This is a genomic window from Streptomyces sp. NPDC006296 (assembly GCF_040613235.1).
In the GTDB taxonomy this organism is placed as follows: Bacteria; Actinomycetota; Actinomycetes; order Streptomycetales; family Streptomycetaceae; genus Streptomyces.
Genome location: NZ_JBEXRT010000019.1, coordinates 34,268 through 135,777, shown reverse-complemented (window position 1 = coordinate 135,777; position 101,510 = coordinate 34,268). Strand labels below are relative to the sequence as shown.

The following is a 101,510-nucleotide window of genomic DNA, read 5'->3' as shown; positions in this document are numbered from 1 at the left end:
GGGCCGCGGCCCCCCCCCCCCCCCGCCCGGGGGGGACCGGCCGGCCGGCCGGAACCGCCGGAGACCTCCGTCGCCCTCGGCGAGGGGGCGCCCCTCGTCGCCGACCTGCTCCGCGGGCCCGCCGAACTGATGCCGGCCGTGCGGCGGCTGGTGCGTGACACGGTCGTCGTGGCGACCCTGGAGGACGCCGAGGAGCTGGTCGCCGCCCACCCCGCGCTGACCGCGGTCACCGCCGAGGGCGACGTCCTGGGCGCCCACTTCGCCCACGGCGGATCGGCCGGCGCGCCGAGTCTGCTGGAGGTCCAGGCCTCCGTCGACGAGGCCGCCGCCGAACTGGCCGCACTCGCCGTGCGCTGCGGGGCACTCGCCTCGGAGCAGCACGCCGCCACCGACCGGCGCGGCCTCTGCGCGGCACGGGTGGAGGAACTGGGGGAGCTGCGCCGTGCAGCCGAGCGCGAGAAGTCCGGGGTGGCGCAGCAGCTCGGACGCCTCGCCGGGCAGGCGCGGGGGGCCGCCGGTGAGGCCGAGCGGACGGCCGCCTCCGCCGCCCGCGCCCAGGAGGCGCTGGAGCGGGCCACCGAGGAGGCCGAGGAGCTGGCGGAGCGGCTGCTGGTCGCCGAGGAGACACCGGTCGAGGAGGAGCCCGACACCTCCGTACGGGACCGGCTCGCGGCCGACGGCGCCAACGCCCGCCAGACCGAGATGGAGGCCCGGCTCCAGGCCCGTACTCATGAGGAACGCGTGAAGGCGCTCGCCGGCCGGGCCGACGCGCTGGACCGGGCGGCCCGCGCCGAGCGCGAGGCCCGTGCCCGTGCCGAGCGGCGCCGGGCCCGGCTGCGCCACGAGGCGGCCGTGGCCGGCGCCGTGGCGTCGGGCGCGCGGCAGCTCCTCGCGCACGTCGAGGTCTCCGTCGTGCGGGCGGAGGAGGAGCGGTCCAGGGCCGAGGCGGCGAAGGCCGGGCGTGAGCGGGACCTGGCCGCCGAACGCGGGCGCGGCCGGGACCTCAAGAGCGAGCTCGACCGGCTGACCGACTCGGTGCACCGGGGCGAGGTCCTCGGGGCCGAGAAGCGGCTGCGCATGGAGCAGGTCGAGGCCAGGGCGCTGGAGGAGTTCGGCGTCGAGCCCGCCGGACTGGCCGCCGAGTACGGTCCGGAGCAGCCGGTGCCGCCGTCCCCCGCCGCGGAGGGCGAGGACCTCCCGGAGGACCCGGAGCACCCGCGCAACCTCCCGAAGCCGTTCGTCCGGGCCGAGCAGGAGAAGCGGCTGAAGGCGGCCGAACGGGCGTATCAGCAACTCGGGAAGGTGAATCCGCTCGCTCTGGAGGAGTTCTCGGCCCTGGAGGAGCGGCACCAGTTCCTCTCCGAGCAGCTGGAGGACCTGAAGAAGACCCGGGCCGACCTGATGCAGGTGGTCAGGGAGGTCGACGAGCGGGTCGAGCAGGTGTTCACGGAGGCCTTCCGGGACACCGCCCGCGAGTTCGAGGGAGTCTTCTCCCGGCTCTTCCCGGGCGGCGAGGGCCGTCTCGTCCTCACCGATCCGGACCACATGCTGACGACCGGTCTGGACGTCGAGGCGAGGCCGCCGGGCAAGAAGGTCAAGCGCCTCTCGCTGCTGTCCGGCGGGGAGCGGTCCCTGACGGCCGTCGCCCTGCTGGTGTCCATCTTCAAGGCCCGGCCGAGCCCCTTCTACGTCATGGACGAGGTCGAGGCGGCGCTCGACGACACCAACCTGCAGCGGCTGATCCGGATCATGGAGGAACTCCAGGAGAGCTCCCAGCTCATCGTGATCACGCACCAGAAGCGGACGATGGAGGTCGCCGACGCCCTGTACGGCGTCTCGATGCAGGGCGACGGTGTCTCCAAGGTGATCAGCCAGCGGCTGCGCCGGGGCGCCGGGACACCCGGCTGACGGGTCGGCACATCGTCTTTACCTAATCTTCAACACTTCAACGCACCTTTTGGGTGTTTCTGGGTACTTGTGAAGAGCTCTTCCGGCCGGATCTGATTCTTGACTTCGAAACTTGAACGCATAGCCTTCGAAATGTTGTTTTTACCTTCAAGTGGTGGTCGTTGAAAAGTTGTGCGCCACTGGGAAGGCTCACCCCCCACACCTGACGATGCCGCCAGGTACCAGGAGTTCATGTGACCAGCACAGCGAGCGGACCGGAGTCCGGGGCCCGAGGGGCGCACCCGGAGCATCTCGGCCACGTCATCTTCATCACGGCAGCCGCGGCGATGGGTGGCTTCCTCTTCGGCTACGACAGCTCCGTGATCAACGGCGCCGTCGAGGCCATCCGCGGCCGTTACGACATCGGGTCGGGGACGCTGGCGCAGGTCATCGCCATCGCTCTGATCGGCTGTGCCATCGGCGCGGCCACGGCCGGGCGCATCGCCGACCGGATCGGCCGCATCCGCTGCATGCAGATCGCCTCGGTGCTGTTCACCATCAGCGCCGTCGGATCGGCCCTGCCGTTCGCCCTCTGGGACCTCGCCATGTGGCGGATCATCGGCGGCTTCGCGATCGGCATGGCCTCGGTCATCGGCCCGGCCTACATCGCCGAGGTCTCGCCGCCCGCCTACCGGGGGCGCCTCGGCTCCTTCCAGCAGGCCGCCATCGTCGTCGGCATCGCGATCTCCCAGCTGGTCAACTACGGCATCCTGCAGATCGCCGACGGCGACCAGCGCGGCAACATCGCCGGCTTCGAGGCCTGGCAGTGGATGCTCGGCGTGATGGTCGTGCCCGCCGTCCTCTACGGGCTGCTGTCCTTCGTGATCCCCGAGTCGCCGCGCTTCCTGATCTCCGTGGGCAAGAAGGACCGCGCCCGCAAGATCCTCGAAGAGGTCGAGGGCGACAACGTCGACCTCGACGCGCGGGTGAACGAGATCGAGACGGCCATGCGCCGCGAGCACAAGTCCACCTTCAGCGACCTGCTGGGGAGCCGCTTCGGCTTCCTGCCGATCGTCTGGGTCGGCATCGGGCTGTCGGTCTTCCAGCAGCTCGTCGGCATCAACGTCGCTTTCTACTACTCGGCGACCCTCTGGCAGTCCGTCGGCATCGACCCGACCGACTCGTTCTTCTACTCGTTCACCACGTCGATCATCAACATCATCGGCACCGTGATCGCGATGATCCTGGTGGACCGGGTGGGCCGCCGGCCCCTCGCGCTCGTCGGATCCACCGGTATGGCCATCGCCCTGGCGTTCGAGGCCTGGGCCTTCTCCGCCGACCTCGTCGACGGCAAACTGCCGACGACCCAGGGCACCGTCGCCCTCATCGCGGCCCACGTCTTCGTGCTCTTCTTCGCCCTGTCGTGGGGCGTCGTGGTCTGGGTGTTCCTCGGCGAGATGTTCCCGAACCGCATCCGCGCCGCCGCGCTCGGGGTCGCCGCCTCCGCGCAGTGGATCGCCAACTGGGCCATCACCGCGAGCTTCCCGAGCCTGGCCGAGTGGAACCTCTCGGGCACCTACATCATCTACACCTGCTTCGCCGTGCTCTCGATCCCCTTCGTGCTCAAGTTCGTGAAGGAGACCAAGGGCAAGGCGCTGGAGGAGATGGGCTGATCCCCGCTGCCCCTCTCCTCGTTCCCGCTGCCCGGTCCGGCCCGTGCCGGCCCGGGCAGCGGCATGTCCCGCCCCTTCCGCCGGGACGTGCGCACGGCCGGATGCCGGGTCAGAAGCGCACCGGCGCCCCGGCCGTGCCGTCCGCCGGGCGGGGCAGCGCCGCGCTCACGGGATCCCGTGAGAATGCCGCCTTCAGCCGCAGGCGGTGCTCGTCAGCCCTCGTGCCCGGCAGTTCAGGAAGGCTCCGGTGCACACCGGGGTGAAGCCGACGCCACGCCTGCGCAGGCGGACATGACGGCGCTGAGCTCCTGGAAGGGGCGGCCGAGCCGGTCCGGTGGCGGGACGGTGAGGGGGTCGTCCTCGCGCCGGTGGCCGAGGGCCTTCCGTGGTGTCTCGCGGTCGGTGTTCTTGCCGGACTTCTCGTCGGACGGATCCGGATGCAGTCCGCCCTGTCGCCGGATCGGGGCCGATCCGGCTGGGCGCTGTCGCTGGTCGATCCTGCTCGGCAGCCGGTCGACGGATGAGCGGTGCACCCGGCGGACACGACAAACCGCAAAGACTTCTTCGCGAATATGTCTTTGCGAAGAACTCTTTGTGGTTTACCGTGCAAGGCATGGCTGATGCAATGGAGAGGCCGGACGGCCCGGGCGTCGACGGGGATTCGGTGGTCCTGGATGCCAAGGGTCTGCGTGCCCTGGCGCATCCGGTGCGCGTGCAGTTGGTCGGGCTGCTGCGGAAGTACGGCCCGTCGACGGCCACCCGCCTCGCGGAGCGGCTGGGCGTGAATTCCGGTACGGCCAGCTACCACCTCCGGCAGCTCGGCGCGGCCGGTTTCGTCGAGGAGGACACCGGGCGCGGCAACGCGCGAGAGCGCTGGTGGCGTTCGGTGCACCGGACCACCTGGTTCAACGATCCGGAACTGGCCGAGCGGGAACCCGAGGCCGCAATGGCCTACCAGCAGTCCGTCGCGTCCATCTACACCCTGCGCACGCAGCAGGCTCTGAACGGGCTTCAGACGATGCCCCGCGCCTGGCGGAACGCCTTCGACATGAGCGACTGGGCCTTGCGGCTCACGCCCGAGGAGGCCGCCGCCCTGTACCGGGAGCTGGCGGAAGTCGTCGCGCGGTACCGGCGGGACGCGCCGGAGACGGCGGCACATGCCCCCGCGGGAGCCGAACGGGTCGCCGTGATCACGCAGATCCTGCCCGAACTGGATACGGCTGCCGCGTCGTCGCTCCCTTCTGGCCCTCAGGAAGAGGAAGGAAGCCCGACGTCATGACCGACGACGCTTCGGAGGCCCTCGGCATACCCGGCAAGAGGTCCTTAAGACCGCTGGGCGGGGTGCTGGCGGCCATGGCCGTATCGCTGACCGGCACGCGCATCTCCGTCGTGGCACTGCCCTGGTTCGTTCTCGTCACGACCGGCAGCCCCGCCCAGACCGGGCTGGTCGCCTTCTGTGAAATGACTCCCTACGTGGTGGTCAAGGCGTTCACCGGACCGCTGGTGGACCGGATCGGCCCGCGGGCCGTCTCCTGGACCACCGACCTGGCCAGCGCGACCGCCGCCGCTGCGGTGCCCCTGCTCCACGCCCTGGACCTGCTCTCCTTTCCCCTTCTTCTGGTTCTGGTCGCGCTGATCGGCGCGGCCCGGGGCCCCGGCGACCTGGCCAAGGAGGTGCTGGTCCCGGAAGCGGCGGAGCGCGGCCGGGTTCCGCTGGAGCGCGCCATGGGTCTCGCTGGTGTGATCGAGCGGCTCGCCTCCACCGTCGGCCTGGCGGTCGGTGGATCGCTGGTGGCGCTACTCGGCCCCCTGACCGCGCTCGCCGTCAACGCGGGCTGCTTCGCCCTCGGGTCGGTGATCATCAAACTCGCGCTGCCTCGCGGCATGGGGCGCACGGCCGAGGAAGTCCCCGCCCCGGCCGGGAAGACGGAACCGGGCTATTGGCGGCGATTCGGCGAGGGCTTCACCTTCCTGCGCGGCGAGCCGCTGCTGCTCACCGTCATCGTCATGGTCGGCATCACCAACCTGCTGGACGCGGCGATCACCTCGGTGCTCGTACCCGTCTGGGTCGGGGAGTCCGGCAACGGGCCGGCCGCGATCGGGCTGATGGGCAGCGTGATGGGGGCCGGGGCAGTCGGCGGGAGCCTGATCGCCGCGGTGGTCGCGCACCGGCTGCGGCGGCGGGTGGTGGTTCTCACCGGGTTCCTGCTGGTCGGGGCTCCGAGGTTCCTGATCCTCGCCTTCGATGCCCCGCTGGTGGTGGTGTTGGCCGTCTTCGCGGTCAGTGGGTTCGGTCGCGGCTTCGTCAACCCCGTGCTGGGGGCCGTCCTCGTCGAGCGGGTGCCGCGCCGGATGCTGGGCCGGGTCAACGCGCTCGGTGACTCACTGGCCTGGGCCGGTATCCCACTCGGCGGCCTGCTCGCCGGGGTGGCGGTGACCGCTGTCGGACTCGTGCCGGTGCTGCTCACCTGCGGGGCCGCATACTTCCTCACCACGAATCTGGCCGGCCTGCGGCCGGAATGGCGCGAGATGGACCGTACGCGGGGGCGGGGCGTCGTGAAGCCGCATTCCGAGGAAGACGCCTCACCGGGCCATGCGAACGCAGCGACCTGACACGCTCGGGAGGGAGGCGGACCCTCTGGCTTCCCCCGGTTTCCCGCCGCTCTTTCCTGACCTCGATCGCGCTGCGGGGGACGGGGTCCGGACCGCGGTTCTCCACGGACCGAAACGTACTTTTACTGCCAAAAGAGGCATTACGCCCGCCCGGCCGGTATCCGTCGTCCTCCGTGACCGCGCCGCACCGCGGCCGTGGCCGATACTGGACGCGTTATGGAAATCGTCATCCTTGCTGTAGTCATCGCCCTGGTCGCGGTCGGCCTGATCAGCGGGCTCGTGGTCAGCAGCCGCAAGAAGAAGCAGCTGCCGCCCTCGGCGCCGTCGAGCACGCCGACCCTCACTCCTCCCGCCGAGCCCCATGTCGGTGAGGAAGCCGAGACGCCGCGCGACGAAGCGCGGCGCACCGTCGAGGAGGTCGGTCCCCCCGACGCCGGTACCCCCGTCGTCGTCGAGCCGGAGATCCCCGAGCTCGAGGTGCCCGAGCCCACCGCCGGCCGCCTGGTGCGGCTCCGCACCCGGCTCGCCCGGTCGCAGAACTCCCTGGGCAAGGGCCTGCTCACGCTCCTGTCCCGCGACAACCTCGACGAGGACACCTGGGAGGAGATCGAGGACACCCTCCTCACCGCCGACGTCGGTGTCGCGCCCACCCAGGAGCTGGTCGAGCGGCTCCGCGAGAGGGTCCGCGTCCTCGGCACCCGTACCCCCGACGAGCTGCGCACCCTGCTGCGCGAGGAGCTCGTCACCCTGCTCGGTCCCGGCCTCGACCGCGCGGTGCGGACCGAGGGCGGCGACGGCACGCCCGGCGTCGTGATGGTCGTCGGGGTCAACGGCACCGGCAAGACGACCACGACGGGCAAGCTCGCCCGGGTCCTCGTCGCCGACGGCCGCAGTGTCGTGCTGGGCGCCGCCGACACCTTCCGCGCCGCCGCCGCCGACCAGCTCCAGACCTGGGGCGAGCGCGTCGGCGCCCGCACGGTGCGCGGGCCCGAGGGCGGCGACCCCGCCTCGATCGCCTTCGACGCCGTCAAGGAGGGCATCGCCGAGGGCGCCGACGTGGTGCTCATCGACACCGCGGGCCGGCTGCACACGAAGACCGGCCTGATGGACGAGCTCGGCAAGGTCAAGCGGGTCGTCGAGAAGCACGGGCCGCTCGACGAGGTGCTGCTCGTGCTCGACGCCACGACCGGGCAGAACGGCCTCGTCCAGGCACGGGTCTTCGCCGAGGTGGTCGACATCACCGGCATCGTCCTCACCAAGCTGGACGGCACCGCCAAGGGCGGCATCGTCATCGCCGTCCAGCGCGAGCTGGGCGTGCCCGTGAAGCTGATCGGCCTCGGAGAGGGGCCGGACGACCTGGCGCCGTTCGAGCCGGGCGCCTTCGTCGACGCACTGATCGGCGACTGACCGGCACACCCGCGCACCGGTGCGGAGGGCGGTGGACCCGGAGGGGGTTCACCGCCCTCCGGCGTTCACCAGCGGTGGCACACGTAGGCGAGGGTGCCCAGCAGCAGCCGTGCCTGCGGGGGAGCGGCGGCCGTGTCCGGGTCCGGCGGGCGCAGCCAGCGGACCGGGCCCAGCCCGCCCCGATCGGACGGGGGAGCGGTGACGTACGTGCCGGGGCCCAGCGCCCGCAGGTCGAGGCAGGCGTCGTCCCAGCCCATCCGGTAGAGCAGCCCGGGCAGCCCCGCCGCGGCCCCCGGGGCGACGAAGAACTGCGCGCGGCCGCCCGGTGTCACCGAGACCGGCCCCGGCGGCAGCCCCATGCGCTCCATCCGCACCAGGGCCTGCCGTCCCGGGCCCTCCGCGACGTCGAGCACGTCGAAGGTCCGGCCGACGGGCAGCAGCATCGCCGCGCCCGGCACCTCCGCCCAGGCGACCGCGGCCGATTCGGGGCCGGTGCCCGGAGGCACCTCCCGGGCGAAGTCCAGCGGGTGCGCTCCGGGTGCGGCGCAGCCGGGATCGCCGCACGAGCAGACGCCTCCCGCCGCGCGCGCTCCCGGAGCCACCGCCCAGCCCCAGCGTCCTGTGTACTCGGCCACCGCGGTCGCCCCGGCCGCACGGCCACGACGCCGTGTGCCGGACCGCATCTCCCGGATGCCGCCGATCGTGAAGCCCATGCCCCCTCCAACGGGTCCGACTCACCGGTGGTTACGACCCGGAGCCCTCGGTGCCCGACGTCGTACGCGAAGTGCTTCGCGCGCCGACGATCCGCCGGCGCGCGAGGTGGCGTCGCAGAGGTGCGTGGTGAGGACCGCGCGCCCCTGAATGCTTCACTCCGCTCGCTTCTGATCGCGGCCTGTCAAGTGAATCGCGGACCGTGTCGAACGGGTTCACCCGAAGGGGTGGCGAATGGTGGCGTTTCCGCAACTGCCCTCGCCGCAGCGGTGATCGTAGGATTACCGTGGGTACTCGAACCTGCAATTGCATCTGCAGTTGAGTATGCCTCGGGCAATGCGCCGACCGGTTCGACGGTGCGCAAGGCCCGTACGGACAGCGCCGAGGCACGGCATTCTGATAGAGGTTCGCGCGACAGGTTTCAGCGGGATGGGGGCGTTCCAGTGAGTGGCAGCGGCGCAGGCGAGACGAATTCCGGCAAGCAGCCCAACGGGCAGTTGGGTTCGTGGTTCGTGCGCAGCGGCTGGTCGAAGGGCGAGCTCGCCCGCCAGGTGAACCGCCGGGCCCGCCAGCTGGGCGCCCACCACATCAGCACCGACACCTCCCGGGTGCGCCGCTGGCTGGACGGCGAACAGCCCCGCGAGCCGATCCCGCGCATCCTGTCCGAACTCTTCTCCGAGCGCTTCGGCTCCGTCGTCTCCGTCGAGGACCTCGGCCTGCGCGCGGCGCACCAGGCGCCCTCGGTGGCGGGGGTGGACCTCCCCTGGGCCGGCCCGCAGACCGTCGCGCTGCTCAGCGAGTTCTCCCGCAGCGACCTGATGCTCGCCCGGCGCGGCTTCCTCGGCAGCTCCCTCGCGCTGGCCGCCGGCCCCACCCTCATCGAGCCCATGCAGCGCTGGCTGGTGCCCGTCAGCCGCCCCGGGCACCCGGAGCCCGAGCTGCCCACCGCCGAGAGCCGGGCCTCGCGGCTCTCCGCCCCCGAGCTCGACCTGCTGGAGTCGACCACGGCGATGTTCCGCCAGTGGGACGCCCAGTGCGGCGGCGGCCTGCGCCGCAAGGCTGTCGTCGGCCAGCTCCACGAGGTCACCGACCTCCTCCAGGAACCGCAGCCGCAGGACACCGCGAAGCGCCTCTTCCGCTGCGCGGCCGAACTGGCCGAGCTCGCCGGCTGGATGAGCTACGACGTCGGTCTCCAGCCCACCGCCCAGAAGTACTTCGTGCTCGCCCTGCACGCCTCCAAGGAAGCGGGCGACAAACCGCTGGGCTCCTACATCCTCTCCAGCATGAGCCGCCAGATGATCCACCTCGGCAGGCCCGACGACGCACTCGAACTCATCCACCTCGCCCAGTACGGCAGCCGCGACTGCGCCACCGCCCGGACCCAGGCCATGCTGTATGCGATGGAGGCGCGCGCCTACGCCAACATGGGCCAGCCGAGCAAGTGCAAGCGAGCCGTCCGGATGGCCGAGGACACCTTCGCCGACGCCGTCCTCGACGCCGAGTCCGAGCCCGACTGGATCCGCTTCTTCTCCGACGCCGAACTGCACGGGGAGAACGCCCACTCCTACCGCGACCTGGCCTATGTCGCCGGCCGCAGCCCCACGTACGCCTCGCTGGCCGAGCCCGTCATGGCCCGCGCGGTGGAGCTCTTCGGCGAGGACGCCGAGCACCAGCGGTCCTACGCGCTCAACCTGATCGGCATGGCCACCGTGCACCTCCTGCAGCGCGAGCCCGAGGAGTCGACCGTCCTCGCCACCAGGGCCCTGAAGATCGCCAAGAAGGTCCGCTCGGAGCGCGTCAACACCAGGCTCCGCAAGACCGTCGACACCGCTGCCAGGGACTTCGGGGACATCCCCGAGGTCGCCCGGCTCACCGACCTGCTCACCGAGCAGCTCCCGGAGACCGCCGAAGCGGTCTGACGGGTCCCCCGGACACCGGCCACGACGGCCTCCCCGTACCACCCGACTCGGCTCCCCCATCGCCAGGTCAGCGGGTCGCCGTCGTGGCCGGTTCACGTCTGCGGGCGTCTCCGCCGCACCGTATGCGGCGCAGGCAGCATGGTAGGCACCCGAGCGGGTCCGCCACCCCCGGTTCACCGGCGCGTAACACGCCGGGCCTCTTCGTCACTGCGGTGAAACACCGTGCGGCATCCGTGGAAACCGCGCTGCGCGAACGTCGTGGCGCATAACCGGCCCGCACCTTTTCACCGTGGTCCCGCAACCCCCGCACGTGGCCGCACCGACGACGAGGAGACGCCGATGCCCCCAGGCATCACGACGCTTGCCGCAGACGCCCCCGAGCTGTCTGCCGCCAACACAGGGTTCATGCTCATCTGCTCCGCGCTGGTGATGCTCATGACCCCGGGTCTGGCCTTCTTCTACGGAGGCATGGTCCGCGTCAAGAGCACCCTGAACATGCTGATGATGAGCTTCATCAGCCTCGGGATCGTCACGATCCTGTGGGTGCTCTACGGATTCAGTCTCGCCTTCGGCAGCGACATCGGCTCCGTCATCGGCTGGAGCTCGGACTTCGTCGGCCTCAGCGGGATCGGCGTCACCGAACTCTGGGACGGCTACACCATCCCGGTGTACGTCTTCGCGGTCTTCCAGATGATGTTCGCCGTCCTCACCCCGGCCCTGATCAGCGGCGCCCTCGCCGACCGCGTCAAGTTCACCTCCTGGGCCCTGTTCATCACCCTGTGGGTCACCGTCGTCTACTTCCCGGTCGCGCACTGGGTCTGGGGCGCCGGCGGCTGGCTCTTCGAGATGGGCGTCATCGACTTCGCCGGCGGCACGGCGGTCCACATCAACGCCGGTGCGGCGGCTCTCGGCGTGATCCTCGTCATCGGCAAGCGGATCGGATTCAAGAAGGACCCGATGCGGCCGCACAGCCTGCCGCTCGTCATGCTCGGCGCGGCCCTCCTGTGGTTCGGCTGGTTCGGCTTCAACGCGGGCTCCTGGCTCGGCAACGACGACGGCGTCGGCGCGGTCATGTTCGTCAACACCCAGGTCGCCACCGGTGCCGCGGTCCTCGGCTGGCTCGCCTACGAGAAGATCCGGCACGGCTCCTTCACCACCCTCGGTGCCGCGTCCGGTGCCGTCGCCGGCCTCGTCGCCATCACCCCCGCGGGCGGTTCCGTCAGCCCGCTCGGCGCCATCGCGATCGGCGTCATCGCCGGTGTCCTGTGCGCCATGGCCGTCGGCCTCAAGTACCGGTTCAACTACGACGACTCCCTGGACGTCGTCGGCGTCCACCTCGTCGGAGGTATCCTCGGCTCCCTCCTCGTCGGCTTCTTCGCCACCGGAGGCGTCCAGTCCGACGCCAAGGGCCTCTTCTACGGCGGCGGGCTCGACCAGCTGGGCAAGCAGGCCGTCGGCGTCTTCGCGGTCCTCGCCTACTCCCTGGTCGTCTCCGCGGCCCTGGCGTTCGTCCTCGACCGGACCATCGGGATGCGGGTCGACGAGGACGACGAGATCTCCGGCATCGACCAGGTCGAGCACGCCGAGACGGCGTACGACTACAGCGGCGCGGGCGGCGGCTCCGCCCCCCGCACCACCGCTGCGACGGCCGCCCCGACGACGAACAAGAAGGTGGACGCATGAAGCTCATCACCGCAGTCGTGAAGCCGCACCGACTGGACGAGATCAAGGAGGCCCTCCAGGCCTTCGGCGTCCAGGGCCTCACGGTCACGGAAGCCAGCGGCTACGGGCGTCAGCGCGGGCACACCGAGGTCTATCGCGGTGCCGAGTACACCGTCGACCTCGTCCCGAAGATCCGCATCGAGGTTCTCGTCGAGGACGAGGACGCCGAACAGCTCATCGACGTGGTGGTCAAGGCCGCCCGGACGGGCAAGATCGGTGACGGCAAGGTCTGGAGCGTCCCCGTCGACACCGCGATCCGCGTCCGCACCGGGGAACGCGGCCCGGACGCACTCTGACCGACGGTCCCTGTGAACGGAAAGGCAGCCGGGTGACGAGCACCGAAGTGACGACCGGAACCGAGGACTCGGAACCCAGCGGCTACGCGGCGGCCCGGCTGCACCTCCTCCAGCAGGAGGCGCAGTCCGGGCCGCCGCGCCGTGCCGCCCTGGCCCGGCTCACCGACGAATGGCTCACCGGGCTGTTCGCCTCGGCCGCCGAACGGGCCGGTGTCCGCGGCGCCGCCCTCGTGGCCGTCGGCGGCTACGGACGCGGCGAGCTCTCGCCGCGCAGCGACCTCGACCTCCTGCTCCTGCACGACGGCACGGCCGACGCCGCCGCGCTCGCCGCGCTCGCGGACGGGATCTGGTACCCCGTCTGGGACCTCGGCCTCGCCCTCGACCACTCCGTGCGCACCCCGGCCGAGGCGCGCCGGACGGCGGGGGAGGACCTCAAGGTCCAGCTCGGGCTGCTCGACGCGCGCCCCGTCGCCGGAGACCTCGGCCTCGTCGCCGGACTGCGGACCGCGGTCCTCGCCGACTGGCGCAACCAGGCTCCCAAGCGCCTCCCCGCCCTCGACGAGCTCTGCCGCGAACGGGCCGGACGGGCGGGCGAGCTGCAGTTCCTGCTCGAACCCGACCTCAAGGAGGCCCGCGGCGGTCTCCGCGACGCCACCGCGCTGCGCGCCGTCGCCGCCTCCTGGGTCGCCGACGCCCCCCGCGAGGGGCTCGCGGAGGCCCGCCGCACGCTCCTCGACGCGCGCGACGCGCTCCACCTCACCACCGGCCGGGCCACCGACCGCCTCGCCCTCCAGGAGCAGGACCAGGTCGCCGGAGCGCTCGGCCTGCTCGACGCCGACGCCCTGCTGCGCCAGGTCTACGAGGCCGCCCGCACCGTCTCCTACGCCACCGACGTCACCTGGCGCGAGGTCAACCGCGTCCTGCGCGCCCGGTCCGCGCGGCCGAGGCTGCGCACGCTCCTCGGCGGCGCGAAGCCCGCACCGGAACGCACCCCGCTCGCCGAGGGCGTCGTCGAGGCCGACGGCGAGGTCGTCCTCGCCCGCTCCGCCCGCCCCGAACGCGACCCCCTGCTCACCCTCAGGGCCGCCGCGGCGGCGGCGGAGGCCGGACTGCCGCTCTCCCGCCACCTGGTCCGCCACCTGGGCACCGCGGCCCAGCCGCTGCCCGTGCCCTGGCCCCCGCAGGCCCGCGAGGAGCTCGTCACCCTGCTCGGCGCCGGCGAGGCGACCGTCGGCGTGTGGGAAGCGCTGGAGGCGGAGGGCATCATCACCCGCCTGCTGCCCGACTGGGAACGCGTGCACTGCCGGCCGCAGCGCAACCCCGTCCACACCTGGACCGTCGACCGCCACCTCGTCGAGACGGCCGTCCGCGCCTCCCACCTCACCCGCCGCGTCGGCCGCCCCGACCTCCTGCTGGTCGCCGCCCTGCTCCACGACATCGGCAAGGGCTGGCCCGGGGACCACTCCGTGGCGGGCGAGGTCATCGCCCGCGACATGGCCGCGCGCATCGGCTTCGACCAGCAGGACGTGGGCGTCGTCGCCACGCTCGTGCGCCACCACCTGCTGCTCGTCGACACCGCCACCCGCCGCGATCTCGACGACCCGGCGACCGTCCGCTCCGTCGCCACCGCCGTCGGCAGCGCCTCCACCCTGGAACTCCTGCATGCGCTCACCGAGTCCGACGCGCTGGCCACCGGGCCGGCCGCGTGGAGCTCCTGGCGTGCCTCCCTCGTCGCCGACCTGGTGGCACGCGTCGCCGCCCTCCTGGCGGGCGAGGAACCGCCGACGCCGGAGCCCCTCGCCCCGAGCGCCGAACAGGAGCGCCTCGCCGTCGAGGCCCTGCGCACCGGCGGGCCCGTCCTGTCCCTGCACACCCGGCCCGAACCGGCCGCGGAGGACGGCGGACCCGAACCAGTCGGCGTCGAACTCCTCATCGCCCTGCCCGACCGCCCCGGAGTCCTGCCCGCGGCGGCCGGGGTCCTCGCCCTGCACCGGCTCACCGTGCGCGCCGCCGACCTGCGGGCCGTCGAGCTGCCCACCGAGCTCGGCGAGACGGCCGGGGTGCTGGTGCTCAGCTGGCGGGTCGCGGCCGAGTACGGCTCGCTCCCGCAGGCCGCCCGGCTGCGCGCCGACCTCGTACGCGCCCTGGACGGCTCCCTGGACATCCGTGCCAGGCTCGCCGAACGCGAGGCGGCCTACCCGCGGCGGCGCGGGGTCAAGGCCCCGCCCCCCAGGGTGACCGTCGCCGCCGCCGGCTCGCGCCTGGCCACGGTCATCGAGGTCCGCGCCCAGGACGCCCCCGGGCTGCTGCACCGGATCGGGCGGGCCCTGGAGCACAGCGCGGTCCGGGTGCGCAGCGCACACGTGTCGACACTGGGGGCGAACGCGGTGGACACGGTCTACGTCACGCGCGAGGACGGCAGGCCGCTGCCCGCGGCCGAGGCGGCCGCCCTGGCGAGGACGCTGGAGGAAGCGCTGAAGTGAGGCCGTGACGCGCCGTGCCCGATCCCGTGGGGCCGGGGGAGCCCGTCCCTGATTCCTCGGGGCCGGGGGAGCCCGTACCCGTACCGCCCCCGCTCTCCCGCTCCGGGGGCGGTTCCCGGCGTCCACGGTGCGGCGCTCCGGGGGTCGCCGGGTGCGCGCCGCCGCTGCGGGGATCCCGGCCCTCGCCGGTCGAGTGCGACCGGTGAGGGCCGACGTTTGCACGGGCCGGATACTCTAGACACCGACACCACCTGCCCCCGACCCTGAGGACCGACGAGCGCCGTGTTCGATACTCTCTCCGACCGCCTTGCCGCGACTTTCAAGAACCTCAGGGGCAAGGGCCGCTTGTCCGAGGCGGACATCGACGCCACGGCTCGCGAGATCCGTATCGCCCTGCTCGAAGCCGACGTCGCCCTCCCCGTCGTCCGCGCGTTCATCGCCAACATCAAGGAGCGGGCGCGCGGCGCCGAGGTCTCCCAGGCGCTGAACCCCGCCCAGCAGGTCGTCAAGATCGTCAACGAGGAGCTCATCGGCATCCTCGGCGGCGAGACCCGGCGGCTGCGGTTCGCCAAGAACCCGCCCACCGTGATCATGCTCGCCGGCCTCCAGGGCGCGGGCAAGACCACCCTCGCCGGAAAGCTCGGCCTCTGGCTCAAGGCCCAGGGCCACTCCCCGCTGCTGGTCGCCTGCGACCTCCAGCGCCCCAACGCCGTCAACCAGCTGAGCGTCGTCGCCGACCGTGCGGGCGTGGCGGTCTACGCGCCGCAGCCGGGCAACGGCGTCGGTGACCCGGTCGCGGTGGCCAAGGACTCCATCGAGTTCGCCAAGGCCAAGGTCCACGACGTCGTCATCGTCGACACCGCCGGCCGCCTCGGCATCGACGAGGAACTGATGCGGCAGGCCGCGGACATCCGCGACGCCGTCAGCCCCGACGAGATCCTCTTCGTCGTCGACGCCATGATCGGCCAGGACGCGGTCAACACCGCCGAGGCCTTCCGCGACGGCGTCGGCTTCGACGGCGTGGTGCTCTCCAAGCTCGACGGCGACGCACGCGGTGGTGCCGCGCTGTCGATCGCGCACGTCACGGGCAAGCAGATCATGTTCGCGTCGAACGGTGAGAAGCTCGAGGACTTCGACGCCTTCCACCCCGACCGCATGGCGTCCCGCATCCTCGACATGGGTGACCTGCTCACCCTGATCGAGCAGGCGGAGAAGACCTTCAGCCAGGAAGAGGCCGCCAAAATGGCCTCCAAGCTGGCGTCCAGCAAGGGCAAGGACTTCACGCTCGACGACTTCCTGGCGCAGATGGAGCAGGTCAGGAAGATGGGCTCCATCTCCAAGCTGCTCGGGATGCTGCCCGGCATGGGGCAGATCAAGGACCAGATCAACAACATCGACGAGCGCGACGTGGACCGCACCGCCGCGATCATCAAGTCGATGACCCCGAAGGAACGCGCCGAGCCGACCCTCATCAACGGCTCGCGTCGTGCCCGTATCGCCAAGGGCTCCGGTGTCGAGGTCTCCGCGGTGAAGAACCTCGTGGAGCGCTTCTTCGAGGCCCGCAAGATGATGTCGAAGATGGCCCAGGGCGGCGGCATGCCCGGGATGCCCGGCATGCCGGGCATGGGCGGCGGCCCCGGCCGTCAGAAGAAGCAGGTCAAGCAGGCCAAGGGCAAGCGCAAGAGCGGCAACCCGATGAAGCGCAAGGCCGAGGAGCAGGCCGCCGCGGCCCGCCGCGAGCAGGCGGCCCAGGGCGGCGCGTTCGACCTGCCCGCCCAGGACAAGAACTTCGAACTGCCGGACGAGTTCAAGAAGTTCATGGGCTGACCGGCCCACCGCACGGACGCAGGGGCGCCCCGCTCGGCGGGGCGCCCCTGCGCGTTCCCGTCAGGTCACGCAGACCAGGTAGCGGAAGACGTTCGGCATCCACACCGTGCCGTCCGGCCGCAGGTGCGGGTGCAGGGCCTCGCCGATCTCCTTCTCCACCTGGATGCGGTCGGTGGCCCGGATCGCCGTGTCGAACAGCCCGGTCGACAGCAGGCCGCGCACCGCGCTGTCCATGTCCGCGTAGCCGAACGGGCAGGACACCCGGCCCGAGCCGTCCGGCTTGAGCCCGGCCCGCGCCGCGACCTCCTCCAGATCGTCCCGGAGCGCCGGCCGCCAGCCGTTCCCGGAGCGCGGATCGCGCGCCGACCCGGCGAGCCCGGCCGCCACCCGCAGCACCGGCGCGGTGGCACAGCGCTCCGGCGGCCCCCAGCCGGCCAGCACCACCGTGGCGCCGCGCACGGCCAGCGGCACGGCGGAGGCCAGCGCGGCCGCATGATCCTCCAGGTCCTCGGCGGCGCAGCCGATCGGCTGGAAGGCGGTCAGCAGGTTGTACGGGGCCTCGCCCGCAGGGACGGCGCCCGGGACGCGGTCCACGAGCCGCGCCCGGTGGTCCGTGCGCCCGGGGGGAGCGCCGGGCCCGGAGCCGGCGGCGAACCGCTCACGGGCCAGCGCGAGCCGCTCGCGGTCGGGGTCTACGCCGGTGACGCGCGCCCCGCGCGAGGCCGCGATCAGCAGCGCGAGCCCGGAACCGCAGCCGAGGGAGAGCATCCGCGTGCCGGCCCCGACTTCGAGGCGCTCGTACACCGCCCCGTAGAGCGGTGCCAGCATGCGCTCCTGGATCTCGGCCCAGTCACGGGCGCGGGTACCGGCGTCCACCGGAGCGGACGCGTCCGCGTGCCGGTGGTGCCGGACGAGCGTTGGTGTCATGGAATGCGCCCCAATCCGCCGTGAGGTCGGTCGTACCCGAGTGAGGTCCCCCATGTCCGTGCTGTGCGAGGTGTGCCCACAGCCCCCGTGAGCCAGGGAACTCCGCGACGGCGGTCCCGTCCAGGGGTCGGACGGGGTGGGATGACAGTGCGTGCGTGCTCCGGTCGTGCGCCCCCGGCGCCACGTGACCGCCGCGGGCGCCGTGAACGGCGCGCCCGCCGCCCGCGTGTTCACAGTCTGACCCGACACGCGGGACGCAGCACGTCGAGCGCCGTCCCCGCTGGCCGCGACCGGTGCGCGGCCGGCGCTCCGTGCCGGGTAGTGTCACCCGCGGGGCGCCCGTCCACGCCGGTGCGTACGCGTTGCTACGTACCACCTTGGTGTGAGCTGTGAGAGTCCTCCGCTGATCTGCGCACCCGCCCTCGTCCGGACGCATCAAGGGCAACTGACTGGTACGTGTAAATTATTTGGGATGGCCCGGAATAGGAACACCGGAGCACCCCGGCTCGTTGTCACGACGTGAGCACGACACCACCTGTACTTGCCGCAGAGCTGGCACAGGCGTGGGCCGACATTCAGCGGTACCACCCCGAGCTGCCCGATCTCGCCGCGCCAGAGTCCCTGATCGGAGAGTCCTCGTCCGCCTGTGGCGCCGAGCTCTCCTTCGAACGGCTGCTCCACGAGGCAGTCCACGGCATCGCCGCCGCGCGAGGTGTCCGGGACACCTCCCGCGCCGGCCGCTACCACAACCGACGCTTCCTCGCGATCGCCGAGGAGCTGGGCCTCGACCACGCCGAGGAGCCCCACCCCAGCAGCGGATTCTCGTTGGTGACGCTGAATCCCGAGGCCAGACGCAGATACCGCCCGACCACGGAGCGGCTGCAGCGGGCGCTCAAGGCGCACACCGTGGCGACCGCCGCGGACACCAAGCGCTCGTTCCGCGGCCCCGCCGCCCGGCACGGCTCCTCCGGAGGGGGCGTGCGGGTCAAGGCCGTCTGCGACTGCGGGCGCAACGTCCGCGTCGTCCCCTCGGTCCTGGCCCAGGCCCCGATCGTCTGCGGCGGCTGCGGCAAGCCCTTCCGTATCCCGGAAGCAGCGGTCGCGGTGGGGTGACCCCCTGTGGTGTGGCACAATGGTCAGCTGTACTCGACAGTCGCACAGGACCCCTCTCTCCTCCGGCTGACGCGTCCATCGGGCACCCGAGTACCGCAACCCCACGTGGCATCTTTTGTGCCCAACCACGTCATAGACCAGGAGACACCACTTCCGTGGCAGTCAAGATCAAGCTGAAGCGTCTGGGCAAGATCCGTTCGCCTCACTACCGCATCGTCGTCGCCGACTCCCGTACCCGCCGTGACGGCCGGGCCATCGAGGAGATCGGCCTGTACCACCCGGTGCAGAACCCCTCCCGCATCGAGGTCAACTCGGAGCGCGCGCAGTACTGGCTGTCCGTCGGCGCCCAGCCGACCGAGCCGGTTCTCGCGATCCTGAAGCTCACCGGTGACTGGCAGGCCCACAAGGGCCTCCCGGCCCCCGCGCCGCTGCTCCAGCCCGAGCCCAAGGCCGACAAGCGCGCCCTGTTCGAGGCCCTGGCCGCGGACGGCGACGAGGCCAAGGGTGAGGCCATCACCCAGAAGGCCAAGAAGTCGGACAAGAAGGCGGACGACTCGGCTGACGCAGCCGCGTCCACCGAGTCGACCGAGGCCTGAGCATGCTCGAGGAGGCTCTTGAGCACCTCGTGAAGGGCATCGTCGACAACCCCGACGATGTGCAGGTCGCCTCGCGCGACCTGCGCCGTGGACGCGTGCTGGAGGTCCGGGTCCATCCCGACGACCTCGGCAAGGTGATCGGCCGCAACGGCCGCACCGCACGTGCCCTGCGTACCGTCGTGGGTGCCATCGGCGGACGTGGAATCCGTGTCGACCTCGTCGATGTGGACCAGGTTCGCTGAAGAGTTGAACACCGGCCGGGGCCGGGGAGGGCTTTCGAGCCGTCCCCGGCCTTTGTCGTCCGTACATGACCGCCTCCTCAGCAGAAGATCACCGGGAGAGACAGCGTGCAGTTGGTAGTTGCGCGGATCGGCCGCGCCCACGGCATCAAGGGCGAGGTCACCGTCGAGGTGCGCACCGACGAGCCCGAACTCCGGCTCGGGCCCGGGGCCGTGCTGGCCACGGAGCCCGCCGGCACCGGGCCGCTGACCATCGAGACCGGCCGGGTGCACAGCGGCAGGCTGCTGCTGCGGTTCGAGGGCGTACGGGACCGCACGGCCGCCGAGGCGTTGCGCAACACCCTGCTGATCGCGGAGGTGGACCCGGAGGAACTCCCCGACGACCCGGACGAGTTCTACGACCACCAGCTGATGGACCTCGACGTCGTCCTCGCCGACGGCAGCGAGATCGGCCGGATCACCGAGATCTCGCACCTGCCCTCCCAGGACCTCTTCATCGTGGAACGCCCGGACGGCAGCGAGGTGATGATCCCGTTCGTCGAGGAGATCGTCACCGAGATCGACCTGGAGGAGCAGCGCGTCGTCATCACGCCGCCGCCGGGTCTGATCGACGAGGGCGAGGCCGTGATCGCCTCCGCGCGGGACGCCGGCGAGGACGGGACGGCCGCCGCCGGCCAGCGGAAGGAGGGCGACGCCTGATGCGGCTCGACGTCGTCACGATCTTCCCCGAGTACCTCGACCCGCTGAACGTCTCGCTCGTCGGCAAGGCGCGGGCCCGCGGCAGCCTCGACGTACACGTCCACGACCTCAGGGACTGGACCCACGACCGGCACCACACCGTGGACGACACCCCCTACGGCGGGGGCCCCGGCATGGTCATGAAGACCGAACCCTGGGGCGAGGCGCTGGACGAGGCGCTGGCCGAGGGGTACGAGTCCGGGGCGCACTCCCCGGTCCTGGTGGTGCCGACACCCAGCGGGCGGCCCTTCACCCAGGAGCTGGCCGTCGCACTCTCCGAACGCCCCTGGCTGGTCTTCACCCCGGCCCGCTACGAGGGCATCGACCGCCGGGTGACCGACGAGTACGCCACCCGCATGCCGGTCGTCGAGGTCTCCATCGGCGACTACGTCCTGGCGGGCGGGGAGGCCGCCGTCCTGGTGATCACCGAGGCCGTGGCCCGGCTGCTGCCCGGTGTGCTCGGCAACGCCGAGTCGCACCGCGACGACTCCTTCGCGCCCGGCGCCATGGCCGACCTGCTCGAAGGCCCGGTCTACACGAAGCCCCCGCAGTGGCGCGGCCGCGGCATCCCCGAGGTGCTGCTCAGCGGCCACCACGGCCGGATCGCGCGCTGGCGGCGGGACGAGGCGTTCCGCCGTACCGCCCTGCACCGGCCCGATCTCATCGAGCGCTGCGAGGCGTCCGGCTTCGACAAGAAGGACCGCGAGATGCTGTCCATCCTCGGCTGGTCCCCCGCGCCCGACGGGCGATTTTGGCGCAGGCCCGAGGCCGTGGAAGAATAGCTCCGCCGTACGTCCGGTGAGCGCCCCTGCCACAGGGGGACAGACGCCCGCCCGGCGGGAACGGCATCCGAACCTCACTCTCTCCCGTCGATGACCTGTGGCATCGGCGAAGAAAGCAGACACCATGACCTCCCTGCTCGATGGCGTCAACGCCGCCTCGCTCCGTACCGACCTCCCGGCCTTCCGCCCGGGTGACACCGTCAACGTCCACGTGCGCGTGATCGAGGGCAACCGCTCCCGTATCCAGCAGTTCAAGGGCGTCGTCATCCGCCGCCAGGGCTCGGGCGTCAGCGAGACCTTCACGGTCCGCAAGGTCTCCTTCAGCGTCGGCGTCGAGCGCACCTTCCCGGTGCACAGCCCGATCTTCGAGAAGATCGAGCTCGTCACCCGCGGTGACGTCCGTCGCGCCAAGCTGTACTTCCTCCGTGAGCTGCGCGGCAAGGCCGCGAAGATCAAGGAGAAGCGCGACCGCTGATTCACCTCCGGCGTCCACAGCAGGGCCCGATAGGATTCGGCCCCGATGGACACCGAAGCACAGCACACGGAGCGCGATCGCTCCTCCGGCCCCGCGGACGGGCCGGAGGAGGGGTCGCGCTCCACGCATGTCCGGGACCGGCAGGCCGGACCGGTGTCCTGGGGCCGGACCGTCTTCCTCGGCATGCTCTGCACGGTCGCCCTGCTGCTCTTCAGCGCCTTCGTGCTGCAGCCCTTCCTGATACCCAGCGGCTCGATGCAGCCCACGCTGCGGGTCGGGGACCGGGTCCTCGTGAACAAACTGGCGTACCGTTTCGGCTCCGAGCCGCGGCGCGGCGACGTGGTGGTCTTCGACGGCACCGGGTCCTTCCTCCAGGAGGAGCCGGAGGAGAACGCCGTCGGCGCACTGCTGCGCGGGGCCGTCGCGTCCCTGGGGCTGACCGAACCCGCCGGGTCCGACTTCGTGAAGCGGGTGGTGGGCGTGGGGGGCGACCGGGTGGTCTGCTGCGACCAGCGGGGGAGGCTCCGGGTGAACGGCGCCGCCGTGGACGAGACCTACCTGCACCCCGGCGACCGCCCGTCCGACGTGGCCTTCGACATCGTGGTGCCCGATGACAGGCTGTGGATGATGGGCGACCACCGCAGCAACTCACGGGACTCCCGCGATCACCTGGGGCAGCCCGGGGGCGGCATGGTGCCCGTCGAGCGGGTGATCGGGCGGGTCGACTGGCTGGGCTGGCCGCTCGGCAGGCTCGGCTCCCTGGAGGGCACCGACGCCTTCACCGGGATACGGCCGCCGGACGCGCACCATGGGTAACCGGGGGCGCAGACGCGGAGCACCGGACCCGGACCCGCAGCCTCCCACCGGGCCGAGGCCGCCCACCGCCCGTTCGCTGCCCACCCGGGCGGAGCGCCGGAAGCTGGCCCGCAAGGTGAAACGCCGCAGGCGGCGTTCCGCGGTCAAGGAGATCCCCCTCCTGGTCCTGGTGGCCCTGCTGATCGCGCTGTTCCTCAAGACCTTCCTCGTCCAGGCCTTCGTGATCCCCTCCGGGTCGATGGAGCAGACCATCCGGATCGGTGACCGGGTGCTGGTGGACAAGCTCACCCCCTGGTTCGGCTCCGAGCCGGAGCGCGGCGACGTGGTCGTCTTCAAGGACCCGGGCGGCTGGCTGCAGCAGGAGAGCGCTCCCGCCGAGGATCCGCCCGCCGGGGTGAAACAGGTCAAGGAACTGCTGACCTTCATCGGGCTGCTGCCCTCGGAGGACGAGCAGGACCTGATCAAGCGGGTGGTGGCCGTCGGGGGCGACACCGTGAAGTGCTGCGGCACCGACGGCAGGGTCACGGTCAACGGCGTGGCGCTCGACGAGCCCTATCTGAATCCCGGCGATGTCCCGTCCACGCTCCAATTCGAGGTAAAGGTTCCGCCGGGCCGGATCTTCGTGATGGGCGACCACCGGTCGAACTCCGCGGACTCCCGGTTCCATCTCGACAAACCGGGAAACGGCACGGTGTCGGAGGACGAGGTCGTCGGGAGGGCCGTGGTGATCGCCTGGCCGTTCGGGCACTGGCGCAGGCTGGAGGAGCCCGGAACGTACGCCACCGTCCCTGAGGGCGGCGCCGGAGAGACGGCCGGGAGTGCCCCGTCGAATAGTGTGTCCTCCCAGGATCCCAACGGAATGGTCCTGCTCCCGACCCCTGCGGAACTCCCGCTCGTTATGGGAGTGGTGGGCCTGCGCCGGATCGGGCGCGGGCGGTGGCACGGAGTGAGGAGTGGATGTGGGGGATTTGGCGGTCGGCGCACGATCCGGACACGACGAACCCGAGGACGGGTCTTCGGGCCGCGGCGTCCCGGCGGAGGCGGAGAGTGACGGCGGGTCCCCGGACGGTGGCGGTGGTGCGGTGAAGAAGCCACGTTCGTTCTGGAAGGAGCTGCCGATCCTCATCGGCGTCGCGCTCGTTCTCGCGCTGCTGATCAAGACGTTCCTGGTGCAGGCGTTCTCGATCCCCTCGGACTCCATGCAGAACACCCTGCAGCGGGGCGACCGGGTGCTGGTCGACAAGCTGACGCCGTGGTTCGGCGCGGAGCCGGAGCGCGGCGAGGTCGTGGTCTTCCACGACCCGGGCGGCTGGCTGGAGGACACGGCGACGCCCGAGCCCAACGCGGCGCAGAAGTTCCTGAGCTTCATCGGGCTGATGCCGTCCGCGGAGGAGAAGGACCTGATCAAGCGGGTCATCGCGGTCGGCGGTGACACGGTCGAGTGCAAGAAGAACGGCCCGGTCACGGTCAACGGCAAGGCGCTGGACGACAAGTCCTTCATCTTCGCCGGGAACAGCGCCTGCGACGACGAGCCGTTCGGACCGATCAACGTGCCCGAGGGCCGGATCTGGGTGATGGGCGACCACCGGCAGAACTCGCTGGACTCCCGCTACCACCAGGAGCTCCCCGGCCAGGGCACGGTCTCCACGGACGAGGTCGTCGGTCGCGCGGTCGTCGTGGCCTGGCCCGTGAACCGCTGGGCGACCCTGCCGGTCCCGAAGACCTTCGACCAGCCCGGTCTGAACGCCGCCGCCTCGGTCGCGGTGCCGGGAGCACTGGGAGTGGCCGGAGCGCTGCCCCTCGTGTTCTGGCGGCGCCGCAGGCTTACCCGCGGGCATACCGCCGGGTAGGGTGCCGACTCGGATCAGCGATTGTCGATCTCCGATGGGGGAGCGCTGGGATGAGTGGATCAGGACGTCACGACGGCCGCGGCCGGCTCGGCACCACGTTGTCGAACCTGGCCGTGGCCGTCGGCTGTGTGCTCTTCCTCGGCGGGTTCGCCTGGGGGGCGGTGGTGTACAAGCCGTACACCGTGCCGACCGACTCGATGACGCCGACGATCAACGCCGGCGCCCGGGTCCTCGCGGAGCGGGTGGACGGCGGTGACGTGCGCCGCGGTGACGTCGTCGTCTTCACCGACTCGACGTGGGGCGACGTCCCCATGGTGAAGCGGGTCGTCGGTGTGGGCGGGGACAAGGTCGCCTGCTGTGACGAGGCCGGCCGGCTCACCGTCAACGGCGAGCCGATAGCAGAACCGTATCTGCGGGCGGCGGGCGCCTCGTCGCTCATCACGGCGGACGGGACGGCTCCCGCCTCCCCCCAGGACTTCACGGCCGACGTCCCCGCGGGCCAGCTCTTCCTCCTGGGGGACCAGCGCAGCACCTCCATGGACTCCCGGGTCCACCTGGAGGACCCGGGCCAGGGCTCGGTGCCGCGCGGTGCCGTCGAGGCGCGCGTGGACGCCGTGGCCTGGCCCCTGAACGGCATGATCGGCCGGCCCGCGGCCTTCGCGGCCCTGCCCGGCGGCGTGTCGCGAGAGGGCCCACTGCCGCTGCAGGTGGCCGCCGTCGCGGTGGGTGCGGTGCTCATCCTGGGCGGCGCCGCCCACGGCCCGCTCTCCGCACGCTCCGCGCGCAGGGCGGGACGGCCGAAGGAGTCCGCCGGTGCCCGCTGAGACGCGCAGGGTCGCCCGGGTGGTGCTGCTGGACCCGGACGACCGGATCCTGCTGCTGCACGGATTCGAGCCCGCGAACCCGTCGGACCACTGGTGGTTCACCCCGGGCGGCGGCCTGGAGGGCGACGAGACCCGCGAGCGGGCCGCCCTGCGGGAACTCGCCGAGGAGACGGGGATCACGGAGGTCTCGCTCGGCCCGCCGCTGTGGACGAGGACCTGCTCCTTCCCCTTCGACGGGCGACGCTGGGACCAGGACGAGTGGTACTTCCTGGCCCGCACCACGCAGACGGCCACCGACCAGACGGGCCTCACCGAGCTGGAGCGGCGCAGTGTCGCCGGTCTGAGGTGGTGGACTTCCGCCGAACTTCTGGCCACGCGTGAGACGGTGTATCCGACCAGGCTCGCCGGGCTGCTGCGCACGCTGCTCGACGAGGGTCCCCCGAGTGTGCCGCTGGTTCTCGCCCCCGAAATCGTCTAATCGGCCAGGGGCGCGCGGGGCTGACGCACAATAGGGGGACGCACGGCTGAAGGGGAACATGCCATGAGCGCCGAGGACCTCGAGAAGTACGAGACCGAGATGGAGCTGAAGCTCTACCGGGAGTACCGCGACGTCGTCGGGCTGTTCAAATACGTGATCGAAACCGAGCGGCGTTTCTATCTCACCAACGACTACGAGATGCAGGTGCACTCGGTCCAGGGTGAGGTGTTCTTCGAGGTCTCCATGGCGGACGCGTGGGTCTGGGACATGTACAGGCCCGCCCGGTTCGTCAAGCAGGTCAGGGTCTTGACGTTCAAGGACGTGAACATCGAGGAGCTCAACAAGAGCGATCTCGAACTGCCGGCCGGCTGATCCCCGGGATGCCGGCTCCTTCCGCTGATTGCCGCGGCTCCCTGCTGCTCCCGGAAAGACCTGGCAAAAGCTGGATGAAACCATCTGATTCCGGCTGATTTCGGCAGGGCCATCCGCGCCCCCGGTTCACTCGTACGAGTGGCCGGGTTTTCCACATTCAGCAGGTTTTCCACCAAGATCCAACGGGTCGGACGGTGCGCGGCAGAGTCGCTGCCGGAGGTGGTGCCGACATGAACGCACGGGGGGCACTCGGGCGGTACGGCGAGGATCTGGCCGCACGGCTGCTGGCGGCAGCCGGTATGACCGTGCTGGAGCGCAACTGGCGCTGTCGCGCGGGAGAGATCGACATCGTCGCCAGAGACGGCGACGCGATGGTCTTCTGCGAGGTGAAAGCCCGCAGGGAGGGCTCTTTCGAGCACCCGATGCAGGCCGTCACACCCGTCAAGGCCGACCGGCTCCGCAGGCTGGCCGGCCTCTGGCTCGACGGCCACGGCGGGCCGCCGCCGGGCGGCGCCCGGATCGATCTGGTCGGGGTGCTGGTGCCCCGGCGGGGCGCCCCGGTCGTCGAGCATGTGCGGGGGGTGGCCTGATGGGGTTCGCGCGGGCCTGCTCGGTGGCGCTGGTCGGCGTCGAGGGCGTGGTGGTGGAGGTCCAGGCCGACCTGGAGCCGGGGGTGGCGGCGTTCACGCTCGTGGGCCTTCCGGACAAGAGCCTGGTGGAGAGCCGGGACCGGGTCAGGGCCGCGGTCGTCAATTCCGGCGCCGAGTGGCCGCAGAAGAAGCTCACGGTGGGCCTGTCCCCGGCCTCCGTGCCCAAGAGCGGTTCGGGATTCGACCTCGCGGTGGCGTGCGCGATCCTCGGGGCGGCCGAGCGGATCGACCCCGCCGCCATCGCCGACGTGGTGATGATCGGGGAGCTCGGCCTCGACGGCAGGGTACGCCCGGTGCGCGGGGTGCTGCCCGCGGTGCTCGCGGCGGCGGAGGCCGGATACCGGCACGTCGTCGTCCCGGAGCAGACCGCGGGGGAGGCCGCCCTCGTCCCCGGGGTCTCGGTGCTCGGGGTGCGCAGCCTGCGCCAGCTGATCGCCGTCCTCGGCGACGAACCGGTGCCCGAGGAACCGGACACCGACCGCGGCCGCCCCGACACGATGCTCGCCGGGCTGATGGTGCCGGGCGCCGGCCTGGGCACGGGGCTGACACCCCCGTCCGCCGTCGGCTCGGGGCACCGCCCCGACCTGGCCGACGTCGCGGGCCAGGCCCGGGCGCGCACGGCCCTGGAGGTGGCCGCCGCGGGAGGACACCACCTGCTGCTCTCCGGGCCGCCGGGGGCGGGGAAGACCATGCTGGCCGAGCGGCTCACGGCGATCCTGCCGCCGCTGTCCCGGCAGGAGTCCCTGGAGGTGACGGCCGTCCACTCCGTCGCGGGGATCCTCCCGCCGGGCGAACCGCTGATCGGTGCGGCGCCGTACTGCGCGCCCCACCACTCGGCGACGATGCAGTCGCTGATCGGCGGGGGGAACGGCCTGCCCAGGCCGGGGGCGGTGTCGCTGGCGCACCGGGGCGTCCTCTTCCTGGACGAGGCGCCCGAATTCTCGGTGCGGGCCCTGGACGCGCTGCGCCAGCCCCTGGAGTCCGGACACGTGGTGGTGGCGCGGGCGGCCGGCGTCGTCCGGCTGCCCGCGCGCTTCCTGATGGTCCTGGCCGCGAACCCCTGCCCCTGCGGCCGGCACACCCTGGCCGGTGCGGGGTGCGAATGCCCGCCCTCCGCGGTCCGCCGCTACCAGGCGCGGCTGTCGGGCCCGCTGCTCGACCGGGTGGACCTGCGGGTCGAGGTCGAGCCGGTCGGCAGGGCCGACCTCATGGGGGGCGGCGGGCGCGGCGAGTCCTCGGCCGAGGTGGCCGCACGGGTTCTGGAGGCCAGGGGCCGCGCGGCGGAACGGCTCGCGGGCACCCCGTGGACGACCAACAGTGAAGTGCCCGGTCACGAGCTGCGCAGACGGCTGGTCGCCGCCCCGGGAGCCCTGATGGCCGCCGAGCGCGACATGGAGCGCGGTGTCCTGACGGCCCGCGGCCTCGACCGGGTCCTGCGTGTGGCGTGGACCGTGGCGGACCTCAGGGGCGCCGACCGTCCGGACGCCTCGGACGTCGCGGTCGCGCTGGAGCTGCGTACGGGCATCCAGCGGGGGGTTCCGCTGCGGGCCGGTGCCCTGTGAGCGCCCCGCCGCCCGGCGGGGAGCGGGAGCGGCTGGCGCGTGCGGCCCTGACCCGGGTCTTCGAGCCGGGGGACGAGCGTGGCGGCCGCTGGATCCGCGAGCTCGGGCCCGTCGAGCTGATGCGCCGTCTCACCGGTGTGGACGGCCCCGGGCGGGCGATCGAGGGGATGACGCCGACGAGGCTCGCCGGGTACCGGCTGCGGGCGTCGAGCGCCGACCCCGGGAGGGACCTCGCGGAGGCGGCCGCGGCCGGCGGACGGTTCGTCTGCCCCGGTGACCGGGAGTGGCCCAGCCAGCTCGACGACCTGGGCGACGCGCGGCCCATCGGCCTCTGGGCGCGCGGCCGGTCCGACCTGCGCCTCTGGGCACTGCGCTCGGTCGCCCTGGTCGGCGCCCGGGCATGCACCCCGTACGGCGCGCACATGGCCGCGACGCTCGCCGCCGGCCTGGCCGAGCGGGGCTGGGTGGTCGTCTCCGGCGCCGCGTTCGGGGTGGACGGCGCCGCCCACCGCGGGGCGCTGGCCGCGGGCGGGGCGACCATGGCGGTGCTGGCCTGCGGGGTGGACGTCGCCTACCCGCGGGGGCACGCCGAGCTGATCGGACGCATCGCCGAACAGGGCGTCGTCCTGGGGGAACTGCCGCCCTCGGAGCATCCGACACGCACCAGGTTCATCCTGCGGAACAGAGTGATCGCGGCTCTCACACGGGGCACCGTGGTGGTGGAGGCCGAATACCGCAGCGGTTCACTGGTCACCGCACGGAACGCACAGCGCCTGGGGCGCTTCACGATGGGGGTTCCTGGCCCGGCCACCAGCGGCCTCTCGGCCGGGGTGCACGAACTCCTCCGCGGTGAGGGGACCCTGGTCACCGATGCGGCCGAAATCGTCGAGCTCGTGGGGGAGATGGGCGAGCTCGCCCCGGCCCGGAGGGGCCGCGTCCTGCCGACGGACGCGCTCGGCACCGCCGCTCTCCAGGTGCTGGACGCCCTCCCGGCGACGGGGGTGGCGGGCGGCCGGGAGGTGGCCCGGAGGGCAGCGGTGTCCACGGATGAAGCCCTCGGGCGGTTGTACGAACTCCACTCACTGGGGTTCGTCGAACGCGAGGGCGACGGATGGAGGTTGACGCCCGGACGCACATGCAATGGGGACGCGCGGCGAGGCGGTGCTTGATCCGGAGCATTCGGGTGAAAAGGTGATGCCGACGACCTCGGCAGTGCCCGGTCAGGCTCTGGGGAGGTGGTGCGAGCGGTGGTGATCCCCGTCGTCGGACCCGTCGAAAGACGAGGGTACGACGGCGTATCGGCACCGTCATCGCACCGTGCACCCCCCTCGTCCTGCGCGCAACGCAACACCTCAGTCACGCTACGCTCACAAGGAATCCGCCCCAGAGACACGTCCCCGCACGTCACGGCAGAACGGCTCAAGGCACCACATGCCCCAGCACACCTCCGGGTCTGACCGCGCGGCAGTACCACCGGCTGCGCGTGGCACTGTGCGCCCTCCCGCCCCCTCCTCGCTCGACGAGTTGTGGCGTTCGTACAAGACCACCGGCGACGGGCGGCTGCGCGAGCAGCTGATCCTGCACTACTCGCCCCTGGTGAAATACGTCGCCGGCCGGGTCAGCGTGGGGCTGCCGTCCAACGTGGAACAGGCGGACTTCGTCTCGTCCGGTGTCTTCGGGCTGATCGACGCCATCGAGAAGTTCGACATCGAGCGCGCCATCAAGTTCGAGACCTACGCGATCACCAGGATCCGCGGCGCGATGATCGACGAACTCCGGGCGCTGGACTGGATCCCCCGGTCCGTGCGGCAGAAGGCGCGCAACGTCGAGCGCGCCTACGCGACGCTGGAGGCGCGGTTCCGGCGCACCCCGTCGGAGGCCGAGGTGGCCTCGGAGATGGGCATCGCGCTGGAGGAACTCCACTCGGTCTTCAGTCAGTTGTCACTCGCCAACGTGGTGGCGCTGGAGGAGCTGCTGCACGTCGGCGGTGAGGGCGGCGACCGGCTGAGCCTGATGGACACCCTGGAGGACACCGCCGCCGACAATCCGGTCGAGGTCGCCGAGGACCGCGAGCTCAGACGGCTGCTCGCACGCGCCATCAACACCCTTCCCGACCGGGAGAAGACCGTGGTCACGCTCTACTACTACGAGGGCCTCACCCTCGCCGAGATCGGCAACGTCCTCGGCGTGACGGAGAGCCGGGTCAGTCAGATCCACACCAAGTCGGTGCTCCAGCTCCGCGCGAAGCTGGCCGACGCGGGACGCTGAGCCGCGGCGGTTCCGGACGACCGGACACGGACGCGGCCCCTCTCGCGGACCTGCTCCGCCGTAGAGTGGGCGGGTGCCCAGGATTCGAGCGGCCTCCGTGGCCGAGCACCGGACCATGCAGCGCGGCGCCCTCCTGGACGCCGCGCGCTCCCTGCTGTCCGAGGGCGGTACGGAGGCGCTGACCTTCCCCGCCCTCGCCGAGCGCACCGGCCTCGCGAGGTCGTCCGTCTACGAGTACTTCCGCTCCCGCGCAGCCGTCGTCGAGGAGCTGTGCGCCGTCGACTTCCCCGTCTGGGCCGCCGAGGTCGAGAACGCGATGGACCGGGCCGGTACGCCCGAGGCCAAGATCGAGGCCTATGTGCGACGGCAGCTCGATCTGGTCGGGGACCGGCGGCACCGGGCCGTGGTGGCCATCTCCGCCAGCGAGCTGGACGCCGGCGCGCGCGAGAAGATCCGCGCCGCGCACGGCGGGCTCATCGCGATGATCGTCGAGGCCCTCGCCGACCTGGGCCACACCGAGCCCAGGCTCGCGGCCATGCTGCTGCAGGGCTCCGTGGACGCAGCCGTGCGCAGGATCGAGCTGGGCGCGGCGGAGGAGCCGGGCACCGTCGCGGACACGGCCGTCGCCATGATCCTGCGCGGCGTTCGGGGCTGAGCGGCTCGGGGCGCGCGCGTGCCCGGACGCGGTGCGCCGGTCCTGTCTGCGGCCGCGTCGCGGAGCCGCCCGCGCCCGGGAGTGCTGCGTCGGCCGCTGCCTGCCGATGCCGCGCGAAGGTGCCTGGCTCGGGGAACGCCGTGTCGGCCCCTGCCTGCGGCCGAGTCGCGGAGGCGCCCGCGCCCGGGAACGCTGGGTCGGCCCCTGCCTGCGGAAGCCGTGTGAAGGCGCCCGCGCGGGGGAGTGCTGCGTCGGCCACTGTCCCCGGGACCGACCCGTCATCCGGGACCGACGTGTCATCCGGGACCGATGTGTCGGGCTCTGTCTCCGGGAGCGGTACGCCGAGGACCGGCAGCAGCCGGGACGGGCCCCGTCGCAGCAGTGACGGGGGCAGCAGCGACAGCGGGTCGAGGTAGACCTCCCCGCGCCGCAGGCCCCAGTGCAGGCAGCCCGAGGAGCAGTGGGACGGCTCGGACCCGACCACGCCCACCACCTGCCCCGCGGTCACCCGGTCGCCCTTGCCGACCTGCGGCCGCACCGGCTCGTAGGTGAAGCGGAGGGGAGGCTCCCCGCTCGCGGCCACATCGACGGACACCACCCCGCGTCCCGCCACCGGCCCCGCGAAGGCGACCCGGCCCGAGGCCGCCGCCAGCACCGGGGTGCCCGGTGGCGCGGCCAGATCGGCTCCGCGGTGGCCCGGCCCGTAGGGGCCGGTGGGCGGCTCCCAGCCCCGCACGACCAGGGGCCGGGTCCTGCCGCCGATCGGCCAGACGCGGTCGCCCGGCGGCGCGGGTTCCTGCCCCGGCTGATACGTGGCCGAGGCCCGCGCCCGTGTCCGTACCCGCGCGGGTACGGACATCGACGCCGGGGGCCCGGCGTGTGCAGCCGCCCCGGGGGCGGCCCGGTCCGGCGGTGCTGCCTGCGCCTCCACGGAGATGCCTTCCGGTACGGCTGTGAGCAGCGCGGCGGTCGGTCCCGGCAGGGCTGCGAGCAGTGCGGCCAGCAGTGCGGCCGCCAGGGGCAGCGCCCGCGGGGCGGCCTGGCGGGGGCCGGGTGTGGGAGGTGCGGCCGGGCGGGCGCGGAGGGGCCGGCCGACGGTCGTTCCAGGGGAGCGGCACATGAAGGGAACGATCTCCCGGAGGCCGCCTGCGCGGGGATCATGGCCGGGATCTGTGGACGGCCGGGCGGTTGTGGACATCGCCGTCACCCGGCACCCGGCGGGTCCCGTACACTTCTTCTGGCGATCCGGGTCACCGGGTCGACTTCGCACGCCCCTCCACCTCCCTCTCAGCGGACGGTGGCCGCGCTCCTCGGTCCCTTGTGGCACGGCGCGTCGGGGCGTCAGGCGCGACAGCAATCCTGCGGTCGCGGCAACCGAGAAACCCTAGGAGTACGGCCATGGCCGTCGTCACGATGCGGGAGCTGCTGGAAAGCGGCGTCCACTTCGGTCACCAGACCCGTCGCTGGAACCCGAAGATGAAGCGCTTCATCTTCACCGAGCGCAACGGCATCTACATCATCGACCTGCTCCAGTCGCTGTCGTACATCGACCGCGCCTACGAGTTCGTCAAGGAGACCGTCGCGCACGGCGGCTCCATCATGTTCGTGGGTACGAAGAAGCAGGCCCAGGAGGCCATCGCCGAGCAGGCGACGCGCGTCGGCATGCCGTACGTCAACCAGCGTTGGCTCGGCGGCATGCTCACCAACTTCTCCACCGTCTACAAGCGCCTTCAGCGTCTGAAGGAGCTGGAGCTCATCGACTTCGAGGACGTGGCCGCCTCCGGCCTCACCAAGAAGGAGCTCCTGGTCCTCTCGCGCGAGAAGGCCAAGCTGGAGAAGACCCTCGGTGGTATCCGCGAGATGCAGAAGGTGCCGAGCGCCGTCTGGATCGTCGACACCAAGAAGGAGCACATCGCCGTCGGTGAGGCGCGCAAGCTCCACATCCCGGTCGTCGCGATCCTCGACACCAACTGCGACCCCGACGAGGTCGACTACAAGATCCCGGGCAACGACGACGCGATCCGCTCCGTCACCCTGCTCACCCGCGTGATCGCCGACGCCGTCGCCGAGGGCCTCATCGCCCGTTCCGGTGCCGCCACCGGTGACTCGAAGCCGGGCGAGAAGGCCGCCGGCGAGCCCCTCGCCGAGTGGGAGCGCGACCTGCTCGCGGGCGACAAGAAGGCTGACGCCGAGGGCGCCGCAGAGGCCCCCGCCGCCGAGGCCCCCGCCGAGACCGAGAAGGCCGCCGACGCCGAGCCGGCCGCCCCCGCCGCCGAGAAGGACGAGGCCGCCGCCGAGGCTCCGGCCGCTGACGCCGAGCAGGCCTGACACCCGTCAGTCACGGCTGAATGACGGCGGGGGCCGGTGCGACAGCACCGCCCCCGCCGTTCACCCGTAGATCTTTCAGACTTCGAGAGAGAACACAGACTCATGGCGAACTACACCGCCGCTGACGTCAAGAAGCTCCGCGAGCTCACCGGCGCCGGCATGATGGACTGCAAGAAGGCGCTCGACGAGGCCGACGGCAACGTCGACGGCGCCGTCGAGGCGCTCCGCATCAAGGGCCAGAAGGGCGTCGCCAAGCGCGAGGGCCGTTCCGCCGAGAACGGCGCCGTCGTCTCCCTCATCTCCGAGGACAAGACGTCCGGCGTCCTGCTCGAGCTGAAGTGCGAGACGGACTTCGTCGCCAAGGGTGACAAGTTCCAGGCCGTCGCCAACGCGCTGGCCGCGCACGTCGCTGCCACCTCCCCGGCCGACATCGAGGCGCTCCTCGCCTCGGAGATCGAGGCCGGCAAGACCGTCCAGGCGTACGTGGACGAGGCCAACGCCAACCTCGGCGAGAAGATCGTCCTGGACCGCTTCGCGCAGTTCACCGGCGGTTACGTGGCTGCGTACATGCACCGCACGATGCCCGACCTCCCGCCGCAGGTCGGCGTCCTCGTCCAGCTGGACAAGGAGAACGCCGAGGTCGCCAAGGATGTCGCGCAGCACATCGCCGCCTTCGCCCCGAAGTACCTCAACCGCGACGAGGTCCCGGCCGAGACGGTCGAGAACGAGCGCCGCGTCGCCGAGGCCACCTCGCGCGAGGAGGGCAAGCCCGAGGCCGCCCTCCCGAAGATCGTCGAGGGTCGCGTCAACGGCTTCTTCAAGGAGGTCGTCGTTCTCGAGCAGGCCTTCGCGAAGGACAACAAGAAGTCCGTCCAGAAGGTCCTGGACGAGGCCGGTGTCAGCCTGACCCGCTTCGCGCGGATCAAGGTCGGCATCTGAGTCCGTCCGCGAACAACGGTGGACCCCGATAGGGTCTGGTGCAGTCGTCGGCCGCACTCAGCCGTACGACCGCAGATCTGACGAGGAGGCCATTGCCGCGGAGGGACGACAGACCCACCGGCAATGGCCTCCTTCGTATGTGCACGAGGAGAATCTCCATGAACAAGGGCGCGGACGCCACACAGGGTGACCACAAGCGCGACGACGACACGATTTCCGGGCGCTTCATGCTGAAGCTGTCCGGCGAGGCCTTCGCCGGTGGCGGGGGCCTCGGCGTCGATCCCGACGTCGTGCACGCCATCGCCCGCGAGATCGCCGCGGTCGTGCGCGACGGCGCGGAGATCGCGGTCGTCATCGGCGGCGGGAACTTCTTCCGTGGCGCCGAGCTCCAGCAGCGCGGCATGGACCGGGCGCGGTCCGACTACATGGGCATGCTCGGCACGGTCATGAACTGCCTGGCGCTGCAGGACTTCCTGGAGAAGGAGGGCATCGACTCGCGCGTCCAGACCGCCATCACCATGGGCCAGGTCGCGGAGCCGTACATCCCGCTCCGCGCCGTACGGCACCTGGAGAAGGGGCGCGTCGTGATCTTCGGTGCCGGCATGGGGATGCCGTACTTCTCCACCGACACGACCGCGGCCCAGCGCGCCCTGGAGATCGACGCCGAGGCGCTGCTGATGGGGAAGAACGGCGTGGACGGGGTCTACGACTCCGACCCGAAGGCCAACCCCGACGCGGTGAAGTTCGACGCCCTGGAGTACGGCGAGGTGATCGCCCGCGACCTCAAGGTCGCCGACGCCACCGCCATCACGCTCTGCCGCGACAACCAGCTCCCCATCCTCGTCTTCGAGCTGACCACGGAGGGCAATATCGCCCGCGCGGTGAAGGGTGAGAAGATCGGCACGCTGGTGAGCGACCGGAGCACCCGGGCCTGACGGCCCACAGGATGGACAACGGCCTGCCGGTCGGACACCGTGCAGGTGAGGACGCGACGCAGGATCCGCAGGACCCGACGATGCCGGGTCCGCTCAAGACACGCAGGAGCACGTGGTGATCGAAGAATTCCTCCTCGAGGCCGAGGAGAAGATGGAGAAGGCCGTCGTGGTCGCGAAAGAGGACTTCGCCGCGATCCGGACCGGCCGTGCGCATCCGGCGATGTTCAACAAGATCGTCGCCGACTACTACGGCGCGCTGACCCCGATCAACCAGCTGGCCTCGTTCTCGGTCCCCGAGCCGCGCATGGCCGTGGTGACCCCGTTCGACAAGACCGCGCTGCGCAACATCGAGCAGGCGATCCGCGACTCCGACCTCGGCGTCAACCCGAGCAACGACGGCAACATCATCCGTGTGACGTTCCCCGAGCTCACGCAGGACCGCCGCAAGGAGTACATCAAGGTCGCCAAGACCAAGGCCGAGGACTCCAAGATCTCGATCCGCTCCATCCGCCGCAAGGCCAAGGAGTCGCTCGACAAGCTCGTCAAGGACAAGGAGTCCGGCGAGGACGAGGTCCGCCGTGCGGAGAAGGAGCTCGACGAGACCACCGCGAAGTACGTCGCGCAGGTGGACGAGCTGCTCAAGCACAAGGAAGCCGAGCTGCTCGAAGTCTGATGAACGACTCTTCCCGGGGTGCCCCACAGGGAGCCGGCTACTGGAGCGCGCCCGAGATGAGGGCCGCTCCGGCGGGTCCTGCATACAATGTGCACGGCGCCCAGCAGACTCGGCCCATGCCCATCGTGCCGGACGTTCCTGACGCAGGTAGAGACGCTGACGACCGCGACGACCGGAACGGGGGCGCCGCGCGTGTCAGCGGCCCCCTGTTCCGTGACGAGAAGCCGCAGGAGCCCATGCCGACCCCGATGCCACCCCCGCCGCAGAAGAAGCGCGCGGGGCGTGACCTCCGTGCCGCCATAGGTGTCGGTGTCGGTCTCGGCGCCCTCGTCGTCGGTTCCCTCTTCATCGTCAAGGCCGTCTTCGTCGGCGTGGTCGCGCTGGCGGTCGTGGTCGGCCTCTGGGAGCTCACCTCCCGCCTCAAGGAGCGCAAGGGCATCGATGCCCCCCTCGTGCCCCTCGCCGTGGGCGGCGCAGCGATGGTGGTCGCCGGCTACGTGCGGGAGGCGGAGGGCGCCTGGGTCGCCATGGCCTTCACGGCGCTCGCGGTGCTCGTGTGGCGCATGACGCAGCCCCCCGAGGGCTACCTCAAGGACGTCACGGCGGGCGTCTTCGCGGTGTTCTACGTCCCGTTCCTGGCCACGTTCGTCACGATGATGCTCACCGCGGACGACGGTGCCTGGCGTGTGCTCACCTTCCTGCTGCTGACCGTGGTCAGCGACACCGGCGCGTACGCCGTCGGCTGGCGCTTCGGCACCCACAAGCTGGCCCCCCGCATCAGTCCCGGGAAGACCCGCGAGGGCCTCTTCGGCGCGGTCGGCTTCGCGATGGTGGCCGGCGCGCTCTGCATGGAGTTTCTGATCGACGGCGGGACCTGGTGGCAGGGCCTGCTGATGGGCCTCGCGGTCGCCGCCAGCGCCACGCTGGGTGACCTGGGCGAGTCCATGATCAAGCGGGACCTCGGGATCAAGGACATGGGCACACTGCTGCCCGGCCACGGCGGCATCATGGACCGGCTCGACTCGCTCCTGCCGAGCGCGCCGGTCGTCTGGCTGCTGCTGGTGGTGTTCGTGGGATCCGGCTGACGGACGGCCGGATCCGCGTACGGGGGCCGTCGCCCGGGGCGACGGCCCCCACCGCTGTCCCCACCGCTGTCCCCACCGCTGTCCCCACCGCTGTCCCCACCGCTGTCCCCACCGCTGTCCCCACCGCTGTCCCCACCGCTGTCCCCACCGGGCGCACCCAGGGCTCACCGGCCCGGGCCCTTCCCGGGCCGTCGCCGGGCCGGTGCCGGTCGCACCCGGACCGTGTACGGGCCATGTCACGAGCCCGCTCCGGCCCGTCTCCGGTCCCGGCCGAGTCCGGGCCGGTGGAAGGCCTCCGGGTGCCGGCCTGCGGCGCTCCCGTCCGCCCGGTCCCTCGGCGGCCCGGGGCACCTCGGCGTGTCTGCGACACTGGATGAACCATGCCTAAGCCCGGAGAACTCACTTTCGTCGCGCCCCGTGGAGCCAAGCGGCCGCCGCGGCACCTCGCCGACCTCACGCCCGACGAGCGCAAGGAAGCAGTCGCCGCGACCGGCGAGAAGCCCTTCCGCGCCAAGCAGCTGTCGCAGCACTACTTCACGCGGTACGCGCACGATCCGGCGGAGTGGACCAACATCCCGGCCGCCTCGCGCGAGAAGCTCGCCGAGGCGATGTTCCCCGAGCTGATGTCCGTCGTGCGGCACATCAGCTGCGACGACGACACCACCCGCAAGACGCTGTGGAAGCTGCACGACGGCACCCTCGTCGAGTCGGTCCTCATGCGCTATCCGGACCGGGTGACGATGTGCATCTCGTCCCAGGCGGGCTGCGGGATGAACTGCCCGTTCTGCGCGACCGGGCAGGCCGGGCTCGACCGCAACCTGTCGACCGCCGAGATCGTGCACCAGATCGTGGACGGCATGCGGGCGCTGCGCGACGGCGAGGTCCCGGGCGGGCCGGCGCGGCTCTCCAACATCGTCTTCATGGGCATGGGCGAGCCGCTGGCCAACTACAAGCGGGTGGTCGGGGCCATCCGCCGGCTGACGGATCCGGAACCGGACGGCCTGGGGCTCTCGCAGCGCGGGATCACGGTGTCCACGGTCGGTCTGGTGCCGGCGATGCTGCGCTTCGCGGACGAGGGCTTCAAGTGCCGTCTCGCGGTCTCGCTGCACGCGCCGGACGACGAACTGCGCGACACCCTCGTGCCCGTGAACACCCGCTGGAAGGTCCGGGAGGTCCTGGACGCGGCATGGGAGTACGCGGAGAAGTCGGGCCGCCGCATCTCCATCGAGTACGCGCTGATCCGCGACATCAACGACCAGGCGTGGCGGGGCGACCGGCTGGGCCGGCTGCTCAAGGGCAAGCGGGTGCACGTCAACCTCATCCCGCTGAACCCGACCCCGGGCTCCAAGTGGACCGCCTCGCGCCCCGAGGACGAGAAGGCGTTCGTGGAGGCCATCGCGGCCCACGGGGTGCCGGTCACGGTCCGGGACACCCGCGGCCAGGAGATCGACGGGGCCTGCGGGCAGCTGGCCGCCTCCGAGCGCTGAGACGCCGCGGCACGGCGACGGCGGGTTCCGGCCCGCAGCCGACGCACCGGACAGCCCCGGCGGCCGGGCCGCACAGCTAACCGTCCGGCCCACGTCCGGTGGCCCGAGCCCGGCGCCGCTCCGCCGGGATCCGTCGAGTCCCTGACGATCCCGCCGAACCCGTGGTGATCCGGCCCGAACCCGTGGGTGGTCCGGCCCGATCCCGTCGGGATCCGGCCGGTCCGGTGCGATCCGGCCGGTGTAGCCTGGCCCGGAAACAACTCCATATTCCGACAGGGGAGCGCCACAGCGCTGAGAGTGCGGCACCGAGAAGGTCGGCCGCAGACCCTCTGAACCTCGCCCGGGTCATTCCGGGTAGGAAGTTCGGACCTTACTCAAGCTGTTGCGCCCTGCCCGCTCACCGAGCGGGCGGGGCCGCGTCTCTTCCTGGTCATCTCCAGGAGGAATCATCATGAGGACCACCACGACCTGCGCCGCGACCGCGCTCGCCGCCGCGCTCGGTGTCACCGCGCTCACCGGCTGCGGAGGCTCCGGCGACGGGGCCTCCGGCGGCACGGGGGCCGGTTCCAAGACCGTCACCCTGGTCACCCACGACTCGTTCAACGTCTCGGACGCCGTCCTGAAGGCCTTCACCGAGGAGACCGGCTACACGGTCAAGGTGCTCAAGAGCGGCGATGCCGGTGCGGCGCTCAACCAGGAGATCCTGACCAAGGGTTCGCCCCGCGGCGACGTGTTCTTCGGCGTCGACAACACACTGCTCTCCCGCGCCCTCGACAACGGTCTGTTCACCCCGTACGAGGCGAAGGGCCTGGACCGCGTCGCGGCCGGCACCCGGCTCGACGCCGGGAAGAACCGGGTCACGCCCGTCGACACCGGCGACATCTGCGTCAACTACGACAAGAAGTACTTCGCCGACCGGAAGCTCGACCCGCCGAAGACCTTCGACGACCTGCTGAAGCCGGCCTACCGCAACCTTCTCGTCACCGAGAACGCCGCGACCTCCTCGCCCGGGCTCGGCTTCCTCCTCGGCACGGTCGCCGCCCACGGCGAGACCGGCTACCAGGACTACTGGAAGAAGCTGAAGGACAACGGCGTCAAGGTCGTCGACGGCTGGGAGCAGGCGTACAACGAGGAGTTCTCCGGCTCCGCGGGAGGCAGGAAGGCCAAGGCCGACCGTCCGCTCGTGGTCTCCTACGCCTCCAGCCCCCCGGTCGAGGTGCTCTACGCCGACCCGCGGCCCACCGAGGCCCCCACCGGGGTCGCCACCGGAACCTGCTTCCGCCAGATCGAGTTCGCCGGTCTGCTGGACGGTGCGAGGAACGCGGCGGGCGGCAAGGCGCTGCTGGACTTCCTCATCGGCGAGCGGTTCCAGGAGGACATGCCGCTGAACATGTTCGTGAACCCGGTGACCGCGGACGTGAAGCTGCCGGAGGTGTTCACGAGGTTCGGTGCGACCGTCGACGAGCCGGCGACCGTCGCCCCGGAGAAGATCGCCCAGAACCGTGAGCAGTGGGTCCGGTCGTGGTCCTCGCTCGTCGTGAAGTAGCCGCGCGGCGCGGGAACGCGACCCGGCTCGGCCTCATGGCCGTGCCCGTCGCGTTCTTCGCGCTGTTCTTCGCCTACCCGGTCGCCGCGATCGTCGGGCGGGGGCTGAAGGCGGACGGCGTCTGGCGGTTCGGCCGGATCGGTGCGGTGCTGAGCCGGCCGGACATCCTCGACGTCCTCCGGTTCACCACCTGGCAGGCCCTCGCCTCGACCGCGCTCACCCTCCTGGTCGCGCTGCCCGGTGCCTACGTCTTCGCCCGCTTCGCCTTCCCCGGCAAGCAGCTGCTGCGGGCCGTGGTGACCGTGCCCTTCGTCCTGCCGACCGTCGTGGTGGGCACGGCGTTCCTCGCCCTGCTGGGACGCGGCGGATTCCTCGACGAGCTCTGGGGGGTGCGGCTCGACACCACCGTGTGGGCGATTCTGCTCGCCCATGTGTTCTTCAACTACGCGGTCGTCGTGCGGACGGTGGGCGGACTCTGGTCCCAGCTCGACCCCCGGCAGGAGGAGGCCGCGCGGGTGCTCGGCGCCGGGCGCCTCGCCGCGTGGCGGCGCGTGACCCTGCCCGCGCTGGCCCCCGCGGTCGCCGCGGCGGCGCTGATGGTCTTCCTGTTCACCTTCACCTCGTTCGGGGTCGTCCAGATCCTCGGCGGTCCGGGCTACTCCACGCTGGAGGTGGAGATCTACCGGCAGACCGCCCAGCTCCTCGACCTGCCGACGGCCGCCGTGCTGACCCTGGTGCAGTTCGCCGCGGTCGGCGGGATCCTCGCCGTCCACGCGTGGACCGTACGGCGCCGCGAGACGGCGCTGCGGCTCGTCGACCCGGCGCAGACCGCACGGCCGCCCCGCGGGGCGGGGGAGCGGGCGCTGCTCGGCGGGGTGCTGCTCACCGTGCTGCTGCTCGTCCTGCTGCCCCTCGGCGTCCTCGTCGAGCGCTCCTTCGACACCTCCGAGGGCTACGGGGCCGCCTACTACCGCGCCCTGCAGTCCGCCGACGCGAACGGCTCCACCTTCCTGGTGCCGCCGCTCGACGCCATCGGGAACTCCCTGCGCTACGCCCTCGTCGCGACCCTCGTCGCCCTCGTGATCGGCGGACTCGCCGCGGCGGCGCTCACCCGGCGGGCCGGCCGGCTGGTGCGGGGCTTCGACGCCCTGCTGATGCTGCCGCTCGGCGTGTCCGCGGTGACCGTGGGGTTCGGCTTCCTGATCACCCTCGACCGGCCGCCGCTCGACCTGCGGACGTCGTGGATCCTCGTGCCGCTCGCCCAGGCCCTGGTGGGTGTCCCCTTCGTCGTGCGCACCATGCTGCCCGTCCTGCGCGCGGTCGACGAACGGCTGCGGCAGGCCGCCGCGGTGCTCGGCGCCTCGCCGCTCCGGGCCTGGCGCGAGGTGGACCTGCCGCTGGTGCGGCGGGCCGTGCTGGTGGCCGCCGGGTTCGCCTTCGCCGTGTCGCTCGGGGAGTTCGGGGCGACCGTGTTCATCGCGCGCCCCGACAACCCCACGCTGCCGGTCGCCGTCGCCCGGCTGCTGGGACGCTCCGGGGAGCTCAACTACGGCCAGGCGATGGCCCTCAGCACGATCCTGATGCTCGTCTGCGCGGTGTCGCTGCTCCTGCTCGAACGTATCCGCACCGACCGATCCGGGGAGTTCTAGAGATGCTGGCAGTGAAGTCGGCCACCGTCCGGTTCGGCGACCGGGCCGCCCTGGACGCCGTGGACCTGGAGGTCGCGGACCACGAGACCGTCTGCGTCCTGGGCCCGAGCGGCAGCGGCAAGTCGACGCTGCTGCGGGCCGTCGCCGGACTGCAGCCCCTGGACGGCGGGAGCGTGTTCCTGGACGGCGCCGACCAGGCGTCCCTGCCCGTGCACCGGCGCGGGCTGGGCCTGATGTTCCAGGACCACCAGCTCTTCCCGCACCGGGACGTCGGCGCCAACGTCGCCTTCGGGCTGCGGATGCACGGCGTCCCCCGCGCCGAGCGGGACCGCAGGGCCGGTGAACTCCTCGACCTGGTCGGCCTGCCGGGGGCCGGGCGGCGGGCCGTCGCCACCCTGTCCGGCGGCGAGCAGCAGCGGGTGGCGCTCGCCCGTGCCCTGGCGCCCCGTCCGAAGCTGCTGATGCTGGACGAGCCGCTGGGCCAGCTCGACCGGAGCCTGCGGGAACGTCTCGTCGTCGAACTGCGCACCCTCTTCGGCCGGCTCGGCACCACGGTGCTCGCCGTCACCCACGACCAGGGCGAGGCCTTCGCGCTCGCCGACCGGGTCGTGGTCATGCGCGACGGCCGGATCGCCCAGGCAGGCACCCCGCTGGAGGTGTGGCAGCGGCCCGCGTCCTCCTTCGTGGCCCGCTTCCTCGGCTTCGACAACCTGGTCGGCGCCACGGTCACCGGTACGGCCGCCGACACGGTCTGGGGCAAGGTGCCGGTGCCCGAGGGCTCGCCCCAGGGCGCGGCCGAGCTGCTGGTGCGGCCGGGCGGGGTGCGGATCACCGGGCCGGAGGACGGCCTGCGCTGCACGGTGGGCGCGCGGACCTTCCGCGGCCACCACGTCACCGTCACCCTGCACCCCGTCGACGGCCCGCCCCTCGACGCGGAGTGCGGGCTGCGGGACACCCCGGAGGAGGGTGCCGTCGTGGGCGTGACCTTCGACCCGGCGGAGACGGTGGTGCTGCCGCCGGCCCGGGAAGCACGCGGATAGCGGCCCGGCGACCGGCCGGCACCGGCGCTACCGTCTCCGCCGCGCGCCTCCCCGGACGCGGTCCACGGCCCCCGTGCCCCCGAGCGGTACGGAGCGGCCCGGGGCGGCCATAAGGCACCCGCCGACGCGCTCGACGCCCGCCCGTCCCGGGCACCGGGCGGGGTCAGCCCGTCAGCCGCGCGAGCGCCGGGGCCGCCTCCTCCACCGTGTCGACCAGCGCGATACGGGACTCCATCGGCCGGTCCGCCGCGAGCGCGCTCAGCAGCGGCCAGGCGGGGAGCTTCCGCGTCCAGTGCTCACGGCCGACGAGCACCATCGGGGTGGGTTCGCCACGCGACCCGTAGTAGTTCGGCGTCGCGTCGTCGAAGATCTCCTGCACGGTCCCGGCGGCGCCCGGCAGGAAGATCACACCTGCGGTCGAGCGGGCCAGCAGCCCGTCCTCGCGCAGGGCGTTGGTGAAGTACTTGGCGATGTGGTCCGCGAAGGCGTTCGGCGGCTCGTGGCCGTAGAACCACGTGGGGATCGCGACCGAGGCACCGCCCTCGGGCCAGCGCTCCCGTACCGCGAAGGCGGCTTTCGCCCAGTCGGTCACCGACGGATCGAACGACGGTGCCTCGGCGAGGAGTTCGCAGGCCTTCAGCAGCATCGCGTCGGAGTGCTCGGCCGCGTACGCGCCGAGGTTGGCTGCCTCCATGGCACCGGGGCCGCCGCCCGTCGCCACGGTCAGGCCGCTGCGGGTCAGTTCCCTGCCGAGCCGCGCCGCGCCCCGGAACGCCTCGGAACCGCGGGCCAGCGCGTGACCGCCCATCACCCCCACCACACGGGCCCCGACGAGGTGTTCGTCCAGGGCGTCGGACACGGCGTCGTCGTGGAGGGCCCGCAGCATCGAGGCGAACACGTCGCCGTCGGACCTGGTCCGCTGGAACCAGTCGTAGGCCCGGGCGTCCGGCGTCGCCTCGTAACCGCCCTCCGCCAGGCCCTCGTAGAGGGCGCCCGGGGTGTAGAGCAGCCCGCGGTACGGGTCGAAGGGGAGGCCGGGGACCGGCGGGAAGACGAAGGCCCCGTCCGCGCGTATCTTCTCCTCGGCGCGGGAACCCATGCGGCAGCCGAGGAAGACGGCCCCGCGGGTGTCGGTCGCGAGCAGTGCCTCGCCCCGGTCCGTCAGGTCGACGGACTGGACACGGTGGCCGACGAGCGTGCCGGCCGCCACTGCCTGGTCGAATGCGGCGAGCGTCTCGATCTCGACGCCGGGCGCGTAGGTGTTCTCATCCGGGATGTCCACGCCGTCATGCTACGGACCGGGCCGGCGGGGGATGTCACTCCGTCAGGGGCAGTGCGGCGAGCTCGGCGACCGCCCAGGTCAGCGGGGCGAAGACGGCCAGCAGGACCAGTGCCCGCAGTACGACGGCGGTGCGGAGCGCGGACGCCGGGGCGCCGAGCCGCAGCAGGGTCCCGGCCGTGCGGGCACGCGCCTGCCTGGCCTCCACCGCGGTGGTCAGCAGGGTCGCCGTGGTGCAGCCGAGGACGAGCACGGCGCCCAGCGCGGTGAGCGGGCCGAAGGGACGGGGGCCGCCGGTGTGGAGCACGGAGGCCGCGACCACCCCGGACAGCACCGCGCAGACGATCCCCAGCGGGCGGCCGATCCGGGTCGCCTCGTCCATCAGGACCCGGCCCGCCAGGAGGCGTACGGCGCCCGGGCGCACCGCCTGCAGCAGCCGGCCGCACAGATGGGTGAGGCCCGGTCCCGCCATGGCCAGGCCGATCGCGGTGAGGACCCACCCGGCGAGCACCGCCGCGGGGGTGGAGTCCAGCCGGCCCGGCAGCGGGAACGGGTTCCCCGACGAGCCGCGGCCGGCGTACGCCTCCACCGCGAGTCCGGCCGCGGTCAGCGCGACCCCCCAGGGCAGTCCCTTCGGTACCGGGGCGGGTTCCAGGTCCTCCTCGGCCTCCTGGGCCTCGGAGGCCGCGACGGGCCGGGACCGCACGGAGAGTCCGCCGGCCGTGGACGCGGCCAGGGGCACCAGGGCGAGCAGGGTGAGCGCCGCCGCCAGGGGCAGCGGGGTGCCCGCGCCCAGGAACTCGGCGGCGCCGCCGTCGAACGGCAGCCCGGTCAGGTCACCGCGCAGATGGAGGAAGAAGAGCAGCGCCACCGCCGATCCCAGGGTGGTGGACACCGCCGTCGAGATCGCCGCCAGCAGGGAGAGCCGGGCGGGCCCGAGACCGGCGGCGAACAGCCCGGGGCGCGGGCGGGTGCTCGGGTCCGTCCGCGCGACCGCCACCGCGAACTGCACGGTCGCGGCGAGCGGGACCGCGCACCACAGCAGCCGCAGTGCGGAGCTCGACGCGTGCGCCGGGTGGCCCGACGCGTACCCCAGGGTGCACAGCAGGAGGAAGCCCACTCCGGCCGACGCGGCGGCGAGGAGCAGCCGCCGCATCAGGACCAGGGGGTGCGAGCCGCGGGTCAGACGGAGAGCGAGCACGCCGAGCGGCCTTCCGTATCGGACGCGGCGGGCAGGGAGACGTTGGTGACGCGGCGGCCGTCCAGCATGCTGATCACCCGGTCGGCGAGCGCGGTGACCTCCGCGTCGTGGCTGGCGAGCACGACGGTGATCCCGTGCGAGCGGGCCGCCGTGGTCAGGGTGCGCAGGAGCTGGGCGCGCTCGGCGTGCCGCAGCGTCGCGGTGGGCTCGTCCGCGAAGATCACCGACGGTGCCGCGGCGAGCGCCCGCGCCACGGAGACGCGCTGGCGCTGCGACTGCAGGAGCGTGTGCGGCCGCTTCCGGGCGAGCGGGCCGATGTCCAGGCGCTCCAGCCACTCGACGGCGGCCTTCTTCGCCGCCCGGTGCGAGACGCCCCGCAGCAGCAGCGGCAGGGCGGCGTTCTCCCAGGTGCTGAGCTCGGGCACGAGCTGGGGCTCGGCCGCGATCCAGCCGAACCTGTCCCGGCGGAGCTGCTCGCGCAGCCGGGGACCCATGGTGTGCACGGGCACGCTGTTGAACCAGACCTCGCCCTGGTCGGGCACCAGCTGGCCCGAGAGGCAGTGCAGCAGGGTCGTCTTCCCGGACCCGCGCGGCCCGGTGACGCCGAGGACCTCACCGTCGCGGACACCGAGCGAGACACCGCCGAGCCCCGGCGATCCGTTGTGGGAGTGGTGCAGGGAACGTGCCCAGATCACGTCGTTGTCGGGCGGGACCGCCATGGCGTTCACCTCGGTTCGGATCGGATGCCCATTCCCCCGTACGGGGGAACGACTACAACGAAAAAAAGGCCGATCGGTCACTCGGCACGCTAGGCAGCCGGACCGGGGTGTCGGGACAGCACACGGCCCGGACGCATCCCTTCTCACTGGAACGGGTGCATCCGGGCCGTGCGGACCGTATGAAACGACTTCCGGACCGGTGTCCTCCGGCCGTCGGGGCGTCGGGGCGGTGTACGCCGGGGTGCCGGTCAGAGCTTCGTCCAGGCCTCCTTGAGGACGCCGCGCAGGATGCCCTCGATCTCGTCGAACGTCGACCGGTCGGAGATCAGCGGCGGTGCGAGCTGGACGACCGGGTCGCCGCGGTCGTCGGCCCGGCAGTAGAGGCCGTTCTCGTACAGGGCCTTGGAGAGGAAGCCGTACAGGACGCGCTCGGTCTCCTCCTCGGTGAACGTCTCCTTGGTCGCCTTGTCCTTGACCAGCTCGATGCCGTAGAAGAAGCCGTTGCCGCGGACGTCGCCGACGATCGGCAGGTCGTGCAGCTTCTGCAGCGTCGTCAGGAACGCGTTCTCGTGGTCCAGGACGTGCTGGTTCAGGCCCTCGCGCTCGAAGATGTCGAGGTTGGCGAGGCCGACCGCCGCGGAGACCGGGTGGCCGCCGAAGGTGTAGCCGTGCAGGAAGGTGTTGTCGCCCCGGTAGAACGGCTCGGCGAGCCGGTCGGAGACGATGCAGGCGCCGATGGGGGAGTAGCCCGAGGTCATGCCCTTGGCGCAGGTGATCATGTCCGGTACGTAACCGAACTTGTCGCAGGCGAACATCGTGCCGAGGCGGCCGAACGCGCAGATGACCTCGTCGGAGACGAGCAGCACGTCGTGCCGGTCGCAGATCTCGCGCACCCGCTGGAAGTAGCCGGGCGGCGGCGGGAAGCAGCCCCCCGCGTTCTGCACGGGCTCCAGGAAGACCGCGGCGACGGTCTCCGGGCCCTCGAAGAGGATCTGCTGCTCGATCTCGTCGGCGGCCCAGCGGCCGAAGGCCTCCGGGTCGTCCCCGAAGAGCGGGGCGCGGTAGATGTTGGTGTTGGCCGCCTTGTGCGCGCCGGGCACCAGCGGCTCGAACGGGGCCTTGAGCGCGGGCAGTCCGGTGATGGACAGGGCGCCCTGCGGGGTGCCGTGATAGGCGACGGCGCGCGAGATCACCTTGTACTTGGTCGGCTTGCCGGTCAGCTTGAAGTACTGCTTGGCCAGCTTCCAGGCGGTCTCGACCGCCTCGCCGCCACCGGTGGTGAAGAAGACCTTGTTGAGGTCGCCCGGGGCGTGGTGGGCGAGCCGCTCGGCCAGTTCGACGGCCTTGGGGTGGGCGTAGGACCACACCGGGAAGAAGGCCAGCTCCTGCGCCTGCTTGTACGCCGTCTCGGCGAGCTCGTGGCGGCCGTGACCGGCGTTGACCACGAAGAGCCCCGACAGGCCGTCCAGGTAGCGCTTGCCCCGGTCGTCGTAGATGTAGGTGCCCTCGCCCCGCACGATGGTGGGCACGGGCGCGTTCTCGTAGTCCGACATGCGGGTGAAGTGCATCCACAGGTGGTCGTACGCGGTGCGGCTGAGGTCCTTGCTCACGGCTATCGGGTTCCCCACATGTAGGTCTGCTTCTTGAGCTTGAGGTAGACGAAACTCTCGGTGGAGCGCACACCGGGCAGGGCCCGGATGCGTTTGTTGATCGTCTCCAGGAGGTGGTCGTCGTCCTCGCAGACGATCTCCACCATCAGGTCGAAGGAGCCCGCGGTCATCACCACGTATTCGCACTCGGCCATCGCGGAGAGGGCCTCGGCCACGGGGTCGAGATCGCCCTCGACGTTGATGCCGACCATCGCCTGGCGCATCAGTCCCACGGTGAGCGGGTCGGTGACGGCGACGATCTGCATCACGCCCTGGTCGAGCAGCTTCTGGACGCGCTGGCGTACGGCGGCCTCGGACAGGCCCACGGCCTTCCCGATCGCGGCGTACGGCCGGCGGCCGTCCTCCTGGAGCTGCTCGATGATCGCGAGGGAGACGGCGTCGACCGACGGCGACGACCCGCTCCCGTTCCTGGAGTCTGCGCTACGGCTGGCCACCACTCCACTGTGCACCGCTACTCGTCTGTCTGGCAAGCCTGGATCGATGAAATTCGTTGTCTGAGTGCCTGAATTTCACTGAATCCGAAGTTCACGGCGGTTGGGTATGTCGAAAGCGTCGCCCCACCGTCTAGGGTGGAAGTCTCACCCATCGGACAGTCGACAGGAGGGGTGGTTGTGACCACCGAGGTGCGCCGTCTGCGCAACTACATCAACGGAGAGTTCCGGGACGCCGCGGACGGGCGGACCATCGATGTGGTCAGCCCGGTGACGGAAGAGGTCTACGCGACCTCCCCCCTCTCGGGACAGGCCGACGTCGATGCCGCCATGGACGCCGCCGCGGCCGCGTTCCCCGCCTGGCGCGACGTCACGCCGGCCGAGCGCCAGAAGGCCCTGCTGAAGATCGCGGACGCCTTCGAGGAGCGCGCGGAGGACCTGATCGCGGCCGAGTCGGAGAACACCGGCAAGCCGCTTGAGCTCACCCGTACCGAAGAGATCCCGCCGATGGTGGACCAGATCCGCTTCTTCGCGGGAGCCGCCCGGCTGCTGGAGGGCCGCTCGGCCGGCGAGTACATGGAGGGCCTCACCTCCATCGTCCGCCGCGAGCCCGTGGGCGTGTGCGCCCAGGTCGCCCCGTGGAACTACCCGATGATGATGGCCGTGTGGAAGTTCGCCCCGGCCCTGGCCGCGGGCAACACCGTGGTCATCAAGCCGTCCGACACCACTCCGGCGTCGACCGTGCTCATCGCCGAGATCATCGGACAGATCCTTCCCGCGGGCGTCTTCAACGTCCTCTGCGGCGACCGGGACACCGGCCGTGCGATGGTCGAGCACCCGACGCCCGCGATGGCCTCCATCACCGGCTCGGTACGGGCCGGGATCCAGGTCGCGGAGTCCGCCGCCAAGGACGTCAAGCGGGTCCACCTGGAGCTCGGCGGCAAGGCCCCGGTCGTCGTGTTCGAGGACACCGACATCGAGAAGGCCGTCGAGGGGATCTCCGTCGCGGGATACTTCAACGCGGGCCAGGACTGCACGGCCGCCACCCGGGTCCTCGTCCACGAGTCGATCCACGACGCGTTCGTCACCGCGCTCGCCAAGGCCGCCGCCGAGACGAAGACCGGTCTGCCGGACGACGAGGACGTGCTCTACGGCCCGCTCAACAACGCCCGCCAGCTGGAGCAGGTCAGCGGCTTCATCGAGCGGCTCCCCGCCCACGCCAGGGTCGAGGCCGGCGGCCACCGCGTCGGCGACAAGGGCTACTTCTACGCCCCGACCGTCGTCTCCGGCCTCCGGCAGGACGACGAGATCGTCCAGCACGAGGTCTTCGGGCCCGTCATCACCGTCCAGTCCTTCACGGACGAGGCGCAGGCCGTGGAGTACGCCAACGGCGTCGAGTACGCCCTGGCCTCCTCGGTGTGGACCAAGGACCACGCCCGCGCCATGCGGATGTCCAAGAAGCTCGACTTCGGCTGTGTGTGGATCAACACCCACATCCCGCTCGTCGCCGAGATGCCGCACGGCGGGTTCAAGAAGTCCGGCTACGGCAAGGACCTCTCCGCGTACGGCTTCGAGGACTACACCCGCGTCAAGCACGTCATGACCTCGCTCGACGGCTGAGCGGCCACCCGCACCAGGACGGCCCCGGGCTCCTGCCCGGGGCCGTCCGCGTGCTCAGGGGCGGGCGGGGCTCATCCGCGCCCGGGTGCGGGGCGTGCGCCGCCGGCCCGGCTCATCCGGACGCCTCCGCCGCGGGGGAGCCGGCCAACTGCCGCCGGAGCGCGTCGATCCGGTTGCTGGTGAGGGAGTCGACGCCGTACGCCAGCAGCCGGCGCATGGTGCGCCGGGTGTCCACCGTCCAGGCGGAGACCAGCAGTCCGTCGGCGTGGACGCGGTCGGCCAGCTCGCGGCTCAGCAGCCCGAAGCGGTAGTTCAGCCAGCGCGGCCGCACCGCCGCGAGCAGCACGGCGCGCGGCGGTGCGAGGGTCGTCCAGGTCAGCGCGATCTCGGCGGACGGGTCGGCCGCTCGCACCTTCAGCATCGCGTGCGTGTCCGCGCAGTAGTACACCCGGTCCTGCGCCCCGCACTCCCGCACCACCCCGACGATCTCCCGGACGGACGCGTCCGTCGCGCCGGGCAGGTCGATCATGACCCGGCGGTCGCCGGCGGCCGACAGGGCCCGGTGCAGGGTGGGCACCCCGCCACCGGTCCGCTCCGCCAACTCCCGTTCGTCCAGCCGGTCGAGACGCACCTCATGGCCCCACAGGCGCTCCAGCGTCGCGTCGTGGAGCAGGACGGGCGTCCCGTCCCGGGTGACGCGGACGTCGATCTCGACCGCGTCCGCCCCCCGGTCCACGGCGGACCGGATCGAGGGGAGCGTGTTCTCACGGGCGCGGTAGGGATCGCCGCGGTGGGCCACGGCGGTGACGGTGGTGGTCATGAGGCCATTGTGACCGCTGGGGTCACCGCCCGGGAGCCCCCAGCCAGTTCGCCGTGTACGTGTCGATCTCGGCGCTCAGCGCGCGCTTCCCGGCCGGGTCCAGGAACGAGGCCTCCACGGCGTTCTTCGCCAGCCCGGCCAGGCCGCGCTCGTCGAGGCCGAGCAGCCGGGCCGCCACCCCGTACTCGTTGTTCAGGTCGGTCCCGAACATGGGCGGGTCGTCGCTGTTGATCGTGACGAGGACGCCCGCTTCGGCCATCTCCCTCACCGGGTGCCGGTCGAGGTCAGCGACCGCGCGGGTCGCGATGTTGGACGTCGGGCAGACCTCCAGGGGGATGCGGTGCTCGGCGAGGTGTGCCAGCAGCTCCGGGTCCTGGACGGAGCTGGTGCCGTGGCCGATGCGCTCGGCCCGCAGCGCCGTCAGCGCGTCCCAGACGGTCTGCGGACCCGTGGTCTCCCCGGCGTGCGGGACGGAGTGGAGCCCCTCCGCGAGGGCGCGGTCGAAGTAGGGCTTGAACTGCGGACGGTCCACACCGACCTCGGGCCCGCCGAGACCGAAGGACACCAGCCCCTCGGGCCGCAGGTCCACCGCGAGCCGGGTGGTCTCCTCGGCGGCCTCCAGTCCGGCCTCGCCCGGGATGTCGAAGCACCAGCGCAGCACCACCCCCAGCTCCGCCTCGGCGGCCTTGCGGGCGTCCTCTATGGCCTCCATGAAGCCCTGCTCCGGGATCCCCCGGCGCGTCGAGCTGAACGGCGTGACGGTCAGCTCCGCGTACCGGATGTTCTGCCGCGCCATGTCCCGGGCCACCTCGAAGGTCAGCAGCCGCACGTCCTCGGGGGTGCGGATCAGGTCCACCACCGAGAGGTAGACGTCGATGAAGTGCCCGAAGTCGGTGAAGGTGAAGAAGTCCGACAGGGCCTCCGGGTCCGTGGGGACCGCGGAGTCGGGGTGGTGGGCGGCCAGTTCGGCCACGATGCGGGGGGAGGCGGACCCGACGTGGTGCACGTGCAGCTCGGCCTTGGGCAGCCCCGCGATGAAGGGGTGCAGATCGTTCATCGGATACTCCCGGATCTCTGGATATTCGGTCGGGCACACCGGCCGCACCGGTCATCGTAGGCGGGGCCGTGCGGCCGGACACCGGCCCGTAGCATGGCGGGATAACGATGGGGGAGGCCCATGTCAGACAACACACAGCAGCCCGGGGGCGGGGGCGCGCCGCGCGATCCGTGGGCTCCGCCGGACCGCGGGGTCGAACTGGGCAAGCAGCCCGCGGACGCGGCTCCGCCCGCCGTCCACGACCAGCCGACGGTCACGTCGATGCCGGGCGCCGACTCCGGCACCGGACCGATACCCGGACCGCCCGGCGGCTTCGGCCCGCAGCAGCCCCCCGCGCCCCCGGTGGGGCCGAACGGTCCGGGGCAGCAGGACCCCTACGGCTACCCCGCCGCTCCGGCCGCGCCCGCCTACGGCTATCCGGCGGCCCCGCCCGCGCCCTCGGCGTCCTACGGCTACCCGGGATACCCCGGGTACGCCGGCCAGGCGCCCTGGGGTCCGGCGCCCGCGAACGGGCTCGGTATCGCCGCCCTGGTCCTCGGCATCATCGCGGTGGTCGGATTCTGCATGTGGGGGATGGGCATCATCCTGGGCGTGCTCGCCCTGATCTTCGGCATCATCGGCCGGGGCCGCGCCAAGCGGGGTGAGGCGACCAACGGCGGTATGGCACTCGCCGGGATCATCCTCGGTTCGGTCTCGATCGTGATCAGCGCCGTCTTCCTCGGCTTCCTGATCTGGGCCGTCGCCAACGACGAGTCGGGGAGCGACGACTACTACGACCCCTACGCCACGTCCCTGGTCGTCGGCGCCACGCGCTGACCCGGGACGGAGCACGGCGGCCGGCGACGGGCCCGCCCGGTCGGTGACCGGTCCGGTGCGGGGCCGTCCGGTGCGGGGCCGTCCGGTGCGGGGCCGTCCGGTGCGGGGCCGGGGACACGCGTCCCCGGCCCCGCACCGTGTCACTCCGCCCGCAGCACCGCCCGCGCCTCCATCAGCGCGAAGCCCAGCAGGTTGAGCCCGCGCCAGGACGCGGGATCCGCGGTGCGCGGGTCGTCCGCGGCGAGCCCGATGCCCCAGATCCGGTCCACCGGACTGGCCTCGACGAGCACGCGCTCACCGGTGCCCAGCAGATACGTCCGCAGCTCCGGGTCCTGTCCGAACTTGTGGACGTTGCCCGCGACGACCAGGGCGAACCGCTCCCGGCCCCACACCGCGTCGTCGAAGCCCCGCACCAGCCGCCCCGCCGTCTTCGCCGCCCCCGGGCCGCCCGCGGCCAGGGCCCGCGCCTCCGCCTCCGTGTCCCCGAAGAGCCGTGCCTTGCCGGCCATCATCCAGTGCTCCGCCGAGGCGTACGTCACCGCGCCGACCGTGAACGGCGCCGGCCACCACTGGCTGAGGCAGCTCGCCCCGAGCCGGCCGTCCCCGCGGGGCCGGTGCCCCCAGAACGGCAGGTACGTCACGCGCTCCCCGCGCGCCGTGCGCGCCAGGAGACCGTCCATGTGGTCCTGTCCCATGGCGGCTGAGTCTGGCATCCGCCACGGACCGCGCGTACAGGGATTTCCGCACACGCGAGACCCCGCGTCGACAGATTCCGTCGCGTAACCAAAAGGAAACAACGGAATCACTTGTTGGTCGAGGTGCCCTCTGTCAGGATCGGCACTCAATTCGAGAAGACACTACGCCGCCCCGCGCCAGGGGGCAGCGGAGGAGAGCGTCATGGGCAACGGTTTCCCGGTGCAGGACCGCTTCGCCGAGGGTGCGCAGTACATCGGCGGGGGCCTGCGCCCCGGCACGTCGGGACGCCACCAGGACGTGGTCGACCCGGCCACGGGCATGACGGTGCACCGCTACGAACTGGCGGGCACCGACGACGTCGACTCCGCGGTGGCCGCGGCCCGGGAGGCGTTCCCCGGCTGGTCGGGCCGCACCCCGGGCGAGCGCTCCGAGGCACTGCACCGCCTCGCCGCCGTCCTCGACGCGCAGTCCGCCGACCTCGCGTACGCCGAATCCCTGCAGTGCGGCAAGCCCCTCAAGCTCTCCGCCGGGTTCGACGTCCCCGGCACGGTCGACAACGCCTCGTTCTTCGCCGGGGCCGCCCGGCACCTCGAAGGCCGGTCGGCCGCCGAGTACAGCGGTGACCACACCTCCTGCGTGCGCCGCGAGGCCCTCGGGGTCATCGGGTCCGTCGCCCCCTGGAACTACCCGCTCCAGATGGCCGCCTGGAAGATCCTCCCGGCCGTCGCCGCCGGCAACACCGTCGTGCTGAAGCCCGCCGAGATCACACCGCTGACCTCGCTGATGTTCGCCCGGGCGGCCACCGAGGCCGGCATCCCCGACGGGGTGGTCAACATCGTGTCCGGCGCCGGCCGGGACGCGGGCGAGCGCCTCGTGAGCCACCCCGACGTGGCGATGACCTCGTTCACCGGATCCACCGCGGTCGGCCGGCGGGTCGCCGGACTCGCCACCGCCACCGTCAAGCGGCTGCACCTGGAACTCGGGGGCAAGGCGCCCTTCCTCGTCTTCGACGACGCGGATCTGGACGCCGCGGTCCACGGAGCGGTCGCCGCCGCCCTCATCAACACCGGCCAGGACTGCACGGCCGCCACCCGCGCCTATGTGCAGCGGCCCCTCCACGACGCGTTCGTCAGCGGGGTCGCGGCCCTGATGGAGAGCGTCCGGCTGGGCGACCCCTTCGACCCGTCGACCGACCTGGGGCCGCTGGTCAGCCACCGGCACCGCGACCGCGTCGCCGGGTTCGTCGACCGCGCACGCTCCTACGCCACCGTCGTCACCGGCGGCGAGGCCCCCGGCGGCGCGCTCGCCGACGGCGCCTACTACCGGCCGACGCTGATCACGGGCGCCGCCCAGGACAGCGAGGCCGTCCGAGAGGAGATCTTCGGCCCCGTCCTCGTGGTGCTGCCCTTCGACACCGACGACGAGGGGATCCGCCTCGCCAACGACACCCCCTACGGACTGGCCGCCTCCGCCTGGAGCACCGGCCTGTACCGGGCCAACCGCGCCACCCGCGAGCTGAGGGCGGGCTGCGTGTGGATCAACGACCACATCCCGATCATCAGCGAGATGCCGCACGGCGGATACCGGGCCAGTGGCTTCGGCAAGGACATGTCGGCGTACTCCTTCGAGGAGTACACGCAGGTCAAGCACGTCATGTACGACAACACCGCGGTGGCGAGGAAGGACTGGCACCGCACCGTCTTCGGGGACCGATAGCAGCGGCCGCCGCACGGCGGACCACCCACCCGGAAGGGCACACGCGCATGGAGCAGTACGAGCCCGAGCACCTGTCCGCGCCGCAGCGGGCCGCCGTGAGACGCAGCCTGCACGGCGGCAGGGGCGCCCTCACCCGCCGTTCCCTCCTCCGGGCGTCCGGCACGGCGGCCCTCGCGCTCGGCGGCCTCGGCGCGCTGAGCGCCTGCGGCATCCCGCCCGCCGGACGGGCGGGCGACGCCGCCGCCTCCGACGACCACTCGGCGCAGGAGAAGCGGATCGCCTTCTCCAACTGGACCGAGTACATGGACGTCGGCGAGGACGACCGAAGCCGCCCGACCCTGGACGCCTTCACGCGGCGCACCGGCATCGAGGTCGCGTACACCGAGGACATCAACGACAACGTCGAGTTCTTCGGGAAGATCAAGCCGCAGCTCGCGGCGGGGCAGGACACCGGCCGCGACCTCATCATCGTCACCGACTGGCTGGCCGCCCGGATCATCCGGCTCGGCTGGGCGCAGAAGCTCGACCAGGCGAACCTGCCGCACGCCTTCGCGAACCTGTCGGCCCAGTTCCGCACCCCCGACTGGGACCCGGGACGCGCCTACTCCTACCCGTGGACCGGCATCCCCACGGTCATCGCCTACAACGAGAAGGCCACCGGCGGCCGGAAGGTCGACTCCGTCACCCAGCTCCTCGACGATCCCCGGCTCAAGGGCAAGGTCTCGTTCCTCTCCGAGATGCGCGACTCGGTCGGCCTGACCCTCCTCGACCTGGGCAAGGACCCCGCGTCGTTCACCGACGCGGACTTCGACGCGGCCGTCGGCCGGCTCCAGAAGGGCGTCGACACCCGGCAGATACGCCGCTTCACCGGCAACGACTACACCGCGGACCTCAGCAAGGGCGACATCGCGGCCTGCGTGGCCTGGGCCGGCGACATCATCCAGCTCCAGGCCGACAACCCGGCGGTCAAGTTCTCCATCCCGTCGGCCGGCTACATCACCTCCAGCGACAACATGCTGATCCCGGCCGGGGCGCGGCACAGGACCAACGCCGAGAAGCTCATGGACTACTACTACGAGCCCCCGGTGGCGGCCCGCCTCGCCGCCTACATCAACTACGTCTGCCCGGTGGACGGGGTCGCCGGTGAACTCGCGAAGATCGACGCGTCGATGGCGTCCAACACGCTGATCCTCCCCGGCCGGGAGATGGCCGCAAAGTCCCACTCCTTCCGCTCCCTCAGCGCCGAGGAGGAGACGGCGTACGAGGAGAAGTTCGCCCGGCTCATCGGCGCCTGACCGGCCCCTCCCCTCCCGCACCTCCCCCGACACCCCTGGGACCGCGACCCATGACACAGCAGCAGACCGAGGGCGGCGACGTCCGTCTCACCGGCATCAGCAAGACCTACGGCTCCTTCACCGCAGTCCACCCCCTCGACCTGACCGTCCCGCAGGGCTCCTTCTTCGCCCTGCTCGGTGCGTCCGGCTGCGGCAAGACCACCACCCTGCGCATGATCGCGGGCCTGGAGGAGGCCACCACCGGCACGGTCGCGCTCGGCGGGGCCGACATCACGGGTCTGCCGCCCCACAAACGCCCCGTCAACACCGTGTTCCAGAGCTACGCGCTCTTCCCGCACCTCGACGTCAGCGAGAACGTCGCCTTCGGGCTGCGCCGCCGGGGCGTCCGGTCCGTGGGCCGGCAGGTCGGCGAGATGCTGGACCTCGTCCAGCTCGGCGACTTCGCCCGGCGCAGACCCCACCAGCTCTCCGGCGGGCAGCAGCAGCGCGTCGCCGTGGCCCGCGCGCTCATCAACCACCCCCGGGTCCTCCTCCTCGACGAGCCCCTGGGCGCCCTCGACCTCAAGCTGCGCCGCCGGATGCAGCTCGAACTCAAGCGGATCCAGACCGAGGTCGGGATCACGTTCATCCACGTCACCCACGACCAGGAGGAGGCCATGACGATGGCCGACACCGTCGCGGTGATGAACGGCGGCCGGGTCGAACAGCTCGGCGCCCCCGCCGACCTGTACGAGAACCCCCGGACCACCTTCGTGGCGAACTTCCTCGGCACCTCCAACCTCATCGAGGGGCAGATCGTGTCCGCGGGGGCGGACGTCGTGGTCGCGGCCGGCGGCGGACGGCTCGCCCTGCCCGGCGGGCGCTGCTCCTCCCCGGCCCGGAGCGGGGACAAGCTCCTCGTGGGCGTCCGCCCCGAGAAGATCTCCCTGACCCGCGCCGAGGACGCGGACCGGATACCCGACGGCCGCAACCGGATCACCGGCCGGATCACCGACTCCAGCTTCATCGGCGTCTGTACGCAGTACGTCGTCGAGGGCCCGGCCGGTGCGGCCCTCCAGGTCTACGAGCAGAACATCGAGCGCGACAGCCGGCTGGTGCCGGGCGCCGACGTGGTCCTGCACTGGAGCCCCGGGCACACCTTCGGACTCGACGCGGCCCAGTCCATCACCGCGGGCGCCGGCGCGGACGGCCCGGGAGCGGCGGCATGAGCGCCACCGAGACGCCACCGGCGCACCCCGCGAAGGCCGAGGTCCGCAAGCCGTCCGCCCGCAGGCGCCTCGTGCCCTACTGGCTCCTGCTGCCCGGCATCCTGTGGCTGCTCGTCTTCTTCGCGCTGCCGATGGTCTACCAGGCGTCGACCTCGGTGCAGACCGGCTCCCTGGAACAGGGCTTCGAGGTCACCTGGCACGTCCGGACGTACTGGGACGCCCTCACCGAGTACTACCCGCAGTTCGTCCGGTCCCTCCTCTACGCGGGGACCGCGACCCTCCTGTGCCTGCTGCTCGGCTACCCGCTCGCGTACCTGATCGCCTTCAGGGCCGGACGCTGGCGCACCCTGGTGCTCGTCCTGGTCGTCGCCCCGTTCTTCACCAGTTTCCTGATCCGGACGCTGGCCTGGAAGACGATCCTCGCGGACGGCGGCGCGGTCGTGGAGGCGCTGAACGCCCTGCACGTCCTCGATGTCACCGCCTGGCTCGGCTGGACCGAGAACAACCGGGTCCTGGCCACCCCCATGGCCGTCGTCTGCGGTCTGACGTACAACTTCCTGCCGTTCATGATCCTGCCGCTCTACACCTCGCTGGAACGCATCGACGGCCGGCTGCACGAGGCGGCGGGCGACCTGTACGCCACGCCCGCGACCACGTTCCGCACGGTGACGCTCCCGCTGTCGATGCCCGGGGTCGTCTCCGGCACGCTGCTGACGTTCATCCCGGCGAGCGGCGACTACGTCAACGCGGAACTGCTCGGCTCCACCGACACCAAGATGGTCGGCAGCGTCATCCAGACCCAGTTCCTGCGGGTCCTGGACTACCCCACGGCGGCCGCGCTCTCGTTCATCCTCATGGCGGTCGTCCTGCTCGTGGTCACCGTCTACATCCGCCGCTCCGGCACGGAGGACCTGGTCTGATGCCCGTACTCCGATGGATCCGCCGGAACCTGGTCGTGCTCGCCGGACTGCTGACCCTCGCGTACATGATCCTGCCGAACGCCGTCGTGATGGTGTTCTCCTTCAACCGGCCGAAGGGGCGCTTCAACTACGCCTGGCAGGAGTTCTCCCTGGACGCCTGGAAGGACCCCTGCGGCGTCGCGGACCTCTGCGGCTCGCTCTCCCTCTCGCTGCGCATCGCCTTCTGGGCGACCCTCGGCGCGACCGCCCTGGGCACGATGATCGCCTTCGCCCTGGTCCGCTACCGCTTCCGGGCCCGCGGCGCGGTCAACTCCCTGATCTTCCTGCCGATGGCGATGCCCGAGGTCGTCATGGCGGCCTCGCTGCTCACCCTGTTCCTCAACATGGGCGCACGGCTGGGCTTCTGGACCGTGCTGATCGCGCACGTCATGTTCTGCCTCAGCTTCGTGGTGACCGCCGTCAAGGCGCGGGTGATGTCGATGGACCCGCGGCTGGAGGAGGCCGCCCGCGACCTGTACGCGGGCCCCGTGCAGACGTTCGTCCGGGTGACCCTGCCGATCGCCGCCCCGGGGATCGCCGCGGGGGCGCTGCTCGCCTTCGCGCTCTCCTTCGACGACTTCATCATCACCAACTTCAACGCGGGCTCCACCGTGACCTTCCCGATGTTCGTCTGGGGATCGGCCCAGCGGGGCACGCCCGTGCAGATCAACGTCATCGGCACGGCGATGTTCGTCATCGCGGTGGCGGTGGTCCTCGCCGGTCAGTTCGTCGCGCACCGGCGCCGGAGCGACGCGGCACGGTAGAACCCGAAGGAGAGACCATGGCCCCCGACGCCACGCGCACGGCCGCACGATCGCTCGCGGACGCGCGGCCCCTGTCCTACTGGCTCGACGACCCGGGAAGGCCCGCGGCCCGTCCCGCGCTGACCGGTGACGAACACTGCGACCTGCTGGTCGTCGGCGGCGGCTACAGCGGACTGTGGACCGCGCTGATCGCGAAGGAGCGCGACCCCGGGCGCGACGTCGTCCTCATCGAGGGCGACGAGGCGGGCTGGGCCGCCTCCGGCCGCAACGGCGGGTTCTGCGCGGCCTCGCTGACCCACGGCCTGGCCAACGGCCTGGAGCGCTGGCCCGGTGACATCCGGAGGCTGGAGGCGCTGGGCGCGCGCAACCTCGACGCCGTCGAGGAGGCCGTCACCCGCCACTCCCTCGACTGCGACTTCGAGCGCACCGGCGAGATCGACGTCGCCACCCAGCCCCACCAGCTCGACGAACTGCGGGCATGGCACCGCAGGACGGAGGAACTCGGCCTCGGGGGGCTGGAGTTCCTGGACCGGGACCAGGTGCGCGCCGAGGTCGACTCGCCGCTCTTCCTCGGCGGGCTGCTGGACCGGCACGGCGTCGCCCTGCTCCATCCGGCGAAGCTCGCCTGGGGCCTGAAGGCGGCCTGCCTCCGCCTCGGCGTACGGATCTACGAGCACACCCGCGGTCTCGCCCTCGCCCGGTCGGGCGCCGGCACGGCGGTGCGCACGCCCTACGGCAGGGTCTTCGCCCGCCACGTGGCGCTCGGCACGAACGTGTTCCCGTCGCTGGTGCGACGGGTGCGCCCGTACACGGTCCCGGTCTACGACTACGCGCTGATGACGGAGCCCCTCGGTCCGGAGCAGCTGGCCTCGGTCGGCTGGCGCAACCGGCAGGGACTGGGGGACAGCGCCCATCAGTTCCACTACTTCCGGCTCTCCGCGGACAACCGGATCCTGTGGGGCGGCTACGACGCCGTGTACCCGTACGGCGGGCGGCTCGACCCCGCGCTGGACCAGCGCCCGGAGACCTTCCTGAAACTCGCCGGGCAGTTCGCCGCGTACTTCCCCCAGCTGTCCGGGGTGCGCTTCACCCACGCCTGGGGCGGCGCGATCGACACCTGCTCCCGGTTCTCCGCCTTCTTCGGCACGGCCCGCGGCGGACGGGTCGCGTACGCCGCCGGGTACACCGGACTGGGCGTCGGCGCCACCCGCTTCGGCGCCGAGGTCATGCTCGACCTGCTGGCCGGCCGGGAGACCGAGCGGACCGCGCTCGCCCTGGTGCGCTCGAAACCGCTGCCCTTCCCGCCCGAACCCCTCGCCTGGACGGGGATCGAGCTGACCAAGCGGTCCCTCGCCCGCGCCGACCGCGACGGCGGCCGCCGCGACCTGTGGCTGCGGACCATGGACCGGTTGGGACTCGGTTTCGACAGCTGATCGCCGGGCCGCCGCCCGGAGCCGGCGCCCCGGACCGCCCGGAGTGACCCGGGTCACGTACGGCCGGCCGCCGGAACCGCGTCATGATCCGGGTCCCGCCCGCTCTCTCCCGTGACCGCACCGGCAGGACCCTGCCGGTGCCCACGGGGAGAGGAAGGCATTCCATGACCGGCACGGGGACGACATCCGCGGTCGTATGGCTCGCATCGGCGGCACCGGATCCGGGCGCCGTACGGAGGGAGTGGGCGCGCAACCCCCGGGGGATGGCGCTGCTGCCCGCCGGGAAACGCTGGGACGTGCTGGTCGTGCCCGGGGAGCTGGGCCATCCGACGCTCGACGTGCTCACCCGGCTCCTCGACAGGCCGGGCCCGGTCCTCGCGGACTTCGGCGAGTCCCGGATGGGCTTCTTCGTCCCGCCCGGGACGGCGGCCCGCTGGCTCGGCACGGGCATCCGCGGGATCGGCGCGGGGGCGTGGATCGTCGTCCCCCGGCCGGGGAGCGCCGTGGGCGGGGTGCGCTGGCTGATCCCGCCGGACGGCTCGGGTGCGCTCACCGACGCGGGCCTCCTGGAGCTCGCCCTGCACGAGGCGGCCGCGGCCCGCGGGGGGCGCGGCGGGGAGTGAGGTGCCGTCAGAGGTCTTGACAACCCTATTGGTCTGGACCATGTTGTGCCCCTATCGCTCGCTCACCCCCTGCACGGAGGCTGTCGTGGCACGCACCGGACCACCCGTTCGCTTCTCCGGACTCCTGGCCGCCTTCTCGGCCGCCCTGCTCGCCGCGGGCACCCTCGTCGCCACGACGCCGGCCGCGGGCGCGGCCGACGCCGATCTGGCGCGCAACGGGGGCTTCGAGGCGGGGCTGGACGGCTGGAGCTGCACCGGCGGCAGCGGCACGGCCGTCCGCGCGCCCGTGCACAGCGGGACCTCGGCGCTGAGGGCGACACCGGCGGGCAGCGACCAGGCCCGGTGCTCGCAGACGGTGAGCGTCAGGCCCGACTCCGCCTACACGCTCGGCGCGTGGGTGCAGGGGAGCTACGTCTACCTCGGGGCCTCCGGCACCGGCACCACCGACGTCTCCACCTGGACCCAGTCCGCCGACGCGTACCGGCAGCTCACCACCACCTTCCGGACCGGCCCCACGACCACCTCGGTGACGGTCTACACCCACGGCTGGTACGGCACGCCCGCCTACCACGCCGACGACCTCACCCTGACCGGCCCCGGCGTGGACCCCGTCGCCGTGCCCGCCGCCCCCACCGGCCTGCGGGCCGGCACGGCCACCGCGTCGTCCGTCCCGCTGTCCTGGACCGCGTCCGCCGGAGCCACCGGGTACCGCGTGCACCGCGACGGTGTGAAGGTCCTCGACACCACCGGCACCTCGGCCACCGTGACGGGGCTGGCCGCGTCGTCCGCGTACCGCTTCCAGGTGTCCGCGGTGAACGCCGCCGGCGAGTCGGCACGATCGGCGGCCGTGCAGGTCACCACGGCCGCCGGCGGCGGCGGAGCGGCCGGCGACGGTCTCCCGGACCACGCGCTCGTCGGCTACCTGCACTCCAGCTTCGCCAACGGCTCCGGCTACACCCGGATGGCCGACGTGCCGGACTCGTGGGACGTCATCAACCTCGCCTTCGGCGAGCCGACGTCCGTCACCTCGGGCGACATCCGCTTCTCGCTCTGCCCGGTCGCGGAGTGCCCGAACGTCGAGAGCGAGGCCGAGTTCAAGGCCGCCGTCAAGGCCAAGCAGGCGGCGGGCAAGAAGGTGCTGATCTCGATCGGCGGCCAGAACGGGCAGGTCCAGCTCGCCACCACCGCCGCCCGCGACGCCTTCGTCAGGTCCGTCGGCACGATCATCGACACCTACGGACTCGACGGCCTGGACATCGACTTCGAGGGCCACTCGCTGTCCCTCGCCACGGGCGACACCGACTTCCGCAGCCCGACGACCCCCGTCATCGTCAACCTGATCTCCGCGGTGAAGTCCCTCAAGGCCAGGTACGGGGCCGGCTTCGTGCTCACCATGGCCCCCGAGACCTTCTTCGTGCAGCTCGGCCACCAGTACTACGGCTCCGGCCCCTGGGGCGGCCAGGACCCGCGCGCCGGCGCCTACCTGCCGGTCATCCACGCCCTGCGCGACGACCTCACCCTGCTGCACGTCCAGGACTACAACTCGGGCCCCGTCATGGGCCTGGACGGCCAGTACCACTCCATGGGCGGCGCCGACTTCCACATCGCCATGACCGACATGCTGCTCGCCGGCTTCCCGGTGGCGGGCGACCCGGCCAGGGTCTTCCCCGCGCTGCGCCCCGAGCAGGTGGCCGTCGGCCTCCCGGCGTCCACCCAGGCCGGCAACGGCCACACCTCGCCCGCCGAGGTCACCAAGGCGCTCGACTGCCTGACGAAGAAGGCGGAGGCGGCCTGCGGCTCCTACCGGACCCACGGCACCTGGTCCGGCCTGCGCGGCCTGATGGCCTGGTCGATCAATTGGGACCGCTTCGGCAACGGGGAGTTCGCGAAGAACTTCGACGCCTACTTCGGGCGCTGAGGCCGTCCCGCGGCCGCCCGGAGGGCGAGCAGCAGCACCCCGCTCAGGCACCAGCCGGCCACGACGTCCAGGGGCCAGTGGTAGCCGCGCAGCACCAGACCGACGCTCGTCGCCGCCGTCAGCAGGACGGCGGCGACGAGCGTCACCCAGGACCGCTTCAGGTACGGGGCGAGCAGCAGCGCCGCGGCCCCGTACGCCACCATCGCCGTGGTCGTGTGCCCGGAGGGGTAGTAGCCCGTCGCCTCCGTCAGCGGCCCCTGACGGTCCGTCCACAGCTTGAGCGGGACGACGAGCGCCGGGACGGCCGCCACGGTCAGGACCGCGTACAGCGCGGCCCGCCGGGCACCGCGCAGCCAGGCCACGAGCGCCGCGCCCGCCGCCACGGGGGCGGCGACCTCCGGGTTGCCCAGGTCGGCGAAGAGATCGGCGAGGCCGGCCGGACCGCGCCCCGCCAGCTCCAGGCCGAGCCGCTCGTCGGGAACCAGCAGCGGGCCGTCGGCCAGCACCTGCCAGGTGATCACCAGGAGGAGCGCGGACAGCGCGACGGCCGCCGGAACGAGAAGAACCGGCCACCGGGGAACAGGGGGGATTGTTCCGAGGTGGCCGGTCGGACCGGGCTGCCGCGCGCCCCGGGGGGTGTGGGGCGGGCGGCCGTCCGATCGGTGAGGAGTTCCGGGGCGCGAGGCCCCAGCGGTGTGCCCGATGGCACGGCCGGTACGGCGCGGGGGGAGCTCCGTACCGGCATCGCCCGCAGTCCCCTGCGAGCGGGGTGTTTCTCTCATCTGGGAAGACCGTACGTCAGGGGGAGCGGGCACCGGAAGCGGCAACGGTATCCCGCCATGGCCCTCCCACACCTTCTTCACACGCCCTCACCGGGGCCCCGTCCACCGCTCCGGCGGACACCGCCCGGGGCCCCGGCGACTCGCACGCGTCAGAGCTGAGCGAATGCCTGTTCGAGGATGTCCAGGCCCTCGTTCAGCAGGTCCTCGCCGATGACGAGCGGCGGCAGGAAGCGCAGGACGTTGCCGTAGGTGCCGCAGGTCAGCACCAGCAGGCCCTCGGCGTGGCAGGCCTTCGCCAGCGCACCGGCGGCGGCCGCGTCGGGCTCCTTGGAGCCCGGCTTCACCAGCTCGATCGCGATCATCGCGCCGCGGCCGCGGATGTCCCCGATGGCGTCACCGTTCGGCAGCTTCGCCCGCATCTCGGCGAGGCGGCCCTTCATGACCTCCTCGATGCGCCGGGCCCTGCCGTTCAGGTCCAGCTCGCGCATCGTCTCGATGGCGCCGAGCGCACCCGCGCAGGCCACCGGGTTGCCGCCGTAGGTCCCGCCGAGTCCGCCGGCGTGGGCGGCGTCCATGATCTCGGCGCGGCCGGTCACCGCGGAGAGCGGGAGGCCGCCCGCGATGCCCTTGGCCGTGGTGATCAGGTCCGGCACGATCCCCTCGTCCTCACAGGCGAACCACTGGCCGGTGCGGCAGAAACCGGACTGGATCTCGTCCGCGACGAAGACGATGCCGTTCTCCTCGGCGAACCGCGCGATCGCCGGGAGGAAGCCCTTGGCCGGCTCGATGAAGCCGCCCTCGCCGAGGACCGGCTCGATGATGATCGCGGCGACGTTCTCCGCGCCGATCTGCTTGGTGATCTCGTCGATGGCCTGCGCGGACGCCTCGGCACCGGCGTTCTCCGGGCCGGTCGGCCAGCGGTAGCCGTACGCCACCGGCACCCGGTACACCTCGGGTGCGAACGGACCGAAGCCCTGCTTGTACGGCATGTTCTTCGCCGTCAGCGCCATCGTGAGGTTCGTCCGCCCGTGGTAGCCGTGGTCGAACACCACGACCGCGGTCCGCTTCGTGTGGGCACGGGCGATCTTCACGGCGTTCTCGACGGCCTCGGCGCCCGAGTTGAACAGCGCGGACTTCTTCGGGTGGTCGCCCGGCGTCAGCTCGGCCAGCTGCTCGCAGACCTCGACGTACCCCTCGTACGGCGTGACCATGAAACAGGTGTGGGTGAAGTCGGCGAGCTGCGCCGAGGCCCGGCGCACGACCGCTTCGGCGGACGCGCCCACCGAGGTCACGGCGATGCCGGAACCGAAGTCGATCAGCCGGTTGCCGTCCACGTCCTCGATGATTCCGCCGCCCGCCCGGGCGGTGAAGACCGGCAGCGTGGAGCCCACACCGGCGGCGACCGCCGCGACACGGCGGGCCTGCAGCTCCACCGACTTCGGGCCGGGGACGGCGGTGACGAGGCGGCGCTCCTGCGGGATGTCGGACATGCGGGGCTCCTGGGGGTGTTTCGGACGCTTCTGTTTCTGCAGGCTAGGGGCGGGCGCGGGCAGCGGTCATGCTCCGATCGGGAGTGGTGGGGGCGTGTCCTTGTCCGCCGCGGACAGGTGCCCCGCCCGGCCGCCGGGGCACCCGCCCGCACCGACTCCGAGCGGCCGTACGGCCGCTTGGCTGAACTCCCGGTGCCCGGGCACTAGATTGGCCGGTGCAGAAGGCGGGACCTGGCTGGTCAGGGGGCAGCGGTTCATGGACACCGAAGGCACGTACGACGCACGGGGCACGGGCGCGGAGCGGGTGCCCCGCCCTGCCGGGCCGCCGCCCGCGGCGCCCCCGCCCCCCACGTACGCCCCGCACCCCCGCCGGCCGGCCGCGGCGGGCCCCGGGGTCGAGGAGTGGCTGCGGACCCCGCGCCCCGTGCGGGAACCGGGCGTGTGGCGCTACGGGCACACCCCCCGCCCGCCCGAGCGGCCCGAGGGGGTGTCCGACCGCTCGCTGCTGGTCGGGGTGCTCATCTCCGTGCTCAGCGGACTGCTCGTGTGGTCCCTCTGGCGCAACGGCTACATCCCCTACCGGCTCGTTCCGCTGAAGCTGTTCACCCCCGCCGACTGGTGGTACGCCGGTACCTTCGGCGGACCCCGCACCATCGAGGGCGCCGACGCCCTCACCGTCTACGAGGCCGTCCTGTTCGGCCTCCTCGTCTACGGCTGCGGGCGCCTGGGCAACTGGTCCGAGATCTTCCGGCGGCACGTCGCCGGGCGGGGACAGCCCTTCCTCGCGCTGGCCGCGGCGGCCGGCGGGGCCCTGGCCGAGCTCCTCGTCTGGAAGGACGCCGTCCCCCTGGTCCGGCCGGTCCTGATCCTCGTCGCCTCGGTCGCGGGCGGCGAGATCTACCAGAGCCAGAGCGTCGTCAACGTGCTCTACGCCCTGATCGCCCTCGGCGTGCTCTGGCCGTTCGCCCGCCTCGGCCGCTGGCGCGAGGCACTCGCCGCCCGGCGCGGCACGGACGCGGCCACCCCGCCGGGAACCCCCGCCGCGCCGCCCGACGCCCCCGCCCCCGAGCAGTGGCCGGAGCTCCGCGAGGCGGGCGCCCGGGACGCCGCCGAGGCCCTCACCGCCGAGGTCCGCACCGGCCGGATGAACGACGTCGACGTGGCGCGGCTGCGGCACGCCTGGAGCGCGGGCCGCGGCCGGCCGGAGCACCTCGCCGCGCTCACCGAGGCCGTCCTGCGCACCGGCGGGGCCGCCGCCCTCCACCCCTCGGGCGCCCGGGACCTGCCGCGCCGCACCGTCCGGCACGACCTGCTCACCGGGCAGGTCCGCATCGGCAGCTGCACCGACGACCCGCGCAACCCCTACGCCCGGCGCGGTTCGGGCATCGCCCTGGAACCCGCGCTGCTGGGCACCTCGCTGCTCGCGGTGGGCCCGCCCGGAGCCGGCAAGTCCGCACGGCTGGTCCGGCCGGTCGTCGAGACCCTCTCCCTCCAGGCGCTCGCCGGCCGGGCCGCGGTCCTGGCCGTCGGCGGACCGGGGGGCGAACTCGGCCCGGACGAGGCGTTCGACGTCGTGGTGCGGATCGGCGACCCGGCCTCCGCCCACGACTTCGACCTCTACGGCGGCACGACCGACCCCGACGAGGCGGCGGGCGTGCTCGCCGAGGGACTCGTCGGCGACGTGACCCACCTGGACAGCCGGCGCGCCGCCACCGTCCTCGCCCAGCTCCTCGGTCCCTACCGCGCCGTCCACGGACACTTCCCGGGCGTGCGCGAGCTCCGCGAACTGCTGGACGGCGACGGCACGGCGGTCGACGCGCTGCGCGAGGCCCTCGGCGCCGGCGGCCACCGGGACATGCTGCGCGAGCTGGACGCCCGCACCCGCCAGCGGGGCGCCGCGGGGGACCCGGGGCCGGTGCTCGCCGACCGTGTCGCCCTGCTCGACCGGCCGGCGTTCGCACCGTTCTTCGCCACCGGGGAGCAGGCCCGGCCCTTCTCGCTGCGCTCCCTCGGGCACCTGCCGCTCCGGGTCAGGATCGACCTCCCCGAGCGGACCCACGCCGAGGCGTCGCGGCTGCTCGCCCGGCTCGTCCTCGCCCAGTTCACCGCGATCACCGCCGCCCGGACCGACCGCTCGCTCTTCGTCTGCCTGGTCCTGGACGACGCCACGCACACCGTTACCGCGGAGACCGTGCGCGGTGTCCGCCGCCTGCGGTCGGTCAACGCCGGGGCGCTCCTCACCCTGCGGACCGTCGACGACGTCCCCGAGGCGCTGCACACCGCGCTGCTCGGCGCGGTCGGCTGCTGCATGGCCTTCAGCGGGATCACCACCTGGGACGGCAAGCGCTTCGCCGAGGTCTGGGGCAAGGAGTGGGTGGAGACCCGTGAGGTCGCCCAGCACGCGGTCTTCGCGGACCAGCCCTTCACCCGCGCCCTGCACGGCCTGCGCAAGCTGGTCACCGGCAAGGCCGTGACCCGGGACGCGGTCACCGTGCGCCGGGTCGAGCGGGAGCGCTGGTCCGCCTCCGAGCTCGCCTACCAGGTGCCCGCCGGGCACGCGGTCCTGTCGCTGACGAACGTCGAGGGGGAGCACGCGCCCCCGCTCCTGGTCACGCTGGACGGCTGAGCGCGAGGTTACGAGGACCCCGCCGCCCTGGCAGAATCGGACCGGCCGTCTGTACGGGGCGGCGCATGGTGAGCCGTCCGGGCAGGGCGGTCCCATCGAGCCGTCCGCACGGGCGGCGCCATCGACTCCCAGAGGTCCGGCGGTCCCATGCCACCCACTCTCGCCTCGCTCGTCCAGCACCCGGCGCTCAAGCTCGCCGTCCGCGCCGGCGCCGACCGGCTCGGCACGCCCGTGCGGTGGGCGCACGCCAGCGAGCTCGCCGACCCGGTCCCGTACATGGAGGGCGGCGAACTGCTCCTGGTCACCGCCACCAACCTCGACGCCCGGGACCCGGCGACGATGCGCCGGTACGTGCGCCGGCTGGCCGGCGCCGGGGTCGCGGGGATCGGCTTCGGCGTGGGCGTCACCTACGAGGAGATCCCGCCCGCGCTCGTGGACGCCGCCGAGGAGGCCGGGCTGCCGCTCCTCGAAGTGCCCCGGCGCACGCCGTTCCTCGCGATCAGCAAGGCGGTGTCCGGGGCGATCGCCGCGGACCAGTACCGCTCGGTGACGGCCGGGTTCGAGGCCCAGCGGGAGCTGACCCGGGCCGCGGTCGCCGGGGACGGCCCCGCGGATCTGCTCACCCGCCTCGCCGCGCACGTCGACGGATGGGCCGCGCTGTACGACTCCGCCGGCTCGGTCGTCGCCGCGGCGCCCGACTGGGCGGCCCGCCGTGCGGCACGGCTCGGCCCCGAGGTGGAGCGGCTGCGGGAACGTCCCGGCCCGGCCAGCGTGGTCGTCGGCGACAGCGAGGGCGACGACCGCGTCGAGCTCCAGTCGCTGGGCACCGGCCGCGGCAACCGCGGGGCGCTGGCCGTCGGGACCGGGGCGGCGCTCGGCACGGCCGAGCGCTACGCCGTGCACTCCGCGGTCGCCCTGCTGACGCTGACCACGGCCCGTTCCCGCGCGCTCCAGGGCGCCGAGCAGCGCCTGGGCGCCGCGGTCCTGAGGATGCTGCTCGCGGGGGAGTCCGACCACGCCCGGGCCGTCGCCGGGGACCTGTACGGCGGGCTCCTGGACGCCCCCTTCCGGCTGCTGATCGCCGAGGCGGCGGCCCCCTCGGGGACGGAACCGCTGGCGGAGACCATGGAGGCCGCCGCCTCCCGCTCCGGCGAGGCCCTGCTCATGGTCCCCGAGGGCGGGCGCCTGGTGGTGCTGGCCGTCGACGGTGGCGCCGCCGCCGCGGCCTGCGTGTCCCAGGCCCGGGCCGCGGACGACCGCCCGGTGCACGAGCCGGGTCCCGACGAGGCCGACGTGGTCGTGGGGATGTCCGCCCCGTCCGGCCCCATCGGGGCGTCCGCCGCGTACAAGCAGGCCGAACAGGCGCTCTCCGTCGCCCGCCGCCGGGGCAGGACCCTGGTCGAGCACGAGGAGCTCGCCGCCGGCTCCGTCCTGCCGCTGCTCGCCGACGACGCCGTACGCGCCTTCGCCGACGGCACCCTCCGGCCGCTGCGGGAGCACGACGTGAAGGGCCGCGGCGATCTCGTCGACTCCCTGCGCGCCTGGCTCTCCCGGCACGGCCAGTGGGACGCCGCCGCCGCGGACCTGGGGGTCCACCGCCACACCCTGCGCTACCGGATGCGGCGGGTGGAGGAGATCCTGGGCCGCTCGCTGGACGACCCGGACGTCCGGATGGAGCTGTGGCTCGCCCTGAAGGCGACCACCGCCCCCGCGGGCGGCCGGTGATCCGGTCCCGCCGCGGGACCGGGCCGGCCCGTCCGTCCTGTCCTGTCCCGGGCCGCCCGGGAGTGCGGTCACCGCGGTCGCTTCCGCCGTCCTGCTGCGGAGCCGGCCCGTCCGGCTACGACAATCCGGCACACCCGTTCCCCGTTCCACTCCACGGCGGACAAACCCCATCCGGGCCGTGCCGCCCTACGGTGGGGCCCGAAGGGCGGCCGGACCCGGATGGGGCCCGTCCGCCGCTCGTCGTCCACCACCTCCGAAGGGCCGGAACCGCCATGACTTCCACGCACGCCTTCTGGCTGGCCGGCCGCCAGGCCACCGGCGAGGACAGCTTCGACGTCACCAACCCCTGGGACGGCCGTCCCGTCGGCACGGTCTCCGTGCCCACCGACGCCCAGGTCGAGGAGGCGGTCGCCGCCGCGTACGCCGTGCGCGAGGAGTTCGCCGCCACCCCGGCGCACGTGCGGGCCGCCGCCCTCGACCACGTCGTACGCCGCCTCACCGAGCGCACCGAGGAGATCGCCCAGCTGATCTCCGCCGAGAACGGCAAGCCGATCAAGTGGGCCCGCGGAGAGGTCGGCCGGGCCGTCTCCGTCTTCCGGTTCGCCGCCGAGGAGGCCCGCCGCTTCAACGGCGGCGACGCGCAGCGGCTGGACACGGACGCGGGCGGGACCGGCCGTCTCGCCCTGGTCCGGCGCTTCCCGCGCGGGCCGGTCCTCGGTATCGCGCCCTTCAACTTCCCGCTCAACCTCAGCGCCCACAAGGTCGCCCCGGCCCTTGCCGTCGGCGCCCCGATCATCCTCAAGCCGGCCCCGGCCACCCCGTTCTCGGCCCTGGTCCTCGGCGAGCTGCTGGCCGAGACGGACCTGCCGGCCGGCTCCTGGTCCGTGCTGACGGTGCCCAACGACACGATGCCCGACCTCGTCCAGGACGAGCGGCTGCCGGTCATCTCCTTCACCGGATCGGGCCCCGTCGGCTACTCGATCATGGAGTCGGTGCCGCGCAAGCACTGCACCCTGGAGCTCGGTGGCAACGGAGCGGCCGTCGTGCTCGCCGACTGGTCGTCCGAGGAGGACCTGGACCAGGCCGCGGCCCGCATCGCCACCTTCTCCAACTACCAGGGCGGCCAGTCCTGCATCTCGGTGCAGCGCGTCATCGCCGACGCCACCGTCTACGACCGGCTCGTCCCGAAGATCGTCGCGGCCGTCGAGGCCCTGGTGACCGGCGACCCCTCCGACGCGGCCACCGACGTCGGCCCGCTCGTCAGCGAGGAGGCCGCCCGCCGGGTCGAGTCCTGGGTCGACGAGGCCGTCTCGGCCGGCGCCACCCTGCTGACCGGCGGCAAGCGCGACGGCGCCGCCTACGCCCCGACGGTCCTCGCCGACCTTCCCGACACCACGACGATCGCGCGCGAGGAGGTCTTCGGACCGGTCCTCCACGTCCGCAGGACGGAAGGCGAGGCCGAGGCCTTCGCCGCCGTCAACGACTCCAGGTTCGGCCTCCAGGCGGGCGTCTTCACCCACGACCTGCAGACCGCCTTCCGCGCCCACCGCGCCCTGGAGGTGGGCGGCGTGGTCATCGGCGACGTGCCCTCCTACCGCGCCGACCAGATGCCGTACGGCGGGGTCAAGGAGTCCGGAGTGGGACGCGAGGGCGTGCGCTACGCCATGGACGACTACACCTACGAGCGGGTCCTGGTCCTCACCGGCCTGGCCCTGTAGCCCGCACCGGCACGACGAACGGCCGGAGCCCGCTGTGCGGGGGCTCCGGCCGTTCGCCGTGTCCGGGTTCGCCGTGCCCGGGTTCGCCGTGCCCGGGTTCGGAGACCGCCGCGGGCGGGCCCGTCGCCGTACACCCGTACCCGCCACCGGGCCATGCCGCCCCGGAGTGCCCCGCCGTCCGGCGGCCGGCGCTCCCGCGGACCGGCCGGTCCGCGGATACCCCGAGCGGCCGAGTCGCGCCGGACGGCCCCGGCGTCCCGGGGGCCCGCCCGCCCCGGGACGCCGGACGCCCGTGTCGTCGGGACGGGAAACAGCGGGCCGGCCGGGAACGGAGCGGTCCGCCGGGCAGGTGGTCCGCCCGCCTCCGCACCCCGCCGGGGACTCCCACCGGGGTGGTGGGGTTGTCCGGGATCGGGTAGATACGGACCAGCGGCACCGATCGGCACGCGTACGGCCCGACCCCTACCCCGACTCGCGGCGAGGTGAGCTCCTCATGTCCGCCCCATCCGACATCCCCCAGGCCCCCAAGGTCACCGAGCGCGAAGCGCGGCAGGTGGCCGAGGCCGCACGTGAGCAGGACTGGCGCAAGCCCAGCTTCGCCAAGGAACTCTTCCTCGGACGCTTCCGGCTGGACCTGATCCACCCCCACCCCCAGCCGGCCCCGGACGACGTACGGCGCGGTGAGGCCTTCCTCGACCGGCTCCGCGCGTTCTGCGAGACCAGGGTCGACGGCGCCCTCATCGAGCGCGAGGCCCGGATCCCCGACGAGGTGATCGCCGGCCTCAAGGAGCTCGGCGCCCTCGGCATGAAGATCGAGACCAGGTACGGAGGCCTGGGGCTGACCCAGGTCTACTACAACAAGGCCCTCGCGCTGGCCGGTTCGGCGAGCCCCTCGATCGGCGCGCTGCTCTCCGCCCACCAGTCCATCGGCGTACCGCAGCCGCTGAAGATGTTCGGCACCCAGGACCAGAAGGACGCCTTCCTGCCCCGCCTCGCGCGGACGGACATCTCCGCCTTCCTCCTCACCGAACCCGACGTCGGCTCCGACCCGGCGCGGCTCGCCACCTCGGCCGTGCCCGACGGCGACGACTACGTCCTGGACGGCGTGAAGCTGTGGACGACCAACGGGGTCGTCGCCGACCTGCTCGTCGTCATGGCGCGCGTGCCGGAGTCCGAGGGCCACAGGGGCGGCATCACCGCCTTCGTCGTCGAGGCCGACTCCCCGGGCATCACCGTGGAGCACCGCAACGCCTTCATGGGGCTGCGCGGCATCGAGAACGGCGTGACCCGCTTCCACCGGGTCCGCGTCCCCGCCGCGAACCGGATCGGCCCGGAGGGCGCCGGTCTCAGGATCGCCCTCACCACGCTCAACACCGGACGCCTCTCGCTGCCCGCCATGTGCGTCGGCGTCGGCAAGTGGTCCCTGAAGATCGCCCGCGAATGGGCGGCGGTCCGCGAGCAGTGGGGCAGGTCCGTCGCCCGCCACGAGGCGGTCGGCGCGAAGATCTCCTTCATCGCCGCCACCACCTTCGCCCTCGAAGCCGTCGTCGACCTCTCCTCGCAGATGGCCGACGAGAGCCGCAACGACATCCGCATCGAGGCCGCGCTCGCCAAGCTGTACGGCTCCGAGATGGGCTGGCTGATCTCCGACGAGCTCGTCCAGATCCGCGGCGGACGCGGCTTCGAGACGGCCGCCTCGCTCGCCGCCCGCGGCGAACGCGCCGTGCCCGCCGAGCAGATGCTCCGCGACATGCGGATCAACCGGATCTTCGAGGGCTCCACCGAGATCATGCACCTGCTGATCGCCCGGGAGGCCGTCGACGCCCACCTCAAGGTCGCCGGTGACCTCATCGACCCCGACAAGCCGCTCTCCGACAAGGCGAGGGCCGGCGCCGACGCCGCCGGGTTCTACGCGCGCTGGCTCCCGAAGCTCGTCAGCGGTCCCGGACAACTGCCCGGCTCCTACGCCGAGTTCCGCGTGCCGGGACACCCCGACCTCTCCGCGCACCTGCGGTACGTCGAACGCTCGTCCCGGAAGCTGGCCCGGTCGACCTTCTACGCGATGTCCCGCTGGCAGGGCCGCATGGAGACCAAGCAGGGCTTCCTCGGCCGGATCGTCGACATCGGCGCCGAGCTCTTCGCGATGAGCGCCGCCTGCGTCCGTGCGGAGCACCTGCAGGCCGACGGCGACCACGGCCGCGAGGCGTACCAGCTCGCCGACGTGTTCTGCCGGCAGGCCAGGATCCGGGTGGAGGAGCTCTTCACCCGGCTGTGGTCCAACACCGACGACATCGACGGGCGGGTCGTGGACGGGGTCCTCTCCGGGACCTACACCTGGCTGGAGGAGGGCGTCATCGACCCCAGCGGCGACGGCCCCTGGATCGCCGACGCCACCCCCGGCCCGGCCACCGGGGAGGACGTCCACCGCTCCGTCCGCTGAACCCGGTGCCCCGCGGGGCGCGTCCGCACCCCCGGACGCGCCCCGCGGGCACGCCCGCCGCCGGCGGGCCCGCGTCCCCGGCCCGGCGCCGTCCGGCCGGGACCGCGCACCGGCCGGACCGGATGTGGCGGTCGTGCGGCGGCGGAGGGGGAGTTCGGCCACCGGGCCCGCCTCCGGTCCCCGGATACCGCACAATCGAGCCTCGGCCGCACACGGGACGCGGCTCTCGACGACGGACAGGGGCACGGATGGCCGGGGTGCGCGGGGCGGGCGGCGGACGGGGCGCCGCGCCGGCGGGATGTGCGATGGCGGTCCTGCTGGTGCTCACCGGATGCGGCGGCGGGGACGCCACCGAGGACGGCAGGGCGGGCGAGCGCCCCGGCCCGCCGCGCCCGGCGGCCGCGGCGACGCCGTCCGGGGCGCTCACCGAGCAGCAGCTCACCGCGGTCGCCCTCCACGACGGGGAGACGGCCGGGCGCTTCACCGCGTCCGAGTACGCCCTGGACGGTCCGCTCGGCGACGCCTACACCGCCACCCCCGACGTCTGCCGGCCGCTGGTCAGCCTCGCCGGGGACGTCGGCGGCCACCGGCCCGCCGCGCAGGTGCAGCGCAGGGCGGACGAGCCGGGGGAGCTGCCCGGAGCGACCGTCGACGTGACGCTGCGGTCGTACGGCGGGGGAGGGGCCCCGGCGGTCATGGCGGCGCTGGACCGCGCCGGCCGGGAGTGCGCCGGCGGGTTCACCGAGGAACGGTCCGTCGCGCGGGCCCGGTACGCGAAGGCCGAACCGGCCGCGCTGCCCGCCTTCGCGGACGAGGCCGACCAGGCGAAGGCCTACCGCTTCACCGTCCTCGACGTGAAGGGGAAGCGGAAGCTGTACGAGTACCTCACCGTCCTGCGCTCCGGTCCCACCACCCTCGCCTTCCGTGCCGAGGCCCCCGGCACGAAGGACATCGGCGGGGTGCCCGGGGACGTCATGGCTGCCCAGTGGAGGAAATTCCGTGCCGGACAGGCCTGAGGCACGCGCCGACGGGGGCGCGCTGTCGGACCGCACAGCCGATGCGGCAACAATGGGGGCCATGAGCGACAGCCCCGCACCCCTCGCCGATCCGCATCTCGTCTTCGACGCCGCGGACGGCCGCCGGGATCTGGTGATCCTCGGCTCCACCGGGTCCATCGGCACCCAGGCCATCGACCTGGTCCTGCGCAACCCCGGCCGCTTCCGAGTCCGCGCGCTCTCCGCCGCGGGAGGCAGGGTCCGGCTCCTCGCCGAGCAGGCGCGGCAGCTGCGCGTCCGCACGGTCGCGGTCGCCGACGAGGCCGCGGTGCCGGCGCTCCGTGAGGCGCTGCGCGAGGTCCACGGGGCGGGGGAGCCGCTCCCGGAGATCCTGGCCGGTCCCGACGCCGCCACGGAGCTCGCGGCGAGCGACTGCCACACCGTGCTCAACGGGATCACCGGCTCGATCGGCCTCGCCCCCACGCTCGCCGCGCTGAGGGCGGGCCGCACCCTCGCCCTGGCCAACAAGGAGTCGCTGATCGTCGGCGGCCCCCTGGTCAAGGCACTGGCGGCCCCCGGCCAGATCATCCCGGTCGACTCCGAGCACGCCGCGCTCTTCCAGGCGCTCGCCGCGGGCACGCGCGCCGATGTGCGCAAGCTCGTCGTGACCGCGTCCGGCGGCCCGTTCCGCGGGCGCACCCGCGAGGAACTGGCCGACGTGACGCGCGAGCAGGCCCTGGCGCACCCGACCTGGGCCATGGGCCCCGTCATCACGGTCAACTCCGCGACCCTGGTCAACAAGGGCCTGGAGGTCATCGAGGCGCACCTGCTCTACGACATCCCCTTCGACCGGATCGAGGTCGTGGTCCACCCCCAGTCCTACGTTCACTCGATGGTGGAGTTCACCGACGGCTCGACCCTCGCCCAGGCGACCCCGCCCGACATGCGGGGCCCCATCGCCATCGGCCTCGGCTGGCCCGAGCGGGTCCCCGACGCCGCCCCCGCGTTCGACTGGACGAAGGCCTCCAGCTGGGAGTTCTTCCCGCTCGACACCGAGGCCTTCCCGTCGGTCGGGCTCGCCCGGCACGTGGGCACCCTCGGCGGCACCGCTCCGGCGGTCTTCAACGCGGCCAACGAGGAGTGCGTCGACGCCTTCCTCGCCGGACGGCTGCCGTTCAACGGCATCATGGACACGGTCACATCGGTGGTGGCGGAACACGGCACCCCCGCCACGGGAACTTCACTGACGGTCGCGGACGTCCTCGAAGCGGAGACCTGGGCCCGGTCCCGGGCCCGCGAACTCTCGGCGGCAGCGACAGCGGAGGCGCACGCATGAGCATGACGACGATCCTGATGACGGTCCTCGGGGTCGCCATCTTCGCCGTGGGGCTGCTGTTCTCGATCGCCTGGCACGAACTGGGCCACCTGTCCACGGCCAAGCTCTTCGGCATCAGGGTGCCCCAGTACATGGTCGGCTTCGGCCCGACGATCTGGTCGCGCCGCAAGGGCGACACCGAGTACGGCATCAAGGCCATCCCGGCCGGCGGCTACATCCGCATGATCGGCATGTTCCCCCCGGGACCCGACGGCCGGCTCGAGGCGCGCTCCACCTCCCCCTGGCGCGGGATGATCGAGGACGCCCGGTCCGCCGCCTTCGAGGAGCTCCAGCCCGGCGACGAGTCGCGCCTCTTCTACACGCGCAAGCCGTGGAAGCGCGTGATCGTGATGTTCGCCGGTCCCTTCATGAACCTGGTCCTGGCCGTCGCCATCTTCATGGGCGTCGCGATGACCTTCGGTTTCCAGACGCAGACCACCGAGGTGGCCGGCGTCCAGCAGTGCGTGATCGCGCAGAGCGAGAACCGCGACACCTGCAAGGCGTCCGACCCGGTCTCCCCGGCGAAGGCGGCGGGGCTGAAGGAGGGCGACACGATCGTCGCCTTCGACGGACAGCGCGTCGACGACTGGGCCACGCTCTCGGACCGGATCCGGCAGACCATCGGCCCCGCCACCCTGACCGTGCGGCGCGACGGCACGGAGCAGACCCTGAACGCCGTGCTGAAGAAGAACGCCGTGGCCAAGAAGGACGACCGCGGCGAGGTCGTCCCCGACCAGTACGTCAGCGCCGGCTACCTGGGCTTCGCGGCCAGGACCGAGATCCTGCCGCTCTCCTTCGGCGACTCGGTCGTCCGCATGGGCGACATGATCGAGAACGGCGTCGACTCGATCATCGCCCTGCCCTCCAAGATCCCCGACCTGTGGAGCGCCGCGTTCGGCGACGGCGAGCGCGCCGAGGACTCCCCGGTCGGCGTGGTGGGCGCGGCGCGCATCGGCGGCGAGGTGATGAACCTCGACGTCCCCGCCCAGAACCAGATCGCGATGATGCTGTTCCTGCTGGCCGGGTTCAACCTCTCGCTGTTCCTGTTCAACATGCTGCCGCTGCTCCCGCTGGACGGCGGGCACATCGCCGGGGCGCTCTGGGAGGCGCTGCGCCGCAACGTGGCCAAGGTCTTCAGGCGGCCCGACCCCGGCCCGTTCGACGTGGCGAAGCTCATGCCCGTCGCCTACGTGGTCGCCGGCATCTTCATCTGTTTCACGCTGCTGGTCCTGGTCGCCGACATCGTGAACCCCGTCAAGATCACCTGAGTCCGGCACCGCGGGGCCGGACACCCGGACGGGCGTCCGGCCCCGCACCACGGAAACCGCCCGGCGACGGGGTGCATCCCGGCCGCCTCCGGTGCCGTAACCTCGAATCCTGGAGCCCGCCGTTCTCGGGACCTCGATCCACACTGATCCACACCTTGGGGATGCTCAGCGCATGACTGCCATTTCTCTCGGAATGCCGGACGTTCCGACCAAGCTCGCCGACCGACGGGTCAGCCGCCAGATCCAGGTCGGATCGGTGGCGGTCGGCGGCAACGCACCGGTCTCGGTGCAGTCGATGACGACGACGCGCACCTCGGACATCGGTGCGACGTTGCAGCAGATCGCGGAGCTGACGGCGTCGGGCTGTCAGATCGTGCGGGTCGCCTGCCCGACCCAGGACGACGCGGACGCGCTGGCCACGATCGCGAAGAAGTCGCAGATCCCGGTGATCGCGGACATCCACTTCCAGCCGAAGTACGTGTTCGCGGCGATCGACGCGGGCTGCGCGGCGGTCCGGGTGAACCCGGGCAACATCAAGCAGTTCGACGACAAGGTCAAGGAGATCGCGCGGGCCGCGGGCGACGCGGGCACCCCGATCCGCATCGGCGTCAACGCCGGCTCGCTGGACGCGCGACTGCTGAAGAAGTACGGCAAGGCGACGCCGGAGGCCCTGGTCGAGTCGGCGCTCTGGGAGGCGTCGCTGTTCGAGGAGCACGGCTTCCGGGACATCAAGATCTCGGTCAAGCACAACGACCCGGTCGTGATGGTCAACGCCTACCGCCAGCTGGCGGCGCAGAGCGACTACCCGCTGCACCTGGGCGTGACCGAGGCCGGTCCGGCGTTCCAGGGGACCATCAAGTCCGCGGTGGCGTTCGGCGCGCTGCTGTCCGAGGGGATCGGGGACACGATCCGGGTGTCCCTGTCGGCCCCTCCGGCGGAGGAGGTCAAGGTCGGCCTGCAGATCCTGGAGGCGCTCAACCTCAAGCAGCGCCGCCTGGAGATCGTCTCCTGCCCGTCCTGCGGGCGTGCGCAGGTGGACGTCTACAAGCTCGCGGACCAGGTGAGCGCCGGCCTCGAAGGCATGGAGGTCCCGCTGCGGGTCGCCGTGATGGGCTGTGTCGTCAACGGCCCGGGCGAGGCCCGTGAAGCCGATCTGGGTGTGGCCTCCGGAAACGGCAAGGGCCAGATCTTCGTGAAGGGCGAGGTCATCAAGACCGTCCCGGAGTCGAAGATCGTGGAGACCCTCATCGAGGAGGCCCTGAAGATCGCGGAGCAGATGGAGAAGGACGGCATCGCCTCGGGCGAGCCGCAGGTCTCCATCGCCGGCTGACCTCCGCCCCGCACGCCCGGTGCCCCGCAGGCCCGCCTGCGGGGCACCGGTGTGCGCGGCCCCCGCACCCCGCGGGGCGGCACCTCACAGTCTTGACGGGTACAGTGCGGACATCAGCAGACCGTTCGATGAGGCCCCCGTGTTGACGCAGACCACTACCCGGGTCCTCGACCCCGGCGAGCTCCCCGCCGCGCTCGCCATCCTCGAGAGCGAGCCCGTGGCCAACGCGTTCGTCACCTCCCGCGTCCGGATCGCCGGGCTCGACCCCTGGCGGCTCGGCGGCGAGATGTGGGGCTGGTACGCCGACGGCCGGCTGCGCTCGCTCTGCTACTCCGGTGCGAACCTCGTGCCCGTCTGCGCCACCCCCGAGGCGGTCCGGGCCTTCGCCGACCGCGCCCGCAGGGCCGGCCGCCGCTGCTCCTCGATCGTCGGACCCGCCGGCCCCACCGCCGAGCTGTGGCGCCTCCTCGAACCGAGCTGGGGCCCCGCCCGCGAGGTACGGCCCAACCAGCCCCTCATGGCCGCCGAGCAGCCCTCGGCCGAGGTGACGGCCGACCCGCTGGTGCGCAGGGTCCGCAAGGAGGAGATGGACGTCCTCATGCCGGCCTGCGTCGCCATGTTCACCGAGGAGGTCGGCATCTCCCCGCTGGCCGGCGACGGCGGTCTCCTCTACCAGGCACGGGTCGCCGAACTGATCGGTGCCGGCCGCTCCTTCGCCCGCATCGAGGACGGCAAGGTCCTCTTCAAGGCCGAGATCGGCGCGGCCACCCCCCAGGCCTGCCAGATCCAGGGCGTCTGGGTCGCCCCCGAGTTCCGCGGCCGGGGACTCTCCGAGACGGGCATGGCGGCCGTCCTGCGCTACGCGCTCAACGATGTCGCACCGGTCGTCAGCCTGTACGTGAACGACTACAACACCCCCGCGCGCAGGGCCTACAGCCGCGTCGGCTTCCAGGAGACGGGTGCGTTCATGAGCGTGCTGTTCTGACCGGACGGCACGGCCAGTAGGGTTCCCCGCATGGCAGCAGCAACCCCCCTGTCCCCCGGGGGCTCCGGGACCCCCGACATCGTGGTCGGACCGCTCGACCTGGCCGCCCGCGTCGACGAGGCGCTCGCCGTGCAGGCCCACGCCTTCGGCCTCTCCCAGGGCGAGATCGACGTGCGCCGCCACATCGTCCTGCGGCACCTCGACGACCCGGGGGCCCGCGCCTTCGGCGCCGTCGCCGCCGACGGACGCCTCGTCGGCTTCGTCTACGGACTGCCGAACAGCCGGACCCACTGGTGGTCCACCGTCGTCGAGCCCTACCTCCGCGCCACCGGATCCGACGGCTGGCTCGACGACTCCTTCGTGATCACCGAGCTCCACGTCCACCCGGACTTCCAGCAGCGCGGCATCGGACGCAGCCTGATCACCACCATCACCGACACCGTGGACCTGCCCCGCTCCATCCTCTCCGCGATCGACACCGACAGCCCGGCCCGCGGCCTCTACCGCGCCCTGGGCTACCAGGACCTGGCCCGGCAGGTGCTCTTCCCGAGCGCCCCCAAGCCGTACGCGGTGATGGGCGCGCCCCTCCCGCTGCGCCGCGGCTGAGACCGTCCGGCACCCGGCGGGCCGCCCGCCCCGCGCCGGACGGCCCGGGGGAATGGATTTCCGCCCGCGCGGGCCCCCCGGCTAACCTCGGGCCCACCACCCTTCCGAGCAGGAGTTCATCATGGCCCAGGTCCAGCGCATGTCCCGATTGATGATCAAGACACTGCGCGACGACCCGGCGGACGCCGAGACGCTCAACCACAAGCTCCTGGTCCGCGCCGGCTACGTACGCCGCACCGCGGCCGGCATCTGGTCGTGGCTGCCGCTCGGCAAGAAGGTGCTGGAGAACGTCACCCGCGTCGTCCGCGAGGAGATGGACGCCATCGGCGGCCAGGAGGTCCTGCTCCCCGCGCTGCTGCCCAAGGAGTCGTACGAGGCGAGCGGCCGGTACGACGAGTACGGCGACCTGCTGTTCCGGCTCCGGGACCGCAAGGGTGCCGACTACCTCCTCGGCCCCACCCACGAGGAGATCTTCACCCAGGTCGTCAAGGACATGTGCTCGTCCTACAAGGACCTGCCCGTGATCCTCTACCAGATCCAGACCAAGTACCGCGACGAGGCCCGCCCCCGCGCCGGTGTGCTGCGCGGCCGCGAGTTCCAGATGAAGGACTCGTACTCCTTCGACACCACCGACGAGGGCCTGGCGGAGGCGTACGGGCTGCACCGCGCCGCCTACATCCGGATCTTCGAGCGCCTCGGCCTCGACCACCGGGTCGTCTCCGCCGTCTCCGGCGCCATGGGCGGCTCCGCCTCCGAGGAGTTCCTCGCCCCGGCGCCCGCCGGCGAGGACACCTTCGTGGACTGCCCGAACTGCGACTACGCGGCCAACACCGAGGCGGTGACGTACACCGTCACGGCCGTCGCGGACGCCGCCGCCGGGCCCGTCGAGGAGCTGGACACCCCCGACACCCCGACCATCGAGTCCCTCGCCGCGCACCTCGGCGTCCCGGCCTCCGCCACCCTGAAGAACCTGCTGGTCAAGGTCGACGGCGAGATCGTCGCCGTGGGCGTGCCGGGCGACCGCGAGGTCGACCTGGGCAAGCTCGGCGAGCACCTGGCCCCCGCGGTCGTCGAGCTGGTCACCGCCGAGGACTTCGTGGGCCGCCCCGACCTGGTGCGCGGCTACGTCGGACCGCAGGGCCTGGAGAAGGTCCGCTACATCGCCGACCCCCGGGTCGCCGCCGGCACCGCCTGGATCACCGGCGCCAACAAGGAGGGCACGCACGCGAGGAACGTCGTCGCGGGCCGCGACTTCGAGGTCGACGACCACCTCGACGTCGTGGTCGTCGAGGCGGGCGACCCCTGCCCGAAGTGCGGCACCGGCCTCCAGGTGGACCGCGCCATCGAGATCGGCCACATCTTCCAGCTCGGCCGCAAGTACGCCGACATCTTCTCCCTCGACGTCCTCGGCCAGCAGGGCAAGCCGGTCCGCGTGACCATGGGCTCGTACGGCATCGGCGTCTCCCGCGCGGTGGCCGCTCTCGCCGAGCAGACCGCCGACGAGAAGGGCCTGTGCTGGCCCCGCGAGGTCGCCCCGGCCGACGTGCACGTCGTCGCCGCCGGCAAGGCGCTCCAGACCGAGCTCGCCCTCGACGTCTCCGAGAAGCTCGGTGCGGCGGGTCTGCGCGTCCTGGTCGACGACCGCGCGGGCGTCTCGCCGGGCGTGAAGTTCACCGACTCCGAGCTCATCGGCGTCCCGCAGATCCTCGTCGCCGGCCGCCGTTCGGCCGACGGCGTCCTGGAGCTGAAGGACCGCCGCACGGGCGAGCGCGAGGAGCTCACCGTCGACGAGGCGATCGCGCGGCTGACCGGCCGCGGCTGACCGCCCGGACCGTGAGGGCCCCGCACACGCCGTGTGCGGGGCCCTCACGCATCCAGGAACGCGGGTGCGGCCCTCCGTGCGGCTACAGCCAGCCGGCGAACTCCAGGGACAGCTCACCGTCCTGGGTGCGCCCCGCGGTCAGGGCCCGGGTGCCCGACTCGACCGCCCGGAACAGCGTCCAGCCGCGCAGCCTCGCCTGGTCGACGTCCAGCGAGTCGGCGAGCTTCTTGACCCGGCGCCGGGCCGTCGCGGCGCCCCCGGGCGAGGCGATCAGATCCTCGACCCGGTCCCGGACCAGCCGTGCCAGGTCGTACGCCCGCTCGCCGGTCAATGGCTCCGGGCCGACCGCCAGCCAGGGCGCGCGTTCACCGGACAGCACCTTGCTCTGCCGGAAGTTGCCGTGCAGCAGGACGTGTTCGGGGGAGTCCGGGACCAGCTCCGCGCGGGCGGCTAGGGCCTCCGAGACGAGCGGTTCGAGCGCGGGGTCCCGGTCCGCAGCCGCCCGCATCGGCTCCACCTGGCGGCCGGTGCGCTCCGCGACGGACTCGAAGGAGTGGCCGGCCGGCGGGTCCACCCACAGCCGCCGAACCGTTCCGGCGGCCTCCAGCAGGGCCTTCGCCTCCGGCAGCGAGCGCAGCGACACCTCGTGGTGCAGCCGTTCCAGCAGCAGGGCGCCCTCCGGCACCGCCGCGTCCGCCGCGGGCAGGAGTGCGACCGCGCCCCAGCCGCTCCAGTGCGCGAGCGCCGCCCGCTCCGGCCCGGGGAAGGCCCCGGGCGGGGCGATCTTCAGCACGCCGGGGCTGCCGTCCGGCCGGCGGACCAGCAGGACGAGGGCGGAGCGCCCCCCGGGGGCGCACATCCGCTCCAGGGTGACGTCGTACGCGGACAGCGCCGCGTCGGTGAGTGCGGGGAGCCGGGCGAGCCAGTCGGCGGCGGCAGCGTCCCCGTACGTCTCGCCGAGCGCTCGCACCAGACGCTGCGGCGGTTCGAAACCCATACGTGCCTTGTTCCCTCTCGGAGCGTGGTCGGCGGTCAGTGCGTGACGCCCGTGGCCCCCGCCTCCGCCGTGCCGTCCGGCGGGGCGGCCTTCTCGGTGAGCCCGGGAAAGGCTACGCCGGTGCCGCGCCAGCGCGCGGCGCGCACCGCCGCCTCCCGGAGCGCACCCGCGGCGTCCAGCCGCAGCGGGCCCCGGGCGGCGCGTACGAGGTCGGAGTACACGGCCGCCACCCCGTCCTCCAGCACCGCGGCGAGCCGCATCGCGGTCGCCGGGTCCCGCACCGCGAAGGGCAGGTCGTACGCCGCGACCGCCGCCACCGGCTCACCGCCCAGGTCCCGCACCGTCCGCACGAGGGCGTCCCGTCGGGCCCGGTGGGCGTCCCAGGCGGCCGTCGCGTCGCCGCGGCGCCCGCCCTCCAGGCGTCCGCCCAGCGTCCCGTAGCCGTAGACCGCCGCGTGCTCGGCGGCGAGTACCGCCTGTGCGGCCCGCAGGGTGCCCTCGGTGTCGCCGCCGCCGTCGGTGGTGCCGGTGAACAGGGGGCCGTTCGCTCCCGCCGTCGGTGTCATGCCGGCGTCTCCTTGGCCAGTTCGGTCAGCAGATAGGCGTGCGCGGCGCCCGCCGCGGCGATCGAGGCCAGCAGCCTGGCCAGTTCGGGGTCGGCGGTCAGCAGGGCCGTCGCCCGGGCGTCCGCCACCCGGCGCTCCTCGGCCGCCAGCTGCTTCAGGGCGGCCCGGACGTCGTCCGGGGCGGCCGGCGGTGCGGGCGCGGGCGACGCGCTCGCCTTCTCCGCCGGCCCGCCCAGCGCCCCCAGGTGCGCGCGGACCGCGGCACCCAGCGGCGCGAGCCCCGCCTCCGTCAGGGGGTGGGCGGCCACGACCCCGTCGTAGCGGGCGAGCAGCGAGGCGCTGTCACGCGCGGCGGCGGCCCGCAGCGCCGTTCCCCGCCGGAGGGCGGCGGCCCGTGCGTCGGCGCCACCGGGCGCCGTCCGGTCGTCCGGCCCGTCCCCGCAGCCCGCCAGCACCGCACCCAGGGCGCATGCGCCCGTGGCGGTGAGCGCGGCCCTGCGCGTCGTCCCCGTGCGGCGCACTTGTCTCCTTAAGCCTGGTTTTTGACGTTTTCTGACCCGAAGTGATCACCGAAGGTGAGCGTACCTGCGGCCGGGCGGGAGGCGGACGGCAACACCCCTGCGGACCGGATACCCTTTGACCTGACACGCGACGATCCCCACAACAGCACACGCGGCCGAGGAGTCACCCGGATGAGCACCACCCAGAGCGACAGGCTGCGCGGACTGCTGGAGCCGCTCGTCAGCGCCCAGGACCTGGACCTCGAGGAGATCGAGGTGTCCCGGGCCGGCCGGCGGCGGGTGCTGAGGGTCATCGTGGACTCCGAGGACGGCGTGGAGCTGGACACCTGCGCGGAGCTCAGCCGCAGCATCTCCGAGACGCTGGACGAGACCGACGCCATGGGTGACGACGAGTACGTCCTCGAAGTGAGCTCTCCGGGCGCCGACCGCCCGTTGACCGAGCACCGCCACTACGTACGCGCCACCGGCCGGCTGGCCCGGCTCACCCTGGCCGAGGGCGGCGAGCTGGTGGCCCGCATCCTCGGCGTGGACGACGAGGGACTCGACCTGGAGGTGCCGGGCGTGAAGGGCCGCAAGCCCACGTCGCGCCGGGTCGCCTTCGACGAGATCGCCAGGGCGCGCGTCGAGATCGAATTCAACCGCAAGGACAAGAAGGAAGAGGAGGCGTAGCCGTGGACATCGATGTGAAGCTTCTGAAGGGCTTGGCGCAGGACAAGGAGATCCCCTTCGACGTGCTCGTCGGGGCGATCGAGTCGGCCCTCCTCATCGCGTACCACCGCACCGAGGGCAGCCACCGCCGGGCGCGCGTCGAGCTGGACTCCGCCGGCCACGTCACGGTGTGGGCCAAGGACGACCCGGCCGAGCTCGAGGAGGGCCAGGAGCCCGAGGAGTTCGACGACACGCCGTCCGGATTCGGCCGTATCGCCGCGACCACCGCCAAGCAGGTCATCCTGCAGCGGCTGCGCGACGCCGAGGACGACCGGACGTTCGGCGAGTACGCGGGCCACGAGGGCGACGTCGTGACCGGGCTGGTCCAGCAGGGCAAGGACCCGAAGAACGTCCTGGTCGACATCGGCAAGCTGGAGGCCATACTGCCCGTGCAGGAGCAGGTCCCCGGCGAGGAGTACACCCACGGCCTGCGGCTGCGCACGTACGTCGTACGGGTGGCCAAGGGGGTCCGCGGCCCGTCCGTCACGCTCTCGCGCACCCACCCGAACCTGGTGAAGAAGCTCTTCGCGCTGGAGGTCCCGGAGATCGCGGACGGGTCGGTCGTCATCGAGGCCATCGCCCGCGAGGCCGGCCACCGCACCAAGATCGCCGTGCGCTCCACCCGGGCCGGCCTCAACCCCAAGGGCGCCTGCATCGGCCCGATGGGCAGCCGGGTGCGCAACGTCATGGCGGAGCTGCACGGTGAGAAGATCGACATCGTGGACTGGTCGGACGACCCGGCCGAGATGGTCGCGAACGCGCTGTCGCCCGCGCGGGTGAGCAAGGTCGAGGTCGTGGACCTCGGCACCCGCTCCGCCCGGGTGACCGTGCCCGACTACCAGCTGTCCCTGGCGATCGGCAAGGAGGGGCAGAACGCCCGCCTGGCCGCCCGGCTCACCGGCTGGCGCATCGACATCCGCCCGGACACCGAGACCGACGCCGAGCGGGACGTCGCCGACCGCGAGCGCGCGGAGCGCGCCCGGGAGCGGTCCGAGCGCGGCTGACTCCGGAGCGGGTCCGGAGTCCGCCCACGGGCGGGCCCCCGGACCCGTCCCGACGGGACAGAGGGAACAGATCGAGGCGCGACGCCGCCGAGATCACGACAACATCCGTTCGATTTTTGCCCCCACGAGGTGCGGTCGGTACGGGGAGGTAGACTTGAACGTGTCTGGCCGGACGCACACTCGCGCTTGCCCCGAACGAACCTGTGTGGGATGCCGGGAGCGGGCGGCCAAGAGCGAGCTGCTGCGCACCGTGGCGGTCGAGGGCGACATCGTCCCTGATCCACGCGGTACGCTGCCCGGCCGGGGTGCATACGTACACCCCGTCTCCGTCTGTCTCGGCCTGGCGGTCCGCCGCCGGTCGTTCCCCCGGGCCCTCAAGGCCGAGGGGCCGCTCGACCCCGCCGCAGTGCAGCGGTTCGTCGAGCGGGCGACACCGTAGGAAAGTGAACGGCACGGGTCCCCGTGCGGTCAGGTACCTCGCGAGTTGGAAGTAGGTCGAGATTGCGATGAGCACTCGATGAGTACGCGATGAGTACGCCCATGAAGTAGCGACGGTCCGGCGGTAACCCGGACCTAAAAGGAGCGAAGTGGCTAAGGTCCGGGTATACGAGCTCGCCAAGGAGTTCGGCGTGGAGAGCAAGGTCGTCATGGCCAAGCTCCAAGAACTCGGTGAATTCGTCCGTTCGGCGTCCTCGACGATCGAGGCGCCGGTTGTACGCAAACTGACTGACGCACTGCAGGGGCCCGGCGGCAACGCCGGCAAGTCCGCTGCGAAGCCGGGCGCGCCCCGCAAGGCCGCCCCCGCCAAGCCCGCGGCGCCGTCTCCGGCCGCCGCGGCACGTCCCGCTGCCCCGAAGCCCGGCGCACCGGCCCCCAAGCCGGCCGCCGCCGAGACCCCGGCGAGCAGCACCCCCGCGGCGCCCTCCGCGCCGTCGGCCGGTCCCCGTCCGGGCCCCCGGCCCGCGCCGAAGCCCGCCCCGGTCACCCCGGTGCCCGCCGCGGAGTTCTCGGCTCCGGCTCCGGCCCAGCAGCCTGCCGCACCTCAGCAGGCCCCCCGTCCGACCGGCGCCACTCCCGGCCCCCGTCCCGCCCGCCCGGCTCCGGCCGGCGGTCAGCGCGACGGCGGCCAGCGTGACGGCGGCCGCGGCGGCGAGCGCCCCGCGCGTCCCGGGGGCCAGGGCGCACAGCCCGGCTCCTCCGGGCGGCCCGGCGGCGCACGTCCGGCCGGTCCCCGTCCGGGCAACAACCCCTTCACCTCCGGCGGCTCCACCGGCATGGCGCGCCCCCAGGCGCCCCGTCCCGGCGGTGCCCCGCGTCCCGGCGGCGGTCAGGAGCGCCCCGGCGCCCCGCGCCCGCAGGGTGGTCCCGGTGGCGCCCCGCGTCCCCAGGGCCAGGGTGGCGCCCGCCCGACCCCGGGCGGCATGCCCCGTCCGCAGGCCCCGCGTCCGGGCGGTGCCCCCTCGGGCAACCGTCCCAACCCGGGCATGATGCCGCAGCGTCCCGCCGCGGGCCCGCGTCCCGGCGGTGGCCCGGGCGGTGGCGGCCGCGGTCCCGGTGGCGGCGGCGGTCGTCCCGGCGGTGGCGGTCGTCCCGGTGGCGGCGGCTTCGCCGGCCGTCCGGCCGGTCCCGGTGGTGGCGGCGGCGGCTTCGCCGGCCGTCCCGGCGGTCCCGGTGGTGGCGGCGCAGGCCGTCCCGGTGGTGGCGGCGGCTTCGGCGGTCGTCCCGGCTTCGGCGGTCGTCCCGGCGGCCCGGGTGCCCGTGGTGGCACACAGGGTGCGTTCGGCCGTCCCGGCGGTCCCGCGCGTCGTGGCCGCAAGTCGAAGCGCCAGAGGCGCCAGGAGTACGAGGCCATGCAGGCCCCGTCGGTGGGCGGCGTCATGCTGCCCCGCGGCAACGGGCAGGCCGTCCGGCTGTCGCGCGGTGCGTCCCTGACCGACTTCGCGGAGAAGATCAACGCCAACCCGGCGTCGCTCGTCGCCGTGATGATGAACCTCGGCGAGATGGTCACCGCCACGCAGTCGGTCTCCGACGAGACGCTGAGGCTCCTCGCCGAGGAGATGAACTACGTCCTGGAGATCGTCAGCCCGGAGGAGGAGGACCGCGAGCTGCTCGAGTCCTTCGACATCGAGTTCGGCGAGGACGAGGGCGGCGAAGAGGCCCTGGTCTCCCGTCCGCCGGTCGTGACCGTCATGGGTCACGTCGACCACGGTAAGACCCGTCTGCTGGACGCGATCCGCAAGACGAACGTCGTCGCGGGCGAGGCCGGCGGCATCACGCAGCACATCGGTGCGTACCAGGTCTCCTCCGAGGTCAACGGCGAGGACCGCCGGATCACCTTCATCGACACCCCGGGTCACGAGGCGTTCACCGCCATGCGTGCACGTGGTGCGAAGTCCACCGACATCGCGATCCTCGTGGTGGCGGCGAACGACGGTGTGATGCCCCAGACGATCGAGGCGCTGAACCACGCCAAGGCGGCCGAGGTGCCGATCGTGGTCGCGGTCAACAAGATCGATGTCGAGGGCGCCGACCCGACCAAGGTGCGCGGTCAGCTCACCGAGTTCGGTCTGGTGGCCGAGGAGTACGGCGGCGACACGATGTTCGTCGACATCTCCGCCAAGCAGAGCCTCAACATCGAGGCACTGCTGGAGGCCGTCGTCCTCACCGCCGACGCCTCGCTCGACCTGCGGGCCAACCCGGAGCAGGACGCGCAGGGCATCGCGATCGAGTCCCACCTCGACCGCGGCCGCGGTGCCGTCTCGACCGTCCTCGTCCAGCGCGGAACGCTGCGCATCGGCGACACGATGGTCGTCGGCGACGCGTACGGCCGCGTCCGGGCGATGCTCGACGACAACGGCAACAACGTCCAGGAAGCGGGTCCCTCGACCCCCGTCCTGGTCCTGGGGCTCACCAACGTCCCGGGTGCCGGCGACAACTTCCTGGTGGTCGACGAGGACCGTACGGCCCGTCAGATCGCCGAGAAGCGTGCGGCCCGCGAGCGCAACGCCAACTTCGCCCGCAAGGGCGTCCGGTTCTCCCTGGAGAACCTGGACGAGGCGCTCAAGGCCGGTCTGGTCCAGGAGCTCAACCTCATCATCAAGGGCGACGCGTCCGGTTCGGTGGAGGCCCTCGAGTCCTCGCTGCTCCAGCTCGACGTCGGTGAAGAGGTCGACATCCGGGTCCTGCACCGCGGTGTGGGTGCGGTCACCGAGTCGGACATCAACCTGGCGACCGGCTCCGACGCCATCGTGATCGGCTTCAACGTGCGCGCCGCCGGGCGTGCCGAGCAGATGGCCGAGCGCGAGGGTGTGGACGTCCGGTACTACTCGGTCATCTACCAGGCGATCGAAGAGATCGAAGCGGCCCTCAAGGGCATGCTCAAGCCGGAGTACGAAGAGGTCGAGCTCGGCACGGCGGAGATCCGCGAGATCTTCCGCTCGTCCAAGCTGGGCAACATCGCCGGTGTGCTGGTCCGCTCCGGCGAGGTCAAGCGCAACACCAAGGCGCGGCTGCTGCGCGATGGCAAGGTCATCGCGGAGAACCTCAACATCTCCGGTCTGCGTCGCTTCAAGGACGACGTCACCGAGATCCGCGAAGGCTTCGAGGGCGGTATCAACCTCGGAAACTTCAACGACATCAAGATCGACGACGTCATCGCGACGTACGAGATGCGCGAGAAGCCGCGAGGCTGATCAACGGGATTCCCGGGGGGAGACCCCCGGGTCCTCCTGCGAGGTCGGGGCCGGTCGACGGGTCGTATTTCCGTCGATCGGCCCCGGCCGTTCCGTGTACGGTTCGGGTGTCCCCGCCAAGCGATGGCGGGGCGCGAACCCGAACCGGCGGGACATCCGGACACACATGTACGTGGGGACTCTGTCCTTCGACCTGCTCCTCGGCGACGTACGGTCGCTGAAGGAGAAGCGTTCCGTCGTCCGCCCGATCGTCGCCGAACTCCACCGCAGGTTCGCGGTGAGCGTCGCGGAGACGGGCGACCAGGACCTCTACCGCAGGGCCGAGATCGGTCTTGCCGCGGTCTCCGGGGACACCGGACACCTCACAGACGTACTCGACCGGTGCGAACGCATGATCGCGGGCCGGCCGGAGGTGGAGCTGCTGTCCGTACGACGGCGGCTGCACAGCGACGAAGACGATTGAGCACGGCACGAGAAGGAGACGGACCAGTGGCCGACAACGCGCGGGCGAAGAAGCTGGCGGACCTCATCCAGGTGGTGGTCGCCGAGAAACTGCAGCGCGGCATCAAGGACCCGCGGCTGGGCACGCACGTGACCATCACGGACACCCGGGTCACCGGCGACCTGCGGGAGGCCACGGTCTTCTACACGGTCTACGGCGACGACGAGGAGCGGGCCAGCGCGGCCGCCGGACTGGAGAGCGCCAAGGGCATCCTGCGCTCGGCGGTCGGTGCCGCGGCGGGGACCAAGTTCACCCCGACCCTGGCCTTCGTGGCGGACGCCCTGCCGGACAACGCCAGGGCGATCGAGGACCTGCTCGACCGGGCACGCGCCTCGGACGCCAAGGTCCGCGAGGCGTCCTCGGGCGCCACCTACGCCGGCGGCGCGGACCCGTACCGCAAGCCCGAGGACGCGTCCGACGAGAACGACGGGGACGCGCCTTCCGCATGACGCAGAACAAGCAGGACAGGACGCCGGACGGCCTCGTCATCGTCGACAAGCCGTCCGGTTTCACCTCGCACGACGTCGTGGCCAAGATGCGCGGCATCGCCCGCACCCGGCGGGTCGGCCACGCCGGCACGCTGGACCCGATGGCCACCGGCGTCCTCGTGCTCGGCGTCGAGCGGGCCACCAAGCTGCTCGGCCACCTCGCGCTGACCGAGAAGGAGTACCTCGGGACGATCCGGCTCGGCCAGGACACCGTCACCGACGACGCCGAGGGCGAGATCACCTCGTCCACCGACGCCTCCGGGGTGACCCGTGAGGGCATCGACGCCGGGGTGGCCGCACTGAGCGGCGCGATCATGCAGGTGCCGTCCAAGGTCAGTGCCATCAAGATCGACGGCAAGCGCTCCTACGCCCGGGTGCGCGGCGGCGAGGACTTCGAGATCCCGGCCCGTTCGGTGACCGTCTCGTCCTTCCGGGTCCACGACGTCCGCGAGGCGGTCGCCGAGGACGGCACCCCGGTCACCGACCTGGTCGTCTCCGTCGTCTGCTCCTCGGGCACCTACATCCGCGCCCTGGCCCGCGACCTCGGCGCCGGACTCGGCGTCGGCGGGCACCTCACCGCACTGCGGCGGACCCGCGTCGGACCCTACGGCCTGGACGCCGCGCGCACCCTCGACCAGCACCAGCAGGAACTGACCGTGATGCCGGTGGCCGAGGCCGCCGCCGCGGCCTTCCCGCGGTGGGACGTGGACGAGAAGCGGGCGAAGCTGCTGCTCAACGGCGTACGGCTGGACATGCCGTCCGGTCCGCCGGGGCCGGTCGCGGTCTTCGGCCCCGACGGGGCGTTCCTGGTCCTCGTCGAGGAGCAGAAGGGCAAGGCCAAGAGCCTCGCCGTCTTCGCCTGACCGGCCTGCCCGGGCAGCGGTCCGTCGAGGAGCCGCGCCCGGGCAGCGGCCTGTCGTGGAGCCGGCACCTCCCCCGGACGGGTGCCGGCTTCACGCCCCCGTGACCATCCCTGTCCACCCGAGCCCGAGGATTCACCCCAACGGGCGGGCGCGCGGAGTGAGAGCGGGTGGTGCGGGGGGCGCTTCGCGCCTTCGGGTTTCCGCCGCGGATCACCTGCCGTCTAACGTCGGACCATGGGCAGCGGGGACCGGTCGACACTTGTGCGTATCTGCGATCAGGCCGGCCGGCCGCGGGGCACCGGATTCGTCGCGGACGACCGCGGCACGGTCGTCACCAGCCACCAGGCCGTCGCGCGCTCCGCCTCCCTCACCCTGCACGGCGCCGACGGCCGCAGCTGCCCGGTCGGCCCCGACGACATCACCGCACTGCCCGCCCTGGGGCTCGCCCTGCTGCGCACCGGCGGCCCCGGGACCCTGGGCGTGGAGCCGCTCCCGGTCGCCCTGCGCGAGGAGATCGGCACCGGCACCTATGTGCGGATCGCCGCCCACGGCTGGCGCGAGGCGCGCGTGCTCGGGACGACCCCGGCGACGTACACGGAGGGCGGCCGCGCGCACCCCCTGGCCGGCGCGCTGGAGCTCGCCCTCGGGACGGACGGGCGCGACGCGCTGCGGTCCGGCGGGGCGGCCGTCGGCGGGCCCGTGACGGATCCGCGCACCGGCGCCGTCCTGGGCGTGCTCTCCACCGCGCTGGAGGCGGAGCACGAGACCGCGGGGCTCGCGGTGCCCCTGAACCTCCAGGATGCTCCCGGCCCGCTCGCCGAGGTGCTCGGGCGCAACGCGAACGGCGTCCCGGGCTACGGCCGCGACCTCAACCTCGCCGGGGCGCTGCAGCTGACCGCCACCTCCCTCGGCCATGCGGACGGCCGGCCCTGCGGCACGGAGACCGTCGAACGCCCCGACATCAGCGCGGAGTTCACCGCGTTCGAGACCGGGACCGGTCCGGTGCTCGGCCTGGTCGGCGCCCCGGGGACCGGCCGCACCACGGAGCTCGCGGCGCTGGCCGCGCGCCGGGCCCGCGGCCCGGTGCCCGCCCTGACGCTCTGGCTGCGCGGGGCCGACCTGCTCGCCGACGACACCTCGGTCGCCGACGCGATGGGCAGAGCCCTCCAGCGCTCCGGACGGATCCTCACCGCAGCGGGGGCCCGGGGCGACATGGCGACGGCCACCCCGGAGCGGGTGGCGCGCCTCGCCGCGGCGACCGGGAAGGCGCTCCTCGTCGTCGTCGACGGCCCGGAGGAGATGGAGCCGCTGCTGGCCCACCGGCTCGCCGGCTGGGCCGGGGCGAGCGCCGCGTGGCTCCCGGCCCACGAGGTGCGGCTGCTCGTCGCCTGCCGCCCCGAGCACTGGGAGACCGCCGGCGCGCTGTATCCGCCGGGCGCCCTGCACCGCCCCGAGCGGCCGGCCCGTGGCCTGCCGCCTGCCGTCCGGCTCGGCGACCTCACCGCGGAACAGGCCGAGCGGGCCCGGGAGCGGTACGCCATCCCGCCCGGCGCGATCGCGCCCGGCCACGACCGGCACCCGCTCACCCTGCGCCTGCTGGCCGAGGTGCGCGCGGCGCTCCCGCCCGACGTCCCCGGGCACCCCGGCACCGAGGAGGTCTTCGCCGCCCACCTGGACCTCACCTGCGTGCGGATCGCCGTCCGCATCGGGGCGCAGGCGGAGCCCCGGCTGCGGGGCGCGGAGGTCCGCCGGCTGGCGGCCAAGGTGTCCGGCCAGGTCCACGAGGCGGCCAGGCGCTGCCTTGGCCCGGGGCAGGGCGAGCTGGACCGGGAGGCGTTCGAGGAGATCTTCCCCTGGCGCACCGGATGGGCCTCGGCGGTCCTCACCGAGGGGTTGCTGGTCCCGGCGGGGGCCGGCTACCGCTTCGCCCACGAGGAGCTGGGGGACTGGGTGCAGGGCGCGCACCTCGACCTGGACGCGGCCCTGCACGCGCTGGTCCACCGCTGGCACGCGGACGGTGCGTCCGAGACGCCCGGCCCCGCCCCGGAGGACCCGGCGGAGCCCCGCAACCTCCCCGTGCCGCGGCACCGCATCGGTCCGGTGATCCAGGCGATGCTCCTGCTGGAGCGGCGCCACGGGCACGCGGCGCTGGCCCACCGGATGGCTGACCTGATCGAGGCGATGGACCGGCTGGCCCCCGGTCCGCGGGAGCGGCCCGCCGACGCCGTGTGGTGGGCGGCCCGGCTGCTCCGCGAGAGCCTCCTCAGGGTCCCGGACGCCCGGCCCTGCCTCGGGGTGCTGCGGGTGCTGGCCGGGCGGATCACCCGGCGGTCCCTGTCGGGCGGCGGACCCGCCCCCCTCGGCCCCTACGCGGAGTTCGGCCCGTGGTTCTGGCGCCGGGTCCGGCTGCCCGAGGAGGACCGGATCGACCTGCTGCGGCGCCTCCTGCCCGCCGACGGCGCTCCCCGCCCGGACGGCGGCGAACGCTTCCTGGACGCGGTGGCGCGGCGGCTCGCCGCCGACCCCGCAGCCGTCCAGCCGCTGCTGTGCCGCTGGTTCACGGACGAGAGCCCGCTGCCCGCCGAGGAGGGCGCGCCCGTACGGCTCACCGTGGCCGCCGCGGCGCAGGCACTCCTGTACGCCCGGCGGGACCTGGCCGTCGACGGTCTCACCGAGGCACTCGTCGAGACCACCCACCCGCGCGCCGCCGAACTGCTCACCACCCTCGCCGAGGACGAGCCGGCCGCCCTGTGCAGGGCGCTGGACCGCTGGGCCCGCGACGACGAGCGGCCGGTACGGCGCGCCGCCGCGGCCGTGCACCTCCCGCTCCTGGCCGCCCGCACCCTCCAGGCCTCCGACCGGGCCCTGCTCCGCCGCACCGCGCTCACCCTGCTGGCCCGGCCCGACGACACGGTGCTGCACGCCCAGGCGCTCACCGTGCTCGTCCGGGACCCCGGGACGGGCGGCCGCTACCTCCCGCAGGCCCTGCGGGTCTTCGCCGCGGGCGACCCCCGGCTGCCGGTGGCCCTGCTCACGGAGGTGTTCCCCGAGCACCCCGAGCCGGTGCTCGCCGCGCTGCGCGCCCGTCTCTCGCTGCCGGGGGAGCCCGCCGACACCGTGCTCGGGGAACTGGCCGGCCTCGACACCCCCGCCCTGGCGCTGCACGCCCCGGGCCTCGTGCGCTGCTACATCGACAGCCGCCCCGGCCGGGAGGCCGCGGCGCAGGCCGCCGCCTATGTGGACCGCAGGCTGGAGCACAGCCCGGCCGCCCGGGCTCTGATCCTGCCGCTGATGACCGGGCTGCTGCGGGACCGTCCGGCGCCGCCGCCGGTGCGCGCCGCGCTGGCCCGGGTGCTCGCCGCCGCGGGCAGCACCGCGTCCCGGCCGCTGCGGGCCGAGCTGCTGGAGGTGCTGCTGGAGTTCGAACAGGACACCGCCCGGGACCCCGAGGTCCTCGACGCGCTGCTGCGGGCCGCCGCCGCGGGCGCCGGAGGCCGTCCCGAGGCCCGCACCCGGGCCCTGGTGCACCGCACCGGGACGCTCCTGGTACGGACGGCCGACGGTGCGGGGCGGTTCGCCGAGCTCACCCGGGAGGATCCCGGATTCGCGGCCCTCGTCGCCCGGTGGCTGGCGGACGCCCCGCAGGAGTGGGCCGCCGTCGTCGGTCCCGCCGCACGGCGGACCACGGCGGTGCCCGACGGGCCGCGGTCCGGGATCCCCATGCCGATGCAGGCTGCGGGACGTGAGCATGGCAGTCTTAGACCTGCGTAATGGACATACACACGTACACAGGTTCGGGCGAGGAGCGGTCAGAGTGCACTGCTGGCGTGGTTTGGAGGACATCCCTGAGGACTGGGGGCGCAGCGTCGTCACCATCGGGTCCTACGACGGGGTGCACCGCGGACACCAGCTGATCATCGGCCGTGCCGTGGAGCGGGCGCGCGAGCTCGGCGTTCCCTCGGTCGTGGTCACCTTCGACCCGCACCCCAGCGAGGTCGTCCGTCCCGGCACCCATCCGCCGCTGCTGGCACCGCACCACCGCCGCGCCGAGCTGATGGCCGCGCTGGGGGTGGACGCGGTGCTCATCCTGCCGTTCACGGCCGCGTTCTCCCAGCTCTCGCCCGCCGACTTCATCGTCAAGGTGCTCGTCGACAAGCTGCACGCGAAGCTGGTCATCGAGGGCCCCAACTTCCGGTTCGGCCACCGCGCGGCCGGCAACGTCGCCTTCCTCGCCGAGCTCGGCGCCACCCACGACTACGGCACCGAGGTCATCGACCTCTACGTGAGCGGTGAGGCAGGCGGCGGCGAGCCGTTCTCCTCGACGCTCACCCGCCGCCTGATCGCCGAGGGCGACGTCGCGGGGGCCGCGGAGATCCTCGGCCGCCCGCACCGCGTCGAGGGCGTCGTGGTGCGCGGCGCCCAGCGCGGACGCGAGCTCGGCTTCCCCACGGCGAACGTGGAGACCCTGGCGCACACCGCGATCCCCGCCGACGGCGTCTACGCCGGCTGGCTCACGGCCGACGGCGAGGCGATGCCCGCCGCGATCTCCGTGGGCACCAACCCGCAGTTCGACGGCACCGAGCGCACCGTCGAGGCGTACGCGATCGACCGCGTCGGCCTCGACCTGTACGGGCTGCACGTGGCGGTCGACTTCCTGGCCTATGTGCGCGGCATGCTGAAGTTCGAGTCGATCGACGACCTGCTGGTGGCGATGGCCGCCGACGTGAAGCGGTCCAGCGAGCTGGTCGCGGCGTACGAACGGGGCTGAGGCCCGGCTCCGTCCTGTGGTGCGCGCGCCCGCCCCGGGGCATCCTCGGGGGCAGGAGCCGTCCTGCCGGGAGGAGCCCGTCCGTGCGTGAGCTGCTGTCCGAACTGCGTGGCTGGCTGACCGCCGGCACGCCCTTCGCCCTGGCCACCGTCGTCGCGGTGCGGGGCAGCGCGCCGCGCGCACCGGGCGCCGTGATGGCGGTGACCTCCACGGGCGTGGTGGCGGGCAGCGTCTCCGGGGGCTGCGTGGAGAGCGACGTCTACGAGGTCGCCGCCGGCACGCTCACCACCGGCCTGGCGGAACTGCGGACGTACGGCATCAGCGACGACGAGGCCTTCGGCGCCGGGCTGACCTGCGGCGGCACCATCGACGTCCTGGTGCGGCCCTGCGTCACACCGGCGGACCGGGAGATGCTGCGGCGGCTCGCCGGCACCGTCGCCGCCGGGACACCCGTCGCGCTCGCCACGGTCGTGTCCGGAGCCGCGCGCCGGGGCGCCTGCCGGACGGTCCTGGACGGCGGGACCGACGGCTCGCTCGGCGACGAGGGGCTCGACGCCGCCGTCACCGACGACGCCCGGGGGATGCTCGCCCAGGGAGCCACCGGCATCCTCCGCTGCGGCGCGCACGGAGAACGCCGGATGCAGGACGTCACCGTCTTCGTCCAGACCTACGCGCCCGCACCCCGCATGCTCGTCTTCGGTGCCATCGACCACGCCGCGGCGACCGCGCGCATCGGGTCCTTCCTCGGCTACCGGGTGACCGTGTGCGACGCCCGCCCGGCCTTCGCTACCCCCGAACGCTTCCCCACGGCCGACGAGGTGGTCTGCGCCTGGCCGCACACCTACCTGGAGTCGACCCCGGTGGACGCGCGCACGGCCGTCTGCGTCCTGACCCACGACCCGAAGTTCGACGTGCCCCTGCTCGCCGCCGCGCTGCGCACACCCGCCGGGTACATCGGGGTGATGGGCAGCCGCCGCACCCACGCCGACCGGCTCGCCCGGCTGCGGGAGGCCGGGGCCGACGAGGCGGGGCTGGCCCGCCTCGCCTCACCCGTCGGGCTCGACCTCGGCGCCCGGACCCCGGAGGAGACGGCCGTGTCCATCGCCGCCGAGATCATCCAGCACCGCTGGGGCGGCACGGGCCGGCCCCTGGCCGAACTGTCCGGGGCCATCCACCACACCACGGGCCCCGGGCGCACACCCGCCGCGCCGGGCCCCGCGGACCGGGACAGCCCCTGAGAGCTGTCCCGTCGTCCCCGGCGGGCGCACGACGACAGCCACGGCACCTCGCCGTGTTGCCGGAACGCCGGAACACATCCGGTGTGCGGACGCCCCTCCGCCTTGCGATGCACCGCATCCGACGCCGCGCGCCGATCCACCGGGGATCGCCGGACACCCCTCAGGCGGGAACCTCCGCCGCCGCGACCCAGTGGCAGGCGACCTGGTCACGGCCACCGCCCTCCAGCACCGGCAGGTCCTTCGTGCGGCACGCGTCCGCGACGCCCGCCCGCTCCGCCTCGCCCGAGGCGAGCACCTGGCAGCGGGCGTGGAAGCGGCAGCCGGCCGGCACCTTCGAGGGGTCCGGCGGTTCGCCCGTCAGGATCACCGGCTCGCCGTCCGCCTCCGGCAGCACGGACAGCAGGGCCTGGGTGTACGGATGCCGGGGAGCCGTCAGGATCTGCTCGACGTCACCCGTCTCCACGATCCGGCCCAGGTACATCACCGCCACCCGGTCCGCGATGTTCCAGGCCAGCCCCAGATCGTGCGTCACCACCAGGGCCGACAGGCCCAGCTCGTCCCGCAGCCTCAGCAGCAGCGCCAGGATCTCCCCGCGGACGGAGGCGTCCAGCGACGCCACGGGTTCGTCCGCGACGATGAGTTCCGGCTCCAGCACCAGGGCGCCCGCGATCACCACGCGCTGGCGCTGGCCGCCGGACAGCTCGTGCGGATACCGGAGGAGGAAGCGCTCCGGAGGACGCAGCCCGGCGCGCGCCAGCGCCCCGGACACGGCCGCCGCCTCGTCGCCCGCGTAGCCGTGGATGCGCAGGCCCTCCGCCACCGCGTCGTACACCGTGTGGCGGGGGTTGAGGGAACCACTGGGGTCCTGGAGCACCAGCTGCACCCGCTTGCGGTACGCCTTCAGCGCCCGGCCCCCGTAGTCGAGCGGCTCGCCGCCGAAGGTGACCCGGCCCGCCGTGGGCGGGACCAGGCCCAGCAGGGACCGGGCCAGCGTCGTCTTGCCGCAGCCCGACTCCCCGACCAGGGCGACGATCTCACCGGGACGGATGTCGAGGTCGACCCCGTCGACGGCCCGCGCCGTCGCGGCGCCCCGCCGGCCGGGGAACGCGACCCGGAGCGCCTGCGCGCTCAGGAGGGGTGCCGGGGGAGTGGTCGTCATGAGGTGCTCCTCGCTTCCTCGGTGCCGTCGAGCGGACCGGACGCCACCGTGGCCTCCGGCTCCACCAGCACACAGGCGGCACGCCGGCCCGGACCGGCCGGCCGCAGCTCCTGGTCCTCGGTGGCGCAGGTGTCCAGCGCCGCCGGGCAGCGCGGATGGAACGTACAGCCGGACGGCAGTGCGGAGGGGTCCGGCGGGTCACCGGGCAGGCCGCGCGGCGCGTGCCGCGAGGCCGGATCCCCGATGCGCGGGAAGGCGCCGGACAGGGCACTGCCGTAGGGGTGCCTGGCGCTCTCGTAGACCTGCTTGGCGGGGCCCTCCTCGACCACCCGCCCCGCGTACATCACCGACAGCCGGTCGCAGGTGTCGGAGAGCACCGCCAGGTCGTGGCTGATCATGATCAGACCGAGGTCCTGGTCGCTGACGAGCTGTTCGATCAGCCGCAGGATCTGTGCCTGGATCATCACGTCGAGTGCGGTGGTGGGCTCGTCGGCGATGATCAGCCGCGGATCGCAGGCCAGGGCCATCGCGATCATCACGCGCTGGCGCTGGCCACCGGACAGCTCGTGCGGATAGGCGTCCGCGCGCGCGGCCGGAAGCCCCACCTGCTCCAGCAGCTCACCGGCGCGCCTGCGCGCGGCGGCCGCGGTGGCCCTCCCGTGCAGCAGGATCGGTTCTGCGATCTGGTCCCCGACACGGTGCACGGCGTTCAGCGAGTGCATCGCGCCCTGGAAGACGATCGACGCCCCCGCCCAGCGCACGGCCCGCAGCCGCCCCCACTTCATGGTGAGGACGTCCTCACCGTCCAGCAGGATCTCGCCGGTCAGGGTCGCCGACGCGGGCAGCAGGCGCAGCAGGGCGAGCGCCAGCGTCGACTTCCCGCAGCCGGACTCCCCGGCGATGCCCAGCTTCCGGCCCGCCTCCACCCGCAGGTCGACACCCCGCACCGCGGGGACGGCGGACGCCCCCGAGCCGTAGGTGACGTGCAGGTTCCGGACCTCGAGCAACGGCTGCCCGGTCTCCGGCTCGGTGACGCTCTCGGTCTTCACGACGGTCATCGGGACACCCCCAGCTTGGGGTTGAGCACGGACTCGACGGTACGGCCGCACAGCGTGAACGCGAGGGCGACGGCCGCGATGGCGAGTCCGGGCGGAGCGAGGTACCACCAGTTGCCCGAGCTGACCGCTCCGGCCTCCCGGGCGTCCTGGAGCAGCCCGCCCCAGGAGACGATCGTGGGATCGCCCAGCCCGAGGAAGGCGAGGGTCGCCTCGGTGAGGATGGCGGTGGAGATCACCAGCGTGGTCTGCGCGAGCACCAGCGGCATCACATTGGGCAGCACATGACGGGACATGATGTGGCCGTGCCCGCCGCCGAGCGCCCTGGAGCGTTCGATGTACGGACGGGACTCCACGGACAGCGTCTGCGCCCGTACGAGCCGGGCGGTCGTCGGCCAGGTGGTCACCCCGATGGCGAGGATCGTCGTCCAGAGCGAACGCGAGAGCACGGTGGCCAGCGCGATGGCGAGCACCAGGGTCGGCATCACCAGGAACCAGTCCGTGATCCGCATGACGACGTTGCCGTACCAGCCCTTGAAGTGCCCGGCCGTGATCCCCACCAGGGTCCCGATGGCCACCGAGAGGAACGCGGCCAGCAGCCCGACCGTCAGCGAGACGCGCGTCCCCCACACCAGCAGGGCGAGCAGGCTGCGGCCGAACTGGTCGGTGCCGAGCGGGAACGCGGAGCTCGGCGACTCCAGCGGACCGCCCGGCGCGGCGGTGACGCTTTGCGAGTCGGCGCCGACCAGCAGCGGGGCCGCCAGCGCGGTCAGGGCGATCACCGCGAGGACCGCAAGCCCGGCCAGGCCCGCGCGGTGGCTCCGGTACTGCTGCCAGAAGCGGGCCGCCGCCCGGCGGCGGCGGGTCCAGGCCAGCGCGCGCGGGCCGGCCGTCCGTGTGGCGTCGGTCGTGGTCGTCATCGGCCCACCCGGGGATCGAGGAGCGGATAGATCACATCGGCGAGCGTGTTCATCAGGATCACCGCGGCGGCGAAGATGAAGAACAGCGCCTGCACCAGAGGCAGGTCCGGCACGCTCAGCGCCTGGTAGAACAGACCGCCCAGACCCGGCCAGGAGAACACCGTCTCCACGAGGATCGCGCCCGCCACCGTGTTCCCCAGGTTCACGAAGAGCAGGGTCACCGTCGGCAGCATCGCGTTGGGGACGGCGTGCCGGCGGCGCACCAGGTCGTCCCGGAGCCCCTTCGCGCGGGCCGTCGTCAGGTAGTCGCCGCCCATCTCGTCCAGCAGCGAGGAGCGCATCACCAGCAGGGTGCGCGCGTACTCCACGGCGACGAGGGTGACGACCGGCAGCACGAGGTGGTGGGCCACGTCGAGGACGTGGTCGAGACCGCTCCCGCTCCCGGACTCCATGCCCCCGGTCGGGAACATGCCCGGGACGGGCCCGATGCCCACCGACAGGGTGACGATCAGCAGCAGGCCGAGCCAGAACGAGGGCACCGAGTACAGCGTCAGGGCGAAGGCCGTGTGGAAGCGGTCGCCCGCCGAGCCGCTGCGCCAGGCCGACCTGGCGCCCAGCCAGATGCCGATCGCGGTGTAGATCACGAACGCAGTGCCGGTGAGCAGCAGCGTCGCGGGCAGTGCCTCGGTGATCTTGTCCATCACGGGTGCGCGGAACTGGTACGACGTACCGAAGTCGCCGGTCAGGACCTTGCCGCAGTATGCGGTGAACTGCTGCCAGAGCGGCAGGTCCAGTCCGAACTCCTTGCGCATCGCCGCGATCTGTTCGTTGGACACCTGCCGTCCGCCGGTCATCTGCTTGACGGGGTCGCCGGGGATCAGGCGGAACAGGAAGAAGCTGGTGACGAGCACGGCGAACAGCGAGACGGCCGCGCCGGCCAGCTTGCCCGCCGCGTAGCGGAGATAGGCGGTCGTGCTGCGGGCACGCGGACCGCGGTGCGGGGGGGCGCGCGGGGCGCGGGGGGGCGGGCGGGCCCGGGGGACCCCCCCCCCCCCCCCGGGGGGCGGGGGGGGGGGT

The 101,510-nt window shown here is 72.9% G+C and carries 85 protein-coding genes, 2 pseudogenes and 1 riboswitch; of the genes and pseudogenes, 67 read left to right on the top strand and 20 right to left on the bottom strand.

The window, feature by feature from the left end:
• The 5 genes from ABZ172_RS16170 to ftsY form a co-directional block, all read left to right on the top strand.
• Positions 1-1,908 (top strand): AAA family ATPase (locus ABZ172_RS16170; RefSeq protein ID WP_356884355.1); only part of this gene is annotated, 1,908 nt, incomplete at its 5' end.
• Positions 1,909-2,141: 233 nt separating this feature from the next.
• Positions 2,142-3,560 carry a sugar porter family MFS transporter gene (locus tag ABZ172_RS16165; protein ID WP_356884354.1) on the top strand — a complete coding sequence of 473 codons (1,419 nt, stop codon included), beginning with the start codon at positions 2,142-2,144 and terminating at the stop codon, positions 3,558-3,560.
• 613 nt (positions 3,561-4,173) lie between these two features.
• Positions 4,174-4,839 (top strand): helix-turn-helix domain-containing protein, encoded by a 666-nt coding sequence (locus tag ABZ172_RS16160; RefSeq protein WP_356884360.1) that lies wholly within the window; start codon positions 4,174-4,176, stop codon positions 4,837-4,839.
• On the top strand, positions 4,836-6,173 hold the full coding sequence (locus ABZ172_RS16155; RefSeq protein WP_356884353.1) for an MFS transporter: 1,338 nt from the start codon (positions 4,836-4,838) through the stop codon (positions 6,171-6,173). The genes ABZ172_RS16160 and ABZ172_RS16155 overlap by 4 nt, the downstream gene beginning before the upstream one ends.
• Before the next feature lie 216 nt (positions 6,174-6,389).
• Positions 6,390-7,580: a signal recognition particle-docking protein FtsY gene (ftsY, locus tag ABZ172_RS16150; protein ID WP_356884352.1), complete on the top strand. Its 1,191-nt coding sequence runs from the start codon at positions 6,390-6,392 to the stop codon at positions 7,578-7,580.
• A gap of 65 nt (positions 7,581-7,645) precedes the next feature.
• Here ftsY and ABZ172_RS16145 read toward each other — a convergent pair whose 3' ends face one another.
• Positions 7,646-8,293: a bifunctional DNA primase/polymerase gene (locus ABZ172_RS16145; RefSeq protein WP_356884351.1), complete on the bottom strand. Its 648-nt coding sequence runs from the start codon at positions 8,291-8,293 to the stop codon at positions 7,646-7,648.
• Between the two features lie 441 nt (positions 8,294-8,734).
• Between ABZ172_RS16145 and ABZ172_RS16140 the strand changes: the two genes are divergently transcribed.
• The 5 genes from ABZ172_RS16140 (at position 8,735) to ffh (ending at position 16,538) form a co-directional block, all read left to right on the top strand.
• Positions 8,735-10,210, top strand: a complete 1,476-nt coding sequence (locus ABZ172_RS16140; protein WP_356884350.1) for a hypothetical protein — start codon at positions 8,735-8,737, stop codon at positions 10,208-10,210.
• Between the two features lie 339 nt (positions 10,211-10,549).
• Positions 10,550-11,893, top strand: coding sequence for an ammonium transporter (locus ABZ172_RS16135; protein WP_356884349.1), 1,344 nt, complete (start codon positions 10,550-10,552; stop codon positions 11,891-11,893).
• Positions 11,890-12,228, top strand: a complete 339-nt coding sequence (locus ABZ172_RS16130) for a P-II family nitrogen regulator (RefSeq protein ID WP_033304048.1) — start codon at positions 11,890-11,892, stop codon at positions 12,226-12,228. Before ABZ172_RS16135 ends, ABZ172_RS16130 begins: the two co-directional genes overlap by 4 nt.
• 32 nt (positions 12,229-12,260) lie before the next feature.
• Positions 12,261-14,711, top strand: coding sequence for a [protein-PII] uridylyltransferase (locus ABZ172_RS16125; protein ID WP_356884348.1), 2,451 nt, complete (start codon positions 12,261-12,263; stop codon positions 14,709-14,711).
• A gap of 282 nt (positions 14,712-14,993) precedes the next feature.
• A complete protein-coding gene (gene ffh, locus ABZ172_RS16120) occupies positions 14,994-16,538 on the top strand; it encodes a signal recognition particle protein (protein ID WP_356884347.1) in 1,545 nt (514 codons plus the stop codon).
• 60 nt (positions 16,539-16,598) lie between these two features.
• Here the strand turns inward: ffh and ABZ172_RS16115 are convergent, their stop codons facing one another.
• Positions 16,599-17,465, bottom strand: coding sequence for a methyltransferase domain-containing protein (locus ABZ172_RS16115; protein WP_356884346.1), 867 nt, complete (start codon positions 17,463-17,465; stop codon positions 16,599-16,601).
• A gap of 519 nt (positions 17,466-17,984) precedes the next feature.
• Between ABZ172_RS16115 and ABZ172_RS16110 the strand changes: the two genes are divergently transcribed.
• The 17 genes from ABZ172_RS16110 to ABZ172_RS16030 all read left to right on the top strand — a co-directional run bounded on the left by ABZ172_RS16110 (position 17,985) and on the right by ABZ172_RS16030 (position 30,883).
• Positions 17,985-18,578, top strand: a complete 594-nt coding sequence (locus ABZ172_RS16110) for a hypothetical protein (RefSeq protein ID WP_356884345.1) — start codon at positions 17,985-17,987, stop codon at positions 18,576-18,578.
• A 155-nt stretch (positions 18,579-18,733) separates the two neighbouring features.
• Complete coding sequence (gene rpsP, locus ABZ172_RS16105; protein ID WP_356884344.1) at positions 18,734-19,174, top strand: 30S ribosomal protein S16; 441 nt, start codon at positions 18,734-18,736, stop codon at positions 19,172-19,174.
• Positions 19,175-19,176: 2 nt separating this feature from the next.
• Positions 19,177-19,416 (top strand): RNA-binding protein, encoded by a 240-nt coding sequence (locus ABZ172_RS16100; protein ID WP_014153811.1) that lies wholly within the window; start codon positions 19,177-19,179, stop codon positions 19,414-19,416.
• A 105-nt stretch (positions 19,417-19,521) separates the two neighbouring features.
• Positions 19,522-20,112, top strand: a complete 591-nt coding sequence (gene rimM / locus ABZ172_RS16095; protein ID WP_356884343.1) for a ribosome maturation factor RimM — start codon at positions 19,522-19,524, stop codon at positions 20,110-20,112.
• Positions 20,112-20,933, top strand: coding sequence for a tRNA (guanosine(37)-N1)-methyltransferase TrmD (gene trmD, locus ABZ172_RS16090; RefSeq protein ID WP_356884342.1), 822 nt, complete (start codon positions 20,112-20,114; stop codon positions 20,931-20,933). The genes rimM and trmD overlap by 1 nt, the downstream gene beginning before the upstream one ends.
• Positions 20,934-21,057: 124 nt before the next feature.
• Complete coding sequence (gene rplS / locus ABZ172_RS16085) at positions 21,058-21,408, top strand: 50S ribosomal protein L19 (RefSeq protein WP_031100562.1); 351 nt, start codon at positions 21,058-21,060, stop codon at positions 21,406-21,408.
• Between the two features lie 45 nt (positions 21,409-21,453).
• Positions 21,454-22,224, top strand: coding sequence for a signal peptidase I (gene lepB / locus ABZ172_RS16080; protein WP_356884341.1), 771 nt, complete (start codon positions 21,454-21,456; stop codon positions 22,222-22,224).
• A complete protein-coding gene (gene lepB, locus ABZ172_RS16075) occupies positions 22,217-23,275 on the top strand; it encodes a signal peptidase I (RefSeq protein WP_356884340.1) in 1,059 nt (352 codons plus the stop codon). The genes lepB (ABZ172_RS16080) and lepB (ABZ172_RS16075) overlap by 8 nt, the downstream gene beginning before the upstream one ends.
• The gene (gene lepB, locus ABZ172_RS16070) at positions 23,193-24,074 is read left to right on the top strand and encodes a signal peptidase I (protein ID WP_356884359.1); all 882 of its coding nucleotides are present in this window, start codon (positions 23,193-23,195) and stop codon (positions 24,072-24,074) included. Before lepB (ABZ172_RS16075) ends, lepB (ABZ172_RS16070) begins: the two co-directional genes overlap by 83 nt.
• Positions 24,075-24,124: 50 nt before the next feature.
• Entirely contained in the window at positions 24,125-24,898 is a 774-nt protein-coding gene (gene lepB, locus ABZ172_RS16065) for a signal peptidase I (protein ID WP_356884339.1), read from the top strand.
• The gene (locus tag ABZ172_RS16060; protein ID WP_356884338.1) at positions 24,888-25,376 is read left to right on the top strand and encodes an NUDIX hydrolase; all 489 of its coding nucleotides are present in this window, start codon (positions 24,888-24,890) and stop codon (positions 25,374-25,376) included. Before lepB (ABZ172_RS16065) ends, ABZ172_RS16060 begins: the two co-directional genes overlap by 11 nt.
• A gap of 63 nt (positions 25,377-25,439) precedes the next feature.
• A complete protein-coding gene (locus ABZ172_RS16055; RefSeq protein ID WP_356884337.1) occupies positions 25,440-25,748 on the top strand; it encodes a DUF2469 domain-containing protein in 309 nt (102 codons plus the stop codon).
• A 230-nt stretch (positions 25,749-25,978) separates the two neighbouring features.
• Positions 25,979-26,338, top strand: coding sequence for a YraN family protein (locus ABZ172_RS16050; protein WP_356884336.1), 360 nt, complete (start codon positions 25,979-25,981; stop codon positions 26,336-26,338).
• The gene (locus tag ABZ172_RS16045) at positions 26,338-27,960 is read left to right on the top strand and encodes a YifB family Mg chelatase-like AAA ATPase (protein WP_356884335.1); all 1,623 of its coding nucleotides are present in this window, start codon (positions 26,338-26,340) and stop codon (positions 27,958-27,960) included. The genes ABZ172_RS16050 and ABZ172_RS16045 overlap by 1 nt, the downstream gene beginning before the upstream one ends.
• Positions 27,957-29,129, top strand: coding sequence for a DNA-processing protein DprA (gene dprA / locus ABZ172_RS16040; RefSeq protein ID WP_356884334.1), 1,173 nt, complete (start codon positions 27,957-27,959; stop codon positions 29,127-29,129). Before ABZ172_RS16045 ends, dprA begins: the two co-directional genes overlap by 4 nt.
• Positions 29,130-29,391: 262 nt before the next feature.
• Positions 29,392-30,228 carry an RNA polymerase sigma factor WhiG gene (gene whiG, locus ABZ172_RS16035; RefSeq protein ID WP_356884333.1) on the top strand — a complete coding sequence of 279 codons (837 nt, stop codon included), beginning with the start codon at positions 29,392-29,394 and terminating at the stop codon, positions 30,226-30,228.
• A gap of 97 nt (positions 30,229-30,325) precedes the next feature.
• A complete protein-coding gene (locus ABZ172_RS16030; protein ID WP_356884358.1) occupies positions 30,326-30,883 on the top strand; it encodes a helix-turn-helix domain-containing protein in 558 nt (185 codons plus the stop codon).
• Positions 30,884-31,211: 328 nt separating this feature from the next.
• Here the strand turns inward: ABZ172_RS16030 and ABZ172_RS16025 are convergent.
• A pseudogene (locus ABZ172_RS16025) lies at positions 31,212-31,907 on the bottom strand (M23 family metallopeptidase); the annotation flags it as partial.
• A gap of 374 nt (positions 31,908-32,281) precedes the next feature.
• Between ABZ172_RS16025 and rpsB the strand changes: the two are divergent.
• The 9 genes from rpsB to ABZ172_RS15980 all read left to right on the top strand — a co-directional run bounded on the left by rpsB (position 32,282) and on the right by ABZ172_RS15980 (position 42,565).
• Positions 32,282-33,211 carry a 30S ribosomal protein S2 gene (gene rpsB / locus ABZ172_RS16020; RefSeq protein WP_356884332.1) on the top strand — a complete coding sequence of 310 codons (930 nt, stop codon included), beginning with the start codon at positions 32,282-32,284 and terminating at the stop codon, positions 33,209-33,211.
• Positions 33,212-33,313: 102 nt separating this feature from the next.
• Positions 33,314-34,150 (top strand): translation elongation factor Ts, encoded by an 837-nt coding sequence (gene tsf / locus ABZ172_RS16015; protein ID WP_356884331.1) that lies wholly within the window; start codon positions 33,314-33,316, stop codon positions 34,148-34,150.
• 158 nt (positions 34,151-34,308) lie between these two features.
• Complete coding sequence (gene pyrH, locus ABZ172_RS16010) at positions 34,309-35,085, top strand: UMP kinase (RefSeq protein WP_356884330.1); 777 nt, start codon at positions 34,309-34,311, stop codon at positions 35,083-35,085.
• Between the two features lie 115 nt (positions 35,086-35,200).
• Positions 35,201-35,758 (top strand): ribosome recycling factor, encoded by a 558-nt coding sequence (frr, locus tag ABZ172_RS16005; protein ID WP_356884329.1) that lies wholly within the window; start codon positions 35,201-35,203, stop codon positions 35,756-35,758.
• Complete coding sequence (locus ABZ172_RS16000; RefSeq protein ID WP_356884328.1) at positions 35,758-36,843, top strand: phosphatidate cytidylyltransferase; 1,086 nt, start codon at positions 35,758-35,760, stop codon at positions 36,841-36,843. The genes frr and ABZ172_RS16000 overlap by 1 nt, the downstream gene beginning before the upstream one ends.
• A 380-nt stretch (positions 36,844-37,223) precedes the next feature.
• A complete protein-coding gene (gene rlmN / locus ABZ172_RS15995; protein WP_356884327.1) occupies positions 37,224-38,330 on the top strand; it encodes a 23S rRNA (adenine(2503)-C(2))-methyltransferase RlmN in 1,107 nt (368 codons plus the stop codon).
• Between the two features lie 264 nt (positions 38,331-38,594).
• Positions 38,595-38,709: riboswitch (TPP riboswitch) on the top strand.
• A gap of 72 nt (positions 38,710-38,781) precedes the next feature.
• The gene (locus tag ABZ172_RS15990; protein WP_356884326.1) at positions 38,782-39,876 is read left to right on the top strand and encodes a thiamine ABC transporter substrate-binding protein; all 1,095 of its coding nucleotides are present in this window, start codon (positions 38,782-38,784) and stop codon (positions 39,874-39,876) included.
• Between the two features lie 35 nt (positions 39,877-39,911).
• The gene (locus ABZ172_RS15985) at positions 39,912-41,525 is read left to right on the top strand and encodes an iron ABC transporter permease (RefSeq protein ID WP_356884325.1); all 1,614 of its coding nucleotides are present in this window, start codon (positions 39,912-39,914) and stop codon (positions 41,523-41,525) included.
• A 2-nt stretch (positions 41,526-41,527) separates the two neighbouring features.
• Positions 41,528-42,565, top strand: a complete 1,038-nt coding sequence (locus ABZ172_RS15980; protein ID WP_356884324.1) for an ABC transporter ATP-binding protein — start codon at positions 41,528-41,530, stop codon at positions 42,563-42,565.
• 163 nt (positions 42,566-42,728) lie between these two features.
• On the opposite strand, the gene ABZ172_RS15975 is transcribed toward ABZ172_RS15980, so the two are convergent.
• The 5 genes from ABZ172_RS15975 to ABZ172_RS15955 all read right to left on the bottom strand — a co-directional run bounded on the left by ABZ172_RS15975 (position 42,729) and on the right by ABZ172_RS15955 (position 47,868).
• On the bottom strand, positions 42,729-43,847 hold the full coding sequence (locus tag ABZ172_RS15975) for a Rossmann fold nucleotide-binding protein (protein WP_356884323.1): 1,119 nt from the start codon (positions 43,845-43,847) through the stop codon (positions 42,729-42,731).
• Between the two features lie 34 nt (positions 43,848-43,881).
• Complete coding sequence (locus ABZ172_RS15970; RefSeq protein WP_356884322.1) at positions 43,882-45,045, bottom strand: hypothetical protein; 1,164 nt, start codon at positions 45,043-45,045, stop codon at positions 43,882-43,884.
• On the bottom strand, positions 45,027-45,764 hold the full coding sequence (locus ABZ172_RS15965) for an ATP-binding cassette domain-containing protein (protein ID WP_356884321.1): 738 nt from the start codon (positions 45,762-45,764) through the stop codon (positions 45,027-45,029). The genes ABZ172_RS15970 and ABZ172_RS15965 overlap by 19 nt, the downstream gene beginning before the upstream one ends.
• 248 nt (positions 45,765-46,012) lie before the next feature.
• A complete protein-coding gene (locus ABZ172_RS15960; protein WP_356884320.1) occupies positions 46,013-47,392 on the bottom strand; it encodes an aspartate aminotransferase family protein in 1,380 nt (459 codons plus the stop codon).
• Positions 47,377-47,868, bottom strand: coding sequence for an Lrp/AsnC family transcriptional regulator (locus tag ABZ172_RS15955; protein WP_356884319.1), 492 nt, complete (start codon positions 47,866-47,868; stop codon positions 47,377-47,379). The genes ABZ172_RS15960 and ABZ172_RS15955 overlap by 16 nt, the downstream gene beginning before the upstream one ends.
• A 177-nt stretch (positions 47,869-48,045) precedes the next feature.
• Here ABZ172_RS15955 and ABZ172_RS15950 point away from each other — a divergent pair, with 177 nt between their 5' ends.
• Positions 48,046-49,485, top strand: a complete 1,440-nt coding sequence (locus tag ABZ172_RS15950; protein ID WP_356884318.1) for a gamma-aminobutyraldehyde dehydrogenase — start codon at positions 48,046-48,048, stop codon at positions 49,483-49,485.
• Positions 49,486-49,597: 112 nt separating this feature from the next.
• Here the strand turns inward: ABZ172_RS15950 and ABZ172_RS15945 are convergent, their stop codons facing one another.
• Both ABZ172_RS15945 and ABZ172_RS15940 read right to left on the bottom strand, forming a co-directional pair.
• Positions 49,598-50,305: a glycerophosphodiester phosphodiesterase gene (locus ABZ172_RS15945; protein WP_356884317.1), complete on the bottom strand. Its 708-nt coding sequence runs from the start codon at positions 50,303-50,305 to the stop codon at positions 49,598-49,600.
• Positions 50,306-50,327: 22 nt separating this feature from the next.
• Entirely contained in the window at positions 50,328-51,362 is a 1,035-nt protein-coding gene (locus tag ABZ172_RS15940; protein WP_356884316.1) for an adenosine deaminase, read from the bottom strand.
• A gap of 120 nt (positions 51,363-51,482) precedes the next feature.
• On the opposite strand from ABZ172_RS15940, the gene ABZ172_RS15935 reads away from it, so the two are divergent.
• Positions 51,483-52,178 carry a DUF4190 domain-containing protein gene (locus ABZ172_RS15935; RefSeq protein WP_356884315.1) on the top strand — a complete coding sequence of 232 codons (696 nt, stop codon included), beginning with the start codon at positions 51,483-51,485 and terminating at the stop codon, positions 52,176-52,178.
• A gap of 140 nt (positions 52,179-52,318) precedes the next feature.
• Here the strand turns inward: ABZ172_RS15935 and ABZ172_RS15930 are convergent, their stop codons facing one another.
• Entirely contained in the window at positions 52,319-52,873 is a 555-nt protein-coding gene (locus ABZ172_RS15930) for an NADAR family protein (protein ID WP_356884314.1), read from the bottom strand.
• A 202-nt stretch (positions 52,874-53,075) separates the two neighbouring features.
• On the opposite strand from ABZ172_RS15930, the gene ABZ172_RS15925 reads away from it, so the two are divergent.
• From ABZ172_RS15925 to ABZ172_RS15890, 8 genes are all read left to right on the top strand, one after another.
• Positions 53,076-54,590: a gamma-aminobutyraldehyde dehydrogenase gene (locus tag ABZ172_RS15925; protein ID WP_356884313.1), complete on the top strand. Its 1,515-nt coding sequence runs from the start codon at positions 53,076-53,078 to the stop codon at positions 54,588-54,590.
• A 47-nt stretch (positions 54,591-54,637) separates the two neighbouring features.
• Positions 54,638-55,885: a spermidine/putrescine ABC transporter substrate-binding protein gene (locus ABZ172_RS15920; protein ID WP_356884311.1), complete on the top strand. Its 1,248-nt coding sequence runs from the start codon at positions 54,638-54,640 to the stop codon at positions 55,883-55,885.
• A 50-nt stretch (positions 55,886-55,935) separates the two neighbouring features.
• Positions 55,936-57,093 (top strand): ABC transporter ATP-binding protein, encoded by a 1,158-nt coding sequence (locus ABZ172_RS15915; RefSeq protein WP_356884309.1) that lies wholly within the window; start codon positions 55,936-55,938, stop codon positions 57,091-57,093.
• On the top strand, positions 57,090-58,013 hold the full coding sequence (locus ABZ172_RS15910) for an ABC transporter permease (RefSeq protein WP_356884307.1): 924 nt from the start codon (positions 57,090-57,092) through the stop codon (positions 58,011-58,013). The genes ABZ172_RS15915 and ABZ172_RS15910 overlap by 4 nt, the downstream gene beginning before the upstream one ends.
• Positions 58,013-58,816: an ABC transporter permease gene (locus tag ABZ172_RS15905; RefSeq protein ID WP_356884305.1), complete on the top strand. Its 804-nt coding sequence runs from the start codon at positions 58,013-58,015 to the stop codon at positions 58,814-58,816. The genes ABZ172_RS15910 and ABZ172_RS15905 overlap by 1 nt, the downstream gene beginning before the upstream one ends.
• Before the next feature lie 17 nt (positions 58,817-58,833).
• Complete coding sequence (locus ABZ172_RS15900) at positions 58,834-60,249, top strand: FAD-binding oxidoreductase (protein WP_356884303.1); 1,416 nt, start codon at positions 58,834-58,836, stop codon at positions 60,247-60,249.
• Between the two features lie 164 nt (positions 60,250-60,413).
• Positions 60,414-60,872 carry a hypothetical protein gene (locus tag ABZ172_RS15895; protein WP_356884301.1) on the top strand — a complete coding sequence of 153 codons (459 nt, stop codon included), beginning with the start codon at positions 60,414-60,416 and terminating at the stop codon, positions 60,870-60,872.
• Between the two features lie 85 nt (positions 60,873-60,957).
• Complete coding sequence (locus ABZ172_RS15890; RefSeq protein WP_356884299.1) at positions 60,958-62,790, top strand: glycoside hydrolase family 18 protein; 1,833 nt, start codon at positions 60,958-60,960, stop codon at positions 62,788-62,790.
• Here the strand turns inward: ABZ172_RS15890 and ABZ172_RS15885 are convergent.
• Both ABZ172_RS15885 and gabT read right to left on the bottom strand, forming a co-directional pair.
• Positions 62,775-63,311: a phosphatase PAP2 family protein gene (locus tag ABZ172_RS15885; RefSeq protein ID WP_356884297.1), complete on the bottom strand. Its 537-nt coding sequence runs from the start codon at positions 63,309-63,311 to the stop codon at positions 62,775-62,777. The two genes, ABZ172_RS15890 and ABZ172_RS15885, sit on opposite strands and share 16 nt — an antisense overlap.
• Before the next feature lie 410 nt (positions 63,312-63,721).
• Positions 63,722-65,062 carry a 4-aminobutyrate--2-oxoglutarate transaminase gene (gabT, locus tag ABZ172_RS15880; RefSeq protein WP_356884295.1) on the bottom strand — a complete coding sequence of 447 codons (1,341 nt, stop codon included), beginning with the start codon at positions 65,060-65,062 and terminating at the stop codon, positions 63,722-63,724.
• A gap of 256 nt (positions 65,063-65,318) precedes the next feature.
• Here gabT and ABZ172_RS15875 point away from each other — a divergent pair, with 256 nt between their 5' ends.
• From ABZ172_RS15875 to ABZ172_RS15825, 11 genes are all read left to right on the top strand, one after another.
• Positions 65,319-67,688 carry an ATP/GTP-binding protein gene (locus tag ABZ172_RS15875; protein WP_356884293.1) on the top strand — a complete coding sequence of 790 codons (2,370 nt, stop codon included), beginning with the start codon at positions 65,319-65,321 and terminating at the stop codon, positions 67,686-67,688.
• Between the two features lie 147 nt (positions 67,689-67,835).
• Positions 67,836-69,413 (top strand): PucR family transcriptional regulator, encoded by a 1,578-nt coding sequence (locus ABZ172_RS15870; protein ID WP_356884291.1) that lies wholly within the window; start codon positions 67,836-67,838, stop codon positions 69,411-69,413.
• 272 nt (positions 69,414-69,685) lie between these two features.
• Complete coding sequence (locus ABZ172_RS15865; RefSeq protein ID WP_356884289.1) at positions 69,686-71,131, top strand: aldehyde dehydrogenase family protein; 1,446 nt, start codon at positions 69,686-69,688, stop codon at positions 71,129-71,131.
• Positions 71,132-71,624: 493 nt separating this feature from the next.
• A complete protein-coding gene (locus tag ABZ172_RS15860) occupies positions 71,625-73,571 on the top strand; it encodes an acyl-CoA dehydrogenase family protein (RefSeq protein WP_356884287.1) in 1,947 nt (648 codons plus the stop codon).
• Positions 73,572-73,876: 305 nt separating this feature from the next.
• Positions 73,877-74,587 (top strand): hypothetical protein, encoded by a 711-nt coding sequence (locus tag ABZ172_RS15855; protein WP_356884285.1) that lies wholly within the window; start codon positions 73,877-73,879, stop codon positions 74,585-74,587.
• A gap of 61 nt (positions 74,588-74,648) precedes the next feature.
• The gene (dxr, locus tag ABZ172_RS15850) at positions 74,649-75,902 is read left to right on the top strand and encodes a 1-deoxy-D-xylulose-5-phosphate reductoisomerase (RefSeq protein WP_356884283.1); all 1,254 of its coding nucleotides are present in this window, start codon (positions 74,649-74,651) and stop codon (positions 75,900-75,902) included.
• Positions 75,899-77,209, top strand: coding sequence for a site-2 protease family protein (locus ABZ172_RS15845; RefSeq protein WP_356884281.1), 1,311 nt, complete (start codon positions 75,899-75,901; stop codon positions 77,207-77,209). The genes dxr and ABZ172_RS15845 overlap by 4 nt, the downstream gene beginning before the upstream one ends.
• A 172-nt stretch (positions 77,210-77,381) precedes the next feature.
• Positions 77,382-78,539: a flavodoxin-dependent (E)-4-hydroxy-3-methylbut-2-enyl-diphosphate synthase gene (gene ispG / locus ABZ172_RS15840; RefSeq protein WP_356884279.1), complete on the top strand. Its 1,158-nt coding sequence runs from the start codon at positions 77,382-77,384 to the stop codon at positions 78,537-78,539.
• A gap of 139 nt (positions 78,540-78,678) precedes the next feature.
• Complete coding sequence (locus tag ABZ172_RS15835) at positions 78,679-79,524, top strand: GNAT family N-acetyltransferase (RefSeq protein WP_356884277.1); 846 nt, start codon at positions 78,679-78,681, stop codon at positions 79,522-79,524.
• 30 nt (positions 79,525-79,554) lie between these two features.
• Positions 79,555-80,130, top strand: coding sequence for a GNAT family N-acetyltransferase (locus ABZ172_RS15830; protein ID WP_356884275.1), 576 nt, complete (start codon positions 79,555-79,557; stop codon positions 80,128-80,130).
• Between the two features lie 121 nt (positions 80,131-80,251).
• Positions 80,252-81,952: a proline--tRNA ligase gene (locus ABZ172_RS15825; RefSeq protein ID WP_356884273.1), complete on the top strand. Its 1,701-nt coding sequence runs from the start codon at positions 80,252-80,254 to the stop codon at positions 81,950-81,952.
• Between the two features lie 82 nt (positions 81,953-82,034).
• Here ABZ172_RS15825 and ABZ172_RS15820 read toward each other — a convergent pair whose 3' ends face one another.
• Genes ABZ172_RS15820 through ABZ172_RS15810 form a run of 3 tightly spaced genes read right to left on the bottom strand, consistent with a single transcriptional unit; the run spans position 82,035 to position 84,036 of the window.
• On the bottom strand, positions 82,035-82,949 hold the full coding sequence (locus ABZ172_RS15820; RefSeq protein WP_356884271.1) for an aminoglycoside phosphotransferase family protein: 915 nt from the start codon (positions 82,947-82,949) through the stop codon (positions 82,035-82,037).
• A gap of 35 nt (positions 82,950-82,984) precedes the next feature.
• Positions 82,985-83,515 (bottom strand): ferritin-like domain-containing protein, encoded by a 531-nt coding sequence (locus ABZ172_RS15815; protein WP_356884269.1) that lies wholly within the window; start codon positions 83,513-83,515, stop codon positions 82,985-82,987.
• Positions 83,512-84,036, bottom strand: coding sequence for a hypothetical protein (locus tag ABZ172_RS15810; RefSeq protein ID WP_356884267.1), 525 nt, complete (start codon positions 84,034-84,036; stop codon positions 83,512-83,514). The genes ABZ172_RS15815 and ABZ172_RS15810 overlap by 4 nt, the downstream gene beginning before the upstream one ends.
• A 171-nt stretch (positions 84,037-84,207) precedes the next feature.
• Here ABZ172_RS15810 and rimP point away from each other — a divergent pair, with 171 nt between their 5' ends.
• The 10 genes from rimP to ABZ172_RS15760 all read left to right on the top strand — a co-directional run bounded on the left by rimP (position 84,208) and on the right by ABZ172_RS15760 (position 97,299).
• Positions 84,208-84,705, top strand: coding sequence for a ribosome maturation factor RimP (gene rimP, locus ABZ172_RS15805; protein WP_356884265.1), 498 nt, complete (start codon positions 84,208-84,210; stop codon positions 84,703-84,705).
• Positions 84,706-84,707: 2 nt separating this feature from the next.
• A complete protein-coding gene (nusA, locus tag ABZ172_RS15800; RefSeq protein WP_356884263.1) occupies positions 84,708-85,748 on the top strand; it encodes a transcription termination factor NusA in 1,041 nt (346 codons plus the stop codon).
• A 160-nt stretch (positions 85,749-85,908) separates the two neighbouring features.
• Positions 85,909-86,187 carry a YlxR family protein gene (locus ABZ172_RS15795; RefSeq protein ID WP_356884357.1) on the top strand — a complete coding sequence of 93 codons (279 nt, stop codon included), beginning with the start codon at positions 85,909-85,911 and terminating at the stop codon, positions 86,185-86,187.
• A 148-nt stretch (positions 86,188-86,335) separates the two neighbouring features.
• The gene (gene infB / locus ABZ172_RS15790; RefSeq protein WP_356884261.1) at positions 86,336-89,440 is read left to right on the top strand and encodes a translation initiation factor IF-2; all 3,105 of its coding nucleotides are present in this window, start codon (positions 86,336-86,338) and stop codon (positions 89,438-89,440) included.
• Between the two features lie 166 nt (positions 89,441-89,606).
• A complete protein-coding gene (locus ABZ172_RS15785) occupies positions 89,607-89,903 on the top strand; it encodes a DUF503 domain-containing protein (RefSeq protein WP_356884259.1) in 297 nt (98 codons plus the stop codon).
• A 26-nt stretch (positions 89,904-89,929) separates the two neighbouring features.
• Positions 89,930-90,391 (top strand): 30S ribosome-binding factor RbfA, encoded by a 462-nt coding sequence (gene rbfA / locus ABZ172_RS15780; RefSeq protein ID WP_356884257.1) that lies wholly within the window; start codon positions 89,930-89,932, stop codon positions 90,389-90,391.
• Positions 90,388-91,293 (top strand): tRNA pseudouridine(55) synthase TruB, encoded by a 906-nt coding sequence (gene truB / locus ABZ172_RS15775; RefSeq protein ID WP_356884255.1) that lies wholly within the window; start codon positions 90,388-90,390, stop codon positions 91,291-91,293. The genes rbfA and truB overlap by 4 nt, the downstream gene beginning before the upstream one ends.
• A 234-nt stretch (positions 91,294-91,527) precedes the next feature.
• On the top strand, positions 91,528-95,064 hold the full coding sequence (locus tag ABZ172_RS15770) for a trypsin-like peptidase domain-containing protein (protein WP_356884253.1): 3,537 nt from the start codon (positions 91,528-91,530) through the stop codon (positions 95,062-95,064).
• Positions 95,065-95,107: 43 nt separating this feature from the next.
• Positions 95,108-96,061, top strand: a complete 954-nt coding sequence (locus tag ABZ172_RS15765) for a bifunctional riboflavin kinase/FAD synthetase (protein ID WP_356884251.1) — start codon at positions 95,108-95,110, stop codon at positions 96,059-96,061.
• Positions 96,062-96,144: 83 nt separating this feature from the next.
• Positions 96,145-97,299 (top strand): XdhC/CoxI family protein, encoded by a 1,155-nt coding sequence (locus tag ABZ172_RS15760; protein ID WP_356884249.1) that lies wholly within the window; start codon positions 96,145-96,147, stop codon positions 97,297-97,299.
• Positions 97,300-97,459: 160 nt separating this feature from the next.
• On the opposite strand, the gene ABZ172_RS15755 is transcribed toward ABZ172_RS15760, so the two are convergent.
• The 4 genes and pseudogenes from ABZ172_RS15755 to ABZ172_RS15740 all read right to left on the bottom strand — a co-directional run.
• Complete coding sequence (locus ABZ172_RS15755; RefSeq protein WP_356884247.1) at positions 97,460-98,458, bottom strand: ABC transporter ATP-binding protein; 999 nt, start codon at positions 98,456-98,458, stop codon at positions 97,460-97,462.
• Entirely contained in the window at positions 98,455-99,516 is a 1,062-nt protein-coding gene (locus ABZ172_RS15750) for an ABC transporter ATP-binding protein (protein ID WP_356884245.1), read from the bottom strand. The genes ABZ172_RS15755 and ABZ172_RS15750 overlap by 4 nt, the downstream gene beginning before the upstream one ends.
• Positions 99,513-100,433 carry an ABC transporter permease gene (locus ABZ172_RS15745; protein WP_356884243.1) on the bottom strand — a complete coding sequence of 307 codons (921 nt, stop codon included), beginning with the start codon at positions 100,431-100,433 and terminating at the stop codon, positions 99,513-99,515. The genes ABZ172_RS15750 and ABZ172_RS15745 overlap by 4 nt, the downstream gene beginning before the upstream one ends.
• A pseudogene (locus ABZ172_RS15740) lies at positions 100,430-101,422 on the bottom strand (ABC transporter permease); the annotation flags it as partial. The gene ABZ172_RS15745 and the pseudogene ABZ172_RS15740, both read right to left, overlap by 4 nt.
• Between the last annotated feature and the right edge of the window lie 88 nt (positions 101,423-101,510).

Coding starts and splice junctions, on each gene's coding strand:
- ABZ172_RS15870 (WP_356884291.1), top strand. CDS start 67,836: ATGCCACCCACTCTCGCCTCGCTCGTCCAGCACCCGGCGCTCAAGCTC.
- tsf (WP_356884331.1), top strand. CDS start 33,314: ATGGCGAACTACACCGCCGCTGACGTCAAGAAGCTCCGCGAGCTCACC.
- ABZ172_RS15855 (WP_356884285.1), top strand. CDS start 73,877: ATGGCGGTCCTGCTGGTGCTCACCGGATGCGGCGGCGGGGACGCCACC.
- ABZ172_RS15755 (WP_356884247.1), bottom strand. CDS start 98,458: ATGACGACCACTCCCCCGGCACCCCTCCTGAGCGCGCAGGCGCTCCGG.
- rimP (WP_356884265.1), top strand. CDS start 84,208: ATGAGCACCACCCAGAGCGACAGGCTGCGCGGACTGCTGGAGCCGCTC.
- ABZ172_RS15915 (WP_356884309.1), top strand. CDS start 55,936: ATGACACAGCAGCAGACCGAGGGCGGCGACGTCCGTCTCACCGGCATC.
- ABZ172_RS15825 (WP_356884273.1), top strand. CDS start 80,252: ATGGCCCAGGTCCAGCGCATGTCCCGATTGATGATCAAGACACTGCGC.
- ABZ172_RS15845 (WP_356884281.1), top strand. CDS start 75,899: ATGAGCATGACGACGATCCTGATGACGGTCCTCGGGGTCGCCATCTTC.
- ABZ172_RS15925 (WP_356884313.1), top strand. CDS start 53,076: ATGGGCAACGGTTTCCCGGTGCAGGACCGCTTCGCCGAGGGTGCGCAG.
- gabT (WP_356884295.1), bottom strand. CDS start 65,062: ATGTCCGACATCCCGCAGGAGCGCCGCCTCGTCACCGCCGTCCCCGGC.
- dxr (WP_356884283.1), top strand. CDS start 74,649: ATGAGCGACAGCCCCGCACCCCTCGCCGATCCGCATCTCGTCTTCGAC.
- truB (WP_356884255.1), top strand. CDS start 90,388: ATGACGCAGAACAAGCAGGACAGGACGCCGGACGGCCTCGTCATCGTC.
- lepB (WP_356884341.1), top strand. CDS start 21,454: ATGGACACCGAAGCACAGCACACGGAGCGCGATCGCTCCTCCGGCCCC.
- ABZ172_RS15770 (WP_356884253.1), top strand. CDS start 91,528: ATGGGCAGCGGGGACCGGTCGACACTTGTGCGTATCTGCGATCAGGCC.
- ABZ172_RS16100 (WP_014153811.1), top strand. CDS start 19,177: ATGCTCGAGGAGGCTCTTGAGCACCTCGTGAAGGGCATCGTCGACAAC.
- ABZ172_RS15910 (WP_356884307.1), top strand. CDS start 57,090: ATGAGCGCCACCGAGACGCCACCGGCGCACCCCGCGAAGGCCGAGGTC.
- ABZ172_RS16050 (WP_356884336.1), top strand. CDS start 25,979: ATGAACGCACGGGGGGCACTCGGGCGGTACGGCGAGGATCTGGCCGCA.
- ABZ172_RS16000 (WP_356884328.1), top strand. CDS start 35,758: ATGAACGACTCTTCCCGGGGTGCCCCACAGGGAGCCGGCTACTGGAGC.
- ispG (WP_356884279.1), top strand. CDS start 77,382: ATGACTGCCATTTCTCTCGGAATGCCGGACGTTCCGACCAAGCTCGCC.
- ABZ172_RS16115 (WP_356884346.1), bottom strand. CDS start 17,465: ATGACACCAACGCTCGTCCGGCACCACCGGCACGCGGACGCGTCCGCT.
- ABZ172_RS15935 (WP_356884315.1), top strand. CDS start 51,483: ATGTCAGACAACACACAGCAGCCCGGGGGCGGGGGCGCGCCGCGCGAT.
- ABZ172_RS15930 (WP_356884314.1), bottom strand. CDS start 52,873: ATGGGACAGGACCACATGGACGGTCTCCTGGCGCGCACGGCGCGCGGG.
- ABZ172_RS15900 (WP_356884303.1), top strand. CDS start 58,834: ATGGCCCCCGACGCCACGCGCACGGCCGCACGATCGCTCGCGGACGCG.
- ABZ172_RS16160 (WP_356884360.1), top strand. CDS start 4,174: ATGGCTGATGCAATGGAGAGGCCGGACGGCCCGGGCGTCGACGGGGAT.
- ABZ172_RS16055 (WP_356884337.1), top strand. CDS start 25,440: ATGAGCGCCGAGGACCTCGAGAAGTACGAGACCGAGATGGAGCTGAAG.
- ABZ172_RS15860 (WP_356884287.1), top strand. CDS start 71,625: ATGTCCGCCCCATCCGACATCCCCCAGGCCCCCAAGGTCACCGAGCGC.
- ABZ172_RS15895 (WP_356884301.1), top strand. CDS start 60,414: ATGACCGGCACGGGGACGACATCCGCGGTCGTATGGCTCGCATCGGCG.
- ABZ172_RS15940 (WP_356884316.1), bottom strand. CDS start 51,362: ATGAACGATCTGCACCCCTTCATCGCGGGGCTGCCCAAGGCCGAGCTG.
- ABZ172_RS15920 (WP_356884311.1), top strand. CDS start 54,638: ATGGAGCAGTACGAGCCCGAGCACCTGTCCGCGCCGCAGCGGGCCGCC.
- ABZ172_RS15820 (WP_356884271.1), bottom strand. CDS start 82,949: ATGGGTTTCGAACCGCCGCAGCGTCTGGTGCGAGCGCTCGGCGAGACG.
- rplS (WP_031100562.1), top strand. CDS start 21,058: ATGACCTCCCTGCTCGATGGCGTCAACGCCGCCTCGCTCCGTACCGAC.
- ABZ172_RS15865 (WP_356884289.1), top strand. CDS start 69,686: ATGACTTCCACGCACGCCTTCTGGCTGGCCGGCCGCCAGGCCACCGGC.
- ABZ172_RS16145 (WP_356884351.1), bottom strand. CDS start 8,293: ATGGGCTTCACGATCGGCGGCATCCGGGAGATGCGGTCCGGCACACGG.
- ABZ172_RS15965 (WP_356884321.1), bottom strand. CDS start 45,764: ATGGCGGTCCCGCCCGACAACGACGTGATCTGGGCACGTTCCCTGCAC.
- whiG (WP_356884333.1), top strand. CDS start 29,392: ATGCCCCAGCACACCTCCGGGTCTGACCGCGCGGCAGTACCACCGGCT.
- ABZ172_RS15785 (WP_356884259.1), top strand. CDS start 89,607: ATGTACGTGGGGACTCTGTCCTTCGACCTGCTCCTCGGCGACGTACGG.
- ABZ172_RS16130 (WP_033304048.1), top strand. CDS start 11,890: ATGAAGCTCATCACCGCAGTCGTGAAGCCGCACCGACTGGACGAGATC.
- ABZ172_RS16045 (WP_356884335.1), top strand. CDS start 26,338: ATGGGGTTCGCGCGGGCCTGCTCGGTGGCGCTGGTCGGCGTCGAGGGC.
- ABZ172_RS15990 (WP_356884326.1), top strand. CDS start 38,782: ATGAGGACCACCACGACCTGCGCCGCGACCGCGCTCGCCGCCGCGCTC.
- ABZ172_RS15875 (WP_356884293.1), top strand. CDS start 65,319: ATGGACACCGAAGGCACGTACGACGCACGGGGCACGGGCGCGGAGCGG.
- rpsB (WP_356884332.1), top strand. CDS start 32,282: ATGGCCGTCGTCACGATGCGGGAGCTGCTGGAAAGCGGCGTCCACTTC.
- ABZ172_RS15750 (WP_356884245.1), bottom strand. CDS start 99,516: ATGACCGTCGTGAAGACCGAGAGCGTCACCGAGCCGGAGACCGGGCAG.
- ABZ172_RS15985 (WP_356884325.1), top strand. CDS start 39,912: ATGGCCGTGCCCGTCGCGTTCTTCGCGCTGTTCTTCGCCTACCCGGTC.
- ABZ172_RS16155 (WP_356884353.1), top strand. CDS start 4,836: ATGACCGACGACGCTTCGGAGGCCCTCGGCATACCCGGCAAGAGGTCC.
- ABZ172_RS15980 (WP_356884324.1), top strand. CDS start 41,528: ATGCTGGCAGTGAAGTCGGCCACCGTCCGGTTCGGCGACCGGGCCGCC.
- lepB (WP_356884339.1), top strand. CDS start 24,125: ATGAGTGGATCAGGACGTCACGACGGCCGCGGCCGGCTCGGCACCACG.
- trmD (WP_356884342.1), top strand. CDS start 20,112: ATGCGGCTCGACGTCGTCACGATCTTCCCCGAGTACCTCGACCCGCTG.
- rlmN (WP_356884327.1), top strand. CDS start 37,224: ATGCCTAAGCCCGGAGAACTCACTTTCGTCGCGCCCCGTGGAGCCAAG.
- ABZ172_RS15815 (WP_356884269.1), bottom strand. CDS start 83,515: ATGACACCGACGGCGGGAGCGAACGGCCCCCTGTTCACCGGCACCACC.
- ABZ172_RS16135 (WP_356884349.1), top strand. CDS start 10,550: ATGCCCCCAGGCATCACGACGCTTGCCGCAGACGCCCCCGAGCTGTCT.
- ABZ172_RS15745 (WP_356884243.1), bottom strand. CDS start 100,433: ATGACGACCACGACCGACGCCACACGGACGGCCGGCCCGCGCGCGCTG.
- ABZ172_RS15830 (WP_356884275.1), top strand. CDS start 79,555: ATGGCAGCAGCAACCCCCCTGTCCCCCGGGGGCTCCGGGACCCCCGAC.
- ABZ172_RS15945 (WP_356884317.1), bottom strand. CDS start 50,305: ATGACCACCACCGTCACCGCCGTGGCCCACCGCGGCGATCCCTACCGC.
- pyrH (WP_356884330.1), top strand. CDS start 34,309: ATGAACAAGGGCGCGGACGCCACACAGGGTGACCACAAGCGCGACGAC.
- ABZ172_RS15905 (WP_356884305.1), top strand. CDS start 58,013: ATGCCCGTACTCCGATGGATCCGCCGGAACCTGGTCGTGCTCGCCGGA.
- ftsY (WP_356884352.1), top strand. CDS start 6,390: ATGGAAATCGTCATCCTTGCTGTAGTCATCGCCCTGGTCGCGGTCGGC.
- lepB (WP_356884340.1), top strand. CDS start 22,217: ATGGGTAACCGGGGGCGCAGACGCGGAGCACCGGACCCGGACCCGCAG.